This is a genomic window from Kribbella sp. NPDC048928, from assembly GCF_043197975.1.
In the GTDB taxonomy this organism is placed as follows: Bacteria; Actinomycetota; Actinomycetes; order Propionibacteriales; family Kribbellaceae; genus Kribbella.
On the sequence record NZ_JBICUC010000001.1, the window covers coordinates 827,460 to 938,065 of the forward strand.

Below are 110,606 nucleotides of genomic sequence, written 5' to 3' on the forward strand. Positions count from 1 at the left end.
CTCGACCCGGCCCGCCGACCGGAGCCGGAAGCCTTCGAGGATCTCGATCGTGGTGCTCTTGCCGGCACCGTTCGGCCCGAGCAGTGCTAGCACCTCTCCGGGACCCGCCTCGAACGTCACGTCGTGCAGTACGTCGGTGTCGCCGTACCGCATCCGGAGTCCGTCAACCATCAGAACCATGCGCCGAAGGTAAGTTGCGTTCACTCGATCGGCAATCATAAATCTCGGCTTGCTGATCACTAATGCCTGTAAAACATGGCATTCTGTGCAATGAGGCTGAGACGGAACGCAATTCGTTGCAATGAGCTGACGATGAACGCACGGAGGTCACCGATGCCGGGAGGCAGGCTGAGCCACCAGGACCGGCTCGAGATCGCGGCCGGTCTGGAGGGCGGGCTCGGGTACGCCGCGATCGCGCGGCAGTTGCGGCGGCCGACGTCCACAATCAGCCGTGAGGTCGCGCGGAACGGCGGCGTGGGCGGATACCGGGCCGACCACGCGCACTACGCGACGTCCGCGCGAGCACGCCGCCGAGCGGTCTCGCCGGCACGTGACGGCGCGCGCACGATCGATCCCCGGCACGCGGCCAATCAGCACGCGGCCGATCAGCGCGTGGCCGATTCGTGGCGCGCGGCGGTCGACCCGCGGCGTGAGTATGTCGAGCGGTTCGCGGCGATGATGGTCGACGGTGGCCTGCCCCGGATGGCGTCGCGCGTGCTCGCGCTCCTCTATACGTCGGACTCGCGGACCCTGACCGCGGCCGAGCTGGTCCGGGAGCTGCAGGTCAGCCCGGCCTCGATCTCGAAGGCGATCGGCTACCTCGAACGGGTCGGCATGGTGCATCGCGAGCCCGATCCGGTCCGGCGGCTGCAGCACTACGTGATCGCCGAGGACGTCTGGCTGAAGGCGTGGGAGGTGAGCGCGCGGACCAACCACAACTGGGCGGAGACCGCCGCCGAAGGGATCGAGCTCGTCGGCCGGGACACTCCTGCGGGCGAGCGCCTGCTGCACATGGCCGACTTCTTCGAGCGGCTCAGCGAGGACATGACCGGCGGCGCCGGCTTCCAGGACTGCCTGGCCGTGCTCGCAACGCTCTGGCAGGCCGACCAGAGGCTCGGAGCACCCGAGCTCGCCGCCGTGCTCGGTTGGCCGGTCCAGCGGGTGACCGACGCGCTCGACTACGCGGTGAAGAGCTCAGGGCAGGATGGTGCGGAGCAGGCGGCGGGTGAGACCGCCGTCGGCCAGGCCTAGCTCGACAAGGTCGTCGAAGATGAGCTGGTCGGCCGAGGCCGCACGGATGCCGGCGTCGAGGATCCGGTCGGAACGGCTGAGCTGGGCAACGAGTGCGGTGTCGCGAAGATGCCGGGAGAGCAGGCGCGACGTGCGGCGACGGTACGGCGTACCGGCGTCCCCGGAGCCGGCACGGAGTGCGTCCGCGATCGACCGGCCGGCCAGCAGACCGGTGGCGACCGCGTAATAGATGCCTTCGCCGGTCATCGGGTTGATCAGGCCGGCCGCATCGCCCGCCAGCAGTACCGGCCCGCGCTGTGGCCGCCAGTTCCAGCCGGCCAGCGGCAGGTGGTGGCCCCACCACGACTCGCCGCCCTCGGTCGCGCCAGGCAGCAGCTCTTCCAGGTGCTTCAGCAGGTCGGCCCGTGTTGGGCGGGTGCCGGCGAGCAGTTCGCCGTACCCGACGTTCGACAGGCCGTCGCCGCGGTCGAAGGACCATGCGTACGACGGTTGCCGACCGGGACCGTACGCGATCACTTGCGCCGCCGCCCGCTCCGGAGGGGTGGGCGCATACCCACGGATCGCCAGCGCGACCGGTGCGGGCTTGACGCCGAGCTCTCGCCGTACGATCGAATGCGCGCCGTCCGCGCCGACAACGAAGCGTGCGTGCAGGTCGTCCACCGCGACCGGCCCGCTGCCGATCGTCAGGTCCCGAACGCGGCGGCGGATCAGGTGCGCACCGGCCGCCTGCGCCGCCTCGACGAGGCGGTGGTCGAACACGGTCCGCGGGACCACCCACGTGGGCCGGGCGAGCTCGCGATCGACACCGGCCGCACCGCGGTTCAGTACGAAGCGGCGTACCGGCATCCAGTCGTCGAGGAGTCCCGTGACGCCGACGCCGGCCAGCAGGTCGAGGACGTGCGGCGCGATCCCGTCCCCGCACGCCTTGTCGCGCGGGAAGTCATGCCGGTCGAGCAGCAGTACTGACAAGCTCGGGTCTGCCGCCAACGCACCGAGGGCGGCCGACGCACCCGCCGGCCCGGCTCCGACAACGATCACGTCCCACATTCCGCACAGTGTGGCACCAGGGCGTGTCTCCTGATCCCGCGCCGTAGCGAGGAGGTGCTCGGTGCGGTAGCTCGGCGTGCGGGGGCGAAGGTCTCGATGCGGAGCATCGTGGCCTTTGCACCCGTGCGGCGAGGTGCCGTGCCGAGTGCCCCGCAGTAGGCGTGGGAGTGGGAGACACGCCCTAGGGCGTGGCCGATCAGGTGCCTGGGCGGCGGCCGGGCTTGTTCGTACGGCGGGGTGTGCGGCGCGGACGTGCCGCGCTCGGGCTCGGCGCACCCAGCGACGTGACCGGGCGGGCCTCGTCGGGGTCGACGACCTTGGGCGGCGGCGGGACGAAGACCGGGACGGTCTCCTCCTCATCGGCGATCGGCGGAGGTGGCGGAGGTGGCGGCTCGGCCCGGGCGGCCGACTCCTTACTTACGCGAGGGCGCGGCGCCGCGAGCGAGACCGCCGGGGCCGCGACCGCGGGGCGGTGCTGCTGATGGTGGCGGTGCGGGAGCCGGGTGCGCAACTCGAGGCCGAGCGCGTCGAGCAGTTTGCTGCAGGCAACGATCGAGAGGGCGACCGCGCCGACGGTGCAGGCCGCGAACAGCACCGACTGGCCGCCGGCCGCCCAGTTCGACGGATCGGTACGGACCATCGCGGCCACCATCGCGACCACGATCGCGTTGGTGATGCCGAGGGCAACGGCCAGGCCGACCGTACACAGCAGCACGCGGCGTTCCAGCCCGACGTCGTCGGCGGCGGCCACCAGGCCGGCGATCAGACCGGCGAGAACCGGCACTGTATAGACAAGTGCAAGGGTGAGGCCCGGGCTGGCGACGAGATAGAAGACGTCGAACACCAGCGCGGTGCCGGTCAGCGCGGCCGCGAAGCAGACCACCATCGGTGGATACGCGCGCAGCACCGTGACCGCGTCCGCGGGCACGGTCCTGAACATCCGCAAGGCCAGCAGCAACGACTCATCCCCTCGTTCTCACCCATTGTGCCGTTGCCCCGGCACCCTGAGTTAGATCAACGGTCAGCGAGTCGTGAAGATACGGATCCCCAGGCCATCACAATCGCCGTCCGACGAGGCGCGTCACGCTGAACCGCGCCGGCCGCCTGCAGTTGTGATGGCCCGGAGATCCGCTAGGCGGCGAGTTGGCCCGGCGCGAGCTTTTCGCGCAGGTCGTCGAGGATCCGGCGCAGGACCCGGGAGACCTGCATCTGGCTGACGCCGATGTCGCTGCCGATCTCGGACTGTGTCCAGCCCTCGATGAACCGCAGCTGCAGGATCCGGCGGTCCCGCTCACCGAGGTCGGCGAGCACCGGCTCCAGCATCTCGACCGTCTCCAGCTGGTCGATGCTCGCGTCGTCGTCGTCCGCGACCACGTCGGCCAGCGTCAGCTCGGCGTCGGCATCGCTCGGCCGGTCGAGCGACAGCACGTTGAAGCAGCCCTTCGCCGCGAGCGCCTGCTCGACCTCGGTCACCTCGACCTCGAGATGCGCGGCCAGCTCCACCGGAGTGGGCTCGCGGTTCAGTTCCTGTTCCAGCTCGGGCAGCTTGTTCGCGATCGTGCCCTGCATCTCCTGCAGCCGGCGCGGGATGCGGACCGTCCAGGCGCAGTCGCGGAAGTACCGCTTGACCTCGCCGCGGATGGTGGGGATCGCGAACCCGATGAACGGGGTCTCCGCCTCCAGCCGGTAGTGGTGGGCGGCCTTGACCAGCCCCAGGTACGCGACCTGTTCCAGGTCGTCGGCCTCGGCGCCGCGACCGCGGAAGCGGCGTGCGATGCCCTTGGCCATCTCCAGATTGAGTTCGACGACCTGCTCGAGAAGTTCCTGCCGCTCGTCCTCGGAGGTGCTCGCCGCCCGGCGTTCCATCAGTTCCCGGGTGGCTGTCTCACGGGCGGCCCGATCCGGCGCGCCCTTCGGGGCCGAAGCCCGCTCGATGATGCTCGTAACCATTGGTATGACCTCGCGACCTTGATGTCACGGCGTGGCACTTAGCTGAACCACGGTCATGCCTGCACCAGAACACGTACCCACCTCCGCGGAACTCATGCACGCGCTCACGGAGCCGTGAAAATCGTCACCGATCGCAACGGGCAACCGAGATCGAACGCTCGCTTGACCGCATCAAGATCACAACAAGTAAGGGTGCGGACACGTGACCGAAAAGTGTGTACGATGCAGATGCAAGCTCAGATGCACGTGCATCTGCCAGTGAAGACGGAAGGTGCAGCCCATGACAGACATCTACAACGGCATGGCTGGCAACGCGAACGGCGAGCTGATCTGGCGCAAGAGCCAGCGGAGCAACGCCAACGGTCAGTGCGTCGAGGTAGCGAAGCTGCCGGACGGCGGTGCCGCGGTGCGCAACTCGCGCTTCGTCGATGGCCCGGCGCTGGTATTCACCAAGGCTGAGATGGAAGCATTTCTCGGCGGCGTCCACGACGGCGAGTTCGACGACCTCGCCTGAGCACCACTTGTAACACTGCACGACCGCAACGCTGCAACACGGCAACACCCGAAAAGCAAGGGCCCCTTCGCCAGGCGAGTGACGAAGGGGCCCTTTCGTGTGCCCGGATCGCCCCGGGCCACCGGGGAGCGGCGGACCTGCAAACGACATGGAAACGCCAGGGCCGACTCTCCGGCGAGAGTCGGCCCTGGCGTGCCTGAGGGGCGGGTACGGTCCTACTGGACGGTGAGCGGCCAGAGCTGCTCGCTCGGCAGCTCCGAAGCCTTCCCGGTGGCCGCATTGTCAACGGTGATTCGCAATCCGGTGAACTTCGGCGTCATCACCCGCTGGTACCGTGACGCGCGGTCCGGCTCAGCGGCGTACTCGGCGATCAAGTGGTCACCCAGCCAGATCCGCACCATCTTCCGTCCTCCTCCTGTGGTCTCGGTGGTCATGGGGCCAGGCTCACGATCGGGTCACCGTCGAGTTGACGGACACCGCGCAACCAGCCTTCGAACGCCCACCGTTGCTGCTCGGGGCACCGTGCGACCAGGTCCTGGATCTCCCGCTCCGTCAGTTCCTCGGGCGCGCGGCCGCCGGCACTGACTGCGGTCCGCTCCACCACTTCACTGTCGTCGTTCATCGACTCGGGTTCCCCAACCAGTCATGCCAACGGGGGGCCGCTGGCGCTCTGTAGGACCGGCCCGCCGGATCACGTGATGTCACGTTTCGCACGATCCGGCTCACCTTCTGTGCATGAAACAATCATGGCGTCGGCACAGAGCGAATGCAAGCGCCCGATGCACGTGCATCGGCACGTTTTCCAATTCGAGACCACATCGACCGACTTCAGGCGTGATCTCGGGGGGTTCAAGGCCGTCGAACGGCGTTCGACGGCGATTTGGCCGCTTGTTATGTACTGACATAGTGGGCGTCGGCGCGTCGACTATGCTGACAATCCGTGACCATCGCTGCGGATCCCGAACTCGATGGCCGGAGCTTCGCCAGATCCGTCGCTCAACGTGCGATGATGTGCACTTGCGGGTGAGGTTGCGATGAGGACTGCTGGGGCCGCTGGGAGGTGGGTGTGACCGTGTCGGGCGCGCAAAGCGGGCCGACCGCGCTGCGGATCGTTCTCGGCGGGCATCTTCGCCGGATGCGGGTCGCGGCCGGTATCAGCCGATCCGACGCGGGATGGGAGATCCGCTCCTCGGAGTCCAAGATCAGCCGGATGGAGCTCGGCCGGGTCGGACTCCGCGAGCGCGACGTCAGCGATCTCCTCACTCTCTACGGGCTCGACGACGAGGAAGAGCGCGAGCGGCTTCTTGGTCTCGCGCGCGAGGCGAACAACCCCGGCTGGTGGCACCGCTTCGGCGACGTGCTGCCGAGCTGGTTCCAGTCGTACATCGACCTCGAAGGCACCGCGGAGCTGATCCGTCTCTACGACCTGCAGCTCATCCCCGGGCTGCTGCAGACGCCCGAATACACCCGCGCGGTCGTCCAGCTCGGCCGGGGCAGTGTCCCGACCGAGGAGGTCGAGCGCCGGATCGCGCTGCGCCTGCAGCGCCAGGAGGCGCTCACCCGGCCCGAGCCGATCCGTCCCTGGGCGGTCGTGGACGAGGCGGCCCTGCGCCGCCCGGTCGGCGGGGTCACCTGCATCGTCGAGCAGCTCGACCACCTGATCAAGATCTCCGAGATGCCGAACGTCACCCTTCAGGTGGCGCCGTTCGGCCTCGGCGGGCACGCGGCCCAGGCCGGCGCGTTCACCATCCTCCGGTTCCGCGAGCCCGACCTGCCGGACAAGGTCTACATCGAGCACCTCACCAGCGCGCTGTACCTCGACACTCCTGAGGAGCTCGACCAGTACACGGCCGCGATGGAGGCGCTCTGCGTCGCGGCTCCGCAGCCGGCCAAGTCCCGCGACTTCATCATGAACATCCGCAAGGAGTTCGAGAACTAGCTGTTGTCCGTCAGCCAGGTGATCAGCGGCTTCGTCGCCTGCCAGTCGGTACGGATCTGCGCGGCCAGGTCGGCCGTGTGGATGACGGGCTCGAAACCGTAGTCCTTGCCGACGCTCAGCGACTTGTGCCGGAGCAGGTCGATCCTTGGGTGGTCCGGGTCGTAGCCGCGCGGGCTGGTCTTGAGCTTCTCCCCGCCGACCGTCCAGCCGGCCTTCGCCAGCTTCGCGAGGATCTTCTCCAGCTGCTTGCCGCGGCGGTCCTCGTCGATGGCGGTACGGACCCGCGCCAGCCGTTCGGAGGTAGCGTCGTAGAACCCGGCACCGACGCGGACACCGGGCGCCGCCACCTGGACGTACCAGCCGGTGGCCGGCGCCACAGCGACGTACGCACCCTGATGCGTCTTGTACGGCGTCTTGTCCTTGGCGAACCGCACGTCCCGGTACGGGCGGAACAGCTTCGCCGTACCGAACTCCTCCTCGAGCTCCGCAAGCAGGTCCGCCATCGGGGCCCGCACCGACTCCTCGTAGACGTGCTTGTGCGCCGTCCAGAAGCTCTTGGTGTTGTCCATTTCGAGATCGTCGTAGAAATCCAGCGCCGCAGCCGGAAAGCCGGTAAAACTCATGCGGTAACAGTAGTTCGCCCGACAGATCGGACAGGCACCCCCATATGCGCGCGATCCAGGTCACCCAGCTCGGCGGGCCCGAGGTACTGGTTCCGCGGAGCTCGCGCTGCTTATCCAGGGGCTGATCGCGTGGCACGTTCTGCGGAAGAGCGCACGGCTCGGTTGCGGCGAGTCGGTCCTGGTGAACGCGGCGGCGTCCACGCCGGCCAAGCGCGAGCTGGCCCTGGAGCTCGGCGCTGACGTTGCCTTGGACAACGACTGGCTCGGAGGACCACCGGCAAGCTCGTACTCAGGCCGTGAAGAACGCGCGTACGTCGGCGGCCAGCAGCTCCGGTTGCTCGAGGGCCGCGAAGTGCCCGCCGTGCGGATGACTCGTCCAGCGGACGATGTTGTCGGTGTGCTCGACCTTGTGCCGCAACGGGATGAAGTTCTCGTGCGCGAGGTCGAGGACCGCGGTCGGCGTCCGGGACGGCTCGGGCGGCTGACCCCAGTACGCCGCGTGCGCGCGCTCGTAGTAGATCGCACCGGCCGATCCCCCGGTCCGGGTCAGCCAGTACAGCATCACGTCGGTGAGCAGCACGTCGCGGTCGATCGGCTGGTCGGACCACGCCTCGAACTTCTCCGCGATCCACGCGAGCTGCCCGACCGGTGAGTCGGTGAGCGCGTACGCCAGCGTCTGCGGCCGGGTCGACTGAAGGTCGGCGTACCCCTGCCGCTCGGTCGCGAACTCCTGCTGGCGCCGCCACGACGCCCAGGTCCGCTCCTGCTCGGCGGGATCCAGCCCAGCGAGCTCGGCAGCGGTCGGCTCGGACGTCGCGCCGGCACCAGGGATCAGATTCAAATGGACACCGATCACCCGCTCCGGATCGATCCGCCCGACCTCACGGGAGATCGCCGCGCCCCAGTCCCCGCCCTGTACGCCGTACCGCTCGTACCCGAGCCGGGTCATCAGCTCCGTCCACGCGCGGGCGACCCGCTTGAACTCCCATCCGGGCTCGGTCGTCGGACCGGACAGCGTGAACCCCGGAATGGTCGGGAAGATCAGATGGAAGTCGGTCAGCAGCGGCGCGATCGCGGTGAACTCGACGATCGAACCCGGCCAGCCGTGCGTGAACACGAGCGGGATCGCATCCGGCGACGCCGAGCGGAGCTGGGCGAAGTGCACCACCGCGCCGTCGATGACGGTCTTGTACTGCGGCCAGCTGTTCAACTGCGCTTCAGCGGCTCGCCAGTCGTACCCGTCCCACCAGTACGCGACCAGCTCCTGCAGGTACGCCAGCGGTACGCCACGGGACCAGCCGGCCGCTGGCAGCTCCGACGGCCAGCGCACCAGGTCCAGGCGTCGACGCAGGTCGTCCAACTCGCTCTCCGGCACGTCCAGCCGGAACGGTTCGATCGTCACCGACGCACCATGACACGAGGTGTCGGTCAGGCGCCGACCTTTTCGGACGTACGGTCCTTGACGACCTTGACCACGACGGCGGCGATCAGGCAGAGCACACCGACGCTGATCACGATCGTGGTCAGCGTGCTGGCGCCGTTCACCGCGTTGTCGCAGGCCATCGGCGTGATCCCCGCGGCCGGACGGAACGCCGAACCGCAGTCGACCCCACTCGCGGAGACCGTCCGGAACCCGAGCAGCGCGCCGCCGAGCAGCAGCACCACTCCGACGGCACCGAGCACCTTGTTCAGTGTGATCACGGTCTGTCCGGCTCCGCGATCCGGCCTGGTGTCGGGCCTGGTGTTGGGCATGCCAACAACCTGCCCCATGAGCCCCGTAGCACTTCGTTCACTCCTCTTCGTCGGACCACCCGGATCGAACTTACGGTCCGGTTCCCAGGGATCCCTACCCGTGCAGGGGGTCAGCACTGATTCTTCACACAGTCCTTACTCAGAACATGACCGCCTGTGACGGTGATCTCAGATCAAATGACAGTCACTGTCATCTGATGCGTTCCTCCAGATACACGGTGATCGGGTCCCCGGGCTGCTTGCCGAGCAGGGCCTGGAGCGCGGCCTTGACGGGCAGCTTGTGGGTCCCGTCACCGAGCGCCATGAACGAGCTCTCGAACGGGTGCCCGTCCATGGTTCCGCGCACCTTCACCAGCCCGCGCGTCCCGAAGTACTCCGCCGATCCGGCCATCTGCACGTAGGTCCAGCCGCCCTTGGCGTCGCTCTTCTGCAGCGGCGCGGTGAACGTCTTGTCCAGCTTGCTCATGGTGAGCTCCTCTCTCCATCCCTAGGTAGAGACAGCGACGGCGCTTTCGACATCCTCGGGCAACTTATTCTGGATGATGTGCAGATGAGGATCCGGCGGGCGGGGCAGAACGACGTACCGGCGGTTCTGGCGCTCCTCGATGGTGCGACCGAGTGGCTGGTCGCTCGCGGGTGGACGGACCAGTGGGGTACGTCGCCGCACTCGACGAGCCCGCGCCGCGTCGAGCAGATCACCGCGTTCGCCGCGGACGGCGGCCTCTGGGTGGGGACGCTCGACGACCAGGTGGTCGGGGCGCTGGCAGTCGGCGCGGCGCTCGACTACGTACCGCCTGCCACGGAGCCTGAGCTGTACGTCCGGCTGCTCGTCACCGACCGTGCGTCGGCCGGGCAGAACCTTGGCGGGACTTTGCTCGACCATGCGCGGGAGCTGGCCCGCGCGGGCGGCGTACGGCTGCTGCGAGTGGACTGCTTCGCGGGCGGCGACCAGGCGCTCGTCCGGTACTACGAGCGGCAGGGGTTCACGCGGGACGTCGAGTTCGCCGTACCGCGGGTCAATGCGCCGGACTGGCCGGGTCAGGTGCTGGCGCAGCGGTTGTGATGTGTCCTGTCGTGTGTACGGGGCCGTGGGAGTCGGTGCAGTGTTCGGAGCGGCCGGCGGTCGCGTGGTCGACCTGGAGCGTGGAGTGCGTCAGGTTGTGGCGCTCGGCAAGCACTTCCTCGATCCGCATCCGGATCTGATGGCAGTCCAGGCCCTCCGCGACCATGATGTGCGCGGACGCGGCCGGTTCGCCGGAGGTGATCTCCCAGACGTGCAGGTCGTGCACCTCGACGACGCCTTCGACGCCGCACAGCTCGGCGCCGAGTGCCTGCGGGTCGATCGCGGTCGGAGCGGCCTCGAGGAAGATCCGGCCGGAGTCGCGGACCAGGCCGATGCCGGCCTTCAGCATCAGGGCGGCGACCACGAAGGCGGCGATCGCGTCGGCCCGGGCGAAGCCGGTCAGCAGTACGACGAGGCCCGCGATCGCAGTCGCGACGAAGGCGAACAGGTCGTTCAGGATGTGCTGGAACGCGCCCTCGACGTTCAGGCTGGTGCGGTTCGCCTTGCTGATCAGCCAGGTGGCGAGGAGGTTCACCACGATGCCGACGACGCCGGTGATCAGTACGAGCGCGCCCTTGACCTCGGGCGGGTCGATCAGCCGGTTCACGGCCTCGTACACGAAGTAGACCGCGAGCAGGAGCAGGGTGATGCCGTTGGCCTGGGCGGACAGGATCTCGACCCGCTTGAAGCCGTACGTGAATCCGCCTGCCGGTGGTTTCGCGGCGAGCCGGATCGCGAGCAGCGCGAGGGCGATCGCGATCGCGTCGGTGAGCATGTGCGCCGCGTCGGTGACGAGCGCCAGCGAACCGGCCGCGAGACCGACGATCACCTCGGCGATCATGAATCCGACGATCAGCGCGAGCGCACCACTGAGCAACTTCCGGTCCGCGGCGGCGCTCACGCCGTGCCCGTGACCATGCCCGTGACCGGCGCTCACGGCTCCGACCTCTCCGGGTGGATGGCGTCGGTGTGCTCGGTGTGCGCGACGGCGAGGTCGAGCAACATCCGTACGTGCGCGTCGTCGAGCCGGTAGAACGCGTTCCGCCCGTCCCGCCGTACGGCGACCACCCGATGCGCGCGCAGCAGCCGGAGCGCGTGCGAAGTCGCGGACTCGCTCAACCCGGTGATCACAGCCAGATCGCAGACACACAGCTCCCCGTCGAGCAGCGCCACCAGCAACTTCAACCGCCGCGGATCCCCAAGCAGCCCGAACACATCCGCAGTGTCGACGACGTCCTGCTCCCCCGGCATCCTGGCATTGACACTAGCCACCCGCTCGGGATCCACCACCCGCACACCACAAACATCCAGCTGAACATCTGCAGACCTGTTCATATATTCAAGGTACGCCATCCGCCGTGCTCACGCCACCGGCCTCCCATGCGCCAGCTCGACAGGTAGAGCACCCCGAGACGCTGTACACAAACTCCAAACTCAGACTCAAGTGCACTACGTCCCCACCCAACACCTCCTGTCCATCTGCACATGCTTGAGGAGGTTGGATCTGTTGGTGGATGCGGTGGGTCAGGCGAGGCCTAGGCGGTAGGCGTAGGCGACTGCTTGGGCTCGGTCGCGGAGGTTGGCTTTGGCGAAGAGGTGGTTGATGTGGGTTTTGACCGTGGCTTCGCTGACTACCAGGTGGCGGGCGATCTCGGTGTTGGACAGGCCCTCGGCGATCAAGCGCAGGACCTCGAGCTCGCGGGGGGTCAGGCCGGAGTCGGGGACGGGGACCGGTTTGGTGGTGGTGCCTTCGATCAGGCGGCGTTGTACGTCGGCGTCGACGATCGACTGGCCGTTCGCGGCCGCCTCGAGGGCGCGGCCGATCGACTCGGCGTCGGCGTCCTTGGTGAGGAACCCGCGGGCGCCGGCCCGGAGCGCCGACAGTACCGAGTCGTCGTCGCTGTACGTCGTCAGCACGACGACCTCGGTGCGCGGATGATCCGTACGTACCTGCCGGGTCGCCTCGACCCCGTCCATCGTGGGCATCCGCAGATCCACGAGCAGTACGTCGGGATCGTGCTCGGCGACGAGCTGCACAGCTTCCCGCCCGTCGGACGCGGCCGCGATCACGTCGATCCCGGGCAGCAGCTTCAGCAACGTCACCAGCCCTTCACGCACCACGGTCTGGTCGTCCGCAACCACCACTCTGACACTCACGCCGGCACCTTCAGTTCGACCCGCCAGCCCGTCGCGGTCGGGCCGGCCTCCAATGATCCACCGACCAGGTCGGCACGTTCACGCATCCCGAGCAGACCATAGCCGCCCGCAGCCGCCCGCTCGGGCCGCTTGTCCTGCCGGTCCACAACAGTCAGCCGAACAGGCTCCTCGTACGACAGTTGCACCGTCACCGGCGCGCCCGGCGCGTGCTTGCGGATGTTCGCGAGCGCCTCCTGCAACGTCCGGTACAGCGTGCTCATCACCTCCGCCGGCAACTCCCGCTCCGCACCGGACACCTCGAGCTCCGCCGTCGCCCCGCTCTCCAGCCGGTACGCCGTGACCAGATCACCAAGCGCCCGTACGTCGGGAACCGCGTCCTCCCGCAACGCCGCCACCGCCCGCCGCGCCTCGGCCAGCCCCTCCGCTGCCAGCCCTTGCGCCCGCGTCACCTGCTCAATGGCATCCGGCGACGCGCCGTCGCGAGCCAGCATCAACCGCGCACCCTGCAGGTTCAACGACAACCCGGCCAATGAATGTGCGAGTACGTCGTGCACGTCGCGAGCGATCCGGGCCCGCTCAGCCAGCGCCGCGGCCCGGCCATGCTCCTCGATCGCGGCCTGCTTACGGGCCAGCGACACCTCGAGGTCTTCGAGCTGCTGCTCCCGCGACCGCCGGTTGACCGACGCCAGCGTCAGCGTCAGCAGCCCGAACCCAGCACCACAGGCACCGGGGATCGAATGCGTGGTGATGTACAGCGGCACGGTCGCGCCGACGATGCTGACGGCCACGACCACCCACTCCAGCCGCCCGGCGCGGAAGTACCGCACCGCCGCCCGGCTGGCCCAGAACGGGATCACGAGCATCGCGCTGGCCGGCAACGCGTACCACAGCAGGGATCCCGCGATCGTGAAGACGAGCATCCCGTAGCCCGCCGGCCCCGGCCGGTCGCCGTACCTCAGCCCGAACAGCGACCCGTTGCTGACGACAACGACCACGCCGAGCACGACGATCGCCCAGTACGGCAGCCGCTGGAGGTCGTCGCTACGAGCCGCAGCGACCACCGAGATGATCGTGATCACGCCCGGTGCAGCGCGCAGCAGCAGGCCGGGCACGGAGGTGTTCCGTGCCCGGCCTGCCAGCCGCAAGTTCATGCCCACATCATGCCCATATCAGGCGCTCTGGGTCGCCAGCGGCACGTTCATCGCCAGCGCCCGGCGGTAGACCATCGCGTTCTGGGCGCCGATCGTGATGCCGATGGTGAGCATGATCGCGGCCCGGCTGACCGCGCTGCCCGGCCAGAGCGCGGCGGCCGCGAACGACGTACCGACCCGCAGAGCGATGGTGAGCAGCCACAGGACCAGCGTCGCGGCGGTGCCCTTCTGGTACAGCCCCTGGTCGGTGCGGGTCAGCCGGACCGTCGCGCCACGAGCGAGGCCGAAGCCGAGCACGACGACGGCTTCGAGGGCGAGGAAGGCGAGCTCGCCGGTGCTCGCCGTGTGCACGACGGACGAGAGCGACGCGACGCCGAGGCCCAGCAGGATCACGGGCATCAGCACCAGCGACTTCTGCGTGACCAGTGAACCGGTCACCTGCCGGCCGATCACCCGTACCAGCACCACGACGCCAATCAGGATTCCGAGAACGGCCGACATTTCAGGTTCCTTCCGAGGAGGTTTCGTTGTTGACCACTACCCTCCTCCGAACCTGACTCCGGAGCGTCAGCCCCGAGGTGAGACCCGGGTGGATCCGGGCCTCAACCCCAGGGTTGACTCACGCCAGCGAGACCAACTCCAAGTAGTCGTCGGACCAGAGGTCCTCGCTGGCGTCCGGGAGGATCAGCACCCGGTCCGGCCGCAGCGACTCGATGGCGCCCTCGTCGTGCGTCACCATGACGATCGCGCCCGGGTAGCTGCCGACGGCCCCGAGAACCTCGTCCCGCGACGCCGGGTCGAGGTTGTTGGTCGGCTCGTCGAGCAACAGTACGTTCGCGCTCGAGTGCACCAGCCTGGCCAGCGCCAGCCGCGTCTTCTCGCCGCCGGACAGCACGCCGGCCGGCTTGTCGACGTCGTCACCGCTGAACAGGAACGACCCGAGCACGTTCCGGACCTCGCCGTCGGTCAGCCCCGGCGCGACCGACGCCAGGTTCTGCCGTACGGTGCCGGCCAGATCCAGGGTGTCGTGCTCCTGGGCGAAGTACCCGAGCCGCAGACCATGACCGGGTACGACACGACCTGCATCCGGCTGTTCGCGCCCGGCGAGGAGCCGCAGCAGCGTGGTCTTGCCGGCACCGTTCAGCCCGAGGATGACGACCCGGCTGCCACGGTCGACGGCGAGGTCCACGCCGTTCAGCACCTGCAGAGCGCCGTACGACTTCTTCAGACCGACCGCGGACAGCGGCGTCTTGCCGGACGGCGCCGGAGCCGGGAGCCGGATCTTGGCCACCCGCGACGCCCGGCGGACCGGGTCGAGGCCGGAGAGCAGCTTGTCCGCCCGCCGCGCCATGTTCTTGGCCGCGACCGCCGTCGACGCACCGGCCTGCATCTTCGCCGCCTGCGCGTGCAGAACCGCGGCCTTCCGCTCGGCGACTGCGCGCTCGCGCTTGCGCCGGCGCTCGTCCAGCTCCAGCTGCTCGAGGTACTTCTTCCAGCCGGTGTTGTGCACGTCGATCGTCAGCCGCTGCGGATCAAGATGGAAGACCCGGTTGACCGTTGCCCTGAGCAACTCGCGGTCGTGGCTGATCACGATCAGGCCGCCCGGGTACGACTGCAGGAACTGCCGCAGCCACAGCACCGAGTCGGCGTCGAGGTGGTTGGTCGGCTCGTCGAGCAGCAGCGTCTCGTGCTGCGCGAACAGGATCCGGGCCAGCTCGACGCGCCGCCGCTGCCCACCGGACAGCTGACCGATCGGCTGCTCGAGCGCGCGGTTCGGCAGGCCCACGCCCGCCGCGAGCCGTGCCGCCTCGGCTTCGGCCGCGTACCCGCCGCCCGCCTGGAACGTCGTTTCGGCGCGCGCGTACGCCGCCATGGCCTTCTCCTGGGCCTCGCCGGTTGCCGTGCTCATCGCGGTCTCGGCCGCGCGCAACCGGCGGACGGCGTCGTCGAGGCCTCGCGCGGACAGGATCCGGTCGGTGACGGTGACGGTGGGATCCGCGGCCCGCGGGTCCTGCGCCAGATAGCCGACCGACCCGGCGACGGTGATCTGGCCCGCGGCGGGGCGGGCCTCACCGGCCAGGGTCTTCATGAGGGTGGTCTTGCCGGCGCCGTTGCGGCCGACGAGCCCGACGCGGTCGCCCGCACCGACAGTGAAAGAGATGTCGGCCAGCAGCAGCTGAGCGGCGACGCGGATGTCAACACCGCGAGCGGTGATCATGATGGTTACTCTCCGTGATTACTAGTAGACGCACTTCACCTGTGGATGTGAGTGCGCCAGCTAGACACAGAGGCAAGTAGCCATGCGTCAACACTAACCGGAGCGGGCAAGAGCCGTCAGCTGATTTTCGCGGGCAGCTCAATCACGAAGCGGGCGCCGCCGCCGGGCCGCTCGGTGACGCGGATCGTGCCGCGGTGCCATTGGACGTGCCGCGCGACGATCGCCAGGCCGAGGCCGACACCGCGCCCACGGCCGGAGGTCTCGCCGCGACCGAACCGCTCGAAGATCCGGGCCCGGTCCTCGAGTGCGATCCCGGGACCTGCGTCGTCGACGGTGATGACCACGCCCAGCCCACCGGTGCGGACGCCGACGCCCTTGCAGCCGCCCGCGTGATCCTCGGCGTTCTCCACCAGGTTCGCGACGACGCGCTCCAGCCGCCGCTTGTCCGCGCGCAGGGTGAGGCCTTCGGCCTCGTGTTCCACGTCGGTGACCTCTCGTCCGGCAGCCGCGTCGGCGGCGGCCCGGACCAGGTCGGCGATCCGGACGGTCTCCCGGCTCCCCCGGTCCCCACCGTCGTCGCGGGAGATCTCCAGCAGGTCGATCACCAACCGCCGGAACCGGTCCAGGTCGTCGCCGAGCAGCTCGACCGGCTCCCGGACGGCGGCCGGCAGCTCGTCGCGGTGGTTCTGGATCAGCTGCATCGAGTTCAGCATCGTCATCAACGGCGTCCGCAGCTCGTGGCTGACGTCGCCTGCGAACCGGGCGTCCGCGGCCACCCGGCGCTCCAGGTCCGCGGCGGTCTGGTTGAACGACCGCGCGAGGCTCCCCAGGTCCTTGTCGTTCTCCGCCTGCAGCCGGGCGTCCAGCTTGCCGCGCGCGACCTCGTCGCCGACCCGCGCCAGCTCGGCGAGCGGCCGCAGCGCGAGCGTGCTCGCCAGCCGCCCGACCGCGATCCCGACCAGGGTGGTCGCGACTGCCGCCGCTACGAGCGTGATCTTCAGCGTGCGGAGCGTGCCGTCCAGCTCCGACAGCGGATGCCACTCGAAGAACGCGCCCCGCAGTCCGAGCCCGATCGGTACGCCGACCGCGAGCACCTGCTGGCCGCCGACGGTGATCCGCCGCTCCACCGCCGTACCGCCGAGAGCCGTCTGGATGACGTCCGGCGGCAGGTCGGACGGTTTCCCGGTGAGCGCGTACCACCGCATGCAGGTGACGGTCGTCTGGTCCGAGCAGGCACGCTCCAGGTACAGCATCGAGGCCGCTGCGTCCCCGGTCGGCAGGCTGTTCAGTACGGCCATGGGCAGCACGCCGTCCTGCAGCGTCGGGAGCGGGCACTCGGCCCGTTCGCGCGCGGGCTGACACGGTTTCGGTACGCCGTACAACCCGTACCGCAACGCGGTGGTGCTGTCCTCGGTCACCAGCCGCGCCGACTGCTCGCGCTGGTGGGTCAGGTAGTCCGAGACGACGCCCCAGGTCACCATCGCGAGCACCGACGACAGCCCCAGCGCCAGCAGGCCGTACGCCAGCATCACGCGGCCGCGGAGGGTGACTCGTCCGAGCAAGGTCAGCTCACCAGGCGGTAGCCGAGGCCACGGGCGGTGACGAGATGCTTCGGGCTGGCCGGGTCGCGCTCGATCTTCAGCCGCAGCCGCCGGACGTGCACGTCGACGATCCGGCTGTCGCCGAAGTACCCGTACCCCCAGACCTTCGACAACAGCTGCTCGCGGCTGAGCACCTTGCCCTCGGCGCCGGCCAGCTCGGCGAGCAGCTTGAACTCCGTCCGGGTCAGCGGCAGCACCTCGCCGTCGCGCGTCACCTCGGCGCCCGGCAGGTCGATGCGCAGGTCACCGACCTCGAGCAGCTCGGCCTGGCGCGCGTTCGCCGGCTCGACCCGCCGCAGCAGTGCCCTGATCCGCGCGGACAGCTCCTTCGCGACCAGGGGCTTGGTGACGTAGTCGTCCGCACCGGCCTCCAGGCCCGCGACCACGTCGTGGCTGTCGGTCCGCGCGGTCACCATGATCACCGGTACGTCGCTCGAGCGCCGGATCTCCCGGCAGACCGTGAAACCGTCCCGGTCCGGCAGCATCAGGTCCAGCAGCACCACGTCCGGCGGTTCCCGGCGCAGTGCGGCCAGGGCGTCGTACCCGTTGGCCGCCTCGGCCACCTGGTACCCCTCGTCCTCCAGGGCAAGTCGCAGTACCCGCCGGATCCGCGGTTCGTCGTCGACCAACAGCAGGCTGTGTGCCACGCAACCAGTGTCGCTCACCCGCAGGCCGTTGGGCGGTAACGGTTGTCATGAATCCGTCATCTTCGGGCGGGGTCGCGGTGACAACTCCTTGACGGTTGCGTGACCGCGGTTCCGGTCGCGGCCGGAAGTCCTAACTTCGGCGCTATCGAGTCCCGGAGGAGGACCAATGGCCAGAAGACGGCTGGCGGCATTATCCCTTGCCGCCGTTGCGAGTCTCACACTCGCAGCTTGCAGCAACGGCGGCACGACGCCGTCCGGATCCAGCACCGCCGGCACCCCGGTGAGCGGCGGGACGCTGAACATGCTCGGGGCGGGCGACGTCGACTACATGGACCCCAACATCAGCTACTACTCCCTGGGTTACACGAACCTGCGGATGTGGAGCCGGCAGCTGTTCACCTATCCGGCCGAACCCGGAGGCAAGAACACCACACCGGTGGTGGACCTCGCCACCGAGATCCCGAGCACCTCCAACGGCGGGATCAGCGCGGACGGGAAGACGTACACGATCCACATCCGGCCGGGGGCGAAGTGGGGCACCTCGCCGGCCCGTCAGGTGACCGCGGCGGACGTGGTCCGCGGCGTGAAGCGGACCGCGAACCCGGTGCAGCCGTTCGGCGGCATCCCGGACTTCGCCACGCTGATCGACGGCTACCAGGCGTTCCAGGACGGCTTCACGAAGGTGCCGAAGACGGTTGCCGGGATCAAGGACTACATCGAGAAGACCCCGCTGCCCGGGGTGGTGGCCAAGGACGACACGACGGTCGTCTTCCACTTGACCCGTCCGGCGTCGTACTTCGTCGACATGCTGACCATGCCGGCCTTCTCCCCCGCGCCCGTCGAGGGCCTGAACTACCTGCCGGCCAGTACGGAGCTCGGGAACAACTACCCGTCCGACGGGCCGTACAAGGTCGACAAGTGGGTGCCGACCAAGTCGGTCACGTACTCCCGCAACCCCGCCTGGGACCCGGCGTCCGACCCGGTCCGCAAGGCGTACGTCGACAAGATCGTCGTCAACGAGACCGTCAGCCAGGACTCGATCCAGCAGCAGCTGCAGACCGGTACGCCGAGTGCCGACATGGAATGGGACGTCGCACCGCCGGCGTCGCAGATCCCGGCGCTGCAGGCGAAGAAGGACAAGAAGCTGACCATCGGTGACACCGCCAGCTCGAACCCGTACGTGGTGTACAACACGGCCTCGCCGAACGAGAACAAGGCGATGCAGAACCCGAAGGTGCGGCAGGCGATCAGCTACGCGATCAACCGCGACAACATCCTGCAGGTGCTGGGCGGCAAGACGCTGAACCCGCCGCTGACCCACGTACTGCCGGACGTCATCACCGGGTCCAAGCAGATCGACCCGTACCCGTACAACCCGAACAAGGCCAAGCAACTACTGGCCGAGGCGGGCTACCCGCACCTGACGCTGAAGTTCCTGTACCGCAACGCCACCGAGGGCAGCAGCAAGTCCTTCCAGACGGTGCAGCAGGACCTGTCGAAGGTCGGCATCACGGTCACCGGCGTACCGTCGCCGAACGCGGACTTCTACGTGAAGTACATGCAGGTGCCGAGCGTGGCGCGACGTGGAGTCTGGGACCTGTCGCTGGCCGGCTGGGGCGCCGACTGGTACGGCAACGGCGCACTGTCGTTCTTCAACCCGCTGTTCTCCGGTGAGCCGTCGTTCCCGCCGGTCGGCAGCAACTACGGGCTCTACAACGACCCGGAGACCAACTCGCTGATCCAGCAGGCGATGCTCGCGAAGACCGCCGACGAGGCCGGCGCCCTGTGGGCCAAGGCCGACGCCCGGGTCATGGAGCAGGCGGCGTTCTTCCCGCTGACGAGCAACAAGCAGGCGAACTACCACGCCGAGCAGGTGCAGAACGCGGTCTACGTACCGAGCCTGCAGAACTACGACCCGACCAATGTTTGGCTGACCAAGGACAAGCAGGGCGGCTGACCTCATGGCTCTGCTTGAAGTAAGGGATCTTCGGGTCTCCTTCGACACCCCGGACGGCACCGTCCGTGCCGTCCGGGGGTTGTCGTACGACGTGGAGGCCGGCCAGACGCTCGCCGTGGTGGGCGAGTCCGGGTCCGGGAAGAGCGTCTCCACCCAGACCATCACCGGGCTCACCCGGGGCGCGACCGTCTCGGGGACGGCGTTCTTCGACGGTACGGACCTGATCACCGCGGACCAGTCGACGCTGCGCAGGCTGCGCGGCGACCAGATCGGGATGATCTTCCAGGACCCGCTGTCGAGCCTGCATCCGCAGTACCGGATCGGCTGGCAGATCGTCGAGATGATCCGCGCGCACGACCTGTCGATCAGCAAGCAGGGGGCCCGGAAAAGGGCCGCCGAGCTGCTCACGCTGGTCGGCATCCCGCGCGCGGCGGAACGCATCGACGATTATCCGCACCAGTTCTCCGGCGGGATGCGGCAACGGGTGATGATCGCGATGGCGATGGCGCTCGACCCGGCTCTGCTGATCGCGGACGAACCGACCACCGCGCTCGACGTGACCGTGCAGGCCCAGGTGCTGAACGTGATGCGCCGGCTCCAGGAACAGTTCGGGACCGCGATCATCTTGATCACGCACGACCTCGGGGTGGTGGCCGAGATGGCCGACGAGGTGGTGGTGATGTACGCCGGCGCGGTGATGGAACGCGCTCCGCGCCGGGACATCTTCTACCGCAACCACCACCCGTACACGCAAGGTCTGCTCGCCTCGCTGCCGGCCCGCAGCAATGATCGGCTGACCCCGATCCCGGGCACGCCGCCGAGTCTGATCAACCTGCCGAAGGGCTGCCCGTTCGCGGCCCGCTGCCCGCACGTGTTCGAGAAGTGCTCCGAGCCACCGCCGCTGCTCAGCGTCGGCGGCGATCCGCGGCACGATTCCGCGTGCTGGCTCCCTCACAACGTGGACGAGGCGGTGGCTTCATGAGTGAAGTACTCCTGAAGGTGGACGACGTCCGCAAGGAGTTCCCGACCCACTCCAAGGAGGTGGTGCAGGCCGTTGCCGGTGTCTCGCTCGAGGTGCACAAGGGCGAGACCCTCGGGCTGGTCGGCGAGACCGGCTGCGGGAAGTCGACGCTGGCCCGGTGCATGGCGCATCTGTACGACGTGACGTCGGGCTCGGTGTGGTTCGAGGGCCGGGAGATCACCAACCTGTCCCGGAAGGCGATGCGGCCGCTGCGCCGCGACGTACAGGTGATCTTCCAGGACCCGTACGGCTCGCTGAACCCGCGCCGCCGGGTCGGGTCGATCATCGGCGACCCGTTCGCCATCCACAACATTGCCACTGGCAACGAACGGAAGAAGAAGGTCCAGGAACTGATGGAGCTGGTCGGGCTGAACCCCGAGCACTACAACAGGTTCCCGGCCGAGTTCTCCGGTGGCCAGCGGCAACGGATCGGCGTGGCGCGGGCACTCGCGCTGCGGCCGAAGCTGGTGATCTGCGACGAGCCGGTGTCCGCGCTGGACGTCTCGATCCAGGCCCAGATCATCAACCTGCTCGCCGATCTGCAGCGCGAGTTCGACCTGACGTACGTCTTCATCTCGCACGACCTGTCCGTGATCCGGCACGTGAGCGACCGGATCGCGGTGATGTACCTGGGCAAGATCGTCGAACTGTCGCCGACCGCCGAGCTGTTCGGGCAGACCCGGCACCCGTACACCCGGGCGTTGCTGTCGGCGTTGCCGGTGGCCGACCCGGACACCGCCGACAGCCGTGAGCAGATCATCCTCGGTGGCGACATCCCGGCCGCGACGAACCCGCCGGAGGGGTGCAGGTTCCACACGCGGTGCCCGAAGGCGCGGGCCGACTGTGCCGCGGGCGAGCCGCCGCTGACCGCCGTACTCGGAGACACCGAGGACCACCGCACCGCCTGCTTCTACCCGTTGACGGTCGGAGAAGACCTCTCCACCGCCGTCCCCGATTTGAAGGCATCATGACGGTACTGATGTCGCGACTCCGTCGCGACGGGTCATGGGGCTGTGACTCCCGGTCTCCCCTCGTCGCTCCAGTCGCTTCGCTCCCTTCGCTCCTCAGTCCAGACCGGGAGGCCCCATGACCGCCGCGATCGAGATGGTGGATGTTGTCGACGAGCCCAAGGCGATCCAGGGGCGGAGTCCGTTCTCGCTGGCGCTCCGGCGGCTGCGCAAGGACAAGGTGGCGATGATCTCGCTGGTCGTGATCCTGCTGATCGTGCTGATGGCGATCTTCGCGCCGGTGTTCACCGCGCTCACCGGGCATCCGCCGAACGAGCAGTACCGAGACATCGGGCTGACCCCGGACGGGTTGCCGCGCGGGCCGAACGGGACCTTCTGGTTCGGTACCGACGACCTCGGCCGGGACGTGCTGGTACGGATCGCGTACGGGGCCCGGATCTCCTTGCTCGTCGGCGTGATCGCGACCGCGATCACGGTCGCGATCGGAGTCGTGCTGGGACTCGCGGCGGGGTTCCTCGGGGGGATCACCGACACGATCCTGGCGCGGCTGATCGACGTGGTGCTGTCGATGCCGTTCCTGCTGGTGGCGATCGCGCTGGTGTCCGTGACCGGGCCCAGCCTGAGCGTCACGGTGCTGGTGATCGGCTGCTTCAGCTGGGCGTCGGTGGCGCGGATCGTCCGCGGCCAGGTGCTGTCGCTGCGCGAACGCGAGTTCGTCGAGGCGGCCCGGTCGCTCGGGGCGAGCGACCGGCGGATCATGTTCGTCGACGTGCTGCCGAACGTGGCCGCGCCGGTGATCGTCTACACCACGCTGCTGATCCCGGTGGTGATCGTGGTCCAGGCGACGTTGTCGTTCCTCGGGCTCGGACTGCCGCCGCCGACGGCCGACTGGGGCGGGATGATCAGCGCGTCGCAGAACTACTACACGACCGCGTGGTGGTTCATCCTGTTCCCCGGCCTGGCGCTGCTGATCACCACGCTCGCCTTCAACCTCTTCGGCGACGGGGTCCGGGACGCCTTCGACCCCCGCGCAGATCGGAGCTGAACCATGGCCATGTTCCTGCTCCGCCGGATCGGCCACGGGATCCTGGTCATGTGGCTGATCAGCGTCGCGGTGTTCGCCCTGTTCTTCGTTGCTCCGAGCAACGTCGCGCAGACGCTCGCCGGCCGTCAGGGGACACCGGAGACGATCGCACTGATCAAGCACCGGCTGGGTCTCGACCTACCGGTCTGGAAGCAGTACCTGCACTTCCTCGGCAACGCGTTGAAGGGCAACCTCGGGTACGACTACTACCACCAGGTTTCGGTGACACACATCATCGGGCAGGCGCTGCCGATCACGGTGTCGCTGGCGATCGGCGCGTCGATCCTGTGGCTGCTGCTGGGCGTGTTCAACGGTGTCGTCTCCGCGATCCATCCGCGCTCGCTGGCGGATCGTGGGCTGACGTTGTTCTCGCTGTTCTTCTACTCGTTCCCGTCGTTCCTGCTCGGCCTGCTGCTGCTGTACTTCCTGTACTTCCGGCTCACGCTGGCAGGCTTCAACTGGTTCCCGGCCGGCGGGTACTCGCCGCTGGCCGGCGGCGTCGGGCCCTGGTTCCAGCACCTGCTGCTGCCCTGGGTCGCGCTCGCACTGTTGCTGGCGGCAACGTACACCCGGCTGACCCGCGGTTCGATGCTGGACGTTCTCGGTGAGGACTACATCCGGACCGCGCGGTCGAAGGGCATCCGGGAGAGCCGGGTGATCGTCCGGCACGGCCTGCGCAGCGCGCTGACGCCGGTGGTCACGCAGTTCGGGATCGACCTCGGGCAGTTGATCGGGGGCGTGGTCGTGATCGAGACCGTGTTCAGCCTGCCGGGACTGGGACAGACCGCGGTGACCGCCATCAACCAGCAGGACCTGCCGGTGATCATCGGCATCGTCCTGTTCGCCTCGGCCGCGGTCGTCGTGGCGAACATCCTGGTCGACATCGGGTATGCCGTGCTGGATCCGCGGGTCCGGCTGCACTGAACATCCAGGGTCCTTGGTCGGGTTGCCCTGGTGTACCGAAGGACGGGTAGTGGTGGGTGGTTTCGGCTCAGCGGACAGGATCGAAACGTTCCAGTGCCGACCACTACCCGTCCTTCGGTACGTTGTTCCCCATGATCGCCGTCTATGGTGCGGGTGGAATCGGCTGCTATGTAGGCGGCCGGCTCGCCGCGACAGGTACGCCGGTGACATTCGTCGGGCGGACCCGGATGGCGACCGAGCTGGCCGCGAACGGGCTGCGGCTGACCGACTACCTGGGCGCCGACCTCCGGATCGCTGGCGTAGCGTTCAGCACCACCCCGGCTGGTGCCGCCGACGCGGACCTTGTGCTGGTCACGGTGAAGTCCGCGGCCTCCGCACAGGCGGCTGACGAGCTGGCATCCGTACTCAAGCCCGGCGCTGTGGTTGTCAGCTTCCAGAATGGCCTGCGCAACGGTGACGTGCTGCGATCGAGGCTCGTGGAGCAGGTTGTGGTGTCCGGCATGGTCCCGTTCAACGTGCTGAATCGGGGCGGTGGGGTCTTCCACCAGGGCACCGAGGGCAAGCTCGACGTCCAGCAGGATCCAGCTCTCGCGCCGTACCTGGACGCCTTCGACCGTGCGGGCCTTCCCCTCACACAGCACGACGACATCGTCCCGGTGCAGTGGTCGAAGCTGCTGCTGAACCTGAACAACCCGATCAACGCGCTCTCGAACCTCCCGCTGCGCGACGAGCTGTCGCAGCGCGCGTACCGCCGCTGCCTCGCCGCCGCGCAGGCCGAGGCGCTCGCTCTCCTCGACGCGGCCGGCATCCGCCCGGCGCAACTCCTGGCGGTACCGATGCACCGCTTCCCCGCCGTACTGCGGATGCCCGACTTCCTGTTCCGCCGGCTCGCGAGCAAGGTGCTGGCCGTCGACCCACTGGCCCGTACGTCGATGTGGGAGGACCTGGAGGCCGGGCGCCCCACCGAGATCGACCACCTGAACGGCGAGGTCGTCCGGCTCGCAGAGTCGCTCGGCCGCGAGGCGCCGGTCAACGCCCGGCTGATCGCCTTGATCCGCGCCGCCGAGACCGCGCGGCGCTCCTGGTCAGGAGCCGGCCTGCTCCGGGAACTTCAGCGGTAGGTTCGCGCGCACGTTGATCCCCACCTGGCCGTACGTGAAGCCGAGGTGCTCGTTCAGCCGCCGCATGTTCGCGTTGCCCTGCTGCGTCCACGTGTAGATCTCGGTGATGCCGTGTTCGGCCGCCCACGCCATGCTCGACCGCTTCAGCGTCGACCCCACCGCCTTGCCCCGCCATTCCTGCCGTACGGCGGTGTAGGCGACCTCGGCGCGCTCGGGCCGGTCGGTGTCGAGCATCAGCCCCGCGACACCGATCACGTCGTCACCGTCCACGGCGAGGAACATCGCGGCCGGGTCGTTGATCCACTCGGTCGCCCACTCCTCCGGCGTCACGCGCAGCGGTGCGGTGGTGTCCAGGTCCGGCAGCGTCGGGATCGCGACCTGCTCGTACGCCTTCGCCCACAGCTCGGGGCGCTCCGCGACCGTGACGACGGCGTACTCCGTCGGGGTGGCCGGCCAGGGCTCGTCGGGCGCGATCGGGCGTACCTGCTCGACCTGGCGGAGGAACTCGGTGAAGCCGAAGCGCTGCGCGAACGCGAACGATCCCTCGTCGTCGACGCTGCAGCCGGCGATCGTGAAGCCCTCGGCCCGGGCATGCTCGGCCAGCTCGCGGAGCAGGGCCGTACCGATGCCGTGCCGGCGGGCCTCCGGATGGACCCGCGCCATCACGGCGGCGCGATCCTCCTCGTTCGACCGATCGGCCAGGCCATGGGCGACGACGGTGCCGTCCAGCTCGGCGAGCAGGAACAGCCGTTGCGGCGTGGCGGCCTGCCGGAGCTCGGCGACACTCGGCGCGCGCTCGCCGGGCAGCACGGCGAGGCGGATCTGCCGCCAGGCCTCGTAGTCGGCATCGGTCACGACCGGCCTGATCTGGATCATGGCGCCATTAGGCAGTCCGGATCGTGGGTCAAGCCAGTGATTTTAAGATGTGAGACAGACTTTCTCGTATGATGAGCAGATGGATGTCGTAGTAGTAGGTGGGAGCGTGGCCGGACTGCAGGCCGCGCTGACGTTGGGACGGGCGCGCCGACAGGTGCTGCTCTTCGACGACGACCGGGCGCGGAACCGTGCCGCGTCGCACGTGCACAACTTCCTCGGCGCGGTCGATCCGGCGCCGGGCGAGCTGCTGGCAACCGGGCGCCGGCAGCTTGCCGAGTACGGCGTCGAGGTGCGGGACGCCCGCGTCGAGGACGTGGTTGCCGACGACGACGGCTTCGTGGTCGACGGCACCCATGTCCGTACGGTCGTGCTGGCGACCGGCCTACGGGACGAGCTGCCCGACGTGCCCGGTGTGGCCGACGGCTGGGGTCAGTCGGTGGTGGCGTGCCCGCACTGCCACGGGTGGGAGGTGCGGGATCAGCCGCTCGTCCAGATCGGGATGCGCGGTGCGCCGGACCGAGGGGTGGCGCGCGCATTGCTGCTCAGCCGCTGGAGCGACGACGTGGTGTTCTGCACGGACGGCGACGAGCTCACCGATGCCCAGTCGTATCGGCTGTCGGTTGCCGGGGTGAAGGTGCGGACCGAGCGCGTGACCGAGGTGGGATCGGGCGTGCGGCTGTCCACCGGTGAGGACCTGGCGGCGCGGCGGGTGTTCGTCGTCGTACGGCAGCACCAGCAGAGCGACCTGGCCGAGCACCTCGGCTGTCAGGTCGCGGACGGTGCGGTCGTCGCGGACGGGAGCGGGCGGACCACCGTGCCCGGGGTCTACGCGGTCGGCACTACTGCCGTACCGGCGCTGCTCGCGATCGGTGCAGCGGGGCATGCCAGCACGGTGGCGGTCGCCGTACACAGCGACCTTCTGGAGCTAGAGCTGGGCGGCGGCTGGTAGCCGGGAACGATCCGCGACCGGCCAGTCGGCGGGGAGTCCGACGAGCTGGTCGAGTTGCAGGAGGCACCAGGGCGAGAGGTCCGGGATGCCTTGCACCTCGGGCCATTCGGCCCACCGGCAGGCGGCGACCTCGGCTGGGTTGGGGGCCGGGTCGCCGGTCCACCACGCTCGGTACACCGGGCAGATCTCGTTCTCGACCATGCCGGTCGGCATCTCGGCGCGGTACCTGAACTCGGGCAGCACCAGGTCCACCGCGTCCACGACAATGCCGAGCTCGTCCGCGAGCCGGCGCCGGACCGCCTGCTCGACCGGCTCGCCGGGGAGTGGGTGCCCGCAGCAACTATTCGTCCAGACGCCCGGCCAGGTGAGCTTGTGCAGCGCGCGCTGGGTGAGCAGCACCCGCCCTGCCGCGTCGACGACATAACAGGAGAACGCCAGGTGCAGCGGCGTCGCCGCGTGATGGACCGCGGCCTTCGCCTCGGTCCCGATCGCGCGCCCGCGCTCGTCCACCAGTACCACCCGCTCGTCGATCACCGGTCGAGCGTAATCGGATTCCGGCGGCCCCTCACGCCTGCTAGCCTCCCGGTGTGACCAAGCACTGCGTGACCTATCGACCGGCTCTGGGTGGAGCCGGCGTTCGGTAGTCCCGCAGTCGCAACACCCAGAGCCTCCGAGGCAGGAACCGTCCGGTTCCTGCCTCTTTCCGTTTCCCGGAGGCACTGGTGGTCAATCGAGGTGCCTCCGCTGTCTCGAGAGGAACCCCGATGAACTCTGTGATCGACCGGTTACGCAGGACCACCGACCTGATCGTCGGCGAGGACGACCTGCGGGAACGCCTGGAGTCCGGGCGGCCGCTGCGGATCAAGTACGGCGTCGACTGCACCGCGCCGGACCTGCATCTGGGGCACGCCGTCAACCTGTGGATGATGCGCCAACTCCAGGACCTCGGGCACCGGGTCGTGTTCCTGCTCGGCGACCTCACCACGCGCGTCGGCGACCCGACCGGACGCTCCACGACCCGCCCCGTACTGTCCCCCGAACAGATCGACGCGAACGCTGCCTCGTTCCTGGAGCAGGTGTCGCTGGTCCTGCGTACCGATCCCGAGGTCTTCGAGGTGCGCCGGAACTCCGAGTGGTACGACGCGATGCCGGTGGCGGAGCTGCTGACGCTGTTCGCCCAGGTCACGCAGGCGCAGCTGATGAGCCGCGACATGTTCCGGGTCCGGGTCGCGGCCGGGCGGGAGATCGCCGTCCACGAGCTGGTGTACCCGGTGCTGCAGGGGTACGACAGCTTCGCGATGCAGAGCGATCTGACCATCGTGGGTTCGGACCAGCTGTTCAACGAGCAGCTCGGGCGGCACTTCCAGCAGCGGCTGGGCGCGCCGCCGCAGGCGGTGATCACGACGACGATCACGCCCGGGATCGACGGTCACGCCAAGCAGTCCAAGTCGCTGAACAACTACATCGGACTGACCGACAGCCCGCGGGACAAGTTCGGCAAGCTGATGAGCATCCCGGACTCGCTGGTCGAGGTGTACGCCCGGGTGTACACCGAACTCCCGCTCGAGACGGTCGCCGCGCTCGCGGACGCCACCGGTCCGGCGGCACGCGACGCCAAGCTCCGGCTGGCCGCCGCGGTCGTCACCCGCTACCACGGCGCCGGCACCGCGAAGGCCGAGCTCGCAGCCTTCCGCCGTACGTTCACGGACCGCGCTCAACCGGGCGAGATCCCTACGATCACCGTCACGCAGGAGCGCCCGACCGTCCTCGACGTACTGCGCGCCATCGACCCGTCGGCCAGCAACTCCAGCCTCCGACGGCTGGTCCGCCAAGGCGCCGTCACCATCGACAGCCGGCGCCACGACGACCCTGCCGCCCCGATCGACCTGACCGCGCCGACGGTCGTCCGCTCCGGTCCGCGAGCCTGGCATCGCGTGATCGCTGGACCGCCACGCAGGCAGAAGTCCCCTTTGGAGGCCTGAAACCGCGCAAATCAGCGGGTTCTGCCTGCGTGGCGGTCCAGGCTGACTTCCAAGCGTGCCGAAGTGTCCCGCCGTCGGCCGGGATCGTGGCACGCTGGGCCGGTGACGATCCTGATTACCGGCGCGACCGGAAACGCGGGCGGCGCCGTTGTGCAATCGCTGGCAGCGCAGGGCATCCCCGCCCGGGCACTGATCCGGGCCGCGACGGAGCTGCCGGCCGGCATCGAGCCGGTGTACGGCGACCTGAATCGGCCGGAGACGTTCGCGGACGCATTACCCGGCGTGACCGGCATCTTCCTGCTGAGCGGCTATCAAGGACTCGAGGAATTGCTCGCGAACGCGGTCAAGTCCGGCGTACGCAACGTCGTCGTACTGTCCAGCAGCTCACTCGACGGCGAGCTGACGAATGCGGTCGCGGCCTATCACCACGCGACCGAGGAGGCCGCCCGGGCCGCGGGCGTGGAGTGGACGTTCCTGCGCCCGAACTCGTTCATGTCGAACACGCTGCGCTGGCACGACCAGCTCCAAGCCGGCGACGAGGTCCGCGTGCAGTTCCCCGACGTACCAGTGGCGACGATTCACCCGCGCGACATCGGCGACGTCGCGGCGCAGGCGCTGCAGGGCCGGCACAACGGCGAGATCCTCCGCCTGACCGGCCCGGTCGCGCTGACCCCCGCGGAACAGGTCGCGATCCTCGCCGAGACCCTCGGCCGCCCGCTCACGACGTACCCGATGACGCGCGCCGAGACCCACGCCGAGCTGAACGCGTCCATGCCCGAGCCCTACGCCACCGCCATCGAGTCCTTCTTCGCCGACGGCACCATCGACGAGACCTCGACCAACGACACCGTCCAGAACGTCACCGGCCACCCGGCCCGGACCCTCCGCTCCTGGATCGAGGAGAACGCGGCCCGCTTCGCCTGACCCCCTCCCCGGCCACGGCACCCTCACCGGAACCGCACTACCTGAGCGCGTCCAGGTACTCCGCGGTGCTGCAGGGCGTGCCCAGGCGCGGGAAGATCTGCATGACGGCGAACGCGTGGGCCTCGGAGCTGAGGCCGGTCATGGCGTCGGTGAGGAACAGCGTCTCGTAGCCGAGGTCGGAGGCGGCGCGGCCGGTCGACTCGACGCCGAAGTTGGTGGCGATGCCGGCCAGCACGACGTTAGCGATGCCGCGGGACTGGAGTTCGGCGTCCAGCGATGTGCGCCCGAAGGCGCCCACCGCCCGCTTGACGATCTCCAGATCGCCCGGCTGCGGCGCGGCCTCCGGCGCGAAGCCGCTGCCCTCGGGTTGCACATCGACGCCCGGTCGTTCGACCCGTACATTCACCACCAGGCCGCCGGCCGCGCGGGTCGCGGCGGCCGCCGCCACGGATCGTTCGAGGACCTCCGGACCGCTCAGCGGTCCGGTCTCCAGTTGGACGATCCGTGGCATCAGGTCGATCAGCACGAGTGCAGTACGGCGGGCTTCCAAAGGGTTCACGGAGTGAGCTTAAGGTTCAGCACATCCAGCCCGGCGAGGTAGCCGGTTGCGGCTGGGTTCTTGGCGGTCACGGTCAGAGCTAGTTGATGCGTACCGGCGGTCAGCTGAACGTTGCCTAGGTCAACCGTTTGGGTACCGACTCCGGACGCCTGGTAGCCGTCGAACGCGACGGCCGCTCCGCCGTCGACCTGCACGTCGAGGAGGCCGTAGTCGGCCGCTTTGGTCAGGGTGGTCGACAGCTGGTACGACCCGGTCGTCGGCACGTTGAAACCGAACACGGCCTTGTCGCCCACCTTTGCGCTGTGGATCCAGGCCTGTGCGCCGCCCGACCAACTGGCACCGCAGCAGTTCCCCTGCGGATCGACTGCGACCGTCGACGACACCGGCGGCAACATCGACTCGCCCTCGACCCGCAGCGTCGTACCGCTCGTTCCCGCCACCGCAGGCGACTTCGGACCGGTGTGGCCGGCGAGGTCCACGGCCGCGACGCGATACGTCCAGGTCTCGCCCAGCCCGAGTCCGTCGTGCAGGAATCCAGGCAGTGGGCTCGTCCCGAGCAGCTTCTCCGCGCCGCCCGCCCGAGCGCCGTACACCTTGTACTGCGCGATCCCACTCTCGTCCGCGACATCGTTCCACGTCACGTTGATCGCGTTGTCGCTTCGCCCGACGGCAGCGAGCCCGGCGACCGCACCCGGTGCACGACGGTCCACGTACGGCCGCGTGAGCGACTGGACGACGTACGACGACGCTGTCCACGCCGGTCCACTGGGCCGGAGCTCGATGTCCAGGTGGTCGCGGCCGACGGTGATTGCTGCGGGCAACTGGTAGTTGTCGTCCAGCCAGCGTTGATGAGTGTTGCCGAGCGGCTGGAGCCAGAGCCCTGAATCCTTGCCGTTGACAATCACCTGCACGGACTGCCCGGCATTGTTCTGATCGCTGGTACGGCGAAGAGTGACGCCCTGGTTGGCCGGATCGATCTTCGCGCGGAAGCGGACCGGGCCGGAGCTGGAGCGGACCTGGTCGGTAAGGGTGATGTTGTCGTGGTCACCTTCGTACGCGGCGCTGAGGTCCGCCTGCGTACCGGTGTCGGTGTACCCGTGCTGCTGCCGGCTCGCCGCGGACCCGACGTCGACCCGGTCGGTTTCGCGGGCACCGAAGCCGGCCGCCGTGTAGAGGAACGCCGTCGAGCCGTAGATCGCCGGATGGTCGTCCTGCTGCCCGTGCTCGATCCCGAAGTTCAACTGGTTCTCGAACGCGACCGAGTCCGTGATGTGCAGCCGCCACGCGCCGTCGCATTCGTTCGTGCAGAACCCGGCGCGGACCTCGTGCGCCGAGTTGCCGTGGAACGGGCTCGAGTACGTGCCGGCGTTGAAGTACCACCCGGACTCGTAGTAGTCCTCGGTCCCGGTGCCGTGGATGGCCGGCGTCCGCTCACCGTCGACGTACACCCGCTCGTCGCCCTCGAGGTACCCGCGAGTGTTGCCGTCGGCAAGCAGTCCCTCCATCGTCTGCGAGACGCCGACGAACTTCCCCCGCCCGACGACGTCCGCGAAGTTCCAGTCGCTGCCCTGCGTGGTCTCGCCGCGTTGCGAGATCGCGGTGAAGTAGCCGATCTTTCCGGTCGCCAGTTCGGCCGCCTTGCGCCCGTCCGCTGCGGATGTCACCTCGGCCTGTCCCTTCAGTGGGTATGCCGTGGTGTTCACCAGCTTGACCGTCGCACGGGCGACGTACGGCATCGGCCACCAGGACGAGTACCAGCCGTCGGGATCCATGGCGAAGAAGAGCGACCGGACCGGGTCCTCACCGAGACCGGAGCCGAAGAACTCGCCCAACGGGGCGTCGACGCGCTTCTGCCCGTCGACGGTCACCTGGACGCGAACACCGGCCAGCAGCGTGTCCGACGGCTTCACCCGCGCCGCGTCCGCGTCCGTCGCCGCGTACGCCATCGCGTGCTCGCCACTCCAGTTCTGCTGCGTGATCGCGTACCGGTGAGCCTGCTCGTCGGCGACGTGATTGGGGCCGACATCGAGGGTGTCAGTACGGCCTGCTGCGGAGTCCACCCAGTAGGCGAACTCGTTGAAGTCCAGGTCGGAGGAGACGAACTGGTTGGTGATCGTGATCTGCGACTTGCCCGCGGTCAGTGCGGCCGGCAGGTCGACGGACTGGTCGTACCACTGCGCGCCCTGCGCCTTGAGCGGCGCCCACTCGCCGGCCGGCGCACCGTCGACGAGGATCTTCGCGCGCTGGTTGCCGATCCGCAGGTCCATCCGCCGCGTCAGCCGTACGCCGGTGTTGGCCGGATCGATCTTCACGGTGAATGTGCTGCCGCCCAGGAACGCGCGGCCGTCGTCGGCGAAGCTCTTCAGGTCGAGCCCGACGATGTCCGGCAGCTTCAGCCGCAGGGCGCTCAGCTCACCGGGCCCGTACGCATCGGCCAGGGTGACCTGCTTGCCCGGGGCAACGTTCAACGGCGTGGAGGTCGTACGGGCGTTGGCGGCGGCCGGCTTCGGGTCCATGGTGCCGGCCGCGTTCAGCAGCGCGAGCACGTCCTCCGCCTTGTCGTTCGGGTCGAACGTCCTGATGCCGTTCGCATCCGGGAACTGGCGGTAGTCGACGTGGTAGAAGAGCGGGTTGGTCTGCGTGGTGATCCGCATCGAGGATCGGTACGGCATCGGGACCCGGAGGTAGACACCGCCGCTGGACTGGATGCCGTTCGCGACCAGTGGGTAGCTGAACGGTGCGCCGAGCTTGCCGTCGACGACGTCCTGCAGCGAACCGTGCAGCACCTGCTTGCCATCGAGCTCGACGGTGATCGTGCCGGTCCTGGTCACGTTGCCCTCGTCGCGGGTGAACCAGATCGAGGCGACCTCGCCCGGTCCACTGTCCTCGGCGATCACACAGCCCGCGTCGGTGGTTCGCAGGCACGAGTACGTACCGTCGAAGCCGTCGTTGTTCGTCCCGTCCCGTCCGAAGCTGGAGAACTGCTTCGTACGGACGCCGGTCTGCAACTCGGGAAGGCGGTCGAGCTGGCGGTAGACGTCCCATCCGACGGGACCGTTGTCACCCCCCGTCGACGCCGCGGCGGTAGCTGATACCGAGCCTGTCAGCAGCAGGACGGAAGACACCAGGAGTACGACGGCACGACGGAGCATGGGCGGTTCCTTCGTCATGGGAAATCGATTTCTGAGATGTCTACCACCGATGTTTGCCGATGAGAAGGCCTCAGGCAGACTGGACCCCGCACACAACTTCAGACTTTGCGGGAGATTCGATGAGCTCTGAGAAAGCCCAGATCGGCGTCACCGGCCTTGCGGTGATGGGCCGCAACCTGGCCCGGAACCTGGCGCGCAACGGGTTCCGCGTCGCCCTGCACAACCGGTCCCAGGCCCGTACGGATGCGCTGGTGAAGGAGTTCGGTTCCGAGGGTGAGTTCGTGCCGTCCACGGACCTCGCGGGCTTCGTCGAGTCGCTCGAGCTGCCGCGCCGGGTGATCATCATGGTCAAGGCCGGCGCCCCGACCGACGCCGTCATCGACGAACTGGTGCCGCTGCTCGACGAGGGCGACATCGTCGTCGACGCGGGCAACGCGCACTTCCTGGACACCCGGCGCCGCGAGGCCGCACTCCGCGACAAGGGCCTGCACTTCGTCGGCTCCGGAGTCTCCGGCGGCGAGGAGGGCGCGCTGAACGGCCCGAGCATCATGCCGGGCGGTTCCCCGGAGTCGTACGCCGCGCTCGAGCCGATGCTGACCAAGATCTCCGCGCACGTGAACGGCGAGCCGTGCTGCGTGCACGTCGGTCCGGACGGTGCCGGTCACTTCGTGAAGATGCTCCACAACGGCATCGAGTACGCCGACATGCAGCTGATCGCGGAGGCGTACGACCTGCTCCGGCACGTGCTCGGGCTGTCCCCGGCGGAGCTCGCGGACGTGTTCCGGGACTGGAACACCGGCGACCTCGAGTCGTTCCTGATCGAGATCACCGCCGAGGTGCTCAGCCAGACCGACCCGACCACCGGCGGTGCGTTCGTCGACGTCGTCCTCGACCAGGCCGAGCAGAAGGGCACCGGCCGCTGGACGGTCCAGTCCGCGCTCGACCTGGGCATCCCGGTCAGCGGGATGGCAGAGGCCGTCTTCGCCCGCTCGCTGTCCGGTGACGTCGTCCGGCGGGAGGCTGCCGCCGGCGTGCTGCCCGGACCGGCCGACGCGAAGGCGGACGTCGACCGGCAGCAGTTCATCGACGACGTCCGGCACGCGCTGTACTCGTCGAAGCTGGTCGCCTACGCGCAGGGCTTCGACGCGATCCGGGCCGCCAGCGACGAGTACGGCTGGGACATCGACCTCGGCGCGATGGCGACCATCTGGCGGGGCGGGTGCATCATCCGGGCGCGGTTCCTGGACCGCATCAAGGAGGCGTACGACCGGAACCCGGCGCTGCCGTCGCTGCTCGTCGACGACTACTTCCGGGACGCGGTCGCGAACGGTCAGGAGGCGTGGCGCCGGGTGGTCGCGACCGCGGCGACCGTCGGCGTACCGGCTCCGGGCTTCTCGGCCGCCCTGTCGTACTACGACGGTCTGCGGGCGGAGCGACTGCCGGCCGCACTGATCCAGGGTCTGCGCGACCTGTTCGGCGCGCACACCTACAAGCGTGTGGACCGCGAGGGCAGCTTCCACCTGGAGTGGTCCGGCGACCGCTCCGAGAGCACCCAGTAGACCGCGACCGCGGCAACACACAGGAAGCCTGCCGCTCCGACGCCGGCCACGTTGAACCCGTGGACGGCGTCGGAGTGGGCGGCCACGGTGCCGGCGACTGTGCTGAGCAGCGCAGTACCCAGTGAGGCACCGACCTGTTGGGATGTCATCACCATGGCTCCGGCCACTGCGCTGTCTGCGCCGGCCCCGAGCGTTGCGGTGCTGTTCGCCGTCACCAGCACCCACCCTGACCCCAGGCCGACCAGCAGGAACACTGGGACGACCTGTAGCCAGTAGCTGCTGTCAGCACGGAGCAGGCCGAGCAGTGCAAGCCCTGCCGCGATGGCGAGCATTCCTGGGCAGATGAGCGCCCGCACGCTGACCCTGGCAAGCAGCCGGCTGACAACGCGCACACCGGCCATGAGGCCGACCGTCAGCGGAAGGAAGCTCAGCCCGGCCCTGAGGGGCGAGTAGTGGCGCACGGTCTGCAGGTAGAAGGTCAGGAAGAACAGGGCGGCGAACATCCCGATCGCCAGGCTGAACACCGCCAGGTACGAACCGCCGCGCTTGCGATCTTTGAGGACCCGCAGCGGTAGCAGCGGCGACGTCACCCGGACCTGTACGGCCAGGAACGCGGCCAGTAGCACCACACCGGCGGCCAGTGGCCCATACGTCGCGGGTGCACCCCAGCCGTCCGACTCTGCCCGGCCGAAGCCGAACACGACGCCCATGAGTCCTGCAGTCGCCAGCACTGCACCTAGTACGTCGATCCGCACACCACTGGTGCGCTGCACCGCGGGCACTGCGTACAGGACGCCGGCCGCGGCGAGCGCTGCGATGGGGAGGTTGACGTACATGGACCAGCGCCAGTCCAGGTACTCCGTGAGCACGCCACCGGCCAGTACGCCCAGGCCGGACGCACTGCCCATGACAGCGCCGTAGATCCCGAATGCCTTGCCACGCTCGGCGGGCGACGGGAACGAGGCAGCGAGTGTTGCCAGTACGGCAGGTGTCAGGAGCGCACCGAAGGCGCCCTGCAGACCACGTGCTGCCAGCAACATCCCCCCTCCCGTGGCGGCTCCCCCGAGCGCCGACGCCAGCGCGAAGCCGGTCAGCCCGATCAGGAGCGCTCTCCTCCGCCCGATCAGGTCACTCATCCGCCCGCCGATCAGTAGGAGTCCTCCGAACCCGAGGGCGAACAGCGTGATCACCCACTGGCGCGACGGATCCGACAGCCCCAGATCCTTCTGCATCGACGGCAGCGCGATGTTCACGATCGTCAGATCGATCCCGACCATCAACTGCGCCGTCGCCACCGCACCCAACGCCCACCACCGCCGTACGTCCACCTGCGGCGGCGCGTCCGTGGTTGTCATCAGAACATGCCGTTCGGGTTGGCGGAGGTGTCCGGAACCGGCTGCATGACGTCCCAGTGCTCGACGATCCGGCCGTTGCCGTCGAGGCGGAAGATGTCGACGATCGCCGTCCCCGGCTGCCCCGGCACGCGGACGCCGTAGACGTGGGCGATCACGTGGTCGCCGTCGGCGAACACGCGCTTGACCTCGGCCTTCAGGTCCGGGAAGTCCTGGCGGAGGGTGGCGAGGAACGCCTCGAAGCCCTCGACGCCGTCCGCGATCCGCGGGTTGTGCTGGACGTAGCTGTCGCCGAGCAGCTTGGCCGCGGCGTGGAAGTCCTTCTGATTCAGGCCGAGCTCGTAGAAGTCGAGGACGGTCTGCTTGTTCCGCTCGCTCATGATCATCCTTAAGTGAACAGCTGTAGTGCTACGACTGTATGGCAACGTGCGTTGCAATACAATCGGCTGCATGGACGCAGGGACGACGCGGAGCCGGAACCGGCGCGGGCAGGGCGACCTGCTGCGGCGCGAGATCATCGACGCCGCGCTGCGGATGCTGAACGAGCTCGGCGACGACGAGGCGCTCTCGTTGCGCGCGGTCGCCCGCGAGGTCGGGATCGCGGCGACGTCGGTCTACATCCACTTCAGCGACCGCGACGAGCTCGTCTTCGCAGCGCTCGAGCAGTCCACCACCGACTTGCTGCACAACCTTGAGCAGGCCGAGGCGAGCGGCGGCGACAATCCGGTCCGCCGACTCCGCGCGCGGCTGCTTTTCCTCGGCAGCTGGACGCGGGAGTACGCCGGCCTCTACAAGGTGCTGCACGAGAGCACCCTGAACCGGCGAATGCACCTGATCTTCAAGGAAGAGCTGTCGGTGCGCGCGATTGCCGCGGTACAGGCCTGCATGGATGCCGGTTTGGCGCCGGCGGACGATGCTGCGGCCGTGGCGCTCGACCTGCGCTCAGCCGTGCACGGCGCGGTGTCGATCCGGATCAACGAGCCGGAGGCCGACCTTCCACCGCTGGCGGACCAGGTCGATCGCTTCCTGCAGAAGCTGGTTGGCGTGTCGATCGAACATATGTTCTAATAGTCGTCCAGCGCCAGTCCGAAGGAGATCGCCGCAACGATGACTGTAGACACTCTGGCAGTAGAAGCGCCGTCCGACCTCATCGACACTCCCAGCACCGTCGAGACGCCCACCCAGTCTTCCGAGCCGGCCACCTCGCCGGAGCCTGTCGACGAGGCGCCGAAGCCGAAGAAGGCCCCGGCGAAGAAGGCGGCCGGCAAGAAGGCCAAGACCATCGAGCTCACGCTGACCGTCACCGGGACGGCGGACGGTGAGTGGCGCGCCGAGCTCAAGCAGGGCACGACGTACCTCGCGCGCGACCTGGCCGTGGCCGCCGCCGCGGTCTCCCGCGCCGCCAAGGAGCTGCACGAAGACCTGTCGACCCCGATCGACGAGGTCATCGAGGAGGCCCGCTCGCAGCAGGCCGCCAAGGTCGCCGCCCTGGAGGCCGAGCTCGAGGCCGCCCGCCAGGCGCTCGCCGACCTGGACTGACCGCCGCATCCCGACGCATGCTTCCCGTGGTGGTCAACTTCCCTGATGACCACGGGCAGGGCCCGTCCGCAACTGTGTGAGGTGGTTGCGGGCGGGTCCTGGTAACTGCTCAGCAACTACTCGGCCGCTACTCCGGCTGGGTCTTGAGGACGATCCGGAGGTTCGCTTTCGGCTGGTGTTGCCAGGCCTCCTCGGCCTGCTCCAGCGGGTAGGTCTCGATGATCGGCCGGATGTTCTTCAGGACGGCGAAGTTCAGCGTCTCCTCGGAGTCCTGCGCCACCCCGGAGTACCAGCCGGAGACCGAGAGCCGGCCGTCGGACAGCACGTGTCCGGTGACCTCGATCGGATCGCCGCCCTCGAGAACGATCAGCTGACCGTTCGGGCGCAGGCCCTTGACCAGGTCGCTCTGGAGATCCGCACGGGACACTGTCGCGAGGATCGCGGCTGCGCCACCGAGCGCCTTCAGCGCTTCGCCGGCGTCGCCCTCCGTGCTGTCGATGTACTCGTCGGCCCCGAGCTGCCGCGCGAGCTTCTCCTTGTCCCGTCCGCGGTTGATCGCCACGGTCCGGAAGCCCATCTTGTCGGCGAACTGGATCGCCAGGTGACCGACCCCGCCGACGCCCTGCACCGCGACCGTGTCCCCAGGCCCGGCGTGCGCGTGCCGCAGCGCGTTGAACGCAGTGATCCCGCCGCACATCAACGGCGCCGCATCCTCGAAGCTCAGCGCCTCCGGGATCCGCGCCACCGCGTCCTGCGGCACCACCAGGTACTCGGCGTACCCACCGTCGTAGGACGTACCGACGATCGTGCGGCTCACGCAGTTCGTGAAGTCGCCTCTCCGGCAGAACTCGCAGGTGAAGTCGACGCCTCCCGACCAGCCGACGCCGACCCGCTGCCCGGTCTCCCAGACCGTGACGCCCGCGCCGACCGCGTCCACGACGCCGGCGATCTCGTGGCCCGGGATCCGCGGCAGCGTCGTCCCGAAGAGCGCGTTCCGCGGGATCGCGTCGCCGCCGCAGATGCCGCACGCGTGCACCTGCACCCGGATCTGCCCGGCGCCGGGCTCCGGGATCGGTACGTCGGTGACGACGAACGGTCCACCCGCCTGCTGGACCTGGGCTGCCCGCATAGTTCCAGTCATAACTTCCCCTTCAGTGCATTCCGCCGTCGGCGATGAGCTGCTGCCCGGTGATCAGTCCGGCATCGTCACCGGCCAGGAAGGCCGCGATGCCGGCCACGTCCTCGGTCGTTCCCAGGCGCCCGATCGGCACCATCGCGACCAGGCTCTGCTTGTACCCGTCGTTGGCCGGGTCGGTGAAGATCCCGGCGCCGTCGATCGGGCCCGGGACGATCGTGTTCACGGTGATCCCGCGCGGCCCGAGTTCGAGCGCGAGGACGCGGGCCAGGTATCCGGTCGCGACCTTGCTGGTGCCGTACAGGCCGACGCCCCGCTGCGGCACGGTGGTGGTGTTCGACGAGATCGTGATGATCCGCCCGTTGTCCGCGATCCGCCGGGCCGCCTCGCGCAGGACGAAGTACGGGCCCTTCGTGTTGACCCGGAACAGCAGGTCGAAGTCCTCTTCGGTGACTTCCGCGACCGGTACGTTCACCTTCTCCATCCCGGCGTTCGCGACCACGATGTCGAGCCGGCCGAACTCGTCGAGCGTCGCGTCGAACAGCCGCTGGATGCCGGCCACCTCGGACACGTCGGCGGCGACCGCGATCGCACGAACTCCGAGGGCCTTCGCCGCGTCCAGGACCTCCTGCGCGGCGGCCGCGTCCCGCGAGTAGTTGACCACGACGTCCGCGCCCAGCGCCGCGAGCCGGAGCAGGATCGCCCGGCCCAGGCCCTTCGACGAACCGGTGACGAGCGCGGTTCTCCCGTCGAGCGTTCTGTCTGCCATGGTTCGATCCTGCGCCGTGATCGCCCGGTGCGGAAACAGAGTCTGGTTGGCGGGCCACAAGAGACCCTTGTGGCACGATGATCGGGTGGATCTGAGCTTGCGGCTCTTGCAGGCGCTCGACGCCGTCGCGGCCGAGGGCAGCATGACCCGGGCCGCGCGCACCCTCAACCTGACGCAGCAGGCAGTCAGTGGCCAGATCCGTCAACTGGAGCGCGTCGTCGGTACGCCGCTGGTCGAACGCCGGCCCACCGGGATCGAGCTGACCGCGGCCGGTGAGGTCGTGCTCAAGCAGGGCGCTGCGTTGCTGTCGTCGGCGCAGGCGATGGTGGCCGAGGCGCGGGTGGCCGCGTCCGGACGGCCGGACCCGTTGCGGATCGCGTTCAAGGCGCAGAGCACGGCGCACTTCATGCCTGCGGTCGAGGCCGCCGTACGGCAGCAGGTGCCGGAGCTCGAGATCCGGCCGCTCTCGGTGCACACGCTGCCGGACGAGCTGGACGCGCTGACGTCCGGGCGTGCGGACGCCGCGTTCCTGTGGCTGCCGATCGGCGACGATCCGCGGTTCACCGTCCATCCGCTGCTGCCCGAGGAGCGGTGGGTCGCGCTGCCACCAGGGCACCGGCTCGAGTCCCGTACGGCGTTGCGCATCGCGGACCTCGCCGACGTACCGGTGGTCGGTCCTCGCGACGGGATGCCCGCGGCCGTCATCGACTTCTGGTTCATCGACCCGCGCCCGGACGGCACCCGAGCGATCTTCGGCCCCCAGGCGCGGACGCCCGAGGAGTGCCTGCATCTGGTGGCGGCGGGGCACGGCTGCTGGATCGCGCCGGCCTCCACAGTCACGTACTTCGCCCACCCGCGACTGACCTGGCTCCCGTTGATCGACGCCGAGCCGAACGTCCTCGCCCTCATCTGGCCCCGGCACACGGCGAATCCGATGCTCCACCTGCTCCTGGAACAGACCCGCCACACTCTCACCCCGTTACCCGCAGCCACGCCGGAGTGATGGGCAGGGGGTAGGCGCAGGCTTTACCGTGGTTGATCTGCGGGTTTGACCGCTCCGAGGTGAGAAGGGGTCAGATGAGCACTTTCGAGGATCTGGGTTCGCTGCTGATGGTGCGTGGCGCGGACGAGCTCGACCATGCCGGCGGCAGCCTGTACGTGCACCTGCACCGCGTCGCCAAGCGTCTCGGATCGCTCGGTGCGTCCGACACGCTGGTGCTCGCTGCCCTGGCGCACGCCGCGTACGGGACCGACGGCTTCCCGACGCATCTGTTCGACTGGCGGACCGAACGCCCGGTGCTCGAGTCGGTGATCGGCCCGGCGGCCGAGGCAATCGTCTACCGGTACGGGGCCTGCGACCGGCAGACGACCTGGCGCGACCTCGCCGAGCACCGCACCACCGCCGACCGCTTCACCGGTACGTCGGAGGAGCTCGGCGCCGAGGACCTCCGCGACTTCGTCGACCTGACGATCGTCAACGAGCTCGACGTCCTCGACAACGACGCCGAGCAGGCCGTACGGCTACGCCCGTACCTCCAGGAACTCCTGCCGCGCTGGCAGTCCCTGGGCTCCCCCACGGTCCTCACCGAGGCCCAGCGCATCCTGCAGCTGTAAAACTAGGAGCCGTGAAACGGTTCCTGTGGCGGGGGTTCCTACGACTCCTGGGTACGTCGGGAACGCCCGTCGTCCTCGTTCACGGTGCCGCGGAGTCCGTCGACAGTTGGTCGCGGCTCGTCCCACTGCTCGCGAAGAACCATCGCGTGTACGCGTACGACATCACCGGCTACGGGTACTCCGAGCGCAAGGCCCCGTACACGATCGAGCACCTCGCGGCGCAACTGCTCGGCTTCCTGGACGCCATGCACCTCGGCGGGCCGGGGCAGCCGCGGCCGATCCTGGTGGGGCACTCGCTCGGTGCGGGCATCGTGGCCGAGGCGACGTTGGAGGCGCCGGAGAGGGTCGGCGGCATCATGTTCCTGGACGGCGACGGGCTGCCGTTGCCGGGCGGGCAGGCCGGGCCACCCAGGTGGCTCGTGGTGCCGCCGTACCGGACCTCGCTGTTCCGGCTGGTGCTCGATCAGGGCTGGCTGCTCAAGAAGATCTACAACAGCGTCTGCTCCCCCGGTTGCCCCGCGATGGATGTCGATGAGTGGACGCGGCCATTCCGGCAGCCGGGTGCCGAGAAGGCGCTGTGGGAGATGACCGCCCACGGGATCCCCGCGGTCGCACCCGAACGGCTCGCCAAGCTCAAGGACGTCGACGTCGCGAAGTCGGTGGTCTTCGGAGCGGACGACACCAACGGCGGCAATGCGGCCGAGACCGCGACGCGGATCGGGGCTCCGGCGCCGACGCTGATCCCCGGCGCCAACCACCTGACCCTGATCTCGAATCCCACTGAGGTCGCCGCCGCGATCGACGCACTTCGCTGATCGCAGATTGCTGGAAATCCCGGCGCCGGCGACGGATGATCGGGATATGGCCCGATACGAAGTGGTTGCGCGTGCGAAGCCCGATCGGCGACTCTCCAACGCCGACTACATCGACCTGGCCCTGCATTCCTGGTCGCTGGACAAGGGCATGAAGTTCCAGCGGATCGAGGATCTGCCGGACGGCTCGATCGCGGTCGTCCTGCAGCAGAACATGTCGCCGCGCAAGCACGACGCGGCCTGCGAGATGGTGAACCGCAGCCTCGCGCAGCTCGGCATCCCGGCCGCTCAGGTGCAGCGGATCGACCTGCACCGGATGACCCGCAAGGGCGGCCGCGCGCTGGTCCGTTCCTGGGCCGGGCCGAACAACCCGCCCGGCCCCGGCACGGCCGGCGACCGTGAGCCGCGGCGCCCGAGGCCGACGCCGCCGCACCTGCTCGCCTACCGCGACCTAGGCGACCCAGACGACCTCACGGAGTAAGGACCTCGAAGCGGGCCGCGTACCTCGTCCCGAGCAGCGTCCCGGCCGGCCGGGACGCCCCCTCGAGGAACTCCTCAGGGTCGAAGTCGGGCCAGTTCAGGCCGTCGATGTAGGCCTTGTGCGCCTGCAGCGAGCGGACGCCGACCTCGAACGTGTCGGTGGTGTCCACTGCGTGCCGTGAGTTCGGTGAGCCGGACGCCCAGACCTGCCGGACGCCGTCCCACTTGTCGCCGGCGTCCGGGAAGATCCAGCGGTTCGCGGCGTCCCGGACCGCGTCCACGGTCGCGCGGCCGGTGTTGATGTGGTCGGCCTGGTTCAGCGTGACGTCGCCGTCCCAGGTGTCGCGGAAGTTGTTGGTGATGACGATCTCCGGCTGGTGCCGCCGGATCGCGGCCGCGATCACGCGCCGCAGCGCCACGCCGTACTCGATGGTGCCGTCGGGCTGGCCGAGGAACTCCACCGCCGAGACCCCGACGATCCGGGAGGACTCGATCTGCTCGGCCTCCCGCAACGGGCCGCACTCCGCCGGGTCGACGCCGTCGATCCCCGCCTCGCCGGAGGTGAGCAGGCAGTACACGACCTGCTTGCCCTGACCGGTCCACCGTGCGATCGCCGCCGCCGCACCGAACTCAAGATCGTCCGGATGCGCCACGACGGCGAGCGCCTTCTGCCAGTCCTCAACGACCGGTTCCAGCTTGTCCACTGCGTTCATGCTCGAAGGCTAACTGCCGAAGACCTGGCGGGTGTAGGGGTTCTCGAAGGCGCGTTGCGGGTCCAGCCGGTCACGGACCGCGAGGAAGTCGTCGAAGCGCGGGTACCGCGACCGCAGGTCGGTCGCGGTCAACGTGTGCAGCTTGCCCCAGTGCGGCCGGCCGTCGTAGTCGGCCACGATCTTCTCGAACGCCCGGAAGTACGGCTCGTGCGGCAGCCGGTGGTACTGGTGGATGGCCACGTACGCCGTCTCGCGGCCGGAGGCAGTGGACAGCCAGATGTCGTCGGCCGCCGCCACCCGGACCTCGATCGGGAACGGGATCCGCGAGCCCGACGCGTCGATCCACCCCCGCAGCCGGCGGATCACGTCCACCACGTGCTCCCGCGGCACGGCGTACTCCGATTCGCGGAAGATCACATTCCGCTCGGAACAGAACACCCGGTGCGAGGCGTCGACGTACTCGCGCGCCGACAGTGCGCGGGAGGCGAGCTGGTTGATCCGCGGCACCAGGCCGGGCTGCCGTACCGCGAGCCGGTTGGTCAGCTCGAACACCTTGTTGGACAGCAGTTCGTCGTCGATCCACCCACGGACCCGGCTGACGGGTGCCGCGCCGACCCCGGCGCCGACCCGGTTGTTCCGCTTGGTGAGCGCGACGTCGGTATGCGGGAACCAGTAGAACTCGAAGTGATCGTTGCCCTCGGCAAGCTCATCGAACCCGTCCAGGACCTCGCCCAACGGCAGCGGCATCTCCTGCGCACGCAGCAGGAACGCCGGTACGCACTGCAGGGTGAGCGCACTGATCACGCCGAGCGCACCGACCGAGACGCGGGCCGCCGCGAAGACGTCCGGATTCTCCTCGGCGGAGCAGTGCAGTACCGAACCGTCCGCGGTGACCAGGTCGAGCCCGACGACCTGGGTGGCCAGACCGCCGAGCCGCGCGCCGGTCCCGTGCGTCCCGGTGGAGATCGCGCCGGCGACGGTCTGCTTGTCGATGTCCCCGAGGTTCGCCATCGCGAGGTCGAACGCCGCGAGGCCCTGGTTGAGCTTCCGCAGCCCGGTGCCGGCGCCGACCGTCACGCGGCCGGACTCGCGATCCGCATGGATGATCGACGCCAGGCCGTCGAGGTGCACCATCACCTCTTGTGGCACCGAGCAACCGGTGAACGAGTGGCCGGAGCCGATCGCCTTGAGCTTCTTGCCCTGCTCGGCCGCGGACTTCACCGCGGCCGCGAGCTCGTCGACCGAGCCGGGGCGCACGGACTCCAGGCCGCTCGCCGACTCGGTACCGGACCAGTTCCGCCAGGTGCTCATCCGAAGTTCATCCCTTCCCCGCGGTACGTCCGGAGCTCGCTGACGTCCTCGCCGTCGATGGCGTGCAGGACGTCGAACCGTTCCAGCAGCTCGCCCGCCTTCGCGTACCGCATCCAGACGCGGTCCCCGATCCGCAGCCGATCGGCCTCCGGCCCCTGGACCGGAGTCTGCACCTCGCCGGCGCCTTCCGTGCCCAGCAGCTTCAGGCCGGAGGGCATGGCAGGCTGCGGCAGCCGCGACTTCTTCGCCGGTCCGGACGCGACGTACCCGCCGCCGAACAGCGTGGCGATCCGCGGCGCCGGACGCCGGACGACGTCGAGGGCGTACGCCATCGCGGGCTCGGGCTGGAAGACGTCGTACTTGTCGAACAGCGTCGGGCCGTACAGACCGGAGCCGGCGGTGACCTCGGTGACGACCGGGTCCGCGCTGCTGATCTCGAGGCTGCCGGTGCCGCCGCTGTTCACGATCCGCAGCGGCGCGACCTGCTTGACCGCGTCGACGACGGCACCGCGCCGATCGGCGAGCTCGGCGGCCGAACGACGCTTCACCCAGCGGACGGCGGGCGACGTGTCCGGCAGCCCGGCGATCTGCGCTTCGTAGAACATCACGCCGATCAGCTCGAACGCGTCGTCGGCGGCCACGGTCCGCGCCAGCGTCGCGACCTCGCCCGGGGTCCGCAGCGGAGAACGCCGGACGCCGAGGTGCTGCCCGAGGATCCGGAGCGAGGCGTCGACGTCGAGACAGACCTGGATCCGCGCGCTGCCGGTCGCGTTCGCCCGCAAGTAGCCCAGGTGCTCCGGCGAGTCGATCATCAGCGTGATCCGGGACGCCGCCTCGGGATCCTCCGAGAGCTCGCGGAGCGCGGACCGGTGCGTGGTCGGGTACCCGAGCAGGATGTCGTCGACGCCGTTCCGCGCCAGCCAGAGCGCCTCCGGCAACGCGTAGCTCATCACGCCGTGGAACCCGGGCCGTTCCAGCGCGGCCGCGAGCAGCGGGCGGCAGCGTACGGACTTGGAAGCGATCCGGATCGGCGTCCCGGCGGCGCGCCGGAGCAGGTCGTCCGCGTTCCGCCGGAACGCGGCCAGGTCGATCACCGCGTACGGCGCGTCGAGCCGCGCGGTCAGGCGGGCATACCGGTCGAAGTCACCCATAACCGGAGTGTAAGTCACGAAATACTGAAAGGTAATACAACTTCTGCCCGAGCAGACAGGGAGCAGACGAGTGCGGACCGGCTGCTACCCCTGCAGGCGCTTCACTGCGGCATCAATGCGCTCGTCGGTCCCGGTGAGTGCCACGCGCACGTGCCGCTCGCCGGCAGTCCCGTAGAACGCTCCGGGTGCGACCAGGATGCCCAGGTCGGCCAGCGCGCCGACGGAACCGTACGCGTCATACGACGGGTGTGAGGCCCACAGGTACAGCCCGCCGTTCGACAGGGTGATCTCCCAGCCGCCGTCGGTCAGCGCGTCCCGCAGCACCGCGCGGCGGCGCAGGTAGCGCGCCCGCTGCTCCTCCACGTGCACGTCGTCGGCGAACGCGGCAGCCATCGCGGCCTGGATCGGGGACGGCACCATCAGACCGGCGTGCTTGCGTACGGCGAGCAGCTCGGCCACGACCGTCGGATCGCCGGCAACGAAACCACCGCGGTACCCGGCCAGGTTGGACCGCTTGGACAGCGAGTGCACCGCGAGCAGGTTGTCGAAGCTCCCCCCGGACACCTCCGGGTGCAGCACGGACACCGGCTTCTCGTCCCAGCCGAACTCGGTGTAGCACTCGTCGCTGACCAGCAGTACGTCGTTGGCGCGCGCCCACTCGACCGCACGCCGCAGGTCGGCCGCCGGGGTGATCTCACCGGACGGGTTGCGCGGCGAATTCAGGTACGCGACCCGTACTGGCCCGTCGTACGCCGCAGGATCCGCGACCGGCACGCTGGTCGCACGCGCCAGCGCCGCGCCGGCCTCGTACGTCGGGTACGCGAGATCCGGGATGAGGACTGTGTCGCCGGCGCCGATACCGAGCAGCGTCGGCAGCATCATGATCAGTTCCTTGGTGCCGATCACGGGCAGTACGCCGCTCTCCGGGTCGACACCGGTCACGCTCAGCCGTCGCGCCAGCCAGTCCACAGCCGCCTGCCGGGCCGCCGACGTACCAATGGTGGTCGGGTATTCCGGGGCGTTCGATGCGGCGGCCAGGGCCTGCTTCACCAGCTCCGGCACCGGGTCGACCGGGCTGCCCACGGACAGGTCGACGATGCCGTCGGGATGCCCGGCCGCCTTCTGCTTGTACGGGGCGAGCTTGTCCCAGGGGAAATCGGGCAACCGGCTGGAGGTCTCGAAGATCACCCGGCCATTCTCCCAGACCGCTCAGAGATAGAGGCCGGTCTGTCCGTCTTCGAGACGGCCGGCGGCGACCGCGTGCAGGTCGCGCTCGCGCAGCAGGATGTAGTCGTCGCCGCGGACCTCCACCTCGGCCCGGTCCTCCGGGTCGAACAGCACCCGATCGTCGACCTCGACGGTGCGCACGTTCGCGCCGACCGCGACCACCTTCGCCCAGGCCAGCCGACGGCCCATCTGCGCGGTGGCCGGGATCAGGATGCCCGCCGACGACTTGCGCTCGCCCTCCTGCTCGAGGGAGACCAGGACGCGGTCGTGCAGCATCCGGATCGGCAGCTTGTCGTCGGAGAGCCGCTTGCGTGAGGTCACCGGCGACCCACCAGTTTGCGGATCACCAGCAGTACGCCGACCACGCCGACGACCGCACCGGCGACCGCGACGATCTTCTGGGTCCGCAACTGGCCCTCGGCGTCGAAGACCTGGGACTTGGCCTGCTCGACCTGCCGCAGGGCCACGTTCTTCGGGTTCGCCCGGTCGACCAGCTCGTCCACGGTGGAGGCGAGCCGTACCCGGGCGGCGGCGATGTCCGCCTCGATCTGCTCGGCGGTCCGAGCCTTCGTGTCCGACACGTGTCGGCTCCCTTCCGTCGGCGGGGCAGGTCCCGAGCTGCCCCTGGTCACATCATCCTCGCAGGTCAGCCCTGCAAGTCCACGACCACCTTGATGTCATCTGGTTCCCGGACCAACGCATCCGGCCACGTCGACAGCGGTACGGTCCGCGTCACGAGCCGCTCCAGCCACGGCCGAGCCGCGGCCATCAGTACGTCGACGGCGTCTGCGTAGTGCCGTTTACCCGCGTTCACCGTTCCGACGAGCGCGGCGTTGCGCACCACCAACTGCCGTACCAGCGCATCCAGCTGTACGTCGACGGTCGCCGGACCGGGGTGGATGCCGGCGAGGCACATGACACCGGCCGGCGGCAGGAGGGACGCACAGTCGTACACCAACTGCCCGACACCGGTTGCCTCGATCACCACGTCCGGTACGACCTCCAGCCGACTCAGGTCGGTCAGGAACGTCCCGCCGAGCGCCCGTACCAGCTCCGGCTTCGGCCCGTCGTCGACGAGGTCCAGGACATGTACGTCGTACCCGCGCTGCCGAGCGATCAGTGCGGCCAGCAGGCCGATCGGACCGGCACCCGTCACCAGTACATGTTGGGGCGCGTACCAGGACCGGGCTCCGACGCGGTCGATCTGCTCCCACGCCTTGGTGAGGATGCTGGTGGGCTCTACCAGTACGCCGAGGTGTCCGAACGCAGCAGGCACCGGTACGGCGAAGTACGGGTCGACCCGCCAGTGCTCAGCGCCGTACCCGTCCATGTCCTTGATACCGCGCTCTGTGTACTGCCCGTTGCGGCAGAAGTCCCACTCGCCACGTGCACACGCCGGACAGGGCACCGGGTCAGGCCGACGCACCACGCCGGCCACCAGGTCCCCGGCCGCGAAGCCTGAGCTCCCAGGTGCCTCCAGTACGCGTCCGAGCGACTCGTGCCCGATGACGAGCGTGTCCGCACCAGGGCGGCCGCTGCCGAACGCTCCCGAGACCAGCTCGATGTCCGTCCCGCAGATGCCCGTCAGCAGGCCCTCGACGAGGATGGAACCGTCGGCGACCGGAGGCTGGGGGACATCGCCCACTGCCGCCGAGTTGCCCTTGCCCGGCCTGACCGTCATAGCCCGCATCGGGTCAGGCTAACCAGCGCGTCGCGCACGTACGATGGCGACCCGTAGACCTACCCGTGGAGGACCTGATGTCCGATCGTCTGTCCGTCGGCGACACCGCACCCGACTTCACCCTGCCCGATGCCGACGGCAACGACGTGGCGCTCGCGGATCTGCGCGGCAAGAACGTGATCGTCTATTTCTACCCGGCCGCGATGACGCCGGGCTGCACGAAGCAGGCATGCGACTTCCGCGACTCGCTCGACTCGCTGCAGGCCGCCGGGTACGCCGTCCTCGGCATCTCGCCGGACAAGCCGGCCAAGCTGGCGAAGTTCCGGGAGCGCGACGGCGTGACGTTCCCGCTGCTCAGCGACCCGGACAAGGAAGTACTGACGGCGTACGGCGCCTTCGGGGAGAAGACGATGTACGGGAAGAAGGTGACCGGCGTGATCCGGTCCACGTTCGTCGTCGACGCCAACGGAAAGGTCGCGGTCGCGCAGTACAACGTGAAGGCCACCGGGCACGTCGCCAAGCTGCGCCGCGACCTCGGTCTCTGACACCGGAGGTAAGAAGACAACCTTGTCAGGACGTACTTCGGTGGGAACCTCCGACCGTTTCACGGACCTGGTCCATGGAACGGTCGCTTGAGCAAACTCCCGCTGTGATTTGGGTCACACCGGGATCTCAGCGGACCGCAGTGTTACCGGCACGGACGGTGAGTTTTTCAGGGTTCTTGTGAAAGAGCCGTACTCAGCAGCGGGTTCCGGTTCAGCGACGGGTGTGTCACGACCGTCCCCGGCCTTCGCCGCGACGTGCAGAAACCGGGTAATCTGCGCGCGCAGTCAGCTCTCTGGGAGGGAGGGACGTGCCGCGATGGGAAAACATTCCTCTGCGGTGACGCGCGGTAGCAGCAACAACAACCGTCGCACGGTGTATCTCACCGCTGTCGGGATTTTGGTGCTCACGCTAGGCGCGGTCTTTGTGGTCCGTTCCTTCGGATCCGAGTCGGGCGCCGACGGGTTCCTCGGCGGCGGGAAGGCCTGCTCCGACCCGACCCAGGTCCGGCTGGCCACCACGCCCGAGATGCAAGCACCGCTCGAGGCGGCCGCCAAGTCTCTGGCCGCCAAGGGCGGCAAGGACGGCAACGCCTGCTACCAGGTCACCATCAGCGCGGCGCAGTCGGCGCAGGTCGCCCGGGACGTCGCGCACGGCAGCGACACCCGGCCCGACCTCTGGGTGCCGGACTCCTCGCTCTGGGTCGCCCAGGCGGACGACGGTGAGACCGTGCCGAACGTCGCGGTCCCCTCGATCGCCACCTCTCCACTGGTCCTGGTGGGCCGGAACACGAACTTCGGTGACACCTCCACGTGGCTCCGGCTGCTGGGCGCGTCCGAGCCTGCCTTGCTCGACCCGCTGAACACGTCCCCCGGGGCGCTCACGCTGCTCGCCATCCAGATGGAACGGCAGAAGACGTCCGCGTCGGACAGTCAGGTGTCGGCGGTCGTCGTACAGCTCGCCCAGAAACTCGGGTCGATGGCCAAGCCGTACAACGACGTGAACGCACTCTTCGGCCGCGCCGACGAGGCCGGCAGCAAGACCGTCGTACCTGCCTCCGAGCAGAGCTTCGTCAAGTACCAGGAAGAGCACCCGGACGCGCAGCTGACGGCGGTCCAGCCGGCCAGCGGCACGCTGATGCTCGACTACCCGATCGTGGTCACCGCGAAGTCCGACACCGAGCAGGCGAACGACGCCGCCCAGGCGCTGGCCAGCGAGCTGCTCACCGACAGCTCCGCACAGGCCCGCGACGACGCCGGCTTCCGCGACAGCACGCTCACTCCGCTGAGCGGCGGCCGCGGCGTGGGCGACATCACCCAGCTGACCAAGCCGACCAGCGAGGCGATCAACACCGCGCTACAGAACTGGACCCGGCTCTCGCTGTCCGCCCACTCGCTCGCGGTCATCGACGTCTCCGGGTCGATGGCGGAGGCGGTCGGCAAGAAGACCCGCTGGCAGCTCACCGTCGAGGCGGCAGCGGGCGGCCTCAGCCTGTTCCCGGACACCGCCGAGCTCGGCCTCTGGACGTTCTCGACGAAGATCGGCAAGGACAGCGCCGACTACGTGCCACTGGTCCCGATCGCGCCGCTGTCGAAGAACCAGCGCGCCAAGATCATCGGCCAACTGAGCGCCCAGCACCCGATCCCGGGCGGCGGCACCGGGCTGTACGACACCGCGATCGCCGCGATGACCTCCGTACGTCAGCAGTACAAGTCGAACGCCGTGAACACGATCCTGCTGTTCACCGACGGCAAGAACGACGACCCTGGCAGCCCGACCCTGGCCCAGGCCGTCCAGAAGCTGAAGGCCCAGCAGGACCCGGCCCGTCCGGTCCGCATCATCGCCCTCGGCATGGGCCCGGAGGCGAACATCGACGAGCTCAGCGCCATCGCCCAGGCCACCGGCGGCCAGGCCTACGTCGCCAAGAACCCCGACGACCTGAAGAGCGTCTTCATCGACGCCCTCCAAAGCCGCTGACGCCGAATTCCCGCCCTCCCCTAGGATGTAGACCTAGGGGAGGCAACGTCTCCTCGGCCAGAGTGGTGGAACGGCAGACACACCGGCTTTAGGTGCCGGCGCCCCCGGGCGTGCGGGTTCAACTCCCGCCTCTGGCACAACTTCGCGCGTCGCGCGCTGCAACGCGAGGCTGGGGAGGATCTGCTGCCCGATTCGGGACAGGATCCTCCCCAACCCCAGTCTTTTCACGTGTTTACGGTGCCCTTGGAGCCGTTGATGGTTGTTGGGGTGTTGTCGGTGAGTTGAGTCGTGGCCTCGGGGACGGCGAGGACGGCGGGGATGCCTTGTTCTCGGGCGACTATGGCGGCGTGGGACAGGAGGCCGCCGGACTCGGTGATGACGCCGGCGGCGATGGACAGGAGTGGGGTCCACGCGGGGTCGGTGTGGGGGCAGACCAGGATGTCGCCGGGGCGGACGTACGCGAAGTCGGCGGGACCGCGGACGATGCGAGCGGGACCGGTGGCGGTCCCGTGACTGCCGGGGATGCCAGTAAGAAGAACAGCTCTCGAGGCTGCCGCAGTCGAAGGGCCGGTGGGGCCCGCGTATGCGGGGCTGGTCGGCGCGTGGGCCGGCGCGCCGGTTGGCTCGTGACCGCGCGGGTTGGTTGGGAGGTGGGCGGTGATGGGGCGGGCCTGCAGGAGCCAGATGGTGTCGTCGGCGATGGCCCATTCGATGTCTTGGGGTGATTCGAAGACGGCGGCGGCGCGATGGCCGAGGGTTGCCAGGCGTTGGGCGGTGGCGTCGGTGAGGGTTGGCGTACGGCGTTGGGCTTCGGGGACTGCGCAGGTCTCGAGGTGGGCGCCGGCGCGGTGCAGGGCGGTGGGTTTGTCGGCGATCGTGCGGGTCACGGTGGTGGTGACTTCGTACTGGTCGGGGGTGATTCGCCCTTCGACGACGGTTGGACCCAGGCCCCACGAGGACTCGATCAGGGTTGGGCCGTTGAGCTCGGTGAACATGACGCCCGAGACGTCGGCGTCTATATGGCACTGGATGATCACGGCCATCTGCGGGGTGGGGACGTCACCGCGGTAGGACGTTGCACGGGCGGACCAGAGGGACTCCCGGCAGGCCCGTACGGCGTCGAGCACCGCGTCGATCCCTTGTACGCCGAGGAAGCTGTCGTGCTGCCCCGCCCCCGACGCCGCCGCAGTGTCCTCGTTCGACGCCGACGACCGAACCGCCACCGGCGGATTCCCCACACTAGCCAGCCAAGACTGGATTCCCCGAACATCAATATCTTCGTGCCTACCGCGTCGTGGGGTGGGGGCGCCGAAGGGGATGACCAGGGCCTCGGGGACCGGGAGGCCGGCGTGGGTCAGGGCGGCGAGGTTGGCGGCTTTGGCGCCGCAGGTGGCGGCGGTGGCTGCCGGCAGCGGGATCAGCATGAGCGCCTCTCTATCAACGGAACGTTGACAACGTTTCGTTGATGATCCACTGTTGGCGCATGCGACGCAACCACGACGCGGATCAGCGGCAGGCCGAGCGGCAACGCGCGGCGCGGGAGCTGCTCCTGGCGAGAGGGGCGAAGGAGGTGCCCGCGCGCCCCTGGCGGCCGGCGCCGATTCCCTTGTCTGCCGTGGATTTCACGCAGTTCGCGGCCTGGCGGTCAGAGGACCTGACCGACGACGATCTGCTCGCAGCACTCGCGCTGTTGCCGGCGGCGCGTGCCGAGGTGGACGAGGTCGAGGCGGGATTGTTGTTCCTGGCAAGGAGTTCCGGGCTGACGTGGGCCGACATGGCGGACGCGATGGGGTTCAGTTCCCCGCAGGCGTGTCAGCAGCGGTTCAACCGGCTCGCCGCGCGACAGGACGGGGCGTCCTGATGCTGCTCGTACTGCATGCGGTCCGGTTGCTCGGATTCGCGGACACTCCCGCAGTTGCCGGACGCTTCAACTTGGGCGTCGACGAGACGCGAGCGGCGCTGGAGGACGCCAAGGTGCGCGGGTGGGTGACATACAGCAGCTTCGCCGGTACGTCAGGCTGGTCGCTCACCGAAGACGGCCGTACGGAGGACGAACGCCTCCTCCACAGCGAGGGCGACACGACAGCGATTCAGGAGGTGTACGACGAGTTCCTGCCGCTGAACGCCCTGCTGCAGCAGGCCTGCACCGACTGGCAGCTCAAGCCGACGAGCACCGATCCGCTCGCCGCGAACGATCACTCGGACCCCGACTGGGACGCGGGCGTACTGCACGAACTGGGAGCGCTCGCCCGCGCCCTCGGCCCGCTCAACGCCAGGCTGACGCGCCCCCGCTTCAAGGGCTATGACGCGCGGTTCTCACATGCTCTCGGGCAAGGATGGGTCGACCGCAGCGACGTCGACTCGTGTCACCGGGTCTGGTTCGAGCTCCACGAGGACCTGATCGCCACGCTCGGACTCAAGCGCTCCTAGTCGCATCCAGGTACGCCGCACCGCGCGGCGTGATCCGATAGCCGACCTCGAGGCTGTAGGTCAGACCAAGGTTTTTCAGCTTCCGTACGTCGAGCTTGAAAGGCGCGGTCTGCCGTCCAAGAGACGCAGCCAGGTCACCGGCCCGGACAGCAGGCGTGGTCTCGATCAGCTCGAGGGTCTGCACCGTCCAGGGCCCGTGCTGGCTCATGGCGTCGAACCGGGCCAAGCGCTCCTGCAGCTCAGCCAGTTCATCGGCACTCAAGGACGTACGAGCCGCCAGCTCCTCGCGCGGATCCGGCCCCGCGACCAGATGGAACCGGATCAGGAAGGTCGGCTGGGCGTCGTCGCCCCGCAGCCGGCGCCGGACGTCGCGCGCGTTCTGCCGGTCGGCGAGCGCGAGATCCGCATCGGTGTCCGCGATCAGCTCCGGATTCACCTCGCGGATGCTGTCGATCTCGATCCGGCCCGCGTTCGTCCGGTAGATCCGGCCCTCGACCACCCGCGGCTCGGCCCACCGCCGGTACGCCACGGTGATCCGCCCGCTCTCGACCCCGTCCTTGTCGGACCCCGCGAACAACATGACTATCTCCCCAATGCCTTGGCGACGATCGGGGCCAGCGTGCGCAGTGCCTTGCCCCGGTGGCTGATCGCGTCCTTCTCGTCGACCGTCAGCTCGGCCGTCGTCCGGTCGTAGCCCTCGGCCTGGAACAGTACGTCGTACCCGAAGCCGCCGGTCCCACGCAGCTCCCGGATGACCGACCCACGCATCTCACCGAGCACGATCTCTTCTGGGCCGTCCGGCTGGACGAACGCGACCGCCGCGACGAACGACGCCCCGCGCCGCTCGTCCGGTACGTCCTCCAGCTGACCGAGCAGCAACACGTTGTTCGCGTGGTTGTCCTTCAACGGGCCCGACCAGCGCGCCGAAAGCACGCCAGGCATCCCGTTCAGCGCGTCGACGCAGATCCCGCTGTCGTCGGCGATCGCCGGCAGGCCGGTCGCCTTCAGCGCGGCGTGCGCCTTCAGCAACGCGTTCCCCTCGAAGGTCGGCTCGGTCTCGGCCGGTTCGTCGTACGCCGGTACGTCGCCGAGCCCGAGCACCTCGATACCGGGCACGATCGGCGTCAGGATCCGCCGCAGCTCCTCGAGCTTCTTCTTGTTGTTCGAGGCAAGCAAGACCTTCGTCACGCCAGCGCCTCCTGCTGGAGCTTTGCGAGGTCTGCGCAGCCGGCCAGGCCGAGCTCGAGCAGGCTGTCCAGCTCGGAGCGGTCGAACGGCGCGCCCTCGGCGGTCCCTTGCACCTCGATGAACTTGCCGTCGCCGGTGATCACCAGGTTCATGTCGGTCTCCGCGCGGACGTCCTCCTCGTAGCAGAGGTCCAGCATCGGCGCCCCGTCGATGATCCCGACCGAGACCGCGGACACCGACCCGACGAGCGGCTCGCTCTTCAGCAGCTTCCGCTCGCGCAGCCAGGACACCGCGTCGGCGAGCGCGACGTACGCGCCGGTGATCGCCGCGGTCCGCGTACCGCCGTCGGCCTGCAGTACGTCGCAGTCCAGCAGGATCGTGTTCTCACCGAGCGCCTTGTAGTCGATGACGGCCCGCAGCGAACGCCCGATCAGCCGGGAAATCTCGTGGGTGCGACCACCGATCTTGCCCTTCACGGACTCGCGGTCCGAGCGGGTGTTGGTGGCCCGCGGCAGCATCGAGTACTCCGCGCTGACCCAGCCGAGGCCGGAGCCCTTGCGCCAGCGCGGCACGCCCTCGGTCACACTCGCCGCACACAGCACCCGGGTCCGCCCGAACTCGACCAGCACCGAGCCCTCGGCGTGGTCGAGCCAGTTCCGGGTCACCTTCACCGGTCGGAGCTGGTCAGCATTACGTCCATCGATACGGGCCATGACTCAAACCCTATGCCTCGATGCGCCGCACCTCCGAATGCGTCGACGGCGGCAGGGTGAGCGGCCCCGGCGCGGACCGCATCGGCCGGAGTTGCGTGACCGCCATCCGGGCCGCCCACGGCAGCAGGTCGTTCGCCCGGCGGCCGACCCACGGCACGCCCTCCTTGACCAGCCAGACGGCATCCGACCAGCGGCTCGGCGGGCGGTACGAGCAGTCCACCTCCGGCCGTACGTCGATCCGCAGCCCGCGCACCGCCAACTCGTCCGCGAACGCGCGGGCCAGCGTGCGATGCCCGCGCTCCCCCGGATGCAGCCGGTCGACGCTCCAGAAGTCCCGCCGGTACACCTCGGGATAGTCGGCCATGTCCAGCCGGATCCCGCCGTACCGCGCGTGCAGGTCGTCGAACGCGAGGTTCACCTGCTCGATCCGCTGCCACAGCGGCCGCCGCAGCCAGCGCGGCAGGCCGAACACCTTGCCGTGGTCGTGGAACCGTACGGTCAGCAGCAACGCGCCGCGCGCGGTCAGCTGCTCCGCGCACTGCTGGAGGTGCTCGCGGATCCGGCCGGCGTCGAACGTGGACCGCAGCGTGTCGTTGACGCCGACGATCAGTGAGGCGATGTCGATCGGATCATCGCCGGTGGCGGGCAGTTGGTCGGTCGCGACGACCGGCACGGTGGCGCCGCTGGTCGCGAAGTTGGAGAACGTCACACGGTGGGAGCTGGCCAGGGAGTCGGCGAGCAGCGAGGCCCAGCCCCGCCACCCCTCGCCCGGGCGCGCACCGGCACCGGACAGATCGGTCGTACTGCTGCCGTTCAGCGGGTCCCCGACCCCTACGGTGGTCGAGTCCCCCAGTGCCACGTAGTGGAGGCTCACATTCCGCCATGGTGACGGCACGGAGCGATACCCCGATGTGCGGCGGGTGACGGGCAGCCCAACTCCACAGGGAGGATCGGTGATTGCTTGCCAGAATTGCTCGGAGTTAGGCTATTACAAACAACTACGTGCAGGAGTTGCCTGGTATGAGTGATCTTCGGTTTGGCGTGGTGGGCCTCGGCGCCCGCAGCCGCATCGCGCAGTACGCGCATCGTCCCGGCGAGGGCTCCGAGGTCGTGGCCCTGGCCGATCCGTCCGCACCGCAGCGTGACGCAGCCCTCGAGCTGTATCCGGACGCGACCGCGTACGCCGACCACACCGAGTTGCTCGGCCAGAAGCTCGACGGGGTGTTCCTGACCACGCCCGACGACCTGCACGAGGGCCCGGCCATCGACTTCCTGAAGGCCGGCGTGAACGTCTTCGTGGAGAAGCCGCTGGCGATCACGACCGAGGGCTGCGACCGGGTCCTGCAGGCCGCGTACGACTCCGGCGCGCGGCTGTACGTCGGCCACAACATGCGCCACATGCCCGTCGTACTGACGATGCGCAAGCTGATCCAGGACGGCGCGATCGGCGACGTGAAGGCGATCTGGTGCCGGCACTTCGTCGGCCACGGCGGCGACTTCTACTTCAAGGACTGGCACGCGGACCGCAGCCGTACCACCGGACTGCTGCTGCAGAAGGGCGCCCACGACATCGACGTGATGCACTGGCTGGCCGGCGGCTACACGACCCGGGTGAACGCGATGGGCGCGCTCACGCTGTACGGCGGCATCACCGACCGGCAGGACCGCTCCGGGCAGCGCTTCAGGGAGTTCGTGTCCAGCGACAACTGGCCTCCGCTGGAGCAGAAGGGCCTGGCGCCGGTGATGGACGTCGAGGACATCTCGATGGCGAACCTGCGGCTCGACAACGGCGTCTTCCTCACCTACGAGCAGTGCCACTACACGCCGGACTACTGGCGCAACTACACGGTGATCGGCACCCACGGCCGCCTGGAGAACTTCGGTGACGGCCCGGGCGGCGTGGTGAAGGTGTGGAACAGCAAGCGCTCCGGGTACCGCGAGGACGCCGACCAGGTCGTCGAGATCGAGGGCGACTCCGAGAACCACGGCGGCGCCGACCCGCACCTGGTCGCGGAGTTCGTGAACTTCGTCCGGGACGGCGGCGCGACGCTGACCTCCCCGGTCGCGGCCCGCGCCGCGGTCGCCGCCGGCTACGCCGCGACGCAGTCCCTGCGCGCCGACGGCGTACCGCAGGACGTACCCGCACTGGACCCCACCCTGGTCACCTACTTCGACAACGGCCAGGCACGTTGAGAGTGCTACGCTCATGACCGTGACCTGGTACGCCGCAATGCGAATGCTGAGCCCTCGATGCGGGAGGACTTCAGCGGCGTAGGCACGTGTGCTTGCAGCGAGGGGCCCCCGATGTCGGGGGCCCCTTTCATTTTCTGATCGCTGCAACCACCAGGAGCCACACCGATGTACCCGATCACCTACGTCACCGACTGTTTCGACGGCAACGCGCGCGCCCGGCTCAGTACCCGGATCGGCGCCCTGTTCGGCCAGGTGCCGACGATCGTCGCCGCCGACGGGCCGGATCCGGAGTCGTTCGCCGCGCTCACCCTGCTCGACTGCCTGCAATCACTCGACCTGCTGGGCGAGGACGGCCACCCGACCATCACGCTGCTCAACATCGCGCCCCGCGACGGCATCTGGCCGAACGGCGTCCCGTTCTGCTTCTTCTGGTACGGCAAGCATCTCGTCGCGAGCACCTTCAACGCTCGCGTGCTTTCGCTCGTACGGCGTGAACTCGGCATCGACCACGTCCAGGTCACCGACATCCGCACAGCGGTGACTGCGGCCGGGTTCGACACTGCGGACGTCGAGAAGATCGCAGACACGCAGTTCCGCAGCCTCTGGTACCTGCCGTTGCTGGCCAAGTGGGTCGCCGATGGTCGTCCCGTGCCTGCTGTCGAGACCACTGTGCCACAGGTCCGGGACGGCGAGCCGGTGGTGACCGTCGTGGACAACTTCGGCAACTGCAAGCTGGACCGGCGCCTCAACCTCACTTTCGGCAAGACCCTGCCGGTTGCCCAGCGCAACGATGACGGCAGTACGACGATCGTCGACGTGACGTGCTACCCGCACCTGACCGCCGTACCCCGGAACGCGCCGGGCATCGTCCCAGGAAGCTCCGGCAACGGCTTCACCGAACTGGTGATCCGCGGCGCCTCCGCGGCCGACGCGTTCGGCCTGCAACCAGGCGACACCGCACTGGAAGCCGTCAGCGAGAACGTGGCCTGACCGACTACGGCTCGAGGGAAAGGCCGTTCGAGAGCTGGTCGAGGGCCTTGTCCATGGTCGCCAGGTACTCCGGGAGCGGGGCGTCGATCGCCAGCAACTGGTACGTCGCCATCACGACACCGACGACGCCGCCGGCCCAGGCCCGGACCGCGAAGTCGTCGGCGGAGCGGCCGGTGCGTTCGGCGGCCAGGACGGCCAGCAGGTTGATGCCTTCGTACAGCTGGTCGAGCATCCGGACGCGGAGCTCGGGGGCGTTCATCACGAGCTTCTGGCGTTCGGACTCCAGCGCCCACTCGTCGTCGGAGAGTTCGCCGAGGCTCTGCCGGATCGCGGCCCGCAACGCCTCGGTCGGGTTCAGTTCGGGCGGCTGGCCGCGGAACAGGTCGATCATCAGCGGGTCCAGCCGGTCGAGGACGATGGTGTCCTCCTTGGTCGCGAAGTACCGGAAGAAGGTGGCCGGTGACACCTCGGCCGCCGCGGCGATCTCCTGCACCGTCGTCTCGGCGTACCCCTGCTCGCGGAACAGCCGCAGCGCATGCTCCTGGATCGCAGCCCTGGTCTTCGCCTTCTTCCGCTCGCGCAAACCGCTCATGCCTTGATTGTGACGGGTTCCGGTGCGATCGCGGCCGTACGGCGTGGCAGGAAAGTCACCGCCAGGACGATCGACGCGACCGCGAGGCCGCTGCACACCCACAGCGTCACGTCCATCCCGTCCACGAACGCCGCGCGCGCCGAGCGGGTGAGCCCCGGCGAACCGATCGCGATCGCGGCGGCCGCACTGTCACGGGCAGCGTGCGCGGCCGCAGGCGGCAGGCCGGTGACGTCCAGGTGGTTGCGGTACGTCGCGTTGAGCACCGTACCGAGGATGGCGACACCGAGCGTGCCACCGACCTGCCGGGACGCCTGGATCAGCGCGGATCCGGAACCGCTGCGATCGAGCGGCAGCGCGGCGAGCGCGAGACCGTTCATCGGCGGCAGCGTGAAGCCGATGCTGACCCCGACCAGACTGATCCAGATCGCGGTGAACCTGTAGTCGTCGCCGGCGGTGGTGAACGCGCCGAGCGCCAGCCCGGCGAGCATCAGCCCGAACCCGATGACCACCGAGACCCGCGCGCCGGCCGTCGCGACCAGGCGCTCGGCGACCTTCGCGCCGACGAGCATCCCGCCGATGATCGGCAGCAGCCGCAATCCGGCCTGGAACGCGTCCGCGCCCTGCACGGCCTGGAACAGTTGCGGCAGTACGAACAGCAACCCCACCAGCGCGAACGAAGCCAACGTGGCGAGGATCGTGCCCCAGGTGAAGCCGGCCGACCGGAACAACGACAGCTCGATCAACGGATCCGTCGTACGCCGAGCCCACGCCCAGAACGCGAGCAGGAGCAGCAGACCGGCCGCGATCCCACCGAGCGCCCAGACCGAACCCCACCCGTGCTCCCCCGCAGCGATGAACCCGTACGTCAGCGCAACCAGCCCGGCAGCGGTCAGCACGATCCCCGGCGCATCGATCCGCCGCGCCCGATGGCCGGGCGTGTTCGGGATCAGTAGTGCCACTGCAACTAGTCCGATGGCAACTAGTGGCAGGTTGATCAGGAACACCGAGCCCCAGCGGTAGTGATCGAGCAGCCAGCCGCCGAGCAGCGGGCCGAGCGGGATGCCGATCGAGTTCGCCATCAGCCAGATCGTCATCGCCCGCTGGCGTTCTTCGGGGGCGAACAGCAGGTTCAGCAGCGACATCGACAGCGGGATCAGGAACGCCGATCCGATCCCGAGGGCTGCGCGGGCGGCGATCAACTGCCCCGGCGACTGCGCGAACGCACAGGCCGCGGACGCCAGCCCGAACACGACCAGCGCTCCGAGCATCAGCCGCTTCGGCCCGAACCGGTCACCGAGCAGACCTGCCGGCAGCAGCAGCGACGCGAGCACCAGCGTGTACGCGTTCGCGAACCACTGCAGCTGACTCGTCGATGCCTGCAATTCGGTCGCGAGCGTCGGCAACGCGACGTTCAGCACGGTCAGATCCAGCCCGATCACGATCAGGCTGAGAGACATCGCCCCCAACGCCCACCACCGCCGCGGATCCAGCACCACAGCCACCTTTCTGAGATCTACTCTAATTTGAGAGTAGATCTCAGAATTACCCCCTGTCCAGCCTCAATCGCGACCGACGGCGAATCCGGTCAGCTCCTCGAGGACATGGCCGCGTACCACGAGGCCACCGCCTCCAGGTCGGCCCGCCAGTCGCCCGTCGGAGGCGGCGGCCGTGGCGATCTCGGCGCGGCTGCGTGCAGGCCGCGGCCCGCGGGCGGCTACTGCCGCACTCGGCCCGGACCATCATCCCGAAGCTCGACCACTCCGGCCCGACGAACGACGGCGGTCCCACCGAGGTCGCTCAGTCTTTACGGGCCTTCTTTGCCTGAGACGATGCGTCGTAGTACGCCCCGTACCAGAGCTGGTTCTTCCAGCCAGGGTGAGTGGCCGGCGGCCGGGATCAGCTCGAAGGTGTGGTTCGGGGTGTGGGCGGCGAGGTCCCGTACGGCGGAGACCGGCCGTGGATCGCCTTCGCCGTGGATGAACGTGACCGGGCATTCGAGGCCTGCTGCGAGACCGGACAGGTAGCTGTCCGGCCGGCTCCGCATGTCCGCGGTGAGCGCGTTGTTGGCGGCGAAGTTGATCGGCAGGTCGACGGACGCGGTCGCGTACGCCCACTCCATCGCGCGCTCGGAGTCCGCGTAGTCGGTGAACCACGACAGGACCCGGAACTCGGTCTCCTCGGACGCGGTGCGCTTCCGGCCGGACAGGTTCTCCAGCCGGTCGCGCTGCTCCGGAGTCATGCGGCGTTCCTGCTCCAAGCGGGCCGGCTCGTGCCAGTCACCGATGCCGACGCCGTCCAGGTAGACGAGCCCGGCTGTGTGGTCGCCGTACCGGCCCGCGTACTCCAGTGCGAGCGAGGCGCCGAACGAGTGGCCGATGACAACGATCCGCTCGTGCCCCCAGTACTGTCGGAGCTCGTCGATGTCCTGCGCCGATCGCTGCATCGACTGCAGCTCCGACGGCCCGGACCGGCCGCAGCCGCGTTGGTCGAAGCGGTGCACGACCGTGAGGTCGTCCAGCATCTCCGCGAGGACGGCGTAGTCGTCCCACAGCCCCGGCCCGCCGTGCAGGATCACGACCGCCGGCAGCGCGGTCGCCTTACCGGTGGTTGCGGTCCACAACCGGACGCCGTCAGATGTCGAAAACGGCATGCGGGGTGGCGATCTCGACGGGTCCGGAGAAGGTACGACGGGCGTGCTCGGCCTGGGTCACGCGGTCGTACCACGGCGGGACGTGCGTGATGACGAGGCGCTTCACATTGGCCTTCTTGGCATGCTCGCCAGCATCTGACGGCGACAGGTGCAGGTCAATCGGATTATCCGGTTCGCCGTCCGGCAACGCCGCTTCGGAGAGCAGTACGTCGGCGCCGCGCGCCAGCTCGACGAGCGCGTCGTTCGGCCCGGTGTCGCCGGTGTAGACCAGTGACTTGTCGCCGCGCTCGACCCGGATCGCGTACGCCGGCACCGGGTGCACCATCGGTGCGGTACGGATCGTGAACGGCCCGACCTGCTGAACCTCCTGCCAGGCATGGAATTCCAGCTCCTCCTCCATCCCCGGATCCAGCGGCAGGTCGTAGGCCAGCGCCATCCGCTCGGACGTACCGGGCGGACCGAACACGGGGATCCGCGGGATCGGTGCCCCGGGCCCGTAACGCGCCGCGACGTACAACCCGCACAGATCCATGCAGTGGTCAGGATGCAGGTGGGACAGGCCGATCGCCCCGATCTCCGGGACGGCGAGGTGCCGCTGGAGCGAACCGAGCGCGCCACTGCCGAGGTCCAGAACCAGATTGAACCCGTCGGCGGTGACCAGATAGCTCGAGGCGGCCGAGTCCGGCCCGGGGACGGACCCGGAGCAACCGATCACGGTGAGCTTCATACTCTTGACCCTAGGTGCCTCGAACAACGTTATGGGTGCGACACGGGTCACATGTCAGCGGACCCAGGCGAACTGGTCGACAACTCCGAGGGCGGGGCCGAGGAAGCGCGAGCCGATCGCCGCGAACTCCGCCGGGTTGCCCGTGGTGACGAAGCGGTGCTCCGGCGCCGGCAGGTGGTCGGGGCGCAGCAGGTACGACTTGGTGAGGACGGAGTACACGTCCTTCGCGCACTCCTCCGCGCTGCTGACCAGCGTGACGTTGTCGCCCATCACGTACGAGATGACACCGGTGAGCAACGGATAGTGCGTACAGCCGAGGATCAACGTGTCGACGCCGGCCTCGACCAGCGGGCCGAGGTACTCGTGCGCGGCCTCCAGCAACTCCGGCCCGGATGTCACCCCCGACTCCACGAAGTCCACGAACTTCGGGCACGCGCGGGTGAACAGCTCGACCTGCGGCGCGGCGGTGAAGCCGTCCTCGTAAGCAAGCGATTGAGCCGTCGCCTGCGTGCAGATCACGCCGACCCGCTGGTTGCGCGTCGCGGCAACCGCGCGGCGCGCGGCCGGCAGGATCACCTCGACCACCGGCACGTCGTAGCGCTCGCGGGCGTCGCGCAGCATCGCGGCGCTCGCCGAGTTGCACGCGATCACGACCATCTTCACGCCGGCGTCGACGAGATGGTCGAGGCACTCCAGCGCGTACTCACGCACCTCGGCGATCGGCTTCGGCCCGTACGGCTGCCGGGCGGTGTCGCCGAGGTACAGGATCGGCTCGTGCGGCAACTGATCGAGAACCGCGCGGGCGACGGTGAGTCCCCCGAAGCCTGAGTCGAAGATCCCCACCGGTGCGTCAGCCACGAGAAGAGCTTATACAGGTCCGGCGACGGGCAGATCCCAAGTACAGCCTTACCTAAGCGTTCGAACCGACACGCCGAGGTTGTCCACATCTTTACGTTATGGAATTGCCTTTTCGCGTGATGCACGCCACTCTGGAGCGATGTTTGTTCGACCGCCCCTCGTGATGCCATGAACTTGGCGCTCCACATCGCGGTGGTACTGGGCACCGCACCAACTCCACAGCCTGATCACGTCGCCGCCGCAGGACAGGCGGCCAACCAGGCCACGGACCCGAACACGAGCACAGCCGCAGACGTCGTGACGGCCATCGGCCCGCTCGGCATGCTGCTGCTGCTCCTGATGGCGGCGTTCGCGCTGTACGTCGTCTCGCTGTCCCTGCACCCGAATGCGAAGTGCAACCGATGCAAAGGTGCCGGCCGGCACCACGGCAGCCTGTTCAGCTACGCCCAACGCCCGTGCAACAGCTGCAAGGGCCGCGGGATCCAACCCCGACTGGGCCGCAAGGTCTTCTTCAAACAACCCTAGTGTCCGGAGCTGACCTGATCCTTTAGGTGCCTACGGCAACAATCGGCGGCCGGCTCACGCCCAGAGCTGGCCCTCGAGGCGGTCCTCGGCTTCGTCGATCGTGCCTTCGTAGGCGCCGGTCGACAGGTACTTCCAGCCGCCGTCCGCGACCACGAACGCGATGTCCGCGGGCTCGCGGTCGCGCACACACTTCGCCGCCTGACCGAGCGCGGCGTGCAGGATCGCGCCGCTCGAGATGCCGGCGAAGATGCCCTCGTTGTCGAGCAGTTCCCGGACCCGGCGGACCGCATCCCGCGGCCCGACCGAGAACCGCGCGTCGATCAGCGTCGCGTCGTACAACTCCGGTACGAAGCCCTCGTCCAGGTTGCGCAGGCCGTAGACGAGCTCGCCGTACCGCGGCTCGGCGGCGACGATCTTCACCTCCGGCTTGTGCTCGCGGAAGAACCGCCCGGCGCCCATCAGCGTGCCGGTCGTGCCGAGGCCGGCAACGAAGTGCGTGACCGACGGGAGGTCGTCGAGGATCTCCCGCGCGGTGCCGTCGTAGTGCGCAAGCGCGTTCGACGGGTTGCCGTACTGGTAGAGCATCACCCAGTCCGGGTGCTCCTCCGCGACCTGCTTGGCGACCCGGACCGCTTCGTTGGACCCACCAGCGGCCGGCGACGAGATGATCTCGACGCCCCACATCCGCAGGATCTGGCGACGCTCCTCGGAGGTGTTCTCCGGCAGCACGCAGACCATCCGGTACCCGCGCAGCTTGGCCGCCATCGCGAGCGAGATGCCGGTGTTGCCCGACGTCGGCTCGAGGATCGTGTTGCCCGGGCGCAGCCGGCCGTCCTTCTCGGCGTCCAGCAGCATCCGCAGCGCGGCCCGGTCCTTGATCGAGCCGGTCGGGTTGTGGTCCTCGAGCTTCGCCCAGAGCCGTACGTCCGGCGCCGGCGAGAGCTTCGGCAGCCCGACCAGCGGCGTACCGCCGACCGAGTCGAGAAGGTTGTCGAAACGCATCAGATGGAGCCGCCGGCGACCGCGGGCAGGACCACCACGACGTCGCCGTCCTTCACCTCGGTCTTCAGCCCGCCGGTGAACCGGACGTCCTCGTCGTTGACGTAGACGTTCACGAATCGGCGCAGCTCCTCCGGCTCGCCCTCCACGATCCGCTCCTTGAGACCCGGGTGGTTGCCGTTCACATCATCGATGAACCCGGCCAGGTCGGTGCCGTCGCCGGTGACCGCCTTCGCCCCACCGGTGTAGGTGCGCAGGATCGTCGGCACGCGCAGCTCGATCGCCATCTCAGTCTTCTCCTTCAAGAGTTTCCGTATAGGAACCAACCACGCGTACTTCTTCTTCCGTGACCTCGCCGTCGACGATCAGGTACGAGCGGAACTCGACCGGTCCGTCGTACGCCGCGGAGTCCGCGCCGTCACGCGTCGACACCAGCACGTAGTGGGCGCCCGGCTCCTGCGCGAGGTTGATGTCGGTACGCGACGGGTACGCCTCGGTGGCGGTGTGCGAGTGGTAGATCACCACCGGCTCCTCGTCGCGGGAGTCCATCTCCTTGTAGAGCCGGAACAGGTCACCGGAGTCGAACTCGTAGAACGTCGGCGACATCGCCGCGTTCAGCATCGGCACGAACCGCGTCGCCCGGTCCGACCCCTCGGCTCCCGCCACGACCCCGCACGCCTCGTCCGGATGGTCCTTGCGGGCATGCGCCACGATCGCGTCGTACGTCGCCTTCTCGATGACCAGCACAACTCCACGGTAGAGGCCCGAACCGCCGCACCCTCGCGACAGCACTCTGCGTCCGGATGCTGGGACGGCGTCAGCCGGCGGTCCGGCCGCCGAGCGGGATCCGGCGCGGGACGATCTCGCGGTGGGCGAGCCGCCAGCCGTTCGGGCCGCGGCGGACGGTGTCCACGTACGTTGCGGTAACGGAGCCGCGGTCGGCCAGGACGGCGATGCCTTTCGAGCGCACCGTCGCTGTGTCGTCGTCCAGCTCGGTGATCACCACGTTCGTCACCAGGTGCGCGAGCGGATTGCCGGCGCCGAGCTGGAGCGCGGCATCCCGGACCGCGTCGATCCCGACCAGTACGTCGGACCCGAGCGCGCTGACGTCGTACATCACGTCATCGGTGAACAGCTCGTCCAGGCGCTCGAGCTCGCCCTCGTCGAACAGGTGCCCGTGCAGCGCCAGCGTCTCCCCGATGGCCCATTTGTCGTCGGCGGTGAGCATGCCGGATCCTTTCCGCGGAGTTCCCCGGTTAGTCCCGCTACACTAACGGGGATGTCCCCGGAAAACCAGCCGCGGCCCGCCCGGCGACGCCGCGCCGACGCCGAACGCAACCGCGCGGCGATGCTCGTCACCGCCGGCCGGCTGTTCGACGAGCGCGGGCCGGACGTACCGCTGGACGAGATCGCGAAGACCGCCGGCGTCGCCAACGCGACCCTCTACCGGCACTTCCCCACCCGCGCCGACCTGCTCGTCGCGGTGTACGCCGACGAGGTCGCCGGGCTGGAACGCCGCAGCCAGGAGCTCGCCGCCGACGACGACCCGGACCGCGCGCTCAGCGAATGGCTACGGGATTTCGCGGATCACGTCGCCACCAAACGCGAGCTCGCGCAGGCCGTCCCGGACGAGCCCGGTCGCGATCGTGGTGCGCAGTTCGCGAGCTGGCACGCCACGATGCACAGCGCCGCCGAACGCCTGCTCGACCGGGCCCGGGCGGCCGGAGCAGTCCGGGCCGAGCTGACGACCACGGACCTGCTCGCTCTGGTGAGCGGCATCGCCCTGACCGGTCGCACAGGTGGTCAACTTCAGACGCTTCTTGAGCTGATCCGGGACGGCTACGCGCGCTGACTACCAGCGGTCGTGGACCTGCGGCCTGATCAGCTCGTCGTACGTCGCCTGCACGATGGCCAACTGGTCCTCGGTGAGGGGGCTGAAGGTGGCGGCCACGAGGTTGCCGGCTACCTGTTGTGGATTGCGCGCACCCGGGATGACGACCGAGACGCCGGGCTGGTCGAGGATCCAGCGAAGGGCGAACTGGGCCATGGTGGCGCCGGCGGGGACGGCCGGGGCGAGGCGGCGTACTGCTTCCAGACCGGTGCCGAACTCGACGCCCGCGAAGGTCTCACCGACGTCGAAGGCCTCGCCGTGGCGGTTGTACGTCCGGTGGTCGTCGGGCCCGAACGTGGTGTTCTCGTCGTATTTGCCCGACAGCAGCCCGCTCGCCAGCGGGACGCGGGCGATGATGCCGACGCCGGCGGCCTGCGCGGCGGGAAGGACCTCGTCGAGCGGCTTCAGGCGGAACGCGTTCAGGATGATCTGCACCGACGCGACGTTCGGCCGGGCAATCGCGGTCAGCGCCTCCGCGCAGGTTTCGACGCTCACGCCGTACGAGGCGATCCGGCCCTCGTCGACGAGGGTGTCGAGCGCGTCGAAGACCTCGTCGTTGGAGTACACCGGTGTCGGCGGGCAGTGCAGCTGCACCAGGTCGATCGTGTCGACGCCGAGGTTGCGCCGGGAGCGGTCGTTCCAGGCGCGGAAGTTCGCCGCCGTGTAGTTCTCCGGGACCTGCTCGACGCGGCGCCCCATCTTCGTCGCCACGGTCAGACCCTCAGCGGACTTGAGCACCTCACCGACCAGCCGCTCGCTGCGCCCGTCGCCGTACACGTCCGCGGTATCGATGAAGGTCACCCCACCGTCGATCGCGGCCCGCAACACCGCGACCGCGTCGCTCTCGTCCACCGAGCCCCAGTCAGCCCCGAGCTGCCAAGCCCCGAGCCCAACCACACCAACATCTCGCCCGGTACGCCCGAGCCGCCGCGTCTCCATACCCGCAACCCTAGGGTGTGTCTCCTAGTCCCGCGCCTACTGCGGGGCACTCGGCACGGCACCTCGCCGCACGGGCGCAAAGGCCACGATGCACCGCACCGAGCGCCTCCTCGCTACGGCGCCGGACTAGGAGACACACCCTAATCGGCGGTACCTGCGGCGCTTCGGCCGCCGTAGCCGCGCTTGAGCAGGTACTTCGCGCCGGCCGCGAAGCCCTTCGGGTCGAGGATCTCGAAGCCGAAGGCATCGGCCAACCGGTTCGTGGTGTTGAACGCGGCGGCGACGGCGAGCGCGTCCGTGAGCTGATCGGGCGTGGCTCCGGCATCCAGGGCCCGGCGCATGGCGTCCGCGTCGACCGATCCGGAGCGGGTCAGTCGGCCGAGGACCCGGAGGGTGGCGCGCAGGGGCTCCTCGACGGGTGCCGAGTCGAGGTCGTTCAGGACCGCGGCCACCCGGGACTCGTCGCCGGACGCCTGCGCCGCGGTCGCGGTGTGTGCGCCGATGCAGAACGTGCATTCGTTGACCTTGGAGACGTACGCCGCCATCAGTTCCCGGTCCGCCACCGACCAGGCGGACGGTCCGCGCATCGCCTGCTGGGTAAAGGTCTTCGCGTGCTCGCCGTAGAAGTCCGGCCGGTAGAAGACGATCTTCGCCGCGTCCGGCAGCGGCTGCCCGGAGAACAGCCGGACGACGCCGAACAGCACCTTGGTCCCGCGGCTGTAGCCCCGGTTGAGGATGTCAAGACGCATCGCGACCGCCCTCGTCGATCGCCTCGGCCAAGGCCGCCAGCCCGCGGTCGTACATCCGCGCCGAACTGCCGACCGCGGCGCAGACCACCAACTCGAAGACCTCGTCCTCGCTCAACCCGGCCGCCGTGACGGCCCGCAGATCCCCCTGCGTGACCGAGGCCGGCTCGTCCGCCACCTTGCCGATCAGCACGCTCACCGGCGGCGCCAGTCGCTCGTTGGCGAACGCGTCCGCCCGCAGCGCCGCAGACGCTGTCCCCGCGCCGTGGACAACGCGGTCCTCCAGCGCGCGGTACACCGCTCGTTTTCCGTCAGCCACCATGGCGTCCACATCTCCTGTTCAGATCGGGCCCCCTACTGCTGACGAACGGCGCCGCCCCGGATCCGACAGGTCAGCGCATGTTGTGGAGGAGGGCGGACTGCAGGTAGCCGAGCCAGTCGTAGAGGTCGTAGGTGAGGCGGCGGGGGTCGTCGTCGGGAAGTTTCTCCCAGGTGCTGTAGTCGTCCTCGTCCTTGATGTCGAGACGGGTGCCGATCGCCAGGCGGAGGTCGTTGAGGGCGCGCAGCCAGGACAGCTGCTCGTCGGGCTCCAGCGCGATCTCGTCGGCGCCGGACTCCTCGAGCGCGGACAGCACCCGCTTCGCGTCGTTGACCTTCCCGTCGCGCAGGCCGCGCTCGGTGAACCGCCGGAACTCCCCCGACGCCACGTCGTCGGTCTTGTACGCGTCCGGCAGCAGCCGCTGCAGTACGACGTCCTCGGGCGGGGACGTCGGGCCGTCGTTGTCGCTGAGCAGCGCCTCGAGCGGGTCCACGGGCGTCGTGGTGCGCGGCGGCAGCCCGTCGTACAGCAGCTCGACGAGGTTCCTGAGCAGGTTCGCCAAGATGTCCGCCTCGTGCTCTGCGAAACTGACGACGACGGTCTTACGGCGCTTACGGAACCGCGTCACGACTTCTCGCAGGTGGCCCACAGGCCGTAGGAGTGCATCGCTTCCACGTCGCGTTCCATCGCTTCCCGGTTCCCGTTCGACACCGCCGATTTGCCCTCGGCGTGCACCTGCATCATCAGCTTCTCGGACTTCTGCTTGGAGTAGCCGAAGTAGGTCTGGAAGACGAACGTCACGTAGTCCATCAGGTTGACCGGATCGTTCCAGACGATGGTCACCCAGGGTGGGCTCAGCTCGATCGCCTCGTCGACCTCAGGGCTCTCCAGCTCGCTCGGTGCGGTGCTCACCTGACCATTCTCTCCATCATCGGCTCCGGTCTCACAATAGGCTTGGCTCGTGACCCACTCGACGGCACTTCTCACGGACCACTACGAGCTGACCATGCTGCAGGCCGCGCTCGCCGACGGCACGGCGGAGCGCCGCTCGGTGTTCGAGCTGTTCGCCCGCCGGCTGCCCGACGGCCGCCGGTACGGCGTGGTCGCCGGTGTCAACCGGCTGCTGGACGCGCTCGAGCAGTTCCGGTTCGACGAGCAGACGATCGCCTTCCTGGCCGACCGCGGCATCGTCGACCAGGCTACCCGGGACTGGCTCGCGAACTACCGGTTCTCCGGCGACATCTCCGGTTACGCCGACGGCGAGATCTTCTTCCCGGGATCGCCGGTGCTCGTGGTGGAGTCCTCGTTCGCCGAGGCGGTGCTGCTGGAAACCGTTTTCTTGTCGATCCTGAACCACGACTCCGCGGTCGCCTCGGCGGCGTCCCGGATGACCTGGTGGGCCGGTGGGCGGCCCTGTATCGAGATGGGTTCGCGGCGCACCCAGGAGGAGGCGGCGGTCGCCGCGGCGCTGGCGGCCTACATCGCGGGCTTCACCGCCACGTCGAACCTGGAGGCCGCCCGCCGGTTCGGCATCCCCAGCACTGGAACGGCAGCGCACTCGTTCACACTGCTGCACGACCGCGAGCGCGACGCGTTCCGCTCGCAGATCGACGCGCTCGGCAAGGGCACCACGCTGCTCGTCGACACCTACGACGTCGCGGAGGCGGTACGCACCGCGATCGAGCTGACCGGTCCGGAGCTCGGCGCGGTCCGGCTGGACTCGGGCGACCTCCCGTCGCTGGCCGGGCAGGTGCGCGAGCAGCTGGACACGCTGGGCGCGACCAAGACCCGGATCATCGTCACCAGCGACCTCGACGAGTACCAGATCGCCGCGCTCGCCCCGGCGCCGGTCGACGGCTACGGCGTAGGTACGTCGCTGGTCACCGGCTCCGGCTACCCGACCTGCGGCTTCGTGTACAAGCTGGTCGCGCGCGAGGACGCCGGCGGCACCCTGCAACCGGTGGCGAAGAAGAGCCCGGACAAGATCTCGATCGGCGGCCGGAAGTGGGCGCTGCGCCGGCGGTCCGCGGCCGGTGTCGCGGAGGTCGAGCTGATCGGCGTCGGCGAGCAGCCGGTCGACGACGGCGACGACCGGATGCTGCTCAAGTCACTGGTCGAGGCCGGCAAGGTCGTCGGCCGGACGACGCCGGAGGAGTCGCAGACGCACCACGAGAAGGTCCGCTACGAGCTCCCCCGCTCCGCGAACCAGCTGAGCCGCGGCGAGCCCGCGATCCCCACCGAGTACGTCGGCGACTACGACGGCCGCAACCCCTTCCGCGCCCGCAGCCACGCCTGAGTGGCTTCTAACGACAGGAGGTAGTCCGCCTTTCCGGCGCCCGGCGGGCCGGGCTGAGCGCGACGCGGCGGAGGTGAGGCCACTACCTCCTGTCGTTAGCGCGGCAGGAACGTGTCGAGGTAGGGGTTGCGGAACTTGCCGGCCGGGTCGTACTTGGTGGCGAGCGCGATGAAGTCCTTGACCTTCGGGTAGCGCTCGGCCAGCGTCGCCGCGTCGGCGGCGAACACCTTGCCCCAGTGCGGACGGACGTCCAACGGCGCGAGCCGTTCCTCCAGCTCCGCGACGACCGGCCGGACCGCGGACTCGTCCTGGATCCAGGTGAAGTGCAGGGCAACCGTGTCGCGGCCCTGGCTCGGGCTCAGCCATTGGTCGTCGGCGGCGATCGTCCGGACCTCCGACACCTGGATCACCGGTGCGAACGTCTCCCCCAGACCGCGCAGTACGTCGATCGCCTCCGCAGCCCGTTCGCGCGGTACGAAGTACTCCGACTGCAGCTCGTCCCCGTTGCTCGGCGTGAACTCCAGCCGGAAGTGCGGCAGCCGCTCGTTCCACGGTCCAGGCACCCCGCCCTGCTGGGTCGCGTAGTCGGCCGGCATCACCTTGATCGGGTGCCGCGGACCGTCCGCGAGCTTCGCGCCCAGCCACTCCGGGTCGGGCGTGGTCAGCTCGCGGCGCTTGCGCCACACCATCACGTCCGGGTCCACCCAGTCGGTGAACGCACTCACGCTGTACGCGCTGCCCATCACGCCGGTGAAGTCCGACCGCAGACGGTCCACCGGCAACCCGTCGTACACGACCTGACTGATCTGGTACGTCGGCTGTACGTCGAGGGTCAGGCTGACGGCGATGCCGAGCGCACCGAGCGAGACGACCGACCCGCCGAAGTCCGGGTCGTCGCGGGTCAGCGTGACGAGCCCGCCGGCCGCGTCGACGAAGGTGATCGCACTGACCGCGGAGGCCAGCGTGCTGTTCTTGTCGCCCGAGCCGTGCGTTCCGGTCGCGCAGGCGCCGGCGACCGAGATGTGCGGCAGCGACCCGAGGTTGTGCAGCGCGAGTCCCTGCGCCTGCAGGGCAGCCGTCACCTCGCCGTACCGGAGACCGGCCGAGACCGTCACACTCTGCGCACCGGGCTCGCCGACGTCGACGACCTTCGGCAGGCTCTGCACGCTGACCAGTGCGCCGGCGCTGTCGGCGATCCGGTTGAACGAGTGCCCGGTGCCGAGCACGCGTACCTTCTCGGCGCCGGCGACCACCTCCTGCAGCTCCTCGACCGTCTGCGGCCGCTGCAGCTCGCTCGCAAACTCGACGTTGCCCGCCCAGTTCGTGGTCATTCCGTGCCCCTTCCGCCGGATCCCGTTCCGCATCGAACTGTCGCACATTCTGATCTCCGACGGCCCGGCGTCCGGCAGGTGGCCGGTGGCTGGTGTTGGATGGCGCGCGATGCTCATCTGTTTCGGTATTGCCGCCTTCTGGTTCCTGATCTTCGGCGTCGGCTTCCTGCACGACCGGCGCCTGTTCAAGAACGCGATCTTCCTGGTGCTCACGCTGATGTTCGCGGGCCTCGGGCTGGTCTTCACGGTCGCGGCGATCAATCAGGACGCCGGCCGGTTCCTGGTGGTCGCGATCCTGGTCGCGATCCCGGTGGCGATCGCGGTGCTCGCGGTGTTCCTGGTGATCAACGGCGTCACGATGCTGCGCCGGGAGCGCCGCCGGCTGTCCAACCTGCTGTCGCTGCTGGCCGGCCTCGGGATCATCGGCTTCGTCATCTTCAGCGTGCTGGTGCAGACGATCGGCTGGCAGCCGCTGGCGGTGCTCCGGTCGGTACTGCTCGGCATCCTCACCTACATCTCGTTCCTGTTCCTCTGCTTCCTCGTGTACGCGTTCGTCTACAGCCGGGTCCGGTCGTCCCGGAAGGTCGACTTTGTTGTCGTCCTCGGTTCCGGCGTAATCGGTTCCCGGGTCCCGCCGCTGCTGGCCAGCCGCCTGGACCGGGCGCGGCAGGTGTACGAACGGGCACTCCGCAAGGGCCGCTCGCCGCTCATCGTCACCTCCGGCGGGCAGGGCCCCGGCGAGGACCTACCCGAGTCGCACGCGATGGCGGCGTACCTGGTCGAGCACGGCGTCCCCGACGACCAGATCCTCCGTGAGGACAAGTCGACGACGACCTGGGAGAACCTGACGTTCAGCCGGGACCTGATGGTCGAGCTGCGGCCGAAGTACCGCTGTCTGATCGTGACGAACAATTTCCACGCGTTCCGCGCCGCGCTGACCGCCCGCAAGGCCAAGGTCAACGGCCAGGTGATCGGCTCGCCGACGGCCCGCTACTACTGGCCGACGGCAACGATCCGCGAGTTCGTCGCGATCCTCGCCAGTCACCCGTACCTCAACGGCGCCATCTGCCTGGCCATCGCCGCTGTCTCAATCATCCCGAACCTCTAGACCCGGCCGGTCAGGCTGCGGCTGAGGCTGGTCAGGCACAACGGGGACAGGAACAGGCCCGCGGTTGCGGCGAGCAATGCCGTACGGATGCCGAAGGCACCTGCGGCCGCTCCCCCCAGCAACGCACCGATCGGGGTCAGGCCCAGGCCGAGGAAGTTGATGGTGGCAACCACTCGCCCCTGTACCCGCAGCGGAGTGACGAGCTGCCGGATCGCCACGATCGCGACGTCGACCGATTGACTCAAGGCGCCGTACAGCACATTGATCGTGATCAGTGCGGCGATCGTGAGCGGACCTGGTCCATGGAGCGTGGAGGTGACGAGCATGACGAGGTCCGAGACGAGCGCTGCGAACACGACCACCCGGCCGTACCCGAACCGCCTCGGCAACCATGCGGACAGCAGCGACCCGACCAGCACACCGGGCCCGAAGGACGCCATCACCAGGCCGATCACCGCGCCCGGCAGCCCGAGCGTCCGGCTCAGGAACAGCAGGTACACGGTCGTCAGCGCGGTGAACGAGAACTGGTACGCACAGGTCGCGGCCGCGATCGCCCGCAACGACGCATCCCTTACAACCACGCGCAGTCCTTCACCGATCTGTCGCAGTACGCCATGTTGCGCCACCGGCGTACTCGCCCGACTGCGGATCCGGCTGACGGACAGACTGGACCCTGCGAACAGCACCGCCCCGGCAAGGACCGCGATAGGGGCGCTCAGCAACGACACGAGCGCACCACCGACGGCCGGACCACAAATCTGCGCCGCGGACCGGGTGGTCTCGAGCATGCTGTTGCCCTGGGCAATCTGATCGCGTTCGACCAGCTGCGGCAGCGATGCCATCGATGCGACGTCGAAGCACACGGTGAAGGTGCCGGCGACGAAGGCCACGACGTACAGGAACGGCAGGCCGAGCGCGACCCCCAGCGGTACGGACGCCAGCACGACCGCCCGTCCGAGGTCGGCCGCGACCAGCACCGTACGGAACCGCAGGCGATCGACGAGAACGCCGACCGCGAGCGAGAACAGCAGGATCGGAGCCTGCTCGACGGCACGCAGTACGCCGAGTTGCGCGGCGCCGGTGCCGAGCGTGGTAACCGCGACCAGCGGCAGAGTCACCTGACCGGCGAAGCTTGCGAGTTGAGAGGTGGTCTGGCCGATCCAGAGCCACCGGAAATCACGATGCGTCCACAGCGACACGAAGAAGTCCCGGGAGTCGAGCCCAGGGCACACCGGCCCCAGGGCAGGGGGAGGCGCCGCTTGTCACTCTGCAGGCGGCACGCGATGACAGCTCAGTCAGCGCGCGCCCGGTCGACCGGGCATCCCCAACTCCTCAAGACTCGATTCGGCGGTCAGCCTAACCGCCGCACCCGCGACTCGCACCAGATTTCTCAGCGGACCTTCACGGATGCTGCTGGGCTCTTCTGGAGGTTGCGGCCGTCACTTACCTCGAGGTGGTAGGACACTGTGCCGCCGGTCGTCAGGCCTGCGTCGGTGACCGACGTGACGTAGGGCTTGGTCCAGGAGTTTGAGGTTCGGGTCCAGGTGCCGATTCGGGTGGTGCCGCGGTAGAGCAGGTAGGTGAGGGTGAGGTTGTCGCGGTCGAGCACGGTGGGGAACGCGATCGTCACCTTGTTCGGCCGGGCGCTCGCGACCTTCGGTACGGCCGGGCGAGCCGGTGCGGCACCACCTGGAAGGTTGGTGAAGCGCGTCAGGCCCTCCTGCGGCACGCCGTTCACCTCGGTGAAGTCGCCGCCCGCCCAGAGGTCGTTGCCGCCGGAGGCGAACCCGAGCGGGCCGACCAGTGTCGTGCCGCCGGCGTCGGTGTTCGGGAACCATGGGCCGAGCTTGCCGGTGATCGCGCTGTAGACGAGCAGGTGATGCATGCCGGTCTTGTCGGGGAACTCGCCGTCCGCGCTGCAGTCGTGCGCGTGCGATCCCTTGTACAGCCAGTTGCCGATCGCCACGATCGCCTCGGTGGCTCCCAGACAGTGGCTCTGCCAGATCAGCTTGCCGGTCTTCGTGTCCGCGGCGAGCACTCCGTCGTAGCACCCGATGCCGGAGCCCGCATTGGCCGCGAACACCTTGTTTCCCTGGACTTCCAGGTCCTTCACCCGGCTGTCGCAGTCCGGCGTGAGAGCCGGGATCGCGGCCGCGGCCGGCATCGCGTACGCCGCACCACTGGCCGGATTCAGCATCGCGAGTGCGTGCGAGGCGCGGCCGCCGATGTGGCTGAAGCCGCCACCGACGAAGACGCGAGACCCATCGGTGGACACCTCGATCGCGTGCACGTCGTCATCCGCGGCGGGGTTCCACGGGAGCAGCGCCCCGGTGCTCAGGGCGACGGCGGCGACCCGGCTGCGCGCGACCCTGTCGACCGTGCCGAACGAGCCGCCGAGGTAGACCGTGCTGCCAGTGACCTTCAGCGCCGCGACGCGGTAGTTCACCGCCGGGTCCCAGCCGACCACAAGCTTGCCGGTGGCAACGTCGAACATCGCCACCCGCGACCGGGCCAGACCGTCGACAGCGGTGAAGTCGCCACCGATCACGACCCGGCGGCCGTCCGGAGATGCGGCGACGCTCCACACCGGCCCGTTGACGCTCGGCGCGAACCGCGTCGGTACGCCGGTGGTCCGGTCGAAGACCGCGAAGTACTTCCGCGGAGCGTCCGAAACGCCCCGGGCCTTGCCGGGCGGGCGGACCCGCGTGAACAGGCCGCCCGCGAACACCAGGTTCCCGGCGACGGCGACCGCGTTCACGCTCGCGTTCGTCTGCCAGGACGTCTGCTGCACCGACGACAGCGCGGACCCGAAACCCCGCGGCGCACTGTGCGCCGCGGCAGACTGTACGGCAGCCTGCACGGACGGCCCCGAAGGAACCAGCGCCGCGGCGGCGACAGCGCCCGCGGTGACAACGGCTAGGACGGCCTTCTTCATGAGCGAACCCCCAAGGGTCCGCTCCGGCGGAAGATGCCGACCCCATGATTTGGTGACAATGCGCCGTCAAACCATAACTGTCAGCACAGGACGGCCGGCAACCGGCTCAGTTCACCGGAGCGGGGGCCTCGAGCGCCGCGCGGATCGCTTCGAGTTGGAGGACGACCGCCCGGGCGCCAGGATCGACGACGCCGAGCACCCGATCACCGAGGTAGCTCGACCGTCCACGCGCGGCCTGGATGTCAGCCGTACTCTCGGTCCCCACGCGCGCTGCGGCCAGCGCATCGGCCAGTCTCCCCGTACGCAACGCCGTCGCGGCCGGCACCAGCGCGTCCAGCATGGTCCGATCGCCGACCTTGGCACCACCGAGTTCGGCGATCGCGTCGACGCCCGCCTCGAACGCCAGCGGCCACGGCTCTCCGGCGTTCAGTGTCGCGGCCATCCGGAGGATCAGTGCCGCGTACAACGGTCCCGACGTACCCCCGACAACCCGCCGTACGGTGCCGGCGATCCCACGGAGCACCGTGACGTCGTCGGTTCCGTCGTACTGTGCCTTGTCGTTGCGGATCGCCCGCGCGCCGCGGGCGAGGCTGATGCCCAGGTCGCCGTCGCCGACGAGCTGGTCGAGATCGGTCAGCTCCTGCTCCGCAGCGACGAGCTGTTCGCAGATCGCCTCGACGGTCCGCCAGAGTACGGAATCCTCGTCGAGCCGAACGGTGCTTGCGGCAACGATCTCCTGCTGGCGGTGCACCGAGATGCCTTGGGCAACACGACCGATGTGGGCGGCCGGCCACGCGATCGTCTGCGTCGGCGCATCCAGGCGAGTCAGCAGCTCGTCATCGACCCGCGCGAGGGACAACGAGCATCCAGCCATCTCCAGCGCAGTCAGGAAGGTGCCGACCCAGGCGCGTTCGAGGTTGATGCCCTGCTCGGCCAGGTAGCCGACCGCGCGGCCGGCGATGATGCCGAGCTCCATCGTCGGCGTACCGCCCAGATTGTTGACCAGCAACACGACGCGCTCGCCGGCCGCGATCCGGAGGTCCGCGATCAGGCGCGCGAGCAGCGTCTCGATGACCTCGTCGGCCGGACGAAGCTCGCCCCGCTCGATGCCCGGTTCGCCGTGGATGCCGAGGCCCCACTCGATCTGGTTCGCGGCGAGTTCCAGGCCGGGCCGCCCGGCCGCGGGAACGGTACAGGCGGACAGCGCCACGCCCATCGTCGCGATGGACTCAGCCGCAGCGATCGCTTCGCGCTTCACCTCGGCGAGCGGAAGACCCGCCTCGGCCGCGGCACCGGCGACCTTGTGCACGAGCACGGTTCCGGCGAGACCCCGGCGGCCCGCGTTGCCGCCGTCCGCGGCGAGCGCGGCGTCGTCGGCGACCACGACCAACTCGACCTCGAGTCCCTCGGTCCGCGCGATCTCCGCCGCGAGCCCGAAGTTCAGGCGGTCGCCGGTGTAGTTCTTCACGATCAGCAGTACGCCACCGGAGCCGCCGACCGCACGGATCGCCGTCAGGACCGCGTCCACGGACGGCGAGGTGAAGACGTCACCCGCCACCGCGGCGGTCAGCATGCCCGGGCCGACGTACCCGGCATGCGCCGGCTCGTGGCCAGCCCCGCCGCCGGACACCAGCGCCACCTGGCCGCGCCGGCTCAGGTCGGCGTGATCGGCGCGGACGACGACGCCGTCCTCGAGCAGCGTGACGCCCGGGTTGGTCAGGACGAAACCCTGCAGCATCTCGGGGACGACTTCAGCCGGATCGTTGATGAGCTTCTTCACGTCGGACCACTCCTCGCTGCTTCGAATATCATTCGATAATGTCGAATGAGTTTCGGAGCATAGGCCGCGGTTCATCCGGCTGTAAAGAGGAGGAGGTTCAGCGCGGCTGGACCGGCCAGTGGGCGGCGCCGAGTTCGCGGGAGATGTTGCGGGCCGCCTCACGGACGGCTGTGAAGGTCGCGTCCGCCTGTGCCCAGTCGACCGACGGCAGAACGATGCCGATGGCACCGACCGCCAGTCCGGACGCGTCGAAGATCGGCGCGGCAACCCCTGCCTCGCCGAGCACCGCCTCCTCCTGCTCGGTCGCCAGCGCGTCCCGCGCCACGTCGTCGAGCTGCTTGCGCAGCAGGCTCGGATCGACCACGGTCTCGGACGTCATGCTGCGCAGGGTCTCCCCCGCGAGCAGTTCGTCGGCCTGCTCGGGCAGGAACGCGAGCATCGCCTTGCCCAGTGCGCTCGCGTGCGCCGGGATCACGATCCCGACCTCGGGCATCTGCCGGCTGCCGTCCGGCCGCGGCTCGTGGTGGATGATCACCACTTCGTCGTACGTCAGCACGCCGGTCCGTACGGCATGACCGCTGCGCCGGGCGAGCTCCTCGGACCAGGTGACCGCCCGCGATCGCAGCTCGAGCGTGTCCAGGTAGACGTTGCCGAGCTTCAGCACCGCGGGGCCGAGCTGATAGCGGTTCGAGTCACGGTCCTGCAGCACCATGCCGTGCGCCTGCAGGGTCTTGAGGATCCCGTGCGTCGTCGACGGCGGCAGGTCGAGCCGGGCCGAGAGCTCGGACAGGCTCAGCCGGCGCGCACCCTGCAACGCTCCCAGGATCCGGACAGCCCGATCGACGGACTGGATCATCGACAACCCCTCTGCTGAGCGAACAACCCTTTACATCAGTGAACCACAGGCGTAACTTCCGACCTACGTTCGATAATGTCGAACGTTCTTCGGAAACATCTTCGCCTCGGGGCGCACCCTGGAGGGACTTCCATGGACGACAACAACCTGCCGCAGCGGCTCGCCGCTGAGGTGCTCGGCACGGCGATCCTGGTGTTCGTCGGTGTCGGCGCGGTGCCTGCGACGCTGATGACCAACGGCGCCGCACCGTTCACGATGGCCGACCTCGGGGTGATCTCGTTCGCGTTCGCCGCCGCCGTGGTGGCGACGGTCTACGCGCTCGGTCCGATCTCCGGCAACCACATCAACCCCGCCGTCACCGTCGGCCTCGCGGCGGCGGGCAAGTTCCCCTGGTCGCGCGTTCCGGCCTACCTGGCGGCGCAACTGTGCGGTGCACTGCTCGGCGCCGTCGCGATCCTCGGCGTCCTCGGGTCCAAGGCCAGCGACGTCGGGCTCGGCGTCGCCGCGTACGGACCGGGCGTCGGGAACGTGCAGGCCTTCACGGCCGAGTTCGTCGGGACCTTCATCCTGGTACTGACGGTCTTCGGCGCGACGCACCGCAAGGCCGCGGCGGGCTTCGCCGGGCTCGCGATCGGCCTGGTGGTCTTCGCGGTCATCATCCCGGTCGCTCCCGCCACCGGCGCCTCGGTGAATCCCGCCCGTACGGTCGGTCCGATGCTGGTCCAGCAGTTCGCGGGCGGCCATGTCCAGTTCAGCCAGCTGCCCGTCTACCTGCTGGCCGAGTTGAGCGCAGGCGTGTTGGCCGGGTTCACGTTCCTCGCGCTCTCGCGCAGTACCGACGAGCGCGTCGTACTGCCCGCAGCCGTTCGGGCAGGGGAAGGGTGACCGTGACCCAGTCGATCACCGCGCCGATGCTGGCTGCATGGGTCCGTGAATTCGGGCACCTGGTGAGCAGCCACACGGATCGCCTCAACGCGCTCGATGCCGCGATCGGTGACGCCGACCACGGCACGAACCTCGATCGTGGGTTTCGCGCCGTAGTCGCGGATCTTGGGACCATCGCTGACCCCGGCACCCTGCTCACCCACGTCGGTGGGACCGTCGTCAGCAAGGTCGGCGGCGCGGCCGGACCGCTCTTCGGTGCGTTCTTCTTGTCCCTCGGCGACAGCCTCGGTCACGACCCGACGGTGGGCGCCGGGCGTTTCGCGACCGGGCTTCGCGCTGGTCTCGCCGGAGTCGTCGCCAGAGGCCGGGCCGAGGCGGGCGACAAGACCATGTACGACGCACTCGCGCCCGCGATCGACGCCATGGGTGCCATCCGCGACCTGCCTGCGATGGTGCAGGCAGGCCTGCGCGCCGCGGAGGCAGGGCGCGACGCGACGACCGGCATGCTGGCCAGGAAGGGTCGCGCCAGCTACCTGGGCGAACGCAGCGTCGGCCACCAGGACCCCGGCGCCACCTCAGCCGCGCTGCTCTTCACCGCCGCCGCGAACGCTCTCTCGCCCTTCGGTCTCGAGTAGCCGCAGCCAGATCTCGCTGATCGTCGGGTACGCCGGAACCGCGTGCCAGAGGCGATCCAGCGGGACCTCGCCGGCGATGGCGATCGCGGCCGCCTGCAGCAGCTCGGCCACGTCCGGACCGACTGCGGTGAAGCCGACCAGAACGTTGCGCTCGGCATCGATCACCATGCGCGCCTGTCCGCGATAACCGTCGGCGTGCAGCGCGGCGCCGGAGACGGCTCCGAGGTCGTAGTCGACCGCCCTGATCTTCAGCCCCGCCTTCGAGGCGGCTTCCGCGGACAGGCCGACGGCGGCGACCTCGGGATCGGTGAAGACCACCTGGGTGACGGCACGATCGTCGGCGGTGGCCGCATGCCGCCCCCACGGACTCAGATCCACCTTCTTGCCCTGCGCCCGCGCGGCGATCGCGTTGCCCAGAGCGCGCGCCTGGTACTTGCCGTGATGCGTCAGCAGGGCGCGTTTGTTCACGTCGCCCGCGGCGTACAGCCAACCGTCACCGACAGGCTTGCCTGCGTCGTCGATGACAGCCAGCCCGTCGTCGACGTGCAGCCAATCCCCCGGAGCGAGGCCGACGTGATCCAGGCCGACATCCTTGGTGTTGGGCGTACGACCAGTGGCAACGAGAATCTCGTCGGCGTCGACCGTCGTGCCGTCGGACAACGTCAGGTGCACTCCTGCATCGTCCCGGCGTACCGCGGTGGCGTCGACCTCGAGGTGCAGCGACACCCCGGCCTCGCGGAGCGCGGCCGTCACGTACTCACTGGCGAAGGATTCGACACCTGGCAACAATCGGGTCTGCGAAACGAGCGTGACGTGCGCGCCAAGGGCGTTGAATGCAGTGGCCATCTCGGACCCGACGACGCCGCCACCGACAATCACCAACCGATTCGGAACCGTCTGCGCAGCGGCTGCCTGTCTGCTCGTCCAGGGCGAGACGTCCGCGAGTCCCTGGATCGGCGGCAGGCTGGCACTACTACCGGTCGCGATCACAACGGCGTGCCGCGCATGCACCTCTGTTGTCACGCCGTCGGCCTGGGTGACGGTGACCGTACGGGTCCCATTGATACGACCGTGTCCGCGCAGCAGCGTGACGCCCGCGTGGTTCAGCCACTCGGCCTGGCCCGAGTCGTCCCAGTTGGAAGCGAAGCGGTCCCGCCGAGCGAAGACCGCGGCCGGATCCAGCTTGCCGGTCACGGCTTTCCCCGCAGCCGGCAGCGCGCGAGCTGCGCGGAGCGCCGCGGCGTCGCGGAGCAGGGCCTTGGTCGGCATGCAGGCCCAGTACGAGCACTCGCCGCCGACGAGCTCGCGTTCCACGATCGCCGCGGTCAGGCCGCCCTGGACCACGCGGTCGGCGACGTTCTCACCGACCGGTCCGGCACCGAGGATCACGACGTCGAAGTGGTTGGGCCGGCTCTCTTCGGTCATGTCAGTTGGCCTTTCCGGCCAGGCGGTGCAGCCGGATCGCGGAGCTCAGGAAGAAGATGCCGCCGAGGATCGCGTACCCGGCGATGCTGGTGAGCGAGGGGTCCGGCTTGCCTGCCATCAGGACGAAGCTACCACCGGCGAGGACGGAGATGCCGCCGCTGAGGATCATCGGCCACTGCCCGCCGAGCCGGTAGCGCAGGATCGCGACGACCAGCTGGACGATGCCGGCGGTGATCGCCCAGGCGCCCCAGACACGCAGGACGGCCGGGATGCCCGAGGCGGCCGCGACGGCCAATCCGACCGTGGCGAGCAGGCTCAGCGCCATGTTGACGTAGAGCGGGGACTTCGGGCGGGCGCTGCCTGCCGTACGGAAGTCGATCACGGCCGCGGCGACGTCGAACAGCGGATAGATCACGAGCAGTACGGCGGCCGCCGGATTGATCGTCTTCGCGATCGCCATCGTCAGCACCGCCCAGACGACGGCGAAGCCGAAGCGGGAGTAGTACAGGGTCCGCAGCGCCTTGGTGGCCGCGGTCGTGCCGGCTGCGGTCGCTGTGCCCGTCGCGCCGAGGGTTTCGTATGAACTGGACACCAGGTCCTTCTCTCAAAGATGTAGATAGAACGATCGGTACACTTGGAACGTGCAGCATGGACCCGATCGCTGTCAAGACCGATCGTTCTATCTGCTAGCCTCGAACGGCAGATCAAGGGATGGGAGAAGTGCGATGTCGGAAGCACGGCTGCGGCTGCTCAACACGGCGACCGGGCTCTTCTACGCCGACGGGATCCATGCCGTCGGCGTCGATCGGGTGATCGCCGAGGCGAAGGTCACCCGCGCGACGCTCTACCGGCACTTCCCGAGCAAGGACGACCTGATCGTCGCGTACCTGACCCAGACCGACGAGGCCCTCCGCGCGCGGCTCGCCGCGGCACGGACCGAGGACGCGAGCCCGGCCGACGTGATTCGCGCCGTCGCACAGTCGATCGCCGATGACATCCAGCAGTCCGGGTTCCGCGGCTGCGCGTTCCTGAACGCCGCGGCCGAGTACCCCGATCCCACCTTCGCCGTGCACCAGGCGGTCCTGCGGCACCGGGAGTGGTTCCTCACCACGATGACCGAGCTGTTCACCGAGCTCGGCAAGATCGACGCCGGCCCTGCCGCCCGGCACTTCGTGATGCTTCGCGACGGCGCGATGGCCGCCGGTTGCCTCACGGACCCGGAACCGATCGGCGAGACCTTCCTGCGCGGCGTCGAGGGACTCCTCACGTACCGCAGCCGCGAGTGACCTGATCCGGGGTGAGCCCGCGCAATGCGGCGCGGACGGCGCCTGCGCTTGTACGGTGGGCTCAGGACGTACTCGTCAGAAGGAGTAGCGCGATGGCCAGGGCGTTGATCGTGGTTGATGTGCAGAACGACTTCTGCGAGGGCGGCAGCCTGGCGGTCGCGGGCGGTGCCGATGTCGCGTTCCGGATCGGCGAGCTGCTGCACCACTGGCACGAGGCCGATCCCGACGAGCGTCAGTACGCGTACGTCGTGGCGACCCGGGACCACCACATCGACCCGGGCGACCACTTCTCCGACCATCCCGACTACGTCGACTCCTGGCCGCGGCACTGTGTGGCCGGCACCGACGGCGTCAGCTTCCACCCGAACCTGGATCCGCAGCCGTTCGACGCGATCTTCGACAAGGGCGAGTACGCCGCCGCCTACTCCGGCTTCGAGGGCAAGTCCCACGAAGGCGGCCACACGCTCGCCGACTGGCTGCGCGGCAAGGGCGTCACGGACGTCGACGTCTGCGGTATCGCTACCGACTACTGCGTCCGCGCGACCGCCCTCGACGCCCACCAGGAAGGGTTCGGTACGACGGTCCTCACCGACCTGACCGCCGGAGTCGCCGAGACCAGCACCGACAAGGCGCTGGCCGAGCTCCGCAACTCCGGCGTCAATCTGACCTGACCCTGCCGGTCAGACCTGGCCGGCCTTCTCCAGGGCGGTGCAGCAGGTGTTCACGATCAGGCGGGTGACGTTGTACGGGTCGATGTTCGCGTTCGGCCTGCGGTCCTCGATGTAGCCCTTCTTGTCGACCTCGACCTGCCACGGGATCCGGACCGAAGCACCCCGGTCGGAGACGCCGTAGCTGTAGGCGTCGTGCGGAGCGGTCTCGTGGGCGCCGGTCAGCCGCTCCTCGATGCCGTCGCCGTAGCCGGCGATGTGCTCCTCGACCTTGCCCGGGGCGCCGAGCGACTCGCAGGCGGTGATGATCGGGTCGTAACCCTCGCGCATCGCCCGGGTGGAGAAGTTCGTGTGCGCACCGGCGCCGTTCCAGTCGCCCTTGGCCGGCTTGGCGTCCAGGGTCGCGGCGACGTCGTGGTCCTCGGCGATCCGGTAGAGCAGCCAGCGCGCCACCCACAGGTGGTCGGCGACCTCGATCGGACCCGCCGGGCCGACCTGGAACTCCCACTGGCCGGGCATCACCTCGGCGTTGATGCCGGAGATCTTCAGCCCGGCGTCGAGGCAGGCGTCCAGGTGCTGCTCGACGATGTCGCGGCCGAAGACCTCGTCGGCACCGACGCCGCAGTAGTACGGGCCCTGCGGCGCCGGGAAACCGACCGCCGGGAAGCCGAGCGGCCGTCCCTCCTGGAAGAAGGTGTACTCCTGCTCGATGCCGAACCAGGACTCCTGCTCGGCGAACTGCTCGGCGATCGGGAGCAGTGTGGCGCGGTGGTTGGTCGGGTGCGGGGTGCCGTCGACGAGGTAGACCTCGCACAGCACGAGCAAGTGGTCGCCGCCGCGGATCGGGTCGGGGCACGAGAAGACCGGCTTGAGCACGCAGTCGGAGTTGTCGCCGGGCGCCTGGTTGGTGCTCGAACCGTCGAAGCCCCACTCCGGCAGCTCGGCGCCGTCGGCGAGCACCCTCGTCTTGGAGCGGAGCCGCGCGCTCGGCTCGGTACCGTCGATCCAGATGTACTCGGCCTTGTAGGTCACCCGTCTGTTCCCTTCGTCGCGGCCGTTCCCTCAGGTGTTTCTGAACGGCCGCTACGACAGTGTCAACCAGCGATTACGGACCTGTTGCTCGATTGTGAACGCTGTGTTTCGTCATCTGACCGGAGCTCCGGGACCGAGCGGGATGCCGAGCGCCCACCAGGCCAGGAAGAGCAGGGTCCAGGCGACGGTCATGGAGATCGCCAGCGGGACGGTGTACGACGCGAGCGTTCCGACGCCGGCGTCCTTGCGGTAGCGCTGCAGGAAGCCCAGTGCCATCACGAAGTACGGGCTCATCGGCGTGATCGCGGTCGAGCCCGAGTCGGCGATCCGGAACAGCGCCTGCGTGGTCTCGGCCGGCACGTTGAGCAGCAGCATCATCGGCACCAGGATCGGCGCGGTCAGCGACCACATCGCCGAGCCGCTGGTCACCAGTACGTTGATGATCGTCAGCAGCGCCAGGATGCCGAGGAAGATCACCACCTTCGGTGCCCCGAGGTCACCGAGCGCCCGGGCCGACTCCGCGGACAGCAGATCGCCGAGGTTGCTCCAGTCGAAGTACGCCAGGAACTGCGCGATCGCGAAGAACAGCACGAGCACCGGCGCCATCTGTTTGATGCCCTCGGCCATCAGTTTCGGTACGTCGGCGGCGCGCCCGATCGCCTTCACAGTCACTCCGTACGTGATGCCGACCAGCGCGAACAGGAACGCCACCACCATCGCGATGCCGTCCAGGAACGGTGAGTCGACGATGCTGCCGTCCTTGCCGCGCAACGGCGAGTCGTGCGGCAGCAGGATCGCGACGATCGCCACCGCTGCGACCAGGAACACGATCCCGGCCCGGCGCAGACCCTTGCGCTCGGCAACCGATACGGCCAGCTGGTCCGGGTCGTCTCCCGGCGCGTCCGGGTCGGCGTCGAGGTCGGGCCGCTTGCTCAGCACCAGCCGGGTGACCAGCGTGATCACCAGCGCGAGCAGGACCGACGACGCGATGTTGAAGAACCAGTTCGACAGCACCGAGACGTGCGCGTCCGGATGCACCGTGCGCGCGGCGGCCGTGGTGATGCCCGCGAAGATCGCGTCGTTCGGCGTCGGGATCGGGCTGGCGTCGTACCCGGACGCGATCGCGGTGTACGCGACCACGATGCCGAGGATCGGCGACCGCCCCACGGCCCGGAACGCGAGCCCGCCGAGCGGGACCAGGATGATGTACGCCGCCGCGGACGCCACGTGCGACATGGTGCCGGCGAACGCGACCGCGAAGACGACCATCGAAGTCGGCACCCGGGACACGCTGACCCGCATCAGGGCCTGCAAAAACCCGGTCCGCTCGGCGAGCGCGACGCCCATGATCACCACGACGATCGTGGCCATCGGCGGGAACTCGGCGAAGTTCGAGATCGCCGTCGAGACCGCCATCTGCAGGCCGTCGCCGGACAGCAGGTTCTGGACGACGACCTCCTTGCCGTTCTTCGGCGAGATCACCGAGACGTCGAGCGCGGACAGGATCGCGCTGACCACGGCCAGGATCGCGGACAGGATCCAGAACAGCCAGAACGGGTGCGGCAGGGCGTTCCCGACCCGCTCGATGACCGCCATCGCCCGGACCAGCCGGGGCAGCTCCCTCGTGTCGGTCGCCGTACTCATGACAGCCTGTGCTTCGTGAAGAAGGCGCCGATCAGCTCGTGCGCCTCGAACGTCTGCGTCACGTAGCCGGGGCCGGACGACGAGTCGGAGCCGGGCCAGCTGTGCCCGCCGTCGGTGACCGCGACATGCACCACATCGGCCTTGCAACCCTGGTAGGTGAACGTCAGTACGTCGTCACCGAGCTGACCGGTCTTCGGGTCCTGCCGGCAGTGGTCCCGTACCGACCAGTCCCGGACCCAGGTCTGTACGTCGGGCAGATCGCGCTCGCCGTCGCCGCCGTACGGGATCGTGGTGTCGCCGGTCCCGTGGATGTCGAGGACCGGCACCGGGCGGCTCGGTGCGCAGCGCGTGCCCTGGATGTAGAACGCTCCCGACACCGGGGCGATCGCGGCGATCCGGTCGGCGAGCTGACAGGCGAGGATCCCGGTGAACCCGGCCCCGTTGGACTTGCCGGTCGCGAAGACGGCCTTGGTGTCGATGCAGTACGACGACTCCAGCTGGTCGAGCAGGTCTGCGGTGAACTTCACGTCGTCGACCCCCGGTGCGGAGTACGGCGCGCCCTGCCAGGCCTGCTTGTTCTCGTCGCCGATCACACCGTTGGGGTAGGCAACGATCGCGTCGAGCTTCGACAGGTCCGAGAACGCCTCGGTCTGCGCACCGGTCTTGCCGCGGCCGTGGTACACCAGGATCAGCGACTTCGCCTTGTTCGGCGTGTAGCTGTCCGGGACATGCAAGCGGTAGGTACGGGTGATGCCACCGGAGACCACGGTGTAGTCGCCGGTCGGGGCAGCCTGCTTCCCGCACCCGGCGGTGCGCGCGGCGGTCGCTGCGGTTGCCGTCGGCAACGTGGTGGCGGCGGTCACCAGGGCCGCCGACGCCAGCAGTGCACCGGCCCGCCGAGCGAGCAGCCGGCCGGACGGCCGGAGGGTTTTCGGGCGTGCGAGGTTCATCAGGGGTACCTCCTCGGGACAGGCGGCCTGCAGGCGGGCAGGCTCGCGCCTGGACCTCCCTGAGCGAAGGTCCAGTAACTCGGCTGTACGTCAGGCCGACAGCAACTCGTCGGCGAAGGCGGCTATCCGGTCGGCGGCGGTCTCCACCAGGAGACGGCCGTCCGCGGCGGTGGCGCGCCGGGGATCCCCCAGCACACCACGCTTGTGATATTCGTCGAACCCGACCGAGAGCCGGGGACCGCGGGTGTCCCGGGCCAGCCGGGACGGAACGGTCAGTTCCTCGAGGGTCAGCGCGCCCGGCTCCAGGCGATCGGCCTGGACCAGCTCCGGGGCGAGGTACAGCATCTGTGCGGTCTCGGCCTCGCCGGCGTGACCGTGGACGGCGCTGACGTCGGTGATCAGGTCCGCCACCACGGACGTGACCGGAGTCCACGCGAACGTCACGCCGGTACGGACGTACTCCTGCGCGAGCACGGAAAGCGCCGGATTGTTCCCGCCGTGCCCGGTGATCACCAGGAACTGCTTCCAGCCGTGCGTGTGCAGGCTCGCGACCAGGTCCCGGAGCACCTGCATGAACGTTGCCGGTGACAACGTCATCGTGCCGGCGAAGGCCATGTGGTGCGGCGAGACCCCGTACGGGACCGGTGGTGCGACGACCGCGCGGCCGGCCAGCCGCTCGGCGACGCGGTCGGCGACCCCGACGGCGCGGACGGTGTCGGTGGACATCGCCATCCCGCCGCCGTGCTGCTCCTGCGCACCGACCGGAATGATCACCAGCGGCGCGGTCCGGACCGCCTCGAGGGCCTGGTCGGTCGTCATCTCGGCGAGTCTCATGAGAACTCCGGGGCGGACTCGACGGCCTGACGAATGTTGTCCAGGTGCGTACGCGTCAGGCGCTCGGCCCGTACGGCATCCTGCGCGCGGACCGCCTCGACGATCGCCTGGTGCTCCTCGTGGTCCCGCTCGCGGTTGTCGTACAGTGCGCGGATCTGCTGCTGCTCACGGACCCGGACCTTCAGCAAGGAGGCCAGAACCTCTTGCAGCAAAGGGTTCCCGGACGCGGCTGCGAGCTCGACGTGGAAGTTCAGGGCGAACGCCGGACCACCCGGCGGGACGAGAGCGTTCGTCACCGCGGCCTCCAGGCGTTCGAGGTTCTCCGGCTGACGTGCGGCCGCGGACTGCGCCGCCACCGCCGGCTCGATCACCAGGCGGGCGCTGATCAGCTGCAGCACCGAGTCCTTGGTGATCGGCGGCCGGTGCGGGTTCGCCAGGACGACATTGTTGATCGTGGGGCCGACGTACGTCCCGGAACCGTGCCGGAACTCCACGGCCCCGGTCGCCTCGAGCTTGCGGAGCGCCTCGCGCACCGTCGGTGTGGTGATCGCGAACCGTTTCGCCAGCTCGCGCGCCGACGGGATCGCGTCACCGGGGCGCAGCCCACCGTCCCGGATGATCCCGAGGATCGACTCGGTCAACCGGTCGGACAGGCTGGGCGGCAGCTCCGCAGCTGAGTAACTCACAAACTGACTAAATCACTTATTCTTTCGTGCGGTCAAGACCTCGCACCAACCCGAAGATGATCAGCGGCACGACCAGCTCGAGCGCGGTCAGCGGCAACTGGAACCAGTGCGGCCGCCCCTCGAGCGCCCACGACAGCAGCCGGCCGAGCCCGCCGAGCAGGAAGAACCCGGCAAGCCAGTTCACCTCCTTGGCCTTGATCGTCCCGCGCACCGACGCCAGACAGGCAACCCCGTAGAACGCGAAGATCGCGCCGAAGAAGCGCTCCCGGCTGTCGACGGTCGGACCCGCGCCGGACAGCCCCGGCTCGGAGTGGATCCCGCCCACGACGTGAGCCAGCCCGATCAGGATGCAGGCGGCACCCAGCACGATCATCAGCCACTTCAGTACGGTCCTCATCGGCCATCCTTACTAGACAGGTGTCTACTAAGGATAAGCTCAAGCCATGTCACGCCGTCGGCTGCGCCCGGAGCAGCGCCGCGATGAGCTCGTCGATGCCGGGGAGCAACTGTTCGCGCGGCGCGGGTACGACGACGTCACGATGGAGGAGGTCGCGCGGTACGCCGAGGTGTCGCGGGCGCTGCTCTACCAGCACTTCGCCACCAAGCGGGACCTGTTCGCGACTGTCTACCGCCGTGCGTCGGACCGGCTGCTCGACCAGGTGCAGCTGACGTCGGACCGTCCGCTCGGCGCGCAGATCGACGCCGGGCTGGACGCGCACTTCGACTACTTCGAGGCGAACCGGGCCACGGTGATCGCGGCCAACCGGACGCTCGCCGGCGACCCCGCCATCCAGGCGATCATCTCCGACGAGCTGTCCGTGCTGCGCGAACGCGTACTCGACGCAACCAACCTGACCGGTGAACGGCGAGCACTGACATCAAGCATCCTGCACAGCTGGCTGCTGTTCGTCCGGGTCCTCACCGTCGACTGGCTGACGGAACCCCACTGCACCCGCGCCGAGCTGCGCGCGATCTGCACCTCTGCGCTGCTCGCCGCCTTGAATCCTGAGGCATCCTGACTGTTCAGGCGCGGCCGGCGTCGTGGACCAGGAGGGCGATCTTGGTGCGGTTGGGGAGCTCGAGCTTGGCCATGATGTGCGTGACGTGCACCTTGACCGTTGCCTCGCTCAACCCCAACTGCTGCGCGACCTCCGCATTGCTCAGGCCCTCCCCGACCGCGACGGCCACCTCTCGCTCGCGCGGTGTGAGATCACGCAGTACGTCGGCTGTGGGGCGCGCGGTGCGGGGCGCCGACGTGTATGCCGCGATCAGGCGCTTGGTGATGCTCGGCGACAACATGGAGTCGCCGTGGACGGCCTGCTCGACAGCGGCCACCAGCGCTCGCGGTGCGGTGTCCTTCAGCAAGAAGCCTGTCGCGCCGGCCTGCAGTGCTTCGTAGACGTACTCGTCCAGGTCGAACGTCGTCAGGATCACCACCGGCGGCGGATCCGCGAGTGTGTTCACGCGGCGGGTGACCTCGATCCCGTTGACGGTCGGCATCTGGATGTCGGTGAGCACCAGATCGGGCTCGTACTTCTCCACCAGTTCGAGGACCCGCGCCCCATCGGTGTCCTCGGCAACGACCTCGGCGTTGCCGCCGGCCTGCAGGATCAGCCGGATGCCGTTCCGGACCAGCTCCTCGTCGTCGAGAAGCACCACCTTGATCATTCCGCCACCCGTCCGAACGTCGCCCGTACTCTGAACACGCCGTCCACCCAACCAGTCTCCAGCTGCCCTCCGGCGAGCGACACCCGTTCCCGCATCCCCAGCAGGCCGTACCCCGATCCTGGTACGGCGGCGGGTGTGAGTCCGCGCGGATTCGTCACCTCGACGGTCAGGTCGTCGCCCTGGGCAACGACCTTCACCGTCACCTGCACGCCCGGTGCATGCTTCGCCGCGTTCGTCAGCGCCTCTTGGACAACGCGGTACGCCGCCCGGCCGACCGCGGGCGGCACCTCCGGTACGGGATCGGGCAGCTCGAGGGTGACCGTCTGACCGGTCGTGACCGCGTCCGCGACCAGCACGGGTACTGCGCCGAGTGCCGGCGCGACGTGGCCGGGTTCGCCGGGCAGCTCGTCCCGCAGTACCTGCAGGATCTCTCGCAGTTCGGTGAGCGCCGCCGTACTGGACTTGCGGATGATCTCCGCCACCCGCTCGGTCTGCTCGTCCGCCGCCGTCATCGTCAACGCGCCCGACTGCAGCGCGATCGCGCTCACCCGGTGCGCGACCACGTCGTGCATCTCGCGCGCGATCCGGCGCCGCTCGTCGGTGACGGCACGCTCCGAGCGGAGGTCGCGCTCCCGCTCGGCCTGCTCGGCGCGGTCGCGCAGGGCCGCGAGCAGCGCGCGCCGCTGGTACACCCAGAGTCCGAGCAGGAGCGGCCCGCCGACGAAGAACACCACCGACGCGGCCTGCTCGCCCCACGACAGGTGGTCCCGCCCCGGGATCGGCCAGACGACGATCACGATCGCGCCGACCACGCCGGCAACAGCCGTCTGCCAGTGCAGGCCTTTACGGCTGGCCATCGTGTACGCGGAGATCGTCACCGGCACGCTCGGAAACACCTGGCTGACCGGCGCCAGCACCACGAACAGCAGCGGGAAGCGCCGCCGCACCACCATCGCCGCGAACAGCACGCCGAGGAAGACACCGCCGTACCAGCGCAGACTGCCGTTGTTGGTGATGTCGAGCAGCGTCCCGCCGGCCACCGCGGCGGCGAACAGTACGTCGAACAGCAGGATCCGCACCTTGCCGTCCCACCACGCCAGCTGCATGCCCCCACCGTAGAGGTTCAACGAAGTGCGGGGACGCCTAACACTTTCGTACTAGCCGGCTTTGCCCTGTCCGGCCGATGTCCCGCGACGGCGGAACCGGGAGTCTGGAGACATGATGCTCCTGCAGACAGCCACCCAGACCGACCAGACCTTCGGCGTGATCGGCGGCGCGCTCCTGATCGGCGCCCTCGTCGCCTACGTGCTGCTCGTCGTCGGCGCCTTCTTCAGCGCGCTGTTCTCCTCCGCGACGGCCGGGATGAAGCTGGTCTGGATCGTCTTCATCGTGATCGCGCCCTTCATCGGCAGCCTCCTGTGGTTCCTGGTGGGCAAGCGGAACGCACAGGAAGCTGCCTACGGCTGAAGGGTCAGGAGGTGACGGTGATCGGGCTGCCGTTCGAGACCAGCGACCAGTCGCCGGTGTGGAAGGCCTTCGGGTCGACGGTGCCGGTGGTGGTGACGTAGTCGATCATCAACTGGCGGATCTCGACCTGGCGGTTGTAGACGACCGGGGCGGTCTTGACGTGCGGGAAGTTGCCGCCGCCGGACTGCCGGTAGTTGTTGACCGCGACAACGAACTCCTGGGCGTCGGTCACCGGCGTGCCGTCGTAGGCCAGGTCGGTGATGCGGGCGCCCACGGCTTTGGCGATGTCGATCTTGTACGTCAGCGGCTTGGTCAGGCCGCCGAGGATGTCGTAGTTGTAGTCCGGCGTCCCGTTCGGCGCGGTCGAGGTCGGGGCGTTGGTGACCTGATCGGACGGGAACGGTCCGGTGCCGCTGATCTGCTGGAAGTACGCCGCGGAGAACTCCAGGTACTCCTTCACCTGCACGCCCGTCATCGTGACCGCGAGCAGCGTGTTGTCGAAGACGTACAGGCCGGCCACGTCGCGAACCGACACGTCACTGGCCGGGATCGCCGCCTCGCGGTTGAACGGGGCCGCGATCGCGAGCACCGGCAGCGATGCCTGCGGCGTACCGGCGAGCGCCTTCGACACGGCGTCGGCCTGGACGAAGTTCACGAAGTCGAGCGCGGCGGTGTCCTCCCAGGGTGCGGTGGCCGCGGACATCGCCTCGGTGCAGGTGCCGATCTTCGAGTTGACGTACTCGACGACCTTGTCGTGGTCCTTCTGCAGCAGCGCGACCACGTCCGGGTCGGCGTCGACGGTGTTCGCGTTGAGCACCTGGCTGTGCCGGCCGACGACCTTCCACTGCCCGCGGACCTTCTGCAGGTCCAGGTCGAACAGCGACAGCCGCATGCCCCACTTGAGCGGCTCGCTCAGCACGACCTGCTCGCCGCTGGACTTGTTCGTGACGAGGCGTTCCGGGATCTCCAGGTGCGCGTGGCCGACCAGGACCGCGTCGATGCCCGGGACGGACTCGGCCATCAGGACGGACGCGTTCTCCGGGTACGGCAGCGCGTCGCCGTACGACGAGGACAGGTCCATGCCGGAGTGCACGGACGCGATCACGATGTCCGCGCCGGCCTTGCGGACCCGCGGCACCCAGAGCTTGGCGAGCTCGACGATGCCGCCGAACTTCAGCTTGTTCTCGACGTTCGCCTTGTCCCAGATCGCGATGCCCGGGTTGGTCAGGCCGAGGATGCCGACGGTGATCGGCTTCTCCCCCGGTACATGGATCCGCTTCAGCACGTACGGCGGGAAGGCCGGCAGGCCCGTGGTCCAGTCCTGGGCGTTCGCGCCGAGCAGCGGGAACCGCAACTGGTGCTGGAACTTGCGCAGGATGTCGAGACCGTAGTTGAACTCGTGGTTGCCGAGCGCCGCGGCGTCGTACCCGATCCGGTTCATCGCGGCCGCCATCGGGTGCGTCGGGCCGTCGGTGATGGGTTCGATCTTCGCGTAGTAGTACGCGAGCGGGGTGCCCTGGATGGTGTCGCCGGCGTCGAGGAGCAGCGGCCGCGGCGCGTGCCGGTCCGCGGCGATCCGGTCCCGGACCGCGCTCACCAGCGTGGAGACCTTGGCCAGGCCGATGTCGTTGTGCGCGGTGTCGTCGTACTCGGCGTTCTTGAAGTAGTCCCAGTTGAAGACGTTGCCGTGCAGGTCGGTGGTGCCCATCACGGTCAGCCGGACGGTCTTGCCCGGCCCGTGCCCCGGTCCGTGGTCGGCACCCGCGTACGCCGGAACGGCCTGGAACCCGGCCGCGGCCAGCGCCGCCGCGCCACCGATCACCGTGCGTCGTGTCATCCTCGCCCGCCCACTCGCCAGCTCAGTCGTCTGCTCGCCGCTGTCCGTCATCGCCCCGCCTCACAGGTCGTTTCGCCGGGATCTCCGGCACGAAGGCACACGATACGGCCGACACACCCCCACCCACCGAACCGATGCCCCCGGGGAGGAGAGAAGATGCCGCCTATGACCGCCCTCATGCCACGCCTCCGGCGCGGCGGGTCACGGGGCTCAACCTCCCGCCCTTCCCTCGTCGCTCCGGTCGCTTCGCTCCCTCCGCTCCTCAGTCCAGGGCGGGAGGCCCCGTGACCAAGCCGCCCGGCAAAGTGCTGCCGTTGGTCGCCGCCCTCCTCTGCGGTGCCGTCGTCGCTCAAGCTGCCACGCCGTCCTCCTCCTCGTCCGTGACGTCCGCCGCGCCTGCTGTGACCGCGACGCCGAACCACGGTCTGCTCAGTACGACGACGTCCAAGCAGGGCGAACCGTCCTCGTCCAAGCGACCGACGCCCCCGCCCGTGAAGCCGCCGAAGCCGCCGGCCGACGACTGGAACCTGACCAAGCATGGGAAGGTCCTGTACCTGACGTTCGACGACGGCCCGCAGCACGAGTGGACGCCGAAGGTCCTCGCGGTGCTGCGCAAGCACCACGCGCAGGCCACGTTCTTCGTCCTCGGGATCCAGGTCGCGCAGTACCCGGAACTGGTCGCCGCCGAACGCGCCGCCGGGCATCACGTCGGCAACCACACGTACGACCACAAGACGCTGACTCACCTGCCCGACGCGAAGGTGCATCAGGAGATCGCGATGGGGGTGAAGTCGAAGTGCCTGCGCCCACCGGAGGGAGCCACCACGGCGAAGATCGCGGCGATCGCGGCCGGGTACCACCAGCGCCAGGTGCTCTGGGACGTGGACACGAAGGACTGGGAGAAGCCCGGCATCGCGCACATCGAGCACGCGATCATGGCCGGCGCCCGCCCCGGCGCGATCATCCTGATGCACGACGGCGGCGGCAACCGCTCGCAGACCGTCGCGGCCCTCGACCACACCCTGACCCAGCTCACCAAGCAGGGCTACACCTACCGCTCGCTGCCCTGCTGATCCAGCAGGTCAGCGCCGCACGCCCGCCGTACTGTTCGAGAAGTGGCGGAGGGCTTGGTCGACGGCTTCGAGGGGCAGGTCGAGGGCGGCAACGGGGTAGAACCCGGCAGCCTTGATCCACTTGCTGGGACGCAGGGTCGCCTGGGCGGCCGGGTGCTCGAGTCCGCTGACGCCCGGGCTGACGGGCGTGACGCCTGGCTGCAGCGCAACCGACACCACGGGCTGCCCGAAGCGGCGTTCGTGGCGCAGGCCGGCGACCGCGGGCCAGGGCAGGACGACCGCGCACGGCGCACCGTCGACACCGAGTTCGAGCGCGGCCGGCGTCATCCGCAGCGCGTACGGCGGGATCTCCGAGGAGTCGTACCAGCGCTTCTGGTCGCCCAGCAGCTTGAAGATCAGGACCACGCCCGGCAACGGCAGCAGGAACGCGACGATCATCGGAAGCCCGAGGTACCAGCCCGCGCCCAGCAGGCTCAGCATCAGCACCCCGACGACGAGGCCGAGGGTGATCAGGAACACCATGACGATGCCGCCGATCAGGCGTGACCTGCGGACAGCGGCGCGCCGCCGCAGCACCTCGTCGTGCCGCAGGCCGACCACGAAACTCTCGTTCATGACCCGAGCCTGGCAGATCGGACCGGTCAGCGCCGAACGCCCGCAGTACCGTTCGAGAAATGCTGAAGTGCCTCGTCGATGACGTGGACGGGCTGGTCGAGGGCCTTGATCAGGAACATCCCGGTCGGCCGGAGCAGCGGGTTCGGCCGGACCACGTTGCGGACCGACGGCTGGTCGAGGCCGCGGACGCCCGCGGTCGTCGCGCCGACGCCGCGTTCCAGGGCGATGTCGAGCATGTACTGACCGAGCAGCTTGTGCTGCGTGAAGCCGCGCACGGTCGGCCACGGCAGCACCACCGGGTACGCCGCGCCGTCGCAGGCCAGCTCGAGCCCCTTGGCCGAGATCCGCATCGCGACCGGCGGCAGCTCGTTGGCCTCGTACCAGGCCTTGCGGTCGGTCTGGATGCGGTACACGAGCACCGTGCTGAGCACCAGCGGGATCATTGCCAGGATCAACAACAGCGCGAACGGCCACATCCCGGACCCCGGGAACGCGATCAGCGCGTAGACCGCGGCAACGATGCCGACGGCACCGAGCGCCGCCGTCACCCAGGCGCCGCGCCGTTCCACGGTCCGGACCACCTCGCGCCGGCGCAGCACCGCGTCGCGGTCGATCCCGACCACGAACGGCTGCCCCGGATCCCGTGGCGGCACCTGTACCTCCGGCTCGATCTCTGCGACCCCGTCCTCACTCACCGGGAAAGAATCCCACAACAGGTCAGTTCTTGCGGCGACCCGCCCAGGTCCAGGCGTAGACGCCGTCGTCCACCTCGCGGCCTGCTTCGCCGAGCTCGAGGGGGCGGAAGGTGTCGACCATCACCGCAAGCTCCTCGAAACGCTCGGCGCCGAGGGACGCCTCGATCGCGGACGGCTGCGGGCCGTGCGCGTACCCGCCGGGGTGCAGCGAGATCGAGCCGAGCCCGATCCCGGAGCCCTTCCGGGCCTCGTAGTCGCCGCCGCAGTAGAACATCACCTCGTCGGAGTCGACGTTCGAGTGGTAGTACGGCACCGGTACCGACAGCGGGTGGTAGTCGACCTTCCGCGGCACGAAGTTGCAGACCACGAAGTTGTACCCCTCGAACACCTGGTGCACGGGCGGCGGCTGGTGCACCCGCCCGGTGATCGGCTCGAAGTCGCTCACGTTGAACGTGTACGGGTACAGGCAGCCGTCCCAGCCGACCACGTCGAACGGATGCGTCGCGTACGTCATCCGCGTCCCGACGATCCCACCGGCGCCGTTGCCCCGGTGCTTGACGAGCACCTCGACGTCGGTGCCCTCGACCACGAGCGGCTCGGTGGTGGGGTGCAGGTCGCGTTCGCAGTACGGCGAGTGCTCGAGGAACTGGCCGTACCGGGACAGGTAGCGCTTCGGCGGCGCGATGTGCGAGTTGCCCTCGATGCAGTACGCGTGCACGCCGTCGGGCCCGGGCAGCCAGCGGTGCGTGGTCGCGCGCGGGATGATCACGTAGTCGCCCTCGACCGCGTTCAGGACGCCGAACCCGGTCTCGACGGTGGCCGAGCCCTTCTCGACGTACACGCACTCGTCGCCGATCCCGTTGCGGTAGTACGGCGACGGCTGCTCGGCGACGACGTACGAGATCCGCACGTCACCGTTGCCGAGGACGAGCCTGCGGTCCTCGACCGCGTTCGACTTGGACGTGTCGGTGAAGAGGTCGTGGAGCTTCAGATGCCGTGGCGTGAGTGGGTGGTTGGGCGTGGTGGCCAGGTCCGGCAGCTCCCACACCTGGGAGTCGACGATCGCGGACGGTACGCCGGCGTGGTACAGCAGCGACGAGTCCGACGAGAACCCCTCCTCGCCCATCAGCTCCTCGTAGTACAAGCCGCCGTCCGGTTTCCGGAACTGGGTGTGCCGCTTGGGTGGTATCTGTCCGACCTGCCGGTAGAACGCCATCGCTCCCGCCTCGGTGTACGATAATCGAACGCGTGTGTCCGCTTACCGAAAGCATCCGTTAGGCTTCGGAACATGTCAACCGTCCCCGCGCTGTACCGGCACCTGGTCGACGACGCGTCGATGTTCCCGCCGGGCAACCTGCCGCTCGCCGAAGCGGTCGCCGCGCACCAGGCCCACCTGCAATCGCCGTCCGCCGACCTGGTCGGCCCGTTCGTCTGCACCGACGACAACCTGATGAAGGTCGCCGAAGCAGCCCGGGGTGCGACCGGCCCGCTGCGGGTCTCGGTGGTGATCTCCGGCGGGGCCGGCGGGATCGAGCCGGCGGTGCGTTGGGGCGACCGGTCGAAGGACGTCGAGGTGACCGCGGTCGAGGTACGGCTGCGGGACGAGGACGACCTGTCGCGGAACGCTTTGCGCGTCGTACGGGCGTGTGACGACTGCCTCGACGAGGAGACGGCGTACGTCGAGATCGGCCTGGACGGGGCCTGGGAACGCGCCCTCGACGTGGTCGCCGACGCCGGGTACGCCGCCAAGCTCCGTACGGGTGGACTCGACGCGTATCTGTTCCCGTCCAGCGCTCAGGTGGCCTCGTTCATCACCGCGTGCCTCGACCGCGAGGTGCCGTTCAAGTGCACGGCGGGGCTGCACAACGCGGTCCGCCACACCGCGGAGGACTTCGAGCACCATGGCTTCCTCAACGTACTGCTGGCCACCCGGGCTTCGCTGGATGGCGCAGTGCAGGATGAGCTCGTCCAACTGCTGGAGAGCCGCGACGGAGCGCAGTTGGCCGCGCGAGCGCGCGAGTTGTCCGACGATCAGGCGGCCAGTACCCGCCGGTGGTTCACTTCGTTCGGCTCCTGCAGCATCGACGAGCCGCGGACGGACCTTCAGACCCTGGGGCTGATGTGACGAGTTGGATCGAGATCCCGGACGGTTCGCCGTTCGGGCCGGAGAACCTGCCGCTCGGCGTGTTCCGGCACGGGGACGAGGAGCCGCGGGTCGGGGCGGCGATCGGCGATCAGGTCATCGACCTCGCGCCGCTCGCGTCGGCGCAGATGCTCGACGGCGCGCAACTGTTCGCCGAGCCGACCCTGAACGCCTTCCTCGCCCTCGGGCGCCCGGCCTGGCGCGCGACCCGGAACTGGCTGCTCGACCTGGTCCGCACGGCCGGTGACCGCGACACGGTCGAGCCGCATCTGATCCCGCAGTCGGCGGTCACCATGCAGCTGCCGTTCGCGGTCGCCGACTACGTCGACTTCTACGCCTCCGAGCAGCATGCGTCGAACCTCGGCCGGCTGTTTCGTCCGGACTCGGAGCCGCTGCTGCCGAACTGGAAGCACCTTCCGGTCGGCTATCACGGGCGGGCCGGCACGATCGTTGCCAGCGGCACCGAGATCGTCCGCCCTTCTGGGCAGCGCAAGGCGCCGGACGCGGGCGCGCCGACGTTCGGGCCGTCGCAGCGGCTCGACATCGAGGTCGAGCTCGGGTACGTCGTCGGCACGCCGTCGACGCTCGGAAAGCCTGTCTCCGTTGAGGATTTCGAGGAACATGTGTACGGCGTGGTGCTCGTCAACGACTGGTCTGCGCGGGACCTGCAGGCGTGGGAGTACGTGCCGCTCGGCCCGTTCCTGGGCAAGTCGTTCGCGACGTCGATCTCGCCGTGGGTGGTCTCGCTCGACGCCCTCACCGCGTCGGCCGTGCCGCTCGGGGTGCAGGACCCGCCCGTCCTTCCGTACCTCCGTGGGTCGCACCTGACGAACTACGACATCACGTTCGAGGTCAGGTTGAACGGTCATCTCGTCAGCTCGCCGCCGTACCGCGATGTGTACTGGTCGCCCGCGCAGATGCTCGCGCACATGACGGTGAACGGCGCGACCGTCCGGACCGGCGACCTGTACGCCTCCGGAACCGTCAGCGGCGCGGCGAAGGACCAACGCGGCTCGTTCATAGAACTCAGCTGGGCCGGCCGCGACCCACTAATGATCGACGGCAAACCCCGCACCTTCCTCGAAGACGGCGACGAAGTAACCATCACCGCCTGGGCGGGCCCGGGCCTAGGCCTAGGCGAGGTAACCGGTCGCATTACCCCGGCTTGACCCACCCCTCCCGCCTTCGGTGCCGAGGCCCGACCTGAGGTGAATGTTGTTCGTAAGTGTTTGTTTCTCTTGACCTAGTGACTGTTACGTGCGAACTTCGTCCGCATGAAACGTTCAGTGGGGTGTGGAGTACTGGCTGTAGCGCTCGCCGCCGGTGTGCTGGGCGTGCCCTCAGGTGCGCAAGCACAGAGCACCGGCGGCGACCTGACACTGCGGTCCGCCGAGCTGACGGTCACCGTCGCGGCGGACTTCCCGCGGGTGATCAGGTACGTCGACAACGCGTCCGGGCAGGCTCTCGGTGGACAGCCGGACGCGATCTCGACCGTGACGATCGACGGTGTTGCGCGAACGGCGCACCTCGCCGGCCCCGCCACGATCACCGGCACAGGCACAGGCACAGGCACCGGCACCGGCACCGGCACCGGCACCGGCACCAAGGTGACGTACAAACTCGCCTTCGACGCACTTCCGGACGTGCAGCTGGACGCGAGTCTGAATCTCGCCGGCCGGGTGACGACGTTCGCGATCGACGCGGTGCGCGACACCGCCACCAGTCGCGTGCACACGATCGACATCCCCGACCAGGACCTGGTCTCGGTCGCGAGTACGGACGCCGGCGCCACGACCGCGTTCACGACGCTCGACCCCGACTCGACCCGTACCGCTGACAAGATCACGCCGGTCACCGCGACCACACCGGCCGAGACGTCCGCGACCGGCGCCGCATACGCGTTCGTCAACACCAGCGGCCTCGCAGCGGGCATCGAGTCGAACTCGACGTACGACAAACCGTCCGGCCCGTCGGTCGACGACGGCGCCCGGTTCTGGCATCGCGCCCGCAAGGCTGCCGACGGCAGTACGCGCGTCGGCGTCTGGAGCGGCCAGTGGACCTACCGCGCCGACACCTCCCCGTACACCGAGCCGCTGCCCTGGGCGAAGGTCGTAGTGACCCCCGACGCCAACCACGACAAGACCGTCGACTGGGAGGACGGCGCGGTCGCGTTCCGCTCGATCATGACCGAGCCGAACGGCGGCGACCAGGTCAAGAACCGGGTGATCACGCACATCCCGTTCAACTTCGCGAGCCAGGCCACGCACCCATTCCTGCGGACGCTCGACGACGTCAAGCGGATCTCGCTGTCGACCGACGGCCTCGGCCAGATGGCGATCCTCAAGGGGTACGCCTCCGAGGGCCACGACTCCGCGCACCCGGACTACGGCGGCAACTACAACACCCGCGCCGGCGGGCTCACCGACCTGAACACCCTGCTCAAGCAGGGCAAGTCCTGGAACGCCGCGTTCGGTGTGCACGTGAACGCGACCGAGGCGTACCCGGACGCACACGCGTTCAGCGAGGACCTGGTCGACAAGAACGCCAAGGGCTGGAACTGGCTCGGCCAGAGCTACTACATCAAGCAGCGTCCAGATCTTGCCTCGGGCAACATCATCGACCGCTTCCAGCAGCTCCGGAACGAGACCGACAAGAACCTGCAGGAGCTGTACATCGACGTGTATTACCAGTCCGGCTGGCTCGCCGACGGCCTCACCCGGCAGCTGACCGACCAGGGCTGGCAGATCGCGACCGAGTGGGCGGACCGGCACGAGCGGACGTCGCTGTGGTCGCACTGGGCCAACGACCTCGACTACGGCGGCGCCACCAACAAGGGGCTGAACAGCAAGATCATCCGGTTCGTCCGCAACCACGAGAAGGACGTCTGGAACAACGACCCGATCCTCGGCCAGTCCGCGATCGTCGAGTTCGAGGGCTGGACCGGCGAGACCGACTGGCACGCGTTCTACACCAACATCTGGCAGCGCAACCTGCCCGCGAAGTTCCTGCAGCAGCAGAAGATCCTGGACTGGAACGCCGACGACATCACCTTCACCGGCGGGATCCGCGGCGCGGTCGAGAACGGCAAGCGCACCGTGTACGCCGGGAACGCGAAGGTGCTCGACGGCGACAAGTACCTGCTGCCGTGGGACGGCAACAAGAAGCTGTACCACTACAACCCGGCCGGCGGCCGTACTACGTGGCAGGTCCCGGCGGCGTTCGCCGGTGCGCGGACGTTCTCCGTCTACAAGCTGACCGACACCGGTCGTGTGAAGGTGACCAGCGTTCCCGTGCACGACGGCACGCTCACGCTCGACGCGGTGCAGGGACAGCCGTACGTGCTCTACCCGGTGGTCGCCCCGAAGGTGCAGCCGGCCAATTGGGGTGCGAGCAGCCACGTGAAGGATCCCGGCTTCAACGCCGGCAACCTGGACGCCTGGAACCCGATCGGCGGTGCGACCATCGCGACGCTCGAGAACGGGCAGCACGTCGCCCAGCTCGGCACGAAGGCGTCGTCGCTCAAGCAGCACCTCACCGGCCTGACCCGCGGTCGTACCTACAGCGCGTCTGCCTGGGTGGAGGTCGAGCCGGGCAAGTCGCGGCCGACGACGATCTCGGTCGACGGGGTGAAGAACGTCGTCACCCGATCGACCGTGCAGAACATGGTTGCCGCCGACGACAAGCACGGCATGTCCTACCAGCGGGTGCGAACCCTGTTCGCAGCAAAGGGAAGCACCGCTGAGCTGTCGATCGGAGCAGCAGCCGGCGCGGCACAGGTTCGGATGGATGACGTGCGGGTGGTGGATACCAAGCGGGCCGCGGCGGGGCTGGTGGACGACTTCGAGAACGTCGACCAGGGGTGGGGTCCGTTCGTCAAGGGAGATGCAGGCGGGGTGACCGATCCGCGGACGGTGCTCGCGCCTGAGCATGCGCCGTACACCCAGGCCGGCTGGAACGGGAAGCTCGTCGACGACGTACTCGACGGCAACTGGTCGCTCAAGTCCCACGAAGAGAACGCCGGCCTCGTCTACCGGACCGCGCCATGGACGGTGAACTTCCAGCCGGGGCACAAGTACCGGGTCAGCTTCGACTACGAGAGCGGCCGCGCCGGGCAGTACGCCTGGATCCAGGGCGTGGATCGTCCGGACCCGGTCGAGGTCAAGGCGACCGCGATCGGCGAGCAGCGCACCAAGTCGACGTTCAACCAGGAGTTCGTGGCCGGCTGCGGTGGCGACTACTGGGTGGGGCTGCGCAAACTCACCGACGGCGGTGACCAGACCGACTTCATCATGGACAACTTCGCCGTTCAGGATCTCGGTACGTCGACGGAGCCGGCGGACTGTACGTCGGTCGCGGCATCCGGATTGACCGGGCTCGTGCCGGGCGAGGCGAACACGGTGAAGACAACGTTCACGAACAACGATGTGGTTGCTGCGAGCAACATCACCCTCGGTCTGACCGCACCGGACGGCTGGACCGTCGCCGCGACCAGCCCGTCGACGTACGAGACCGTTGCCGCAGGCACCACTGTGACGACGACCTGGGACGTGACGCCACCGGCCGGCACGCCGGAGGGCAAGTACCCGCTGACGGTTACCGGCGGGCAGGCGACGATCGGCGCGGAGGCGACGGTGCTGCCGCCGGGGATCGTGCCGCAGTCGCGGATCAAGGTCGCGGACGTGAGCAGTGAGGACGTGGCAACCGGTGGTGCGGCGACGATGGCGCTGGACGGAAACCCCAGCACCATCTGGCATTCCGCCTGGTCAGAGGTCAGTACGCCGGCCGGCTATCCGCACCACATCACGCTCGACCTCGGATCGACGTACCAGGTGGACGGGTTCAGCTACCTGCCCCGGCAGAGCGGGACGAACGGGATGTTCAAGGGGTACGAGATCTATGTCAGCGCGGACGGGCAGGACTGGGGTACGCCGGTGGCGACGGGTGAGTTCCCCAACTCCACCGCCGTCCAACGGATCGACTTCACCGCCAAGCCCGGCCGCTACGTGAAGCTGGTAGGCACCAGCTCGCTGAACGGCGCGGTGTTCGGCTCGGCCGCCGAACTGAACGTCTACGGCACGCACTAGAACAGCGCCCACTCCCTGCCCCTGTGGGGAGTGGGCGCCGTTTGACCTGGTGCTACTTGGTGATCGTCACCGAGACCGGTGCGGACGCGGTGTTCGCCGCGACGACACGGAACTTGTTGACGCCGACCCGGCCGCTCTGCACCCAGACCGAGTACGTCGCGCGACTGGTCACCTTGGTGGTGGCCGGGAACTTGACCCACTTGCCGTTCTCCAGCCGCTGCACCTGGACCACGGTGTTCTTCGCGATCCCGGCGGTCCTGCCGGTGAAGGACACCTTGGCCCAGGCCTTGGCGGTGGCCTTGTCCGACTTGATCGTGATCGACTTCGCCACGGCCGGCGTCGTGACCGCTGCCTGCTGCGTGGTGGCGGCGTTCGCCTGCAGGGCTCCGGCGACGCCGAGGCCTGCTGCGGACAGTGCGATGCCGGCGAAGGCAGCGGCGGTGCGGCGGACGAGCTGAGTGCGCATGATGATTGGTTTCCCCTCGTTTTGTTGGTGTTACGGAGAGGAAGACGCGGTGCCGCCGGCAATGGTTGTTAAGACTGCGTCTCAGGTCCGGCGGGCAGTACGAGCCGCGCGAGCGCACCACCACCTGGCGCATCGCCGAAGGTGAGCTCGGCGCCGAGGACCTTGGCGTGGCCGGCCGCGATGGTCAGGCCCAGACCGTGGCCGACGCCGCGTTCGGCCATCCCGGACCGGAACCGGCGCGGGCCCTCGGCAATCAGTTCCTCGGGGTAACCGTTGCCGTGGTCAACCACCTCGACGGTGCGGCCGCTGACCGTCACCTCGACCGGCGGCTTGCCGTGCCGCAGACCGTTCACGATCAGGTTCGCGAGGATCCGCTCGATCCGCCGCGAGTCGGTCGAGACCGTCTCGTCCGGCCCGAGCTGGTGCACGATCACGTCGTCCGCCGCGAGCGCCTGCTGCATCCGCAGCCGCCCGACCGCGGAGCCGACGAAGGCACCGAGACCGACGAGCTCGAGATCCGCCTGCTCGACCCCCGAGTCGAACCGGGCGATCTCCAGCAGGTCCTCGACGAGCCGCCGCAGCACCTTGGCCCGGTCGCGGACGAGCTCACTCGGACGTCCGGGCGGCAGCAGCTCGGCAGCCGTGGTCAGCCCCGTGACCGGTGTCCGCAGATCGTGCGCCACGTCCGCGGTGAATCGCCGTTCGGCCTCGAGCTGACCGCGCAGCGAACTGGCCATCGTGTCCAGTGCGGTCGCCAGCGACTGCACCTCGTCCTTGCCCTTGCCAACGGCCTCGGCCGCGGACGCCTGCAGGTCACCGGCGGCGATCCGCCGGGCGGTGCCCGCGACCGCGACGATCCGCTTGGACAGACCGCCGGCGAGGATCACGCTGACCAGCGCGACCAGCGCGACCGTGCCGATCCCGCCGAGGATCAGCGCCTTCTGCAGCGCCTTCATCGAGTCGTCGGTGCTCTCGTACTCCTGCTCGATCGACAGCACCTTGCCGTCCTTGACCGCGACCGCCGCCCACATCTTCGCGCGCGGCGATCCGGTCTTGAACGTTGCCCGTTTGCCCTCCAGTACCGCGTCCCGCAGTTGCGGCGGCAGGTCCGGATCGTCGATCTTCGCCCCGAACACCGGTACGTCGTTGGTGTCGTAGCTCTGCGCGGCGAGCTGGATCCGCTCGTCCGCGAAGCTGCGCGTCCGGTCCAGCCGGGCCGACTGGGCCTGGGTGTAGACCGCGACGCACAGCACCAGGATCGCGAGTGCCGAGACCAGCAGAAAGATGAGACCGAGCTTGCCCCGGAGCCCCATCCGCTAGGCCCTGAGTTTGTACCCGAAGCCGCGGACGGTTTCGATGCGGTCGGCACCGATCTTGGTCCGCAGCCGCTGCAGGTGCACGTCGACCAGCCGGCCGTCGCCACCCCACTCGTAGTCCCAGACCCGCTGCAACAGCGTCGAGCGGCTGAGCACCACGCCGGGGTTGTTCGCGAACTCGATCAGCAGCTTGAGCTCGGTCGGCGTCAACTGGACGGCGGCGCCACCACGGCGTACCTCCAGAGCCTCCCGGTCCAGCTCGAGGTCGCCGAACGACTCGACGCCGGACCCGGCCGCCGGTGCCGGACGCTCCGGATCCGAGACCGCGCGCCGCATCACCGCCCGCAGCCGTGCCACCAGCACCTGGGTGTCGAAGGGTTTGGTCACATAGTCGTCGGCGCCCGCTTCCAGGCCGAGCACGACGTCCAGCGCGTCACCACGCGCCGAGACCATCACGATCGGGACCGTACTGGTCTCACGGATCCGTCGGCACACCGAGATGCCGTCCAGCCCGGGCAGCATGATGTCCAGCATCACGACGTCGGGGTGGATCTTCTCGAAACGCTCGATCGCTTCCAGGCCGTCCTCGGCCGTGGTCACGTCGTAGCCGTGCCGCTCGAGGGTCAACTGGGTCGCCTCACGGATCACCGCGTCGTCCTCGACCATGAGAATGCGCGCTGCCGGTTCTTCCGGTACCACCGAACTTCAGTCTCCCTACTGGTCCGTCGAACTCACCTTGGTCATCTGCCGACCGTTCCAACGGTAGACCTCGACCCGGCGTCCCGACGGGCAGCAGACCGGGTCGTTGATCGTGAAGATCTTCGACTCGACCACCAGTTCTCCTTGCGGACTGGCGTTCACGGTCGGCTGCTCGACCTCCAGGCTCCAGATCGGTCGCGGGCCCGAGGGCTCGACGGCGATCAGGAAGATCCCGAAGACGAACTTTTCCAGGGTATGGATCAAGACGATCTGCTGAGGTGTACCGCTGTGCATTACATCAACGGTCTTACCCCTGCTGAGGCAACGCGAAATCACCGTGCAATTCGAAAGTACTGTCCGGGCGTAGGCCGGCAGCCGCTTGTCGGCGAGCAGCCGGGCCCGGACTTTGTACAGGTCAACGGGTTTTTCCGGGGTCCGTTCGGGCTTCGGGGAAGCACTGTTGGTGCCCAGCGCGACCGACGGCGTCGGGGTGTCCGGCGGTGGCGTCTCGGGGCCTTCGACCCGCAGCCCGCCGCCGTTCGCACAGGCGGACAGGGCCGCGGTCGAGACCACGGCAGCGATCGCGGGCAGCACGGCGCGGCGCCACAGACCCATCGGGCGCCTCCTACCCTGCATCATTTCCCCCGCGAGTTCCGGCAACTAGCTATCTAGGATCCAGTCCTGACGTCACATTCGATGGCCGTGGACGTCGAATGGGTTCGGCAGTTCTGTTGCGGTTGCGTCACAACCTCAGCCGGCCACGATCTTGCCCGGGTTGAGCAGGTTCTTCGGGTCCAGTGCGTTCTTGATCGCGCGGTGCACATCGAGCGCGACCGGACCGATCTCCTCGGCCAGCCAGGTCCGCTTCAGGACGCCGACGCCGTGCTCGCCGGTGATCGTGCCGCCGAGCTCCAGCCCGATCTCCATCACCCGGTCGAACGCCACCTGCGCCCGCTCGGCCTGCGCCGGGTCGGCCTGGTCGAAGACCACCGTCGGGTGCATGTTCCCGTCCCCCGCGTGCCCCAGGACGCCGATCGTGATGTCCAGCTCCGCCGACAGGGCCTCCAACCGGCCGATGAACTCCGCCAGCCGGGACCGCGGGACGGCGACGTCGTCGATCATCGTCGTACCGAGCTGCTCCAGCGCCGTCAGCGCAACCCGCCGGCCCTCGAGCAGCATCTCGCCCTCGGCGTCGTCCTCGGCCTCGATGCACTCGAGTGCGCCGGCGTCGCGGCAGAGCTTGGCGACGGTCGCGATGTCCGCGGCCCCCGCCTCGCCGCCCGCGTCGGACTGCGCGATCAGCATCGCGCCGGCCTCCTCCGGGAGGTCCATCCGCTTGTACTTGTTGACCGCCTGGATCGTGGTCCGGTCCATGATCTCCAGCAGGCTCAGCGAGACGCCGCTACGGATGATCTCCAGGATCGCGTTGCCGGCCTCGACCCCGGAGGCGAACAGCGCCGCCATCGTCCGCGGCTTCGCGGCCGCCGGGCGGAGCATCAAGGTGGCCTCGGTGATGATGCCGAGGGTGCCCTCGCTGCCGACGATCAGCTTCGCCAGGTCGTACCCGGCGACGCCCTTGACGGTCTTCCGGCCGGTCCGCAGGATCCGTCCGTCCGCGAGCACGACCTCCAGTCCGAGCACGTAGTCCGTGGTCACGCCGTACTTCACGCAGCACAGGCCGCCGGAGTTCGTGGACAGGTTGCCGCCGATCGAGCAGAACTCCCAGCTGGACGGGTCCGGCGGGTAGAACAGCCCGTGTTCGGCGACCGTACGGGACAGGACGGCGTTGTAGACGCCCGGCTGGGTGACGACGTACCGGTCGACCGGCTCGACGGCCAGGACCTTGTCCATCTTCTCCAGCGAGATCACGATGCAGCCGTCGAGGGCGTTCGCGGCGCCGGACAGGCCGGACCGCGCGCCCTGCGGCACGATCGGTACGCCGGCCTCGTTCGCGATCCGTACCGCCGCCTGGACGTGCGCGGTCTCCCGGGCCAGGACGACCGCCAGCGGCATCCCGGCCGGGCAGAACATCGCCCGGTCGTACCGGTAGCTCTCCATCCGGTCCGGATCGGTCACCAGCGCCTCGGGGGGCAGCACCTGCCGCAACTGCTCGACAACCTCACTCATGTTGTCGAGCCTAGTATTTACTGCGCAGTACTGCCCGCCCGCGTCTCAGCGGGTGCGTCTGGTGGCGTTCTCGGAGATCTCCTCGTAGCCGCCGCCGTAGTTGTGGTACTCACGGCCGATCGCGGCGAACGTGATACTGCCGCTGGTCGCCTTCACCTTCGGCGTCCGGCAGGTGCGCTGGCCCTGGATCACCGATCCGTTGCCGCCGCTGCTGTCACAGCTGAGCACCCGGCCGTTGCTGCCGCCGCCGTACTGCACCAGGAAGGCGTTGGCCTTCGCATTGGCCACGACCTGCGACGCCATGGTGATCTCCGCCCAGTACTGCGAGCAGCCGTCCCGGACCAGCCGGACGGTGCCCCAGCTCGGCGGCTGGTGGTTGCGCAGCATCGGTGCCGATGCGATCGATCGCGCGCTCGAGCAGCTGGCGGTGCTGACCGCCTCGGCCGGTGCTGCGGACAGGGCGAACGTGCCCATCCCCGCCAGCCCGGCGGTGCTGAGCAGAATGCCCAGAGTCTTCATGAGGAAACCTTCCTGAGTACACGCCCCGACGCGGACTCAGGAAGGCACATTACGCGAACGGAGCCTGCCCCGACAGTCATTCCGGTAATCGGACGGCGACACGCCGTGTCCAGTTGCTCCGGGCAAGGATTTGATCGTCAAACCTTGCCCGGAGCCCCCGATCAGAGGTTGCCGCGGCGCTCCTGCTCGCGCTCGATCGCCTCGAACAGCGCCTTGAAGTTGCCCTTGCCGAAGCCGAGCGAGCCGTGCCGCTCGATCATCTCGTAGAACACCGTCGGCCGGTCGCCGATCGGGGCGGTGAAGATCTGCAGCAGATAGCCGTCCTCGTCGCGGTCGACCAGGATGCCGCGCGACTGCAGCTCCTCGATCGGCACCCGGACCTCACCGATCCGGGCCCGCAGCTCCGGGTCGGAGTAGTAGGAGTCGGGCGTGTTCAGGAACTCGACGCCGTTGGCCCGCATGATGTCGACGGTGCGCAGGATGTCGTTGGTGGCCAGCGCGATGTGCTGCGCGCCGGCGCCGTCGTAGAACTCCAGGAACTCGTCGATCTGGGACTTCTTCTTCGCCACCGCCGGCTCGTTCAGCGGGAACTTCACCCGGTGGTTGCCGTTGGCGACGACCTTGCTCATCAGCGCCGAGTAGTCGGTGGCGATGTCGTCACCGATGAACTCCGCCATGTTCACGAAGCCCATCACCTTGTTGTAGAAGGCAACCCACTCGTCCATCTTGCCGAGCTCGACGTTGCCGACCACGTGGTCGACGGCCTGGAACAGCCGCTTCGGGTGCCCCTCGGGACGGGTGACCTGAGTGGTCGCCGCGACGAAGCCGGGCAGGTACGGGCCGTCGTACCGGCTGCGGTCGATCAGCGTGTGCCGGGTGTCGCCGTACGCCGCGATCGCCGCGCGGCGGATCGTGCCGTGCTCGTCGGTGACGTCGTTCGGCTCCTCGAGCACGGTCGCGCCGACCTTGCGGGCGTGCTCGATGCACTTGTCCACGTCCGGGACCTCGAGCGCGATGTCCGCGACGCCGTCGCCGTGCTTGCGGTGGTGGTCGAGCAGCGCGCTCGTGGGGCTCACCCCTCCGGAGATCACGAAGCGCGCGGAGCCGGCCTTGAGGACGTACGACTTGGCGTCCTTGCTGCCGGTCTCGGGGCCGGAGTACGCGACCAGGTCCATCCCGAACGCGAGCTGGTACCACTTCGCCGTCTGGGTGGCGTTGCCGACCACGAACACCACGGCGTCCATCGCGGTGACCGGGAACGGGTCGGTGCTCTCGTCGTACGGCACCAGGCCGACGAGCTGCTTCAGCTGGTCGAGGTCGAGATCGGCGTCGAGCTCTGCGGGGGTGAGGTCGGTGCTGGTCATCGGGGTCCTCCCGGGTCGCGGGTACTTGTCACCGAGCCTTGTGGTTTGAGGGCAGGTTGCGCAACAGTTTGTTGTTCTACTAGGCAAGCTGCACACTCTTGTGCCGACCTTGCTAGGCTATTTGGTCAG

118 protein-coding genes and 1 tRNA gene (1 of these 119 only partly in view) are annotated in these 110,606 nt (G+C 68.9%); 41 read left to right on the forward strand and 78 right to left on the reverse strand.

Annotated features, from left to right (window positions below):
- Positions 1-180 carry the 5' end (the start) of an ABC transporter ATP-binding protein gene (locus ACGFI6_RS03890; protein WP_393115090.1) on the reverse strand. It extends 669 nt beyond the left edge of the window, so 180 of the gene's 849 nt are visible here — the first part of the coding sequence; it begins with the start codon at positions 178-180; its stop codon lies off the left edge, out of view.
- A 153-nt stretch (positions 181-333) separates the two neighbouring features.
- Here ACGFI6_RS03890 and ACGFI6_RS03895 point away from each other — a divergent pair, with 153 nt between their 5' ends.
- Positions 334-1,251 (forward strand): MarR family transcriptional regulator, encoded by a 918-nt coding sequence (locus tag ACGFI6_RS03895; protein WP_393115091.1) that lies wholly within the window; start codon positions 334-336, stop codon positions 1,249-1,251.
- On the opposite strand, the gene ACGFI6_RS03900 is transcribed toward ACGFI6_RS03895, so the two are convergent.
- The 3 genes from ACGFI6_RS03900 to ACGFI6_RS03910 all read right to left on the reverse strand — a co-directional run bounded on the left by ACGFI6_RS03900 (position 1,195) and on the right by ACGFI6_RS03910 (position 4,248).
- Entirely contained in the window at positions 1,195-2,298 is a 1,104-nt protein-coding gene (locus ACGFI6_RS03900; protein ID WP_393115092.1) for an NAD(P)/FAD-dependent oxidoreductase, read from the reverse strand. The two genes, ACGFI6_RS03895 and ACGFI6_RS03900, sit on opposite strands and share 57 nt — an antisense overlap.
- A gap of 196 nt (positions 2,299-2,494) precedes the next feature.
- Entirely contained in the window at positions 2,495-3,256 is a 762-nt protein-coding gene (locus ACGFI6_RS03905) for a hypothetical protein (RefSeq protein WP_393115093.1), read from the reverse strand.
- A 173-nt stretch (positions 3,257-3,429) separates the two neighbouring features.
- Positions 3,430-4,248, reverse strand: a complete 819-nt coding sequence (locus tag ACGFI6_RS03910; RefSeq protein ID WP_393115094.1) for a SigB/SigF/SigG family RNA polymerase sigma factor — start codon at positions 4,246-4,248, stop codon at positions 3,430-3,432.
- A 280-nt stretch (positions 4,249-4,528) separates the two neighbouring features.
- On the opposite strand from ACGFI6_RS03910, the gene ACGFI6_RS03915 reads away from it, so the two are divergent.
- Complete coding sequence (locus ACGFI6_RS03915) at positions 4,529-4,762, forward strand: DUF397 domain-containing protein (RefSeq protein ID WP_393115095.1); 234 nt, start codon at positions 4,529-4,531, stop codon at positions 4,760-4,762.
- A 215-nt stretch (positions 4,763-4,977) separates the two neighbouring features.
- On the opposite strand, the gene ACGFI6_RS03920 is transcribed toward ACGFI6_RS03915, so the two are convergent.
- Complete coding sequence (locus tag ACGFI6_RS03920; RefSeq protein WP_393115096.1) at positions 4,978-5,196, reverse strand: hypothetical protein; 219 nt, start codon at positions 5,194-5,196, stop codon at positions 4,978-4,980.
- Positions 5,193-5,384: a hypothetical protein gene (locus ACGFI6_RS03925; protein WP_393115097.1), complete on the reverse strand. Its 192-nt coding sequence runs from the start codon at positions 5,382-5,384 to the stop codon at positions 5,193-5,195. Before ACGFI6_RS03925 ends, ACGFI6_RS03920 begins: the two co-directional genes overlap by 4 nt.
- 444 nt (positions 5,385-5,828) lie before the next feature.
- On the opposite strand from ACGFI6_RS03925, the gene ACGFI6_RS03930 reads away from it, so the two are divergent.
- Positions 5,829-6,701, forward strand: a complete 873-nt coding sequence (locus ACGFI6_RS03930) for a helix-turn-helix domain-containing protein (protein WP_393115098.1) — start codon at positions 5,829-5,831, stop codon at positions 6,699-6,701.
- On the opposite strand, the gene ACGFI6_RS03935 is transcribed toward ACGFI6_RS03930, so the two are convergent.
- From ACGFI6_RS03935 to ACGFI6_RS03950, 4 genes are all read right to left on the reverse strand, one after another.
- Positions 6,698-7,324 carry a DUF2461 domain-containing protein gene (locus ACGFI6_RS03935; RefSeq protein ID WP_393115100.1) on the reverse strand — a complete coding sequence of 209 codons (627 nt, stop codon included), beginning with the start codon at positions 7,322-7,324 and terminating at the stop codon, positions 6,698-6,700. The genes ACGFI6_RS03930 and ACGFI6_RS03935 overlap by 4 nt on opposite strands.
- A 289-nt stretch (positions 7,325-7,613) precedes the next feature.
- Positions 7,614-8,726 carry an epoxide hydrolase family protein gene (locus ACGFI6_RS03940; protein ID WP_393115101.1) on the reverse strand — a complete coding sequence of 371 codons (1,113 nt, stop codon included), beginning with the start codon at positions 8,724-8,726 and terminating at the stop codon, positions 7,614-7,616.
- A 26-nt stretch (positions 8,727-8,752) separates the two neighbouring features.
- On the reverse strand, positions 8,753-9,076 hold the full coding sequence (locus ACGFI6_RS03945; protein ID WP_393115102.1) for a hypothetical protein: 324 nt from the start codon (positions 9,074-9,076) through the stop codon (positions 8,753-8,755).
- Positions 9,077-9,266: 190 nt separating this feature from the next.
- Positions 9,267-9,542, reverse strand: a complete 276-nt coding sequence (locus tag ACGFI6_RS03950) for a DUF1905 domain-containing protein (protein WP_393115103.1) — start codon at positions 9,540-9,542, stop codon at positions 9,267-9,269.
- An 84-nt stretch (positions 9,543-9,626) separates the two neighbouring features.
- On the opposite strand from ACGFI6_RS03950, the gene ACGFI6_RS03955 reads away from it, so the two are divergent.
- Complete coding sequence (locus tag ACGFI6_RS03955; RefSeq protein WP_393115104.1) at positions 9,627-10,139, forward strand: GNAT family N-acetyltransferase; 513 nt, start codon at positions 9,627-9,629, stop codon at positions 10,137-10,139.
- Here the strand turns inward: ACGFI6_RS03955 and ACGFI6_RS03960 are convergent.
- From ACGFI6_RS03960 to ACGFI6_RS03995, 8 genes are all read right to left on the reverse strand, one after another.
- On the reverse strand, positions 10,093-11,076 hold the full coding sequence (locus ACGFI6_RS03960; protein WP_393115106.1) for a cation diffusion facilitator family transporter: 984 nt from the start codon (positions 11,074-11,076) through the stop codon (positions 10,093-10,095). The genes ACGFI6_RS03955 and ACGFI6_RS03960 overlap by 47 nt on opposite strands.
- Positions 11,073-11,390 (reverse strand): ArsR/SmtB family transcription factor, encoded by a 318-nt coding sequence (locus ACGFI6_RS03965; protein ID WP_393115107.1) that lies wholly within the window; start codon positions 11,388-11,390, stop codon positions 11,073-11,075. The genes ACGFI6_RS03960 and ACGFI6_RS03965 overlap by 4 nt, the downstream gene beginning before the upstream one ends.
- Before the next feature lie 273 nt (positions 11,391-11,663).
- Positions 11,664-12,296 carry a response regulator gene (locus tag ACGFI6_RS03970; RefSeq protein ID WP_393115108.1) on the reverse strand — a complete coding sequence of 211 codons (633 nt, stop codon included), beginning with the start codon at positions 12,294-12,296 and terminating at the stop codon, positions 11,664-11,666.
- Positions 12,293-13,447: a sensor histidine kinase gene (locus ACGFI6_RS03975; protein WP_393115109.1), complete on the reverse strand. Its 1,155-nt coding sequence runs from the start codon at positions 13,445-13,447 to the stop codon at positions 12,293-12,295. Before ACGFI6_RS03975 ends, ACGFI6_RS03970 begins: the two co-directional genes overlap by 4 nt.
- 18 nt (positions 13,448-13,465) lie before the next feature.
- Complete coding sequence (locus ACGFI6_RS03980) at positions 13,466-13,948, reverse strand: hypothetical protein (RefSeq protein WP_393115110.1); 483 nt, start codon at positions 13,946-13,948, stop codon at positions 13,466-13,468.
- A 118-nt stretch (positions 13,949-14,066) separates the two neighbouring features.
- A complete protein-coding gene (locus tag ACGFI6_RS03985) occupies positions 14,067-15,665 on the reverse strand; it encodes an ABC-F family ATP-binding cassette domain-containing protein (RefSeq protein WP_393115111.1) in 1,599 nt (532 codons plus the stop codon).
- A 116-nt stretch (positions 15,666-15,781) separates the two neighbouring features.
- On the reverse strand, positions 15,782-17,227 hold the full coding sequence (locus tag ACGFI6_RS03990; protein ID WP_393115112.1) for an ATP-binding protein: 1,446 nt from the start codon (positions 17,225-17,227) through the stop codon (positions 15,782-15,784).
- Positions 17,228-17,229: 2 nt separating this feature from the next.
- Positions 17,230-17,913 carry a response regulator gene (locus ACGFI6_RS03995; protein WP_393115113.1) on the reverse strand — a complete coding sequence of 228 codons (684 nt, stop codon included), beginning with the start codon at positions 17,911-17,913 and terminating at the stop codon, positions 17,230-17,232.
- A 166-nt stretch (positions 17,914-18,079) separates the two neighbouring features.
- Between ACGFI6_RS03995 and ACGFI6_RS04000 the strand changes: the two genes are divergently transcribed.
- The 6 genes from ACGFI6_RS04000 (at position 18,080) to ACGFI6_RS04025 (ending at position 24,988) form a co-directional block, all read left to right on the forward strand.
- Positions 18,080-19,870: an ABC transporter substrate-binding protein gene (locus tag ACGFI6_RS04000; protein WP_393115114.1), complete on the forward strand. Its 1,791-nt coding sequence runs from the start codon at positions 18,080-18,082 to the stop codon at positions 19,868-19,870.
- Positions 19,871-19,874: 4 nt separating this feature from the next.
- Positions 19,875-20,852, forward strand: coding sequence for an ABC transporter ATP-binding protein (locus ACGFI6_RS04005; protein ID WP_393115115.1), 978 nt, complete (start codon positions 19,875-19,877; stop codon positions 20,850-20,852).
- Complete coding sequence (locus ACGFI6_RS04010; RefSeq protein ID WP_393115116.1) at positions 20,849-21,862, forward strand: ABC transporter ATP-binding protein; 1,014 nt, start codon at positions 20,849-20,851, stop codon at positions 21,860-21,862. The genes ACGFI6_RS04005 and ACGFI6_RS04010 overlap by 4 nt, the downstream gene beginning before the upstream one ends.
- Before the next feature lie 115 nt (positions 21,863-21,977).
- On the forward strand, positions 21,978-22,904 hold the full coding sequence (locus tag ACGFI6_RS04015; RefSeq protein WP_393115117.1) for an ABC transporter permease: 927 nt from the start codon (positions 21,978-21,980) through the stop codon (positions 22,902-22,904).
- 3 nt (positions 22,905-22,907) lie between these two features.
- Entirely contained in the window at positions 22,908-23,867 is a 960-nt protein-coding gene (locus tag ACGFI6_RS04020) for an ABC transporter permease (protein WP_393115118.1), read from the forward strand.
- A 131-nt stretch (positions 23,868-23,998) separates the two neighbouring features.
- Entirely contained in the window at positions 23,999-24,988 is a 990-nt protein-coding gene (locus tag ACGFI6_RS04025) for a 2-dehydropantoate 2-reductase (RefSeq protein WP_393115119.1), read from the forward strand.
- Here the strand turns inward: ACGFI6_RS04025 and ACGFI6_RS04030 are convergent.
- Positions 24,953-25,864: a GNAT family N-acetyltransferase gene (locus ACGFI6_RS04030; protein ID WP_393115120.1), complete on the reverse strand. Its 912-nt coding sequence runs from the start codon at positions 25,862-25,864 to the stop codon at positions 24,953-24,955. The genes ACGFI6_RS04025 and ACGFI6_RS04030 overlap by 36 nt on opposite strands.
- A 79-nt stretch (positions 25,865-25,943) precedes the next feature.
- On the opposite strand from ACGFI6_RS04030, the gene ACGFI6_RS04035 reads away from it, so the two are divergent.
- Positions 25,944-26,813, forward strand: a complete 870-nt coding sequence (locus ACGFI6_RS04035) for an NAD(P)/FAD-dependent oxidoreductase (protein WP_393115121.1) — start codon at positions 25,944-25,946, stop codon at positions 26,811-26,813.
- Here the strand turns inward: ACGFI6_RS04035 and idi are convergent.
- Positions 26,790-27,347 carry an isopentenyl-diphosphate Delta-isomerase gene (idi, locus tag ACGFI6_RS04040; protein WP_393115122.1) on the reverse strand — a complete coding sequence of 186 codons (558 nt, stop codon included), beginning with the start codon at positions 27,345-27,347 and terminating at the stop codon, positions 26,790-26,792. The two genes, ACGFI6_RS04035 and idi, sit on opposite strands and share 24 nt — an antisense overlap.
- 230 nt (positions 27,348-27,577) lie before the next feature.
- On the opposite strand from idi, the gene tyrS reads away from it, so the two are divergent.
- Together tyrS and ACGFI6_RS04050 are read left to right on the forward strand one after the other, a co-directional pair.
- Entirely contained in the window at positions 27,578-28,795 is a 1,218-nt protein-coding gene (tyrS, locus tag ACGFI6_RS04045; protein ID WP_393115123.1) for a tyrosine--tRNA ligase, read from the forward strand.
- A gap of 102 nt (positions 28,796-28,897) precedes the next feature.
- Positions 28,898-29,719, forward strand: coding sequence for an NAD(P)H-binding protein (locus ACGFI6_RS04050; protein ID WP_393115124.1), 822 nt, complete (start codon positions 28,898-28,900; stop codon positions 29,717-29,719).
- 37 nt (positions 29,720-29,756) lie between these two features.
- Here ACGFI6_RS04050 and ACGFI6_RS04055 read toward each other — a convergent pair whose 3' ends face one another.
- A complete protein-coding gene (locus tag ACGFI6_RS04055) occupies positions 29,757-30,278 on the reverse strand; it encodes an isochorismatase family protein (RefSeq protein WP_393115125.1) in 522 nt (173 codons plus the stop codon).
- Positions 30,275-33,430 carry a DUF2961 domain-containing protein gene (locus tag ACGFI6_RS04060; RefSeq protein WP_393115126.1) on the reverse strand — a complete coding sequence of 1,052 codons (3,156 nt, stop codon included), beginning with the start codon at positions 33,428-33,430 and terminating at the stop codon, positions 30,275-30,277. The genes ACGFI6_RS04055 and ACGFI6_RS04060 overlap by 4 nt, the downstream gene beginning before the upstream one ends.
- Positions 33,431-33,549: 119 nt before the next feature.
- Here ACGFI6_RS04060 and gndA point away from each other — a divergent pair, with 119 nt between their 5' ends.
- On the forward strand, positions 33,550-34,989 hold the full coding sequence (gene gndA, locus ACGFI6_RS04065; protein ID WP_393115128.1) for an NADP-dependent phosphogluconate dehydrogenase: 1,440 nt from the start codon (positions 33,550-33,552) through the stop codon (positions 34,987-34,989).
- On the opposite strand, the gene ACGFI6_RS04070 is transcribed toward gndA, so the two are convergent.
- A complete protein-coding gene (locus ACGFI6_RS04070; protein ID WP_393115129.1) occupies positions 34,917-36,344 on the reverse strand; it encodes an MFS transporter in 1,428 nt (475 codons plus the stop codon). The two genes, gndA and ACGFI6_RS04070, sit on opposite strands and share 73 nt — an antisense overlap.
- Positions 36,344-36,721 carry an ester cyclase gene (locus tag ACGFI6_RS04075; protein WP_393115131.1) on the reverse strand — a complete coding sequence of 126 codons (378 nt, stop codon included), beginning with the start codon at positions 36,719-36,721 and terminating at the stop codon, positions 36,344-36,346. Before ACGFI6_RS04075 ends, ACGFI6_RS04070 begins: the two co-directional genes overlap by 1 nt.
- A gap of 70 nt (positions 36,722-36,791) precedes the next feature.
- On the opposite strand from ACGFI6_RS04075, the gene ACGFI6_RS04080 reads away from it, so the two are divergent.
- Both ACGFI6_RS04080 and ACGFI6_RS04085 read left to right on the forward strand, forming a co-directional pair.
- The gene (locus ACGFI6_RS04080) at positions 36,792-37,409 is read left to right on the forward strand and encodes a TetR family transcriptional regulator (RefSeq protein WP_393115132.1); all 618 of its coding nucleotides are present in this window, start codon (positions 36,792-36,794) and stop codon (positions 37,407-37,409) included.
- 39 nt (positions 37,410-37,448) lie between these two features.
- Positions 37,449-37,880: a DUF6319 family protein gene (locus tag ACGFI6_RS04085; protein ID WP_393115134.1), complete on the forward strand. Its 432-nt coding sequence runs from the start codon at positions 37,449-37,451 to the stop codon at positions 37,878-37,880.
- A gap of 127 nt (positions 37,881-38,007) precedes the next feature.
- On the opposite strand, the gene ACGFI6_RS04090 is transcribed toward ACGFI6_RS04085, so the two are convergent.
- The gene (locus tag ACGFI6_RS04090; RefSeq protein WP_393115135.1) at positions 38,008-39,021 is read right to left on the reverse strand and encodes an alcohol dehydrogenase catalytic domain-containing protein; all 1,014 of its coding nucleotides are present in this window, start codon (positions 39,019-39,021) and stop codon (positions 38,008-38,010) included.
- 10 nt (positions 39,022-39,031) lie between these two features.
- Positions 39,032-39,784 carry an SDR family oxidoreductase gene (locus tag ACGFI6_RS04095; RefSeq protein WP_393115136.1) on the reverse strand — a complete coding sequence of 251 codons (753 nt, stop codon included), beginning with the start codon at positions 39,782-39,784 and terminating at the stop codon, positions 39,032-39,034.
- An 85-nt stretch (positions 39,785-39,869) separates the two neighbouring features.
- Between ACGFI6_RS04095 and ACGFI6_RS04100 the strand changes: the two genes are divergently transcribed.
- From ACGFI6_RS04100 to ACGFI6_RS04115, 4 genes are all read left to right on the forward strand, one after another.
- Positions 39,870-40,787 carry a LysR family transcriptional regulator gene (locus ACGFI6_RS04100; RefSeq protein ID WP_393115137.1) on the forward strand — a complete coding sequence of 306 codons (918 nt, stop codon included), beginning with the start codon at positions 39,870-39,872 and terminating at the stop codon, positions 40,785-40,787.
- A gap of 74 nt (positions 40,788-40,861) precedes the next feature.
- The gene (locus ACGFI6_RS04105; protein ID WP_393115138.1) at positions 40,862-41,398 is read left to right on the forward strand and encodes a DUF6817 domain-containing protein; all 537 of its coding nucleotides are present in this window, start codon (positions 40,862-40,864) and stop codon (positions 41,396-41,398) included.
- A gap of 11 nt (positions 41,399-41,409) precedes the next feature.
- Positions 41,410-42,213: an alpha/beta fold hydrolase gene (locus tag ACGFI6_RS04110; RefSeq protein ID WP_393115139.1), complete on the forward strand. Its 804-nt coding sequence runs from the start codon at positions 41,410-41,412 to the stop codon at positions 42,211-42,213.
- Positions 42,214-42,259: 46 nt separating this feature from the next.
- Positions 42,260-42,691 carry a hypothetical protein gene (locus tag ACGFI6_RS04115; RefSeq protein ID WP_393115140.1) on the forward strand — a complete coding sequence of 144 codons (432 nt, stop codon included), beginning with the start codon at positions 42,260-42,262 and terminating at the stop codon, positions 42,689-42,691.
- On the opposite strand, the gene ACGFI6_RS04120 is transcribed toward ACGFI6_RS04115, so the two are convergent.
- The 7 genes from ACGFI6_RS04120 to ACGFI6_RS04150 form a co-directional block, all read right to left on the reverse strand.
- Complete coding sequence (locus ACGFI6_RS04120) at positions 42,681-43,403, reverse strand: PIG-L deacetylase family protein (protein ID WP_393115141.1); 723 nt, start codon at positions 43,401-43,403, stop codon at positions 42,681-42,683. The genes ACGFI6_RS04115 and ACGFI6_RS04120 overlap by 11 nt on opposite strands.
- A gap of 9 nt (positions 43,404-43,412) precedes the next feature.
- Entirely contained in the window at positions 43,413-44,714 is a 1,302-nt protein-coding gene (locus ACGFI6_RS04125; RefSeq protein WP_393115142.1) for a D-arabinono-1,4-lactone oxidase, read from the reverse strand.
- The gene (locus ACGFI6_RS04130) at positions 44,711-45,865 is read right to left on the reverse strand and encodes an amino acid deaminase/aldolase (protein WP_393115143.1); all 1,155 of its coding nucleotides are present in this window, start codon (positions 45,863-45,865) and stop codon (positions 44,711-44,713) included. Before ACGFI6_RS04130 ends, ACGFI6_RS04125 begins: the two co-directional genes overlap by 4 nt.
- A gap of 84 nt (positions 45,866-45,949) precedes the next feature.
- The gene (gene dapC, locus ACGFI6_RS04135; RefSeq protein ID WP_393115749.1) at positions 45,950-47,050 is read right to left on the reverse strand and encodes a succinyldiaminopimelate transaminase; all 1,101 of its coding nucleotides are present in this window, start codon (positions 47,048-47,050) and stop codon (positions 45,950-45,952) included.
- A gap of 24 nt (positions 47,051-47,074) precedes the next feature.
- Positions 47,075-47,368 (reverse strand): co-chaperone GroES, encoded by a 294-nt coding sequence (locus ACGFI6_RS04140; RefSeq protein WP_130445451.1) that lies wholly within the window; start codon positions 47,366-47,368, stop codon positions 47,075-47,077.
- A gap of 41 nt (positions 47,369-47,409) precedes the next feature.
- Positions 47,410-47,673 carry a DUF3618 domain-containing protein gene (locus ACGFI6_RS04145; RefSeq protein ID WP_393115144.1) on the reverse strand — a complete coding sequence of 88 codons (264 nt, stop codon included), beginning with the start codon at positions 47,671-47,673 and terminating at the stop codon, positions 47,410-47,412.
- Positions 47,674-47,738: 65 nt separating this feature from the next.
- Positions 47,739-48,782 (reverse strand): glucose 1-dehydrogenase, encoded by a 1,044-nt coding sequence (locus ACGFI6_RS04150; RefSeq protein WP_393115145.1) that lies wholly within the window; start codon positions 48,780-48,782, stop codon positions 47,739-47,741.
- A gap of 68 nt (positions 48,783-48,850) precedes the next feature.
- On the opposite strand from ACGFI6_RS04150, the gene bcp reads away from it, so the two are divergent.
- The 3 genes from bcp (at position 48,851) to ACGFI6_RS04165 (ending at position 51,430) form a co-directional block, all read left to right on the forward strand.
- The gene (gene bcp / locus ACGFI6_RS04155) at positions 48,851-49,318 is read left to right on the forward strand and encodes a thioredoxin-dependent thiol peroxidase (RefSeq protein ID WP_393115146.1); all 468 of its coding nucleotides are present in this window, start codon (positions 48,851-48,853) and stop codon (positions 49,316-49,318) included.
- A gap of 373 nt (positions 49,319-49,691) precedes the next feature.
- Positions 49,692-51,293, forward strand: a complete 1,602-nt coding sequence (locus ACGFI6_RS04160; protein WP_393115147.1) for a substrate-binding domain-containing protein — start codon at positions 49,692-49,694, stop codon at positions 51,291-51,293.
- Between the two features lie 56 nt (positions 51,294-51,349).
- Positions 51,350-51,430: transfer RNA gene (locus ACGFI6_RS04165), tRNA-Leu, on the forward strand.
- 87 nt (positions 51,431-51,517) lie between these two features.
- Here ACGFI6_RS04165 and ACGFI6_RS04170 read toward each other — a convergent pair.
- Complete coding sequence (locus ACGFI6_RS04170) at positions 51,518-52,516, reverse strand: PEP/pyruvate-binding domain-containing protein (protein WP_393115148.1); 999 nt, start codon at positions 52,514-52,516, stop codon at positions 51,518-51,520.
- A gap of 260 nt (positions 52,517-52,776) precedes the next feature.
- Between ACGFI6_RS04170 and ACGFI6_RS04175 the strand changes: the two genes are divergently transcribed.
- Both ACGFI6_RS04175 and ACGFI6_RS04180 read left to right on the forward strand, forming a co-directional pair.
- On the forward strand, positions 52,777-53,154 hold the full coding sequence (locus ACGFI6_RS04175) for a hypothetical protein (protein ID WP_393115149.1): 378 nt from the start codon (positions 52,777-52,779) through the stop codon (positions 53,152-53,154).
- Complete coding sequence (locus ACGFI6_RS04180; RefSeq protein WP_393115150.1) at positions 53,154-53,723, forward strand: transcriptional regulator; 570 nt, start codon at positions 53,154-53,156, stop codon at positions 53,721-53,723. Before ACGFI6_RS04175 ends, ACGFI6_RS04180 begins: the two co-directional genes overlap by 1 nt.
- Here ACGFI6_RS04180 and ACGFI6_RS04185 read toward each other — a convergent pair.
- From ACGFI6_RS04185 to ACGFI6_RS04200, 4 genes are read right to left on the reverse strand one after another with little or no spacing between them, the layout of a single operon-like run.
- Complete coding sequence (locus ACGFI6_RS04185) at positions 53,710-54,303, reverse strand: hypothetical protein (protein ID WP_393115151.1); 594 nt, start codon at positions 54,301-54,303, stop codon at positions 53,710-53,712. The two genes, ACGFI6_RS04180 and ACGFI6_RS04185, sit on opposite strands and share 14 nt — an antisense overlap.
- 2 nt (positions 54,304-54,305) lie before the next feature.
- Entirely contained in the window at positions 54,306-54,911 is a 606-nt protein-coding gene (rdgB, locus tag ACGFI6_RS04190; RefSeq protein ID WP_393115152.1) for an RdgB/HAM1 family non-canonical purine NTP pyrophosphatase, read from the reverse strand.
- Positions 54,908-55,624 carry a ribonuclease PH gene (rph, locus tag ACGFI6_RS04195; RefSeq protein ID WP_393115153.1) on the reverse strand — a complete coding sequence of 239 codons (717 nt, stop codon included), beginning with the start codon at positions 55,622-55,624 and terminating at the stop codon, positions 54,908-54,910. Before rph ends, rdgB begins: the two co-directional genes overlap by 4 nt.
- A 10-nt stretch (positions 55,625-55,634) precedes the next feature.
- Positions 55,635-56,498 (reverse strand): SGNH/GDSL hydrolase family protein, encoded by an 864-nt coding sequence (locus tag ACGFI6_RS04200; protein WP_393115155.1) that lies wholly within the window; start codon positions 56,496-56,498, stop codon positions 55,635-55,637.
- A gap of 146 nt (positions 56,499-56,644) precedes the next feature.
- On the opposite strand from ACGFI6_RS04200, the gene ACGFI6_RS04205 reads away from it, so the two are divergent.
- On the forward strand, positions 56,645-57,817 hold the full coding sequence (locus ACGFI6_RS04205) for a Gfo/Idh/MocA family protein (RefSeq protein WP_393115156.1): 1,173 nt from the start codon (positions 56,645-56,647) through the stop codon (positions 57,815-57,817).
- Positions 57,818-57,982: 165 nt separating this feature from the next.
- Positions 57,983-58,807: a hypothetical protein gene (locus ACGFI6_RS04210; RefSeq protein WP_393115157.1), complete on the forward strand. Its 825-nt coding sequence runs from the start codon at positions 57,983-57,985 to the stop codon at positions 58,805-58,807.
- A 4-nt stretch (positions 58,808-58,811) separates the two neighbouring features.
- Here the strand turns inward: ACGFI6_RS04210 and ACGFI6_RS04215 are convergent, their stop codons facing one another.
- From ACGFI6_RS04215 to murI, 5 genes are all read right to left on the reverse strand, one after another.
- The gene (locus ACGFI6_RS04215) at positions 58,812-59,399 is read right to left on the reverse strand and encodes a TetR family transcriptional regulator (protein WP_393115158.1); all 588 of its coding nucleotides are present in this window, start codon (positions 59,397-59,399) and stop codon (positions 58,812-58,814) included.
- Positions 59,396-60,892 carry an MFS transporter gene (locus ACGFI6_RS04220; RefSeq protein ID WP_393115159.1) on the reverse strand — a complete coding sequence of 499 codons (1,497 nt, stop codon included), beginning with the start codon at positions 60,890-60,892 and terminating at the stop codon, positions 59,396-59,398. The genes ACGFI6_RS04215 and ACGFI6_RS04220 overlap by 4 nt, the downstream gene beginning before the upstream one ends.
- 311 nt (positions 60,893-61,203) lie before the next feature.
- Positions 61,204-62,049 carry an alpha/beta fold hydrolase gene (locus ACGFI6_RS04225; protein ID WP_393115160.1) on the reverse strand — a complete coding sequence of 282 codons (846 nt, stop codon included), beginning with the start codon at positions 62,047-62,049 and terminating at the stop codon, positions 61,204-61,206.
- Positions 62,030-62,776, reverse strand: coding sequence for an MBL fold metallo-hydrolase (locus tag ACGFI6_RS04230; protein WP_393115162.1), 747 nt, complete (start codon positions 62,774-62,776; stop codon positions 62,030-62,032). The genes ACGFI6_RS04225 and ACGFI6_RS04230 overlap by 20 nt, the downstream gene beginning before the upstream one ends.
- A gap of 54 nt (positions 62,777-62,830) precedes the next feature.
- Positions 62,831-63,634 (reverse strand): glutamate racemase, encoded by an 804-nt coding sequence (gene murI / locus ACGFI6_RS04235; protein WP_393115163.1) that lies wholly within the window; start codon positions 63,632-63,634, stop codon positions 62,831-62,833.
- Between the two features lie 168 nt (positions 63,635-63,802).
- On the opposite strand from murI, the gene ACGFI6_RS04240 reads away from it, so the two are divergent.
- A complete protein-coding gene (locus ACGFI6_RS04240; RefSeq protein ID WP_393115164.1) occupies positions 63,803-64,159 on the forward strand; it encodes a hypothetical protein in 357 nt (118 codons plus the stop codon).
- A gap of 54 nt (positions 64,160-64,213) precedes the next feature.
- Here ACGFI6_RS04240 and ACGFI6_RS04245 read toward each other — a convergent pair whose 3' ends face one another.
- The 4 genes from ACGFI6_RS04245 to ACGFI6_RS04260 form a co-directional block, all read right to left on the reverse strand.
- Positions 64,214-65,161, reverse strand: coding sequence for a PLP-dependent cysteine synthase family protein (locus tag ACGFI6_RS04245; protein ID WP_393115166.1), 948 nt, complete (start codon positions 65,159-65,161; stop codon positions 64,214-64,216).
- Positions 65,161-65,445 (reverse strand): MoaD/ThiS family protein, encoded by a 285-nt coding sequence (locus ACGFI6_RS04250; RefSeq protein WP_393115167.1) that lies wholly within the window; start codon positions 65,443-65,445, stop codon positions 65,161-65,163. Before ACGFI6_RS04250 ends, ACGFI6_RS04245 begins: the two co-directional genes overlap by 1 nt.
- A gap of 1 nt (position 65,446) precedes the next feature.
- Positions 65,447-65,905: a Mov34/MPN/PAD-1 family protein gene (locus ACGFI6_RS04255; RefSeq protein ID WP_393115169.1), complete on the reverse strand. Its 459-nt coding sequence runs from the start codon at positions 65,903-65,905 to the stop codon at positions 65,447-65,449.
- Between the two features lie 70 nt (positions 65,906-65,975).
- Positions 65,976-66,386, reverse strand: coding sequence for a nuclear transport factor 2 family protein (locus ACGFI6_RS04260; RefSeq protein ID WP_393115170.1), 411 nt, complete (start codon positions 66,384-66,386; stop codon positions 65,976-65,978).
- A 51-nt stretch (positions 66,387-66,437) separates the two neighbouring features.
- Between ACGFI6_RS04260 and ACGFI6_RS04265 the strand changes: the two genes are divergently transcribed.
- Positions 66,438-67,010 carry a TetR/AcrR family transcriptional regulator gene (locus tag ACGFI6_RS04265; protein WP_393115171.1) on the forward strand — a complete coding sequence of 191 codons (573 nt, stop codon included), beginning with the start codon at positions 66,438-66,440 and terminating at the stop codon, positions 67,008-67,010.
- Here ACGFI6_RS04265 and ACGFI6_RS04270 read toward each other — a convergent pair whose 3' ends face one another.
- The 5 genes from ACGFI6_RS04270 to clpS form a co-directional block, all read right to left on the reverse strand.
- Positions 67,011-67,988, reverse strand: coding sequence for an aldo/keto reductase (locus ACGFI6_RS04270; protein WP_393115172.1), 978 nt, complete (start codon positions 67,986-67,988; stop codon positions 67,011-67,013).
- Between the two features lie 140 nt (positions 67,989-68,128).
- Complete coding sequence (locus ACGFI6_RS04275) at positions 68,129-68,737, reverse strand: carboxymuconolactone decarboxylase family protein (RefSeq protein WP_393115173.1); 609 nt, start codon at positions 68,735-68,737, stop codon at positions 68,129-68,131.
- Positions 68,727-69,056 carry a hypothetical protein gene (locus ACGFI6_RS04280; protein ID WP_393115174.1) on the reverse strand — a complete coding sequence of 110 codons (330 nt, stop codon included), beginning with the start codon at positions 69,054-69,056 and terminating at the stop codon, positions 68,727-68,729. Before ACGFI6_RS04280 ends, ACGFI6_RS04275 begins: the two co-directional genes overlap by 11 nt.
- A 70-nt stretch (positions 69,057-69,126) precedes the next feature.
- Positions 69,127-69,681 (reverse strand): DUF2017 domain-containing protein, encoded by a 555-nt coding sequence (locus ACGFI6_RS04285; protein ID WP_393115175.1) that lies wholly within the window; start codon positions 69,679-69,681, stop codon positions 69,127-69,129.
- A complete protein-coding gene (gene clpS, locus ACGFI6_RS04290) occupies positions 69,678-69,965 on the reverse strand; it encodes an ATP-dependent Clp protease adapter ClpS (RefSeq protein WP_393115176.1) in 288 nt (95 codons plus the stop codon). Before clpS ends, ACGFI6_RS04285 begins: the two co-directional genes overlap by 4 nt.
- 94 nt (positions 69,966-70,059) lie before the next feature.
- Here clpS and ACGFI6_RS04295 point away from each other — a divergent pair, with 94 nt between their 5' ends.
- Positions 70,060-71,349 (forward strand): nicotinate phosphoribosyltransferase, encoded by a 1,290-nt coding sequence (locus tag ACGFI6_RS04295; RefSeq protein WP_393115751.1) that lies wholly within the window; start codon positions 70,060-70,062, stop codon positions 71,347-71,349.
- A 95-nt stretch (positions 71,350-71,444) separates the two neighbouring features.
- On the opposite strand, the gene ACGFI6_RS04300 is transcribed toward ACGFI6_RS04295, so the two are convergent.
- Positions 71,445-72,680 carry a D-arabinono-1,4-lactone oxidase gene (locus ACGFI6_RS04300; RefSeq protein ID WP_393115177.1) on the reverse strand — a complete coding sequence of 412 codons (1,236 nt, stop codon included), beginning with the start codon at positions 72,678-72,680 and terminating at the stop codon, positions 71,445-71,447.
- 85 nt (positions 72,681-72,765) lie between these two features.
- Between ACGFI6_RS04300 and ACGFI6_RS04305 the strand changes: the two genes are divergently transcribed.
- Positions 72,766-73,788, forward strand: coding sequence for a YdcF family protein (locus ACGFI6_RS04305; RefSeq protein ID WP_393115178.1), 1,023 nt, complete (start codon positions 72,766-72,768; stop codon positions 73,786-73,788).
- On the opposite strand, the gene ACGFI6_RS04310 is transcribed toward ACGFI6_RS04305, so the two are convergent.
- From ACGFI6_RS04310 to ACGFI6_RS04325, 4 genes are all read right to left on the reverse strand, one after another.
- The gene (locus ACGFI6_RS04310) at positions 73,785-75,020 is read right to left on the reverse strand and encodes an MFS transporter (protein WP_393115179.1); all 1,236 of its coding nucleotides are present in this window, start codon (positions 75,018-75,020) and stop codon (positions 73,785-73,787) included. The two genes, ACGFI6_RS04305 and ACGFI6_RS04310, sit on opposite strands and share 4 nt — an antisense overlap.
- Positions 75,021-75,178: 158 nt before the next feature.
- On the reverse strand, positions 75,179-76,723 hold the full coding sequence (locus tag ACGFI6_RS04315) for a fibronectin type III domain-containing protein (protein WP_393115181.1): 1,545 nt from the start codon (positions 76,721-76,723) through the stop codon (positions 75,179-75,181).
- A gap of 106 nt (positions 76,724-76,829) precedes the next feature.
- Positions 76,830-78,503 (reverse strand): dihydroxyacetone kinase family protein, encoded by a 1,674-nt coding sequence (locus ACGFI6_RS04320; RefSeq protein WP_393115182.1) that lies wholly within the window; start codon positions 78,501-78,503, stop codon positions 76,830-76,832.
- 97 nt (positions 78,504-78,600) lie between these two features.
- Positions 78,601-79,359, reverse strand: a complete 759-nt coding sequence (locus ACGFI6_RS04325; RefSeq protein WP_393115183.1) for an IclR family transcriptional regulator — start codon at positions 79,357-79,359, stop codon at positions 78,601-78,603.
- Positions 79,360-79,491: 132 nt separating this feature from the next.
- Between ACGFI6_RS04325 and ACGFI6_RS04330 the strand changes: the two genes are divergently transcribed.
- Positions 79,492-80,244 carry an MIP/aquaporin family protein gene (locus ACGFI6_RS04330; protein ID WP_393115184.1) on the forward strand — a complete coding sequence of 251 codons (753 nt, stop codon included), beginning with the start codon at positions 79,492-79,494 and terminating at the stop codon, positions 80,242-80,244.
- Positions 80,245-80,270: 26 nt separating this feature from the next.
- Complete coding sequence (dhaL, locus tag ACGFI6_RS04335) at positions 80,271-80,879, forward strand: dihydroxyacetone kinase subunit DhaL (RefSeq protein WP_393115752.1); 609 nt, start codon at positions 80,271-80,273, stop codon at positions 80,877-80,879.
- Here dhaL and ACGFI6_RS04340 read toward each other — a convergent pair.
- Positions 80,820-82,304, reverse strand: coding sequence for a dihydrolipoyl dehydrogenase family protein (locus ACGFI6_RS04340; protein WP_393115185.1), 1,485 nt, complete (start codon positions 82,302-82,304; stop codon positions 80,820-80,822). The two genes, dhaL and ACGFI6_RS04340, sit on opposite strands and share 60 nt — an antisense overlap.
- Before the next feature lies 1 nt (position 82,305).
- A complete protein-coding gene (locus tag ACGFI6_RS04345) occupies positions 82,306-82,896 on the reverse strand; it encodes a hypothetical protein (protein WP_393115186.1) in 591 nt (196 codons plus the stop codon).
- Positions 82,897-83,029: 133 nt separating this feature from the next.
- Here ACGFI6_RS04345 and ACGFI6_RS04350 point away from each other — a divergent pair, with 133 nt between their 5' ends.
- Together ACGFI6_RS04350 and ACGFI6_RS04355 are read left to right on the forward strand one after the other, a co-directional pair.
- The gene (locus ACGFI6_RS04350; RefSeq protein WP_393115187.1) at positions 83,030-83,590 is read left to right on the forward strand and encodes a TetR/AcrR family transcriptional regulator; all 561 of its coding nucleotides are present in this window, start codon (positions 83,030-83,032) and stop codon (positions 83,588-83,590) included.
- Positions 83,591-83,682: 92 nt separating this feature from the next.
- Positions 83,683-84,261, forward strand: coding sequence for a nicotinamidase (locus ACGFI6_RS04355; protein WP_393115188.1), 579 nt, complete (start codon positions 83,683-83,685; stop codon positions 84,259-84,261).
- Between the two features lie 9 nt (positions 84,262-84,270).
- On the opposite strand, the gene glnII is transcribed toward ACGFI6_RS04355, so the two are convergent.
- From glnII to ACGFI6_RS04385, 6 genes are all read right to left on the reverse strand, one after another.
- A complete protein-coding gene (gene glnII, locus ACGFI6_RS04360; protein ID WP_393115189.1) occupies positions 84,271-85,290 on the reverse strand; it encodes a glutamine synthetase in 1,020 nt (339 codons plus the stop codon).
- A 111-nt stretch (positions 85,291-85,401) separates the two neighbouring features.
- A complete protein-coding gene (locus ACGFI6_RS04365; RefSeq protein ID WP_393115190.1) occupies positions 85,402-86,934 on the reverse strand; it encodes an AbgT family transporter in 1,533 nt (510 codons plus the stop codon).
- Positions 86,931-87,884 carry an alpha/beta hydrolase family esterase gene (locus ACGFI6_RS04370; RefSeq protein WP_393115191.1) on the reverse strand — a complete coding sequence of 318 codons (954 nt, stop codon included), beginning with the start codon at positions 87,882-87,884 and terminating at the stop codon, positions 86,931-86,933. Before ACGFI6_RS04370 ends, ACGFI6_RS04365 begins: the two co-directional genes overlap by 4 nt.
- 90 nt (positions 87,885-87,974) lie before the next feature.
- Positions 87,975-88,718, reverse strand: coding sequence for a creatininase family protein (locus ACGFI6_RS04375; protein WP_393115192.1), 744 nt, complete (start codon positions 88,716-88,718; stop codon positions 87,975-87,977).
- Positions 88,715-89,404: a FadR/GntR family transcriptional regulator gene (locus ACGFI6_RS04380; protein ID WP_393115193.1), complete on the reverse strand. Its 690-nt coding sequence runs from the start codon at positions 89,402-89,404 to the stop codon at positions 88,715-88,717. Before ACGFI6_RS04380 ends, ACGFI6_RS04375 begins: the two co-directional genes overlap by 4 nt.
- A gap of 16 nt (positions 89,405-89,420) precedes the next feature.
- Entirely contained in the window at positions 89,421-89,801 is a 381-nt protein-coding gene (locus tag ACGFI6_RS04385; RefSeq protein WP_393115194.1) for a DUF4345 domain-containing protein, read from the reverse strand.
- A 46-nt stretch (positions 89,802-89,847) separates the two neighbouring features.
- Here ACGFI6_RS04385 and ACGFI6_RS04390 point away from each other — a divergent pair, with 46 nt between their 5' ends.
- On the forward strand, positions 89,848-90,423 hold the full coding sequence (locus ACGFI6_RS04390) for a TetR/AcrR family transcriptional regulator (protein WP_393115195.1): 576 nt from the start codon (positions 89,848-89,850) through the stop codon (positions 90,421-90,423).
- A 4-nt stretch (positions 90,424-90,427) separates the two neighbouring features.
- Here ACGFI6_RS04390 and ACGFI6_RS04395 read toward each other — a convergent pair whose 3' ends face one another.
- On the reverse strand, positions 90,428-91,072 hold the full coding sequence (locus ACGFI6_RS04395) for a response regulator (protein ID WP_393115196.1): 645 nt from the start codon (positions 91,070-91,072) through the stop codon (positions 90,428-90,430).
- On the reverse strand, positions 91,069-92,178 hold the full coding sequence (locus ACGFI6_RS04400; RefSeq protein ID WP_393115197.1) for a histidine kinase: 1,110 nt from the start codon (positions 92,176-92,178) through the stop codon (positions 91,069-91,071). Before ACGFI6_RS04400 ends, ACGFI6_RS04395 begins: the two co-directional genes overlap by 4 nt.
- A 112-nt stretch (positions 92,179-92,290) precedes the next feature.
- On the opposite strand from ACGFI6_RS04400, the gene ACGFI6_RS04405 reads away from it, so the two are divergent.
- Positions 92,291-92,539 carry a PLDc N-terminal domain-containing protein gene (locus ACGFI6_RS04405; RefSeq protein ID WP_393115199.1) on the forward strand — a complete coding sequence of 83 codons (249 nt, stop codon included), beginning with the start codon at positions 92,291-92,293 and terminating at the stop codon, positions 92,537-92,539.
- Between the two features lie 4 nt (positions 92,540-92,543).
- Here ACGFI6_RS04405 and ACGFI6_RS04410 read toward each other — a convergent pair whose 3' ends face one another.
- Positions 92,544-94,427, reverse strand: coding sequence for a bifunctional metallophosphatase/5'-nucleotidase (locus ACGFI6_RS04410; protein WP_393115200.1), 1,884 nt, complete (start codon positions 94,425-94,427; stop codon positions 92,544-92,546).
- Between the two features lie 233 nt (positions 94,428-94,660).
- On the opposite strand from ACGFI6_RS04410, the gene ACGFI6_RS04415 reads away from it, so the two are divergent.
- Positions 94,661-95,449 carry a polysaccharide deacetylase family protein gene (locus tag ACGFI6_RS04415; protein ID WP_393115201.1) on the forward strand — a complete coding sequence of 263 codons (789 nt, stop codon included), beginning with the start codon at positions 94,661-94,663 and terminating at the stop codon, positions 95,447-95,449.
- 9 nt (positions 95,450-95,458) lie between these two features.
- Here ACGFI6_RS04415 and ACGFI6_RS04420 read toward each other — a convergent pair whose 3' ends face one another.
- Genes ACGFI6_RS04420 through ACGFI6_RS04430 form a run of 3 tightly spaced genes read right to left on the reverse strand, consistent with a single transcriptional unit; the run spans position 95,459 to position 97,975 of the window.
- Positions 95,459-96,064: a hypothetical protein gene (locus ACGFI6_RS04420; protein ID WP_393115202.1), complete on the reverse strand. Its 606-nt coding sequence runs from the start codon at positions 96,062-96,064 to the stop codon at positions 95,459-95,461.
- A gap of 26 nt (positions 96,065-96,090) precedes the next feature.
- Positions 96,091-96,759, reverse strand: coding sequence for a hypothetical protein (locus ACGFI6_RS04425; RefSeq protein ID WP_393115203.1), 669 nt, complete (start codon positions 96,757-96,759; stop codon positions 96,091-96,093).
- A 22-nt stretch (positions 96,760-96,781) separates the two neighbouring features.
- Positions 96,782-97,975: a homogentisate 1,2-dioxygenase gene (locus ACGFI6_RS04430; protein ID WP_393115204.1), complete on the reverse strand. Its 1,194-nt coding sequence runs from the start codon at positions 97,973-97,975 to the stop codon at positions 96,782-96,784.
- Positions 97,976-98,047: 72 nt separating this feature from the next.
- Here ACGFI6_RS04430 and ACGFI6_RS04435 point away from each other — a divergent pair, with 72 nt between their 5' ends.
- From ACGFI6_RS04435 to ACGFI6_RS04445, 3 genes are all read left to right on the forward strand, one after another.
- A complete protein-coding gene (locus ACGFI6_RS04435; protein ID WP_393115205.1) occupies positions 98,048-98,884 on the forward strand; it encodes a hypothetical protein in 837 nt (278 codons plus the stop codon).
- Positions 98,881-100,071, forward strand: coding sequence for a fumarylacetoacetase (fahA, locus tag ACGFI6_RS04440; RefSeq protein ID WP_393115206.1), 1,191 nt, complete (start codon positions 98,881-98,883; stop codon positions 100,069-100,071). The genes ACGFI6_RS04435 and fahA overlap by 4 nt, the downstream gene beginning before the upstream one ends.
- A 105-nt stretch (positions 100,072-100,176) precedes the next feature.
- On the forward strand, positions 100,177-103,986 hold the full coding sequence (locus tag ACGFI6_RS04445) for an endo-alpha-N-acetylgalactosaminidase family protein (RefSeq protein WP_393115207.1): 3,810 nt from the start codon (positions 100,177-100,179) through the stop codon (positions 103,984-103,986).
- 52 nt (positions 103,987-104,038) lie between these two features.
- Here ACGFI6_RS04445 and ACGFI6_RS04450 read toward each other — a convergent pair whose 3' ends face one another.
- The 7 genes from ACGFI6_RS04450 to hppD form a co-directional block, all read right to left on the reverse strand.
- Complete coding sequence (locus tag ACGFI6_RS04450; protein WP_393115208.1) at positions 104,039-104,452, reverse strand: hypothetical protein; 414 nt, start codon at positions 104,450-104,452, stop codon at positions 104,039-104,041.
- Positions 104,453-104,520: 68 nt separating this feature from the next.
- Positions 104,521-105,765 (reverse strand): ATP-binding protein, encoded by a 1,245-nt coding sequence (locus ACGFI6_RS04455; RefSeq protein WP_393115209.1) that lies wholly within the window; start codon positions 105,763-105,765, stop codon positions 104,521-104,523.
- Positions 105,766-105,768: 3 nt separating this feature from the next.
- Positions 105,769-106,467: a two-component system response regulator CseB gene (cseB, locus tag ACGFI6_RS04460; RefSeq protein WP_393115210.1), complete on the reverse strand. Its 699-nt coding sequence runs from the start codon at positions 106,465-106,467 to the stop codon at positions 105,769-105,771.
- 15 nt (positions 106,468-106,482) lie between these two features.
- On the reverse strand, positions 106,483-107,061 hold the full coding sequence (locus ACGFI6_RS04465; RefSeq protein WP_393115211.1) for a hypothetical protein: 579 nt from the start codon (positions 107,059-107,061) through the stop codon (positions 106,483-106,485).
- Positions 107,062-107,217: 156 nt separating this feature from the next.
- Positions 107,218-108,594 (reverse strand): FAD-binding oxidoreductase, encoded by a 1,377-nt coding sequence (locus ACGFI6_RS04470; protein WP_393115213.1) that lies wholly within the window; start codon positions 108,592-108,594, stop codon positions 107,218-107,220.
- A 45-nt stretch (positions 108,595-108,639) separates the two neighbouring features.
- Positions 108,640-109,113, reverse strand: coding sequence for a hypothetical protein (locus ACGFI6_RS04475; protein WP_393115214.1), 474 nt, complete (start codon positions 109,111-109,113; stop codon positions 108,640-108,642).
- A gap of 161 nt (positions 109,114-109,274) precedes the next feature.
- Positions 109,275-110,477: a 4-hydroxyphenylpyruvate dioxygenase gene (gene hppD, locus ACGFI6_RS04480; RefSeq protein ID WP_393115215.1), complete on the reverse strand. Its 1,203-nt coding sequence runs from the start codon at positions 110,475-110,477 to the stop codon at positions 109,275-109,277.
- Positions 110,478-110,606: the final 129 nt, after the last annotated feature.

Coding starts and splice junctions, on each gene's coding strand:
- ACGFI6_RS04150 (WP_393115145.1), bottom strand. CDS start 48,782: ATGCGGGCTATGACGGTCAGGCCGGGCAAGGGCAACTCGGCGGCAGTG.
- ACGFI6_RS04035 (WP_393115121.1), top strand. CDS start 25,944: ATGGATGTCGTAGTAGTAGGTGGGAGCGTGGCCGGACTGCAGGCCGCG.
- ACGFI6_RS04140 (WP_130445451.1), bottom strand. CDS start 47,368: ATGCTGCACGACCGCGTCCTGGTCTCCCTCGAGCAGGAGGGCGAGCGC.
- bcp (WP_393115146.1), top strand. CDS start 48,851: ATGTCCGATCGTCTGTCCGTCGGCGACACCGCACCCGACTTCACCCTG.
- rph (WP_393115153.1), bottom strand. CDS start 55,624: ATGGCCCGTATCGATGGACGTAATGCTGACCAGCTCCGACCGGTGAAG.
- ACGFI6_RS04435 (WP_393115205.1), top strand. CDS start 98,048: ATGTCAACCGTCCCCGCGCTGTACCGGCACCTGGTCGACGACGCGTCG.
- ACGFI6_RS04475 (WP_393115214.1), bottom strand. CDS start 109,113: ATGAAGACTCTGGGCATTCTGCTCAGCACCGCCGGGCTGGCGGGGATG.
- ACGFI6_RS04075 (WP_393115131.1), bottom strand. CDS start 36,721: ATGAGCGAGCGGAACAAGCAGACCGTCCTCGACTTCTACGAGCTCGGC.
- ACGFI6_RS04185 (WP_393115151.1), bottom strand. CDS start 54,303: ATGTTGTTCGCGGGGTCCGACAAGGACGGGGTCGAGAGCGGGCGGATC.
- ACGFI6_RS03920 (WP_393115096.1), bottom strand. CDS start 5,196: ATGACCACCGAGACCACAGGAGGAGGACGGAAGATGGTGCGGATCTGG.
- ACGFI6_RS04375 (WP_393115192.1), bottom strand. CDS start 88,718: ATGAGACTCGCCGAGATGACGACCGACCAGGCCCTCGAGGCGGTCCGG.
- ACGFI6_RS03980 (WP_393115110.1), bottom strand. CDS start 13,948: ATGTCGGCCGTTCTCGGAATCCTGATTGGCGTCGTGGTGCTGGTACGG.
- ACGFI6_RS04125 (WP_393115142.1), bottom strand. CDS start 44,714: ATGAGCACCTGGCGGAACTGGTCCGGTACCGAGTCGGCGAGCGGCCTG.
- ACGFI6_RS04245 (WP_393115166.1), bottom strand. CDS start 65,161: ATGCGTTTCGACAACCTTCTCGACTCGGTCGGCGGTACGCCGCTGGTC.
- ACGFI6_RS04325 (WP_393115183.1), bottom strand. CDS start 79,359: ATGATCCAGTCCGTCGATCGGGCTGTCCGGATCCTGGGAGCGTTGCAG.
- ACGFI6_RS03915 (WP_393115095.1), top strand. CDS start 4,529: ATGACAGACATCTACAACGGCATGGCTGGCAACGCGAACGGCGAGCTG.
- ACGFI6_RS04410 (WP_393115200.1), bottom strand. CDS start 94,427: ATGACGGACAGCGGCGAGCAGACGACTGAGCTGGCGAGTGGGCGGGCG.
- ACGFI6_RS04025 (WP_393115119.1), top strand. CDS start 23,999: ATGATCGCCGTCTATGGTGCGGGTGGAATCGGCTGCTATGTAGGCGGC.
- ACGFI6_RS04280 (WP_393115174.1), bottom strand. CDS start 69,056: ATGGTGGCTGACGGAAAACGAGCGGTGTACCGCGCGCTGGAGGACCGC.
- ACGFI6_RS04405 (WP_393115199.1), top strand. CDS start 92,291: ATGATGCTCCTGCAGACAGCCACCCAGACCGACCAGACCTTCGGCGTG.
- ACGFI6_RS04315 (WP_393115181.1), bottom strand. CDS start 76,723: ATGAAGAAGGCCGTCCTAGCCGTTGTCACCGCGGGCGCTGTCGCCGCC.
- ACGFI6_RS04385 (WP_393115194.1), bottom strand. CDS start 89,801: ATGAGGACCGTACTGAAGTGGCTGATGATCGTGCTGGGTGCCGCCTGC.
- ACGFI6_RS03975 (WP_393115109.1), bottom strand. CDS start 13,447: ATGAACTTGCGGCTGGCAGGCCGGGCACGGAACACCTCCGTGCCCGGC.
- ACGFI6_RS04105 (WP_393115138.1), top strand. CDS start 40,862: ATGAGCACTTTCGAGGATCTGGGTTCGCTGCTGATGGTGCGTGGCGCG.
- ACGFI6_RS04270 (WP_393115172.1), bottom strand. CDS start 67,988: ATGGAGACGCGGCGGCTCGGGCGTACCGGGCGAGATGTTGGTGTGGTT.
- ACGFI6_RS03950 (WP_393115103.1), bottom strand. CDS start 9,542: ATGAGCAAGCTGGACAAGACGTTCACCGCGCCGCTGCAGAAGAGCGAC.
- ACGFI6_RS03900 (WP_393115092.1), bottom strand. CDS start 2,298: ATGTGGGACGTGATCGTTGTCGGAGCCGGGCCGGCGGGTGCGTCGGCC.
- ACGFI6_RS03910 (WP_393115094.1), bottom strand. CDS start 4,248: ATGGTTACGAGCATCATCGAGCGGGCTTCGGCCCCGAAGGGCGCGCCG.
- gndA (WP_393115128.1), top strand. CDS start 33,550: ATGAGCTCTGAGAAAGCCCAGATCGGCGTCACCGGCCTTGCGGTGATG.
- ACGFI6_RS04450 (WP_393115208.1), bottom strand. CDS start 104,452: ATGCGCACTCAGCTCGTCCGCCGCACCGCCGCTGCCTTCGCCGGCATC.
- ACGFI6_RS03925 (WP_393115097.1), bottom strand. CDS start 5,384: ATGAACGACGACAGTGAAGTGGTGGAGCGGACCGCAGTCAGTGCCGGC.
- hppD (WP_393115215.1), bottom strand. CDS start 110,477: ATGACCAGCACCGACCTCACCCCCGCAGAGCTCGACGCCGATCTCGAC.
- ACGFI6_RS03935 (WP_393115100.1), bottom strand. CDS start 7,324: ATGAGTTTTACCGGCTTTCCGGCTGCGGCGCTGGATTTCTACGACGAT.
- ACGFI6_RS04205 (WP_393115156.1), top strand. CDS start 56,645: ATGAGTGATCTTCGGTTTGGCGTGGTGGGCCTCGGCGCCCGCAGCCGC.
- ACGFI6_RS04250 (WP_393115167.1), bottom strand. CDS start 65,445: ATGGCGATCGAGCTGCGCGTGCCGACGATCCTGCGCACCTACACCGGT.
- ACGFI6_RS04060 (WP_393115126.1), bottom strand. CDS start 33,430: ATGCTCCGTCGTGCCGTCGTACTCCTGGTGTCTTCCGTCCTGCTGCTG.
- ACGFI6_RS04365 (WP_393115190.1), bottom strand. CDS start 86,934: ATGAGTACGGCGACCGACACGAGGGAGCTGCCCCGGCTGGTCCGGGCG.
- ACGFI6_RS04330 (WP_393115184.1), top strand. CDS start 79,492: ATGGACGACAACAACCTGCCGCAGCGGCTCGCCGCTGAGGTGCTCGGC.
- ACGFI6_RS04175 (WP_393115149.1), top strand. CDS start 52,777: ATGCGACGCAACCACGACGCGGATCAGCGGCAGGCCGAGCGGCAACGC.
- ACGFI6_RS04455 (WP_393115209.1), bottom strand. CDS start 105,765: ATGGGGCTCCGGGGCAAGCTCGGTCTCATCTTTCTGCTGGTCTCGGCA.
- ACGFI6_RS04225 (WP_393115160.1), bottom strand. CDS start 62,049: ATGCCGTTTTCGACATCTGACGGCGTCCGGTTGTGGACCGCAACCACC.
- ACGFI6_RS04085 (WP_393115134.1), top strand. CDS start 37,449: ATGACTGTAGACACTCTGGCAGTAGAAGCGCCGTCCGACCTCATCGAC.
- ACGFI6_RS04420 (WP_393115202.1), bottom strand. CDS start 96,064: ATGAACGAGAGTTTCGTGGTCGGCCTGCGGCACGACGAGGTGCTGCGG.
- tyrS (WP_393115123.1), top strand. CDS start 27,578: ATGAACTCTGTGATCGACCGGTTACGCAGGACCACCGACCTGATCGTC.
- ACGFI6_RS04355 (WP_393115188.1), top strand. CDS start 83,683: ATGGCCAGGGCGTTGATCGTGGTTGATGTGCAGAACGACTTCTGCGAG.
- ACGFI6_RS04095 (WP_393115136.1), bottom strand. CDS start 39,784: ATGGCAGACAGAACGCTCGACGGGAGAACCGCGCTCGTCACCGGTTCG.
- ACGFI6_RS04340 (WP_393115185.1), bottom strand. CDS start 82,304: ATGACCGAAGAGAGCCGGCCCAACCACTTCGACGTCGTGATCCTCGGT.
- dhaL (WP_393115752.1), top strand. CDS start 80,271: ATGCTGGCTGCATGGGTCCGTGAATTCGGGCACCTGGTGAGCAGCCAC.
- ACGFI6_RS04080 (WP_393115132.1), top strand. CDS start 36,792: ATGGACGCAGGGACGACGCGGAGCCGGAACCGGCGCGGGCAGGGCGAC.
- ACGFI6_RS04260 (WP_393115170.1), bottom strand. CDS start 66,386: ATGCTCACCGCCGACGACAAATGGGCCATCGGGGAGACGCTGGCGCTG.
- ACGFI6_RS04070 (WP_393115129.1), bottom strand. CDS start 36,344: ATGACAACCACGGACGCGCCGCCGCAGGTGGACGTACGGCGGTGGTGG.
- ACGFI6_RS04275 (WP_393115173.1), bottom strand. CDS start 68,737: ATGCGTCTTGACATCCTCAACCGGGGCTACAGCCGCGGGACCAAGGTG.
- ACGFI6_RS04395 (WP_393115196.1), bottom strand. CDS start 91,072: ATGATCAAGGTGGTGCTTCTCGACGACGAGGAGCTGGTCCGGAACGGC.
- ACGFI6_RS04295 (WP_393115751.1), top strand. CDS start 70,060: ATGCTGCAGGCCGCGCTCGCCGACGGCACGGCGGAGCGCCGCTCGGTG.
- ACGFI6_RS04445 (WP_393115207.1), top strand. CDS start 100,177: ATGAAACGTTCAGTGGGGTGTGGAGTACTGGCTGTAGCGCTCGCCGCC.
- ACGFI6_RS04000 (WP_393115114.1), top strand. CDS start 18,080: ATGGCCAGAAGACGGCTGGCGGCATTATCCCTTGCCGCCGTTGCGAGT.
- ACGFI6_RS03945 (WP_393115102.1), bottom strand. CDS start 9,076: ATGCCCAACACCAGGCCCGACACCAGGCCGGATCGCGGAGCCGGACAG.
- ACGFI6_RS04215 (WP_393115158.1), bottom strand. CDS start 59,399: ATGAGCGGTTTGCGCGAGCGGAAGAAGGCGAAGACCAGGGCTGCGATC.
- ACGFI6_RS04230 (WP_393115162.1), bottom strand. CDS start 62,776: ATGAAGCTCACCGTGATCGGTTGCTCCGGGTCCGTCCCCGGGCCGGAC.
- ACGFI6_RS03985 (WP_393115111.1), bottom strand. CDS start 15,665: ATGATCACCGCTCGCGGTGTTGACATCCGCGTCGCCGCTCAGCTGCTG.
- ACGFI6_RS04390 (WP_393115195.1), top strand. CDS start 89,848: ATGTCACGCCGTCGGCTGCGCCCGGAGCAGCGCCGCGATGAGCTCGTC.
- ACGFI6_RS03955 (WP_393115104.1), top strand. CDS start 9,627: ATGAGGATCCGGCGGGCGGGGCAGAACGACGTACCGGCGGTTCTGGCG.
- ACGFI6_RS04240 (WP_393115164.1), top strand. CDS start 63,803: ATGAACTTGGCGCTCCACATCGCGGTGGTACTGGGCACCGCACCAACT.
- ACGFI6_RS04265 (WP_393115171.1), top strand. CDS start 66,438: ATGTCCCCGGAAAACCAGCCGCGGCCCGCCCGGCGACGCCGCGCCGAC.
- ACGFI6_RS04300 (WP_393115177.1), bottom strand. CDS start 72,680: ATGACCACGAACTGGGCGGGCAACGTCGAGTTTGCGAGCGAGCTGCAG.
- ACGFI6_RS04470 (WP_393115213.1), bottom strand. CDS start 108,594: ATGAGTGAGGTTGTCGAGCAGTTGCGGCAGGTGCTGCCCCCCGAGGCG.
- ACGFI6_RS03965 (WP_393115107.1), bottom strand. CDS start 11,390: ATGCCGGGGGAGCAGGACGTCGTCGACACTGCGGATGTGTTCGGGCTG.
- ACGFI6_RS04030 (WP_393115120.1), bottom strand. CDS start 25,864: ATGATCCAGATCAGGCCGGTCGTGACCGATGCCGACTACGAGGCCTGG.
- ACGFI6_RS04005 (WP_393115115.1), top strand. CDS start 19,875: ATGGCTCTGCTTGAAGTAAGGGATCTTCGGGTCTCCTTCGACACCCCG.
- ACGFI6_RS04130 (WP_393115143.1), bottom strand. CDS start 45,865: ATGGGTGACTTCGACCGGTATGCCCGCCTGACCGCGCGGCTCGACGCG.
- ACGFI6_RS04180 (WP_393115150.1), top strand. CDS start 53,154: ATGCTGCTCGTACTGCATGCGGTCCGGTTGCTCGGATTCGCGGACACT.
- ACGFI6_RS04370 (WP_393115191.1), bottom strand. CDS start 87,884: ATGAACCTCGCACGCCCGAAAACCCTCCGGCCGTCCGGCCGGCTGCTC.
- ACGFI6_RS04430 (WP_393115204.1), bottom strand. CDS start 97,975: ATGGCGTTCTACCGGCAGGTCGGACAGATACCACCCAAGCGGCACACC.
- ACGFI6_RS04120 (WP_393115141.1), bottom strand. CDS start 43,403: ATGAACGCAGTGGACAAGCTGGAACCGGTCGTTGAGGACTGGCAGAAG.
- ACGFI6_RS04010 (WP_393115116.1), top strand. CDS start 20,849: ATGAGTGAAGTACTCCTGAAGGTGGACGACGTCCGCAAGGAGTTCCCG.
- ACGFI6_RS04015 (WP_393115117.1), top strand. CDS start 21,978: ATGACCGCCGCGATCGAGATGGTGGATGTTGTCGACGAGCCCAAGGCG.
- ACGFI6_RS04210 (WP_393115157.1), top strand. CDS start 57,983: ATGTACCCGATCACCTACGTCACCGACTGTTTCGACGGCAACGCGCGC.
- ACGFI6_RS04115 (WP_393115140.1), top strand. CDS start 42,260: ATGGCCCGATACGAAGTGGTTGCGCGTGCGAAGCCCGATCGGCGACTC.
- ACGFI6_RS04350 (WP_393115187.1), top strand. CDS start 83,030: ATGTCGGAAGCACGGCTGCGGCTGCTCAACACGGCGACCGGGCTCTTC.
- ACGFI6_RS04020 (WP_393115118.1), top strand. CDS start 22,908: ATGGCCATGTTCCTGCTCCGCCGGATCGGCCACGGGATCCTGGTCATG.
- ACGFI6_RS04090 (WP_393115135.1), bottom strand. CDS start 39,021: ATGACTGGAACTATGCGGGCAGCCCAGGTCCAGCAGGCGGGTGGACCG.
- ACGFI6_RS03895 (WP_393115091.1), top strand. CDS start 334: ATGCCGGGAGGCAGGCTGAGCCACCAGGACCGGCTCGAGATCGCGGCC.
- ACGFI6_RS04400 (WP_393115197.1), bottom strand. CDS start 92,178: ATGCAGCTGGCGTGGTGGGACGGCAAGGTGCGGATCCTGCTGTTCGAC.